Origin of the sequence: Clostridium sp. KNHs214 (genome assembly GCF_000744935.1) — a bacterium.
Lineage (GTDB): Bacteria > Bacillota > Clostridia > Clostridiales > Clostridiaceae > Haloimpatiens.
The window spans coordinates 115,344-230,686 of the sequence record NZ_JQMW01000014.1 but is presented as its reverse complement, the minus strand read 5'-3'; the positions used below and the strand labels follow the sequence as shown (position 1 = coordinate 230,686).

The window sequence follows — 115,343 nt, the reverse complement described above, 5'->3', positions numbered from 1 at the left end:
AAAAGTTTCAAATAAGACTAATGAAGATACTTTAAATAAAAATAATATTGAGGAATTTAGATTTAAGTAAATAATAAAAACGCAAAGAGCAGACCAACTCCCAATGCTTTCTGATTTGAATTTAGATTTAAATAAACAATAAAAATTCACGGCTGATAGTTTTTAGCCGTGGGTTTTTATAAAGCTAGAGTGTAAGGCATATTCAAATAAATAACAAGTCAGTATGCTAGCCTATTTTGCGTCATACTGCGTTAGCAAAACTTGTCGATAGTTCTTACCAAAAGCGGAATCTGATTTCTTGTCTGACACAAAATATACTAGCATCTTTGACTTGTTATTTCTTTTCATTTACCTAAATGTTAATAACTCTGTTGATAAGATGTGGAAAATGCGAGGATAAAATGTGTATAAGTATTAAGGAATTATACAACATTTCCTAGTATATCATTACATAAAAAATAAAGAAATTTAAAGCAAATGATAAGAATTAGAGTATAATTAATCATAATAAAATTTTATATAAAAACAACGTTATTTATGAAGTGGTAAGATAGTAAACGTTGCAGGAAACAGACAATAAAGATTCTGATAACTGCCGTAAATTAATAGTCAATAAAAAAATGTTGACAAAGTAATTTACAAATGATAAGATGATTAAGTCGCTTGAAGCGGCAGAGAAAAGCTGGTCTTTGAAAATTAAACAGAGATAAAGATGTAAATCATAAAGTCAGTGAATTTGAGTTTGAGATTAAATTCTTAAAATTGAGAGTTTGATCCTGGCTCAGGACGAACGCTGGCGGCGTGCCTAACACATGCAAGTCGAGCGATGAAATCCCTTCGGGGATGGATTAGCGGCGGACGGGTGAGTAACACGTGGGCAACCTGCCTCAAAGAGGGGAATAGCCTCCCGAAAGGGAGATTAATACCGCATAAAATTATGGAATCGCATGGTTCTGTAATCAAAGGAGCAATCCGCTTTGAGATGGGCCCGCGGCGCATTAGCTAGTTGGTAAGGTAAAGGCTTACCAAGGCGACGATGCGTAGCCGACCTGAGAGGGTGATCGGCCACATTGGAACTGAGACACGGTCCAGACTCCTACGGGAGGCAGCAGTGGGGAATATTGCGCAATGGGGGAAACCCTGACGCAGCAACGCCGCGTGAGTGATGAAGGCCTTAGGGTTGTAAAGCTCTGTTATCTGGGACGATAATGACGGTACCAGAGGAGGAAGCCACGGCTAACTACGTGCCAGCAGCCGCGGTAATACGTAGGTGGCGAGCGTTGTCCGGATTTACTGGGCGTAAAGAGTGCGTAGGCGGATGTTTAAGTGAGATGTGAAATACCCGAGCTCAACTTGGGTGCTGCATTTCAAACTGGGCATCTAGAGTGCAGGAGAGGAAAGCGGAATTCCTAGTGTAGCGGTGAAATGCGTAGAGATTAGGAAGAACACCAGTGGCGAAGGCGGCTTTCTGGACTGTAACTGACGCTGAGGCACGAAAGCGTGGGGAGCAAACAGGATTAGATACCCTGGTAGTCCACGCCGTAAACGATGGGTACTAGGTGTCGGGGGTCCAACCTCGGTGCCGCAGTAAACACATTAAGTACCCCGCCTGGGGAGTACGGTCGCAAGATTAAAACTCAAAGGAATTGACGGGGGCCCGCACAAGCAGCGGAGCATGTGGTTTAATTCGAAGCAACGCGAAGAACCTTACCTAGACTTGACATCCCAAGAATACTGTGGAAACACGGTAGTGCCCTTCGGGGAACTTGGAGACAGGTGGTGCATGGTTGTCGTCAGCTCGTGTCGTGAGATGTTGGGTTAAGTCCCGCAACGAGCGCAACCCCTATTGTTAGTTGCTACCATTAAGTTGAGCACTCTAGCAAGACTGCCTGGGTTAACCAGGAGGAAGGTGGGGATGACGTCAAATCATCATGCCCCTTATGTCTAGGGCTACACACGTGCTACAATGGTCGGTACAAAGAGACGCAAGACCGTGAGGTGGAGCAAATCTCAAAAACCGATCTCAGTTCGGATTGTAGGCTGCAACTCGCCTACATGAAGCTGGAGTTGCTAGTAATCGCGAATCAGAATGTCGCGGTGAATACGTTCCCGGGCCTTGTACACACCGCCCGTCACACCATGAGAGCTGGTAACACCCGAAGTCCGTGAGGTAACCGTAAGGAGCCAGCGGCCGAAGGTGGGATTAGTGATTGGGGTGAAGTCGTAACAAGGTAGCCGTAGGAGAACCTGCGGCTGGATCACCTCCTTTCTAAGGAGAACATGAAAAGGAAGTCACCTTTTCGTAAATTATGACAAGTTCACTGATATCTCTGTTTAATTTTGAGAGACCAGATACAATGGTCAATTAACAATGAGCAATGATCAGTTAAGTGATTGATTGTAGAAGAAAATCTCTCAAATGAAGTTAAATACGTTAGTGTTTAACTAATGTTCTTTGAAAATTGCACAGTGAAGAAAAGTAGAAATTATTACAATTGTGATGATTTCACTGGAGAATCAATTATAGAAACAAACTAATCAGTAACTAGTCGCTAGAAAACTAGCACACTAGCAAACTGACGAAAGGTCAAGCTACAAAGGGCGCATGGCGGATGCCTTGGCACTAGGAGCCGACGAAGGACGTGATAAGCTGCGATAAGCTGTGGGTAGGCGCAAATAGCCTGTGAGCCACAGATTTCCGAATGGGGCAACCTGCTCAGCTACGCTGAGTACTGTATGCTGAATTCATAGGTATACAGAGGCAAACCCGGGGAACTGAAACATCTAAGTACCCGGAGGAAGAGAAAGAAAAATCGATTTCCTAAGTAGCGGCGAGCGAACGGGAAAGAGCCCAAACCTAAGTCTTCGGATTTAGGGGTTGAGGATAGATCATAAAAGCTTAGATTTTCTAATCGAAGAGAGCTGGAACGCTCCACCACAGAAGGTAATAGTCCTGTAGGTAAAAGAAATATAAGTAAGATCTACTCCAGAGTACCACGAGACACGTGAAACCTTGTGGGAAGCTGGGAGGACCACCTCCCAAGGCTAAATACTACCTAGTGACCGATAGTGAAGAAGTACCGTGAGGGAAAGGTGAAAAGAACCCCGGGAGGGGAGTGAAATAGAACCTGAAACCGTGTGCCTACAAACTGTCGAAGCACTTTACATGTGTGACGGCGTGCTTTTTGTAGAACGAGCCAGCGAGTTATGGTATGTAGCAAGGTTAAGCACTTTTGGTGCGGAGCCGCAGGGAAACCGAGTCTGAATAGGGCGATTAGTTGCATGCTGTAGACCCGAAACCGAGTGACCTATCCATGGCCAGGTTGAAACGGAAGTAAAATTCCGCGGAGGACCGAACCGCGTTGGTGTTGAAAAACCATGGGATGAGCTGTGGATAGCGGAGAAATTCCAATCGAACTCGGAGATAGCTGGTTCTCCCCGAAATAGCTTTAGGGCTAGCGTCAGGTAATGAGTAATGGAGGTAGAGCACTGAATAGGCTAGGGGGCATATCGCTTACCGAACCTTATCAAACTCCGAATGCCATTTACTTTTATCCTGGCAGTCAGACTACGAATGATAAGATCCGTGGTCAAAAGGGAAACAGCCCAGACCATCAGCTAAGGTCCCAAAGTGTAAGTTAAGTGGTAAAGGATGTGGGATTTCTAAGACAACTAGGATGTTGGCTTAGAAGCAGCCACTCATTTAAAGAGTGCGTAATAGCTCACTAGTCAAGAGATCCTGCGCCGAAGATGTCCGGGGCTCAAACTTACCACCGAAGCTATGGATATACAATGTATATGGTAGGGGAGCTTTCTGTACGGGTTGAAGTCGTACCGTAAGGAGCGGTGGATTGTACAGAAGTGAGAATGCTGGCATAAGTAGCGAGAAATGAGTGAGAATCTCATTGGCCGAAAATCTAAGGTTTCCTGAGGAAGGCTCGTCCGCTCAGGGTTAGTCGGGACCTAAGCCGAGGCCGAAAGGCGTAGGTGATGGACAATCGGTTGATATTCCGATACCACCATGATCCGTTTGAGAAATGGGGTGACGCAGTAGGATAGGATGTGCGCACTGATGGATGTGCGTCTAAGCACTTAGGATGATTGAACAGGCAAATCCGTTCAGTCTTAAGTCTGAGGTGTGATGGGGAGTGAAATTTTAGTAGCGAAGTATCCGATTCCACACTGCCAAGAAAAGCCTCTATCGAGGAAAATGGTGCCCGTACCGCAAACCGACACAGGTAGATGAGGAGAGAATCCTAAGGCCAGCGGAAGAATTGTTGTCAAGGAACTCGGCAAATTAACCCCGTAACTTCGGGAGAAGGGGTGCCTACGAGAGTAGGCCGCAGTGAATAGGCCCAAGCAACTGTTTAGCAAAAACACAGGTCTCTGCTAAAGCGAAAGCTGATGTATAGGGGCTGACGCCTGCCCGGTGCTGGAAGGTTAAGGGGATTGGTTAGCGTAAGCGAAGCCTTGAACTTAAGCCCCAGTAAACGGCGGCCGTAACTATAACGGTCCTAAGGTAGCGAAATTCCTTGTCGGGTAAGTTCCGACCCGCACGAATGGCGTAATGATTTGGGCACTGTCTCGACAACAAATCCGGTGAAATTGAATTGGAGGTGAAGATGCCTTCTACCCGCGATTGGACGGAAAGACCCCGTAGAGCTTTACTGTAGCTTAGCATTGAATTTCGGTATTGTCTGTACAGGATAGGTGGGAGACTTAGAAGCAGGGGCGTCAGCTTCTGTGGAGTCATCCTTGGGATACCACCCTGACAGTATTGAAATTCTAACCGGAGGCCATGAATCTGGTCACGGGACATTGTTAGGTGGGCAGTTTGACTGGGGCGGTCGCCTCCTAAAAAGTAACGGAGGCGCCCAAAGGTTCCCTCAGCGCAGTCGGAAATTGCGCGCAGAGTGTAAAGGCAGAAGGGAGCTTGACTGCGACACATACAGGTGGAGCAGGGACGAAAGTCGGGCTTAGTGATCCGGTGGTTCCTCGTGGGAGGGCCATCGCTCAACGGATAAAAGCTACCTCGGGGATAACAGGCTGATCTCCCCCAAGAGTCCACATCGACGGGGAGGTTTGGCACCTCGATGTCGGCTCGTCGCATCCTGGGGCTGAAGTTGGTCCCAAGGGTTGGGCTGTTCGCCCATTAAAGCGGCACGCGAGCTGGGTTCAGAACGTCGTGAGACAGTTCGGTCCCTTTCCGTCGCGGGCGTAGGAAATTTGAGAGGAGCTGTCCTTAGTACGAGAGGACCGGGATGGACCAACCTCTGGTGCACCAGTTGTCACGCCAGTGGCATAGCTGGGTAGCTATGTTGGGAAGGAATAAACGCTGAAAGCATCTAAGCGTGAAGTCCACCTCAAGATTAGATTTCCCATAGCGTAAGCTAGTAAGACTCCTGGAAGACTACCAGGTTGATAGGTCGGAGGTGTAAGCATGGTAACATGTTCAGCTGACCGATACTAATAAGTCGAGGGCTTGATCAAAATATAACTGACAATTGATAATTGACAGTTGATAATTAAAAGATTTTCCACACTGTGCAATTTTGAAAGAACAATAAGTTCTTTTAAAGGAAACTCGCTCAGCAGAGCTGAGGAGTACTATATGTCTAAGGTCTAAAGACCTAAGAACTATGGCATCTGGTGATTATGGCTTGAAGGTAACACCCCTTCCCATTCCGAACAGGACGGTTAAGCTTCAAAGCGCCGATGGTACTGCAGGGGAAGCCCTGTGGGAGAGTAGGTCGTCGCCAGGTTATTTGGCTGGATAGCTCAGTCGGTAGAGCAGAGGACTGAAAATCCTCGTGTCCCTGGTTCGATTCCTGGTCCAGCCACCAACTAAATAAGGCGCTATGGCCAAGTGGTAAGGCAAAGGTCTGCAAAATCTTCATCCCCGGTTCAAATCCGGGTGGCGCCTCCAAAAAAAGAACTATGAGTTATCATAGTTCTTTTTTTAGTGGACTAGAGTGTTAGTGGGCCAGTGTGCTAGAGAAGCAGTTAGAATGGAATATTTAAGGATTTATAAGATTACCTGTGAGACTAATTATTGTTAGTTTTGGAGGTTTTTTTATTTTAATTATTTTTTTAAATACTAGTATTTTTATGCTTTAAACTGACAGTCTATGTCATTTATGAGGTATATAATTAAAATAAAGCTTATTAATTATATATAAAGGGTGGGGACAATAAGTGGATTACAATAAAGAGGATTTAAATAACAAATATAGAAAATAAAATATGCATAACAATACCTAAAGGAGTAAGATTTTTATATGGGAAGGAGGAGTAAAACATGAAAATGCAGCTTTGCTCTAAAACGAAAGCTGGGAAATGGGCAGCTATCTTAACTCTGCTTTTTATTGTATTGATGGCATTAAAATTATCGACTTTAGCTATACGTATAAGACTTCCCCTGCCAACTCCATTTATTGCGGTTATAGGGGTTGTGGGATTTATAGTCGCAGTTGTATCAATAATAAAGAATAAAGACAGAGCTTTATTGACATTGCTATCCATACTAGTTGGACTGTTGATTATTTTTTGGACAATAGCAGAAACAGCATTTCCTCATTAGTACATTATTCTAAGATTTTAAATAGAAACAGTACATTAACCTGATAGTCTATTAGTTAGGGAGTGATCATGATATATAAAATTAACACATGCAGGATAACTTATATATTCTAGTCAATGCTGCTAGGGAGGCCAACATTTCTGATATTATTGCAATCATCTTGATGGGGAGTGTTTTTGGAGTAGTTTTTGGGGCAATGGTATATAGGCGTAAATCCATATTGTTATTTTCTGTTGTATGTGGGATTGTTTACATTCCTTTTGGATTATTAGTAAGAGCTATGAATTCAGGACATTGGATAAAAGTATGGTTGGAGAATTTTTTAAGGCATTTAGCAATATAGAGTTGAATTTTCAGCTGTTTTTTCTGAAACAACAATGAAAGAAGCAATATTAAATGATTAGAGTGACATATATTTTCGCTCTAATGTTGTATAATTAGTTTTAGTAATCTTTACATAAGGGTGAAAGGATTAGCATTAGAAAAATAGTCAATGAAAATATAAGGAGGAGTGGGGTATGCTGAATGCTGGATATAAAAAAGAAGCATTAGCTGAATTGGATAGGGTGAATAGGAAATATCAGAGTGCCTATGAAGCAGCAGTAAAAAATATTTCAGATTTACATGAAAAGCGATTATTTTCAGTAAAAATATTAAAAAATGTTGAAACATACATATTGAATCTTGCCAACAGACCTAAAGAGTACGAAAAAATTGTAAGTGAGATTGTTTTAAGAAGGGAGAGATTTGAATCAGACTTACATGCATTGGAACTGGAAAGCAACAAGGCTCATAAAGTTAGTGGTAGTGTAGCTGGAGCAGGAGTTGTAGCTGGAGCTGGTGTAGCTGCATTAGGACCGTCAGCTGCAATGGCTATAGCAATGACCTTCGGAACAGCATCTACTGGAACAGCAATTGCAACCCTCTCAGGTGCAGCCGCTACAAATGCTGCATTAGCATGGTTAGGAGGCGGTGCTTTGACAGTTGGAGGTGCTGGTGTTGCTGGGGGGGAGGCATTCCTAGCATTAGCTGGTCCTGTGGGCTGGGCCATTGGTGGTGCCGCACTTTTAGGAGGAGGTGTATTAGCGAACAGCAAGAATAAAAAAATAGCTGAAAAAGCTGAATCAAGTAATAGAACGGTAAGAAAAGAAACAGAACGAATTCAGGAAATTGATGTTAAAGTTACTGCACTTCAAAAAACTACTGTTTTACTTAATTCACAAATCAGTCAATTGCTTGATAACATGAAATACGTAGGATTGAATGATTACAAGCATTTTACAGATGATAACAAGAATAACTTAAGAAAGATGATGAACTCAGCGGAAGCATTGTCTAGAAAGATTGGAGAAACTGTTTCATGATAGATGAAAATGAGTATAGTTCATCAGAAGTAAAAAAAGAAGAATGGGTAAATACAAAATGTGATAAATATGACTATATGATTGCTGCTTTTTGTGGCGCGGCAGCAGGCTTGGTAGACATACTGTTTGTTGGTGCACCTGGTATGAGTAAGTTGAGAAACTTTACAGATGTAGCTGCCGATGAACTTGTAAAAAAGGCAGCGAAACTGGCTGGTTGGAAACCGAAGCCAGAGAATGAAGATAGTGTGTCATCTGCTATAGGTTTTTTTGAAAGAAATTATTCTGTGAATTATGATCAGAAAAGCACTAGCGAAGTTGGTGGTTTGTTCAATATGGCAGCAAAAAATCATCATTATAAGTCTTTATCGCATTCTCCAGATCCAATTGGATTGTTTTTTTCAATATTAGACCAGTTTATGAACACGTCAAGTTTTTTGAGCGATGGTCAATTGATTCGAATTGATACATTAGATGAGGAATCACCATTAAAAGGTGGTAATTTTTTAGCAAAATTGTTCTCTGGATTTTGTAACTGGCTGGGTCACATTATGTCAGATATGGCGGGAAGTTCTGGTAATAGAGGCCTCGGCAGTACCAGACGTGGAACAGGCGTTTCTATTCCTTTTATGGAATTGTTTCAGTTATGTGATTTTGGTAAACTGCAAGTTGGAAAAGACAGACAAACACTTGCAGTAGTAATGACACGAGTATTTCAAGAAGGGTATGACTTAAGATTTGGTGCGGCTATGGCGATACCAGTATTGATGGGAGAATTGATGATTAAAGCAATATGGGTTATTCGTCAAAGATTCTTTGAAAAGAAGGAATGGTCTGAATGCATTCCAACAAAACAACATGCAGAATTACGCATTATGTTAATTGTAGGAAATAGCACATTATGTCTTATTGATGGAACAGATGCTGCAGTGCATGGTGTAGTTGAAAGCAGTAATGTTATGACATTTATCCTACATCTGAACTATGTAGCATGGGCAAGATTAATTATGCTAGTATTGCGAGAGTTGTGTATAAGACTTGGGCCTGTTATTGCTGCTGCTCTTAGAGAATTTGAGGAGGCAATACTCTACATTGTAACACCGAAGGAAAGAGTGGTGATACAGCAATTTTATGATAGAATGCAGCAATTGGATGTGTCGCTTGAAATATTATTAAGGGAGTTTATAATTCAAGTTGAGCAGGAATATCAGTTGATATATCATGAGATTGCAGAAACTTTTTCAAGTAAAAAATCTTCTGCGGTACAGGCTGAACATTCTGTGGCACTTGCAAAAGCGTGCGGCGTTGATGATTTAAAAATAATGAAAAATAATAAAGATTTAGATGATTTTTTTGGATAGGAGGAAGCGTAATGTTTTTACATATATTCAGGCAAGAGGAAAAAGGATAATAAAGAACTGCAAAATATTCATTCCCGAGTTCAAATCCGGGTGGCGCCTTCAAAAAAGAGGCTGTCGCATTAAGGAATTTACATAAAATATATTGTTTTGCAAGTTTAAAGTTAACACAATATATCCTAGAATTTATTTTTAGTGCAACAGCCTCTTTTTAGTTTTGCGTCAGTATGGGCGCAAAATTAAGTATGAATTAGTAGGTTAGAAGTAAGAATACTAAAAAATATGAATAGTATTGTGTAGATAGCTTTTTATTCTATTAGGTACATCAAAATAAATAACAAGTCAAAGATGCAGGTATATTTTGTGTTAGACAAGGAAGCAGGTTCCGCCGCTAGTAGAACTATCGGTGGGTTCTGCTGACGCAAAATAGACTAGCATACTGACTTGTTATTTATTTGAATGTGCCTAAGGTTTATAGGGGTATAGGGCCAGAACTTACTACTGATTCTAATACTTGAATCTTGCACTTCACGCAATTAAGTCTTATTTTACCTCCTATAGGTAATGTTATATTGGGATAGTTGTGCCCAGAGGGAAAATTAAATAAAGTTGGTCTATTTAAAGACAGAATTTTATCCTTGAGTACTTCATTTAAGGATAAACTTTTTTCGCGATTTTCTGCATCACAGTTGGTGAAATGACCTAGTATAAATCCTCTGCATTTTTGAAGTTTATTTGCATTATAAAGCTGTGTAAGCATTCTATCAATTTTATAAGGTTCTTCACCTATTTCTTCTAAAAAAAGTATTTTATTTATAGTGTCTATTTCGTAAGGAGTACCCAAAGAGCTACACAGTAAGGAAAGATTACCGCCTACTAAAAAGCCTTCTGTTATGGAATTGCTGAAGCTTTTAATATGAGAATCGTAGGAATTTATACAGTATGGTCTAAATCCGTTTTTTAAAGTACTTAAAAGACTTTCTAGGGTGCGTTTTTCTAATAGATTGGATGTGAGCATTGGACCATGAAAAGTTATAAGGTTGCAACGTCTGTACATTTCATTAAGAAGGATAGTTATATCACTGTAGCCTATAAAGGTTTTAGGATTATTTTTTATTATGTTCCAATCTATAAAAGGAAGAATTCTACTGCTACCATAGCCACCTCTTAAACACATAATTATATCTACAGTTTTATCTTTAAACATGTCCATTAAATCGCAAACTCTATCCACATCATTTCCAGCTAGATATCCATTTCTATTAAAAACATTCTTACCAAATTTAATTTTAAATCCTAAACTTGTTAGTAATTCAATGTTCTTTAAAACATTTTCTCTGCTTTCAGGTCCTGATGGGGCTACTATGCCTATAGTGTTTCCATCTTTTAATTTATTACCTAGCATTTTTACACCCCTTTCTTATAATTTTTTATGGCATTTTATATATTTGAATGTGCCTAACTTTATTAGACTCTTTATAAGTTATTATTAAATAGTACAATTTATTCTTATAATATATTCTTCTTATATTATATTAGCAAATATTTAAGTATATAAATCATATTAAAAAATTTAGTAAAATATATCTAATGATTATCCCACAATAAGTATTACATTGCTTGAATTATGAAATTTCTCTGGAATGAATTGCATAAGAAGCGAAGGAACTATTTAAATTTATTGTTCCAAGCTCTTATGCAAGTCATGGAGGAGAAATTTCATAATTCCATTACATTCTACCTTATTGTGGGTTAATCATCTAATATGTAATATCATTGCTGATTTAATTCACAAAGAAAGTAGAAGTGTAATGGAATATGCTTTAAGCTGTGAAGTAAATATGGTAATCAAACATATACCTGCATATATTATAAGAGTAAATGAATAAAAAGATTAAATTAGAGCCTGAATCATTATAAATAAGTTTTTATAAGCTTTAGTGGAAGAGAAGTAGCTAGAAGTAGTCCTATTAAGTAAATTCAAGCTGAAGCTAAGAATTACTCCATATTCATTTGATAGTAAATGAAGAATATTGGCAAAATTAAACTGAAATTACATACTTAATTTAATAAATGAAATTTTTCCTTCACAATTTGAATGCAACAAAATAATTAATGAAAAATGTTACGGAAACACGAAGTATTAAAAGAAAATTAATAAAAAAATGAATCACATGAAGCTAAATTGATTTTTAAGATTAATTTAAGCATATTCATTGATTAAAGGGCTTTAAACCTGAGTGGAAGCCCTAGCTTATTTGCAAAAAGACTAGTATAATCTCTATATGCCCACAGAAGGGGATATTTAACATATCTTTAACAAAGATATAATATAATTGTAAAGCTATAATATATAATTATATTATATGTTAATAAAATTTAAGTATTAATGATAGAAGGGTGAGGGAATTGTATAAAGAAATAATTGAAAGAAAGAAATTGCCAATAGCGACTTTTTTAATAACTTTGCTATGTGTATTTATATATGTGTATAAATTTATTGCTATGTGGATTACGGGTGATGACAGCCTTGTGGAGGACGCATTGGGTCTAGCTATTTTTATATTTATGGCCATAGTATCAGTTGGAGAAATATATAGATCTGGTATAAGATATAAATATTCTATAATTGCGGATCAATTTATAATTCACAAAATCATTAGAAATAACAATATAGAAGAAGAAAGCATTAAATTTAAGGATATAAAATTTTTAGGCAGAGTTAAAGATTTAAAAGAGAATTACAAAGTTAATTCTACTAAGAAATATTTATGTTCAGTGGTTAACACCAACAGATATTGTTGTGTATATTCTAGTGGTGGGAAGCTTAAAAAGTTCTATTTTGAACCTAGCAAAGAGATGATTGGAAAGTTAAGATTTATGATGAACAAAGATGAATGTAGAGCATATATGAGAAATAGAGTTAGTATTTCTATATAAGATAATAGGCTATCTAAGTTATCAACAATTGATTTATTGAAGTTTTGATAACTAAAGATAGCTTTTTTTATTTTGTAATTATTGCATGTTCTTCTTTTATTTTAGATAGTAAGTCTGTATTTTCTATTAAATCTAAACCAGTTATGGCAAGTGCTGTGGATGCTTTTATGCATTGCTCAAGAGCAAATGTCTTTATTGTCTCTGCAGCAAATTCTTTTGATGGATAAGTGATTTTGGTGTTTTCTGTTATTTTTATAAAAGGATTTATGCATGGGACAACATGACTTACACTGCCGAGGCTTAAGCCAGGCATCATTTTTGGAAAATCTTCAACGTATATAATTCCTGCTTCCTTTAGATTATGTGAAAATATCCTGCATAAGGTCTCATTGGGGTGCATTTCTTCATAAGGAAGAGCATATATGCTTACGCCTATATCTAGGGAGAATATATTGCCAATACAAGTTACAAAGGATTTTATGAAGTCTAAAATTTTATGACTTTCACTTAAGGTAGTAGAATTAATTAAATAGTTAATTTCAAATTCTGAACATGTTTCATAGGGATTACAAGAACCTCTCCAATTAACAGCTTTTATATCATAACCCTGTGGTAGATTTTCTTGAAGAAAATTTGTAAAGCTATAGGTAAGAGTACCACAGTGGCTAGGAGTACATGTGGATAAAAGATAATTCTTATCTTTTGGAATTGAAAAATTTACTTTAACCGGAAGCATTGCATTGGATTTTAATGTTTTTGTTGTGATTATATTGGGATGTGCAACTAAAACAGCATCTATATCCCTGAAAGTGCCTTGTTTTACCATGGTTGTTTTAGAACCATTGATATATTGTCCTGGACAGCCTATTACAACTACAGTGCCACCTATCTTAGGTATTACTTTAGAAAGGCTTATAGCAGCTCCTAAGGACATGGTGGTAACTAAATTGTTGCCAGATATATGTCCATACTTAGAATCACCATCGTATTCACATAAATAACATATTTTAGGATGACCACTGCCAATTTGGGCATAAAAGCTTGTAGGGATTTCAAGATAATTTTCTTTTACATTAAAGTTATGTTTTTTTAACATGTTGATTATGTAATTATAGCAATTGTATTCTTTAAAACTTTCCTCAGGATTATTATATATATAATTAGCTGTTTCATATAGTTCATTTTTTAGAGTACTTAAGTAGCTTATAATTTCTTGTTTCATTATAATTATTTCTCCTTTCTAAAATAACTGGAAACATTTAATTGATTTCTATTTATTTCTTATTTAGTATGCCCAATAAATAAGTAGATATTTGTCGCATGAAAAGTTATATGGACAAAATAAATATACGTGGGTGATTGAATAAAATATAGTAAGAGAGGCAATAATTTAAATATTAAAAGGATAGCATGATTCAAGGGGGATTTATATGAATAAAAGAAATTGTATTATATGCGGCAAGCCTCTAAATAATGGTATAATTATTAAAGGAAGAGGAATTTGTAAAAAGTGTGAAGAAAAAATAGTAGGTTGTAATATAGAAACAGACTTCTATGAATACTACAAAAATTGCATAAGAAGAAACTTAATAGGCGATTTACTAAAGGGAGAGGATTTGATTTGTCAGGATTACCGTTATTAGAAGGTGTATTAAGGTATATAAAAGAAAAAAATCTATATTTTTGTATGCCGGGTCATAAGGGAGGTAAGGGATTTCGTACTACTGAAATAGGGAAGAAGTTTTTAGATAACTTAGCCCAGTTTGATATTACAGAAGTAGATGGAGTGGATAATCTTCACAATGCTGAAGGAATAATAAAGGAGTCTCAAGAGCTTTTGAGTGCATATTATGGGAGTAAAAAATCCTATTTTTTAGTTAATGGAAGTACTAGTGGCAATTTGGCTATGATATTTTCTTCATTTGAAGAAGGCGATAAAATAATAGTAGAGAGAAATTGCCACAGATCCATATTCAACGGAATTATAATGAGAAAGTTGAAGCCGGTTTATATAAAAAATAAAATAAATGAAAAATTTAATGCTCCTCTTTCTATAGATATGGAGCATTTTTTGTGTACATTGGAGAATAACAAGGATGCAAAAGGCATAATTTTAACTTATCCTAATTATTATGGTATATGCTTAGATTTAAAAAGAGTTGTAGAGGAAGCTCAAAAATACAATATGAAGGTTTTAGTGGATTCTGCCCATGGGGCTCATTTTGGAGTTAATTCTAAATTACCTCCTCATGCAGTAAAACTGGGAGTACACATGGCAGTTATGAGTTCACATAAGACACTTCCAAGCTTTACTCAAACAGCATATTTACATATAGGAAATCATGAGATAGATGAGGAAAGGGTAGATTTTTACGTAAGTTCATTTTTAAGCACTAGTCCCTCTTATATGTTAATGTGCTCTATGGATTATGGTAGATACTATCTTCAAGAAAATGGTGAAAAGGATTATGAAAAGCTTATAGAATTATGTACAATTTATAGAGATAAAATTAATAAACTTAAAGGATTTTATATATTAGGAACTGATGATATAAATCAGGGGGAGAGTATAGACTTAACTAGGTATATATTAAATGTAGAAAAAGGATACAGTGGGCATAAACTTTTAAATTATTTAAGAGAAGATGGTATTCAGTGTGAAATGAGTGATAGCCAAAATGTAGTGCTTATTTTTTCTCCATTTAATGAAGAAAAGGAGTTTGAGAAGTTGTATGAATGTCTAAGAAAGTGCAATTTAAAGAAGCTTAAAGAGCAATATAAAAAGAGCTTCATAGGTGAAATGCCTAAGATGGCTATAGAGCCTTATAAGGTTATGGGAAAACTTAAAATAAAGGTAAATTTGAAGGATTCACTAGGTAAAATAAGTGCTAGGGCAGTGGTGCCATATCCACCGGGTATTCCAGTGGTAATGCCAGGAGAAATTATAACTAGCGAAGTAATAGATATGATAAAATATAACTTAGAAAACAATATAGATGTAATGGGATTAGATGAAAAGAGTAAGGACATAGAAGTGCTAGATTTTTAGCAAATAAAGCATAATGGAGGAATGAAAATGAGCAGAGGACTTCTTATAACATTAGAGGGACCTGATGGTTCAGGAAAAACAACTCAAATAAGTTTATTAGAGAAATACCTTAAGGAAAAGGGATATGGGGTTATAAAAACCAGGGAGCCCGGTGGAACAGCTATAAGTGAAAAAATAAGAAATATTATACTAGATAATGGAAATAGTGAAATGTGCGGTATGTGTGAGGCGCTTTTATATGCGGCATCAAGAGCGCAACTTACCAGTGAGGTTTTGAAACCAGCTTTACAAGATGGAAAAATGGTAATATGCGATAGATTTGTTTATTCCTCAATAGTTTATCAAGGTATAGGAAGAGAATTGGGAGAGGATAGGGTAAAATACATAAATGAAGCGGCATTAGATGGATTAGAGGCAGATTTAACTATAATGCTTACAATTCCATATGAAGAAGGATTAAATAGAAAGTACAAGCAAAAAGAACTAGATCGATTAGAGAATAGCGGTAATGATTTTCACAAAAAAGTTTTTGAAGGATATTTAGAAATATCTAGAAAATGTGATAAAATAAAAGTAGTAGATGCAAATAGGGATATCAATGAAATACACCAAGACATAATAAAATTAGTGGAACAATTAATAAAAGCATAATAAAGCTAAAATTATAATTGGCAATGTACAAATACATGGTAAGACTTTAAACTTACACTTTAAAATCTAGAGTTTAAAGTGAATAAAGGCTAAGTCTCCTTCTAGAGTTTTCAATAAAATAATAAAATTGAATAATAAAGACACTTGTATTATAATAATATATTAATAATTAACAATTAATAATATATTTTTAAAATAAAAATATATTGCTAGTTAACTAGCGGGATATTAATACTAGCACTTTGGCCCACTAGCCACTAGCCCACAAAAAAGGGGGTAATATTTTATGAAACTTGTTATTGTAATAGTACAGGATGACGTTGCTTTGGATTTAATAGATTCTTTAACGGAATCTGGATACAGGGTTACTAAATTAGCTACTACAGGAGGATTTTTAAAATCAGGAAACACAACTCTTTTAATAGGTGTTGAAAAGGAAAAACTTGAGGAAGTTTTAGCTATATTAAAAGAAGAGTGCAGAACAAGAAAACAAGTGGTAACATCTCCATCACCAGTGGCAGGCTCTACAGGGGTATATGTGCCATATCCAGTAGAAATTGAAATAGGAGGAGCTACAGTTTTCGTGCTAGATGTAGATAAGCATTTAAAGATTTAGGTCTTTGGAGGTAACTAATGAGTTTTGAAGAAATAATTGGGCATGAGAGTATAAAGAAACAAATGATGCGGGCTATAGAAAAGGGAATGTTATCTCATGCCCATCTTATAATAGGAGAAGATGGAATAGGAAAGAGCACCATAGCTAAGGCTATGGCTCTTAAAATTCTAGGAAAAACTAAGGATATTGAGTATCCAGATATAATTCAGTGGAAAATACCTAACAATGAAAAGTCACTGAAAGTAGATCATATAAGACAGCTTATAGAAGAAATAAATAAGAAGCCTTATGAAGGTGATAAAAAAGTAGTAATAGTATACCAGGCACATAAAATGACTGAACAGGCTCAAAATGCTTTGTTAAAAACTATAGAGGAGCCTCCTAAGGGTGTATTTATAATTCTCCTCTGCGATAAGCCACAGGTAATACTAGAAACCATAAAATCCAGGTGTCAAATACATACATTGAGAGCTTTAGGTGAAGGTGAAATTAGAAAATTTGTCCTTAGAGAGTATAAGGATTTAAATATAGAACAGGTAGATGCGGTAGTAGCATTTAGTGCAGGAATACCAGGGAGAGCTGAAAAATTTGTTGAAGATAAGGATTTTCACTATATAAGAGATGGAATTCTGCAAATTCTTATTGCTATAACGAAAGTAGATGAATTAAAAGCATTAGAATATGAAAATTTCTTTAATAAGTATAAAGAAGATTGGGAAGAGGTTCTAAATTGCGGCTTAACTTTTGTAAGAGATGCTATGATTTTTAAAGAAACAGGTAATAGGGAACTTATAATAAATAAGGATAAAATTAAAAATGTACAAGAATTGGCCAATGTATTTTCATATATAAAATTAAATGATATTATAGATATAATAGGATCTGCAATAGATGGCTTACGTAAAAATGTTAATTCATCATTGATTTTTCAAATGATGCTACTTAAATTACAGGAGGTTTAGCATGGTAACAGTTATAGGAGTGCGTTTTAGAAAGGCAGGTAAGATATATTATTTCGATCCAGCGGGATTACAACTAAATGTTGAAGACAAGGTTTTGGTTGAAACTGCCAGAGGTATAGAGTTCGGAGAATGTGTAATAGCAAATAGAGAGATAAGTGAAGATAAAATTGTAGCTCCATTAAAATGTGTAATAAAAAAGGCTGATAAGATAGATATAGAAAAAAACGCTGAAAACAAAAGGAAAGAAGAAGAAGCTTTCCCAATATGCGTTGAAAAAATAGAAAAACATAATTTATATATGAAACTTATAGATGTTGAATATACCTTTGATAATAATAAAGTTATATTTTATTTTACAGCAGAAGGAAGAGTGGACTTTAGAGAATTAGTCAAAGATTTGGCATCGGTATTTAGAACAAGGATTGAATTAAGACAAATAGGTGTAAGGGATGAAGCTAAAATGATAGGGGGACTTGGTCCTTGTGGTAGACCTCTATGCTGTTCTTCATTTCTAGGTGATTTTGAACCCGTGTCCATAAGAATGGCAAAAGAACAAAACCTCTCTTTAAATCCATCCAAAATATCAGGCATATGTGGAAGACTTATGTGCTGCTTAAATTATGAGCAAGAAAATTATGAAGAAATAAGAAGAAAATTACCAAAGGTAGGGTCTGTAGTAGATACACCTTATGGGGAAGGCGAAGTTTTAGGAAATAGTGTAGTAAAAGAGTCTGTTAAGATAAAAATAAAAATAGATGGTGAAGAAACTATAAGGGAAGTACCTATTAAGGAAACAAAGCTTATATCTGGTGATTATGAAGATGTAGTTAAGGAAGAAGAAATAGATATAGAAATCCAAGATGAAGAGGACAGGAAAATAATTAAAGAGCTATTCAAAGAGGACTAGGGGGTTTCAAAATGAAATCTGTATTTAGAGTTGCTGGAATGAGAACTTGTAAGGATGTAAGTAAAATTAAAAACGCTATTGCAAACAATGAGGGTATAGTGGCTTGCCAAATAAACAAAGAAAATTCTCAAGTTGAAATAATATATGATGATTATTTTGTAAATGAAGATGAGTTGATGGAATGTATAGAGAAACTAGGATACACTGTTATATAAAAATCTTCTTTAAAAACTTAGTGAAACATGATAAAATAATTAATGGATAATGATTGTCCAAAATGTTAAGGAGGTAACTAACAGTTACAAATAAGTTATAAAAGCTATAATTCACTGTAAAGTTTTATAACTTTTAACTTAGAAAATTGTTGACAGCCTCCCATGTTCGTAAAGAGCATGGAGAGATGTATGAAATACATCCAAAATCCTTTGAATTGCTGGAAACCCCTAAAGCTAACTAAACTACAACGTAAGGATGAAAAAGGCCTAGGCGTGATAGTTGCGAAAGCAGAAAAAATTAGTTAGATAGCATAAGGTTAAATCCTAAGTGCCAACAATCTTATGGTTAAAAACCCTTAGGTTGCGATAATGGGCAATCAGCAGGTAAGCTTCGAAAAGAGGAAACTTCAACGACTATCCTGTTATGGGAGTACACTACAAGCTATTGGTAGTGGAAGTGGAGGACACCTTATAGTAATTTGGAATTGAAAATTGAGAATTTAGAATTGAAAGTTGATAATTTTAATATAATTTTCAAGTGGAAATTTTCAATTTAATCTAGGTGATGATATAGTCTACGCTCATATGAAAGTATGAGAAGTTCGTGAGTTTTACAAGACTTTGAGAACTGCCTAGTATTAGCGATACTAGGTGAATATGCGTAAAACTTGTAAGAAGTTATAAATATATAATGCAATGACTAATTTTAATACATTGCCAATTAAAAAACTTACCACTTTATATTATTGGCGTATAAACCTAATAATATAGGGAATACTAATACTATAAAGGAAGGTGAGAATTAGCACAATATCACCTAAAAATAATGCTAATGTGTACCCTGCGTTGTGGGGGAATTTAAGTCCTTGGAGAGTTAAACAGCTAGAGTAGAATAATTAATTATTCAAAATAGAACTCTATGAACAGGAAATGTTATTTGGTGACAAATAACGTAAATAAAATTTATATATTTATAACTTTTTATAAGTTTTATGCAACGGTGTGTTACTATGGCATATAAAATTACAGATGCTTGTGTAAGCTGTGGAGCATGTGCTTCAGAATGTCCAGTTAACGCTATAAGCCAAGGAGATGCTCTATACGTTATAGATGCAGATACTTGTATTGATTGTGGAAACTGTGCTAACGTTTGTCCAGTAGGAGCACCAGTTCAAGAATAATATTTACTTATGGAAAAAGACCGCATTTGCGGTCTTTTTTATATGGTTATGGGTAAAAAATATATTAGTCACATATTATAGTAATGATAAATATAATATATTAAAAATAAAATATGCATAGCTTCTATTCTCAAGACATATTTGTTTAATATTCATATAATTCTAATCCCTAGGGGTATCTCATATATGAGATATTAACTGGGGATTTATTTTTCATAATATTAAAATATGACTAAGGCCTTCAAAATTAAGTTTAACTTGATAAAGCATAGAGAGAAGTTTATAATATAATGATTACATATTTAAGAAATGTTTAAGAACAAGGGGTGAGAAATATGATTTCTATATATAAATCACTAGAAAATCAAGGATTACAAGAAATTGAACATATAGAAAATGGCTGTTGGATAAATATGGTGGCACCATCAGAAGAAGAGATAGCTTTAGTTTCCAAAAAGACAGGAACACCAGTAGAAGTTTTGAAAGCGGCGCTAGATGAAGAAGAGACTTCCAGAATAGAGTTGGAGGAAAATATACTTATAGTAGTCGATATTCCTTTTACGGAAATGGAGTATAATTCTCTTACTTATGATACATACCCTCTTGCTATAATACACACACAAAACGAAATAATAACGGTTTGCTTAAAGAATAGTAGAATACTGCAGGATTTTGCAGAAAAGAAGATCAGTTCTTTTTATACTTTTAAGCGCTCAAGATTTATACTTCAGATTTTATATAGAATAGCTAATTATTATTTAATATATTTAAGGCAAATAGATAAAAAGAGCTTATTAGTGGAGAAAAAACTGCATAAGTCAATGAAAAATAAAGAATTAATTCAGTTATTGGCTTTAGAGAAGTCTCTTGTTTACTTTTCCACATCACTAAAGGCTAATGAAATAACCTTAGAGAAAATGCTTAAATTATCCATAATGCAAAAATATGAGGAAGACAAGGATGTTCTAGAAGATGTAATAGTAGAAAATAAGCAGGCTATAGAGATGTGTAATATATATAGCAATATATTAAGTGGGACTATGGACGCTTTTGCATCAGTTATATCCAATAACTTAAATATAGTTATGAAATTTTTAGCGGCGATAACTATAGTAATGTCAATTCCTAATATGGTTTCAGGATTGTTTGGTATGAATGTAAATGTTCCTTTTGCCAATTCACCACATGGTTTTTGGTTTGTATTAGCTTTAATTGCAGGAATATCTTCTATAGTTACATTTATACTTGTAAAAACAGATATGTTTTAAGAGGTAAGGTAAGAAGTAAGAAGTAAAAAGTAAGAGGTAAGAAGTAAGAGTTTTTGGGAGTTAAAATTAATACATGAAAGGGTGAATTGAAGTATGCTGGATTGTTTGTTTGCTTACAAAGTAGATAAACTGCCGGTTTATATAAAAATATGAGTATAATAAGAGAAGATGAAACCTTAGATGATCTTCAATTAGGTGGTCTATGTGTTATACAGAAAAAAGAAGGCTTTAGATTTGGAGTAGATGCAGTACTTTTAGCCAACTTTGCTAAAGTTAAAAGTAGAGATAGGGTAATAGATTTGTGCAGTGGAACAGGGATTATCCCTTTTATAATAGAAGGAAAAAGAAAGCCACAGTATATATGTGGTGTTGAAATACAGCAGGACATGGTAGAAATGGCTATAAGATCTGTAAGCTATAATAAATTAGAAGAGAAAATGGAGTTTATAAATGGGGATTTAAAAGATAATGAGCTTTTGAAGAATTTAGGAAGATTTAATGTAGTAACAGTAAATCCACCCTATAAACTAAAAAATTCAGGTATAACTAATTTAAGAGACAAGGATGCCATAGCTAGACATGAGATACTTTGCACATTAGAAGATGTAATAAAAGCCTGCAGAAATGTGCTTAAGGACAATGGCAGGATGTACATGGTACATAGACCGGATAGACTTGTGGACATAGTAACACTTATGAGAAAGTATAAAATAGAACCCAAGAGAATAAGAATGGTACATCCATCTGCAGGAAAAGCTCCTAATATAGTTCTTGTAGAAGGACAGAGAGATGGAGGAAAATTTTTAAAATGGGATGAACCTCTATATGTACACAATGAAGATGGAAGTTATACAGAAGAAATAGATGATATTTATGGAAGGATTAGATAACAAAGGGAGGATAAAATGAGTTTAGGAAAGTTGTTCCTAGTAGGGACACCAATAGGGAACTTATCGGATATAACGTTAAGGGCTTTAGAAACTTTAAAAAATGTAGATTTAATAGCAGCAGAGGATACAAGACAAACATTAAAGCTATTAAATCATTTTTCCATAAAAAAGCCGCTGATAAGTTATCACAAGTACAATGAAGCGGAAAGAGGCAGCGAAATAATATATAAATTAAAGGATGGAATTAATATAGCTTTAGTTACAGATGCAGGTATGCCGGGTATATCAGATCCAGGTAGTGTTGTGGCGGAAAAATGCATAGAAGAGGGAATAGAATTTGAAGTAATACCAGGAGCTACTGCGGTTATAACGGCTCTTGTGTATTCTGGCTTAGATACATCATCTTTTATTTTTAAGGGATTTATTCCAAGAGAAAATAAAGAGAGAAGGGAATTTTTAGAAGACTTAAAGGATAGACAGGAAACTCTTATATTCTATGAAGCACCACATAGGCTTAAAAAAACTTTAGAATTTTTGAAGGAGAATTTGGGAAATCGTAGAATATCTATATGTAGAGAATTAACAAAGATGCATGAAGAAATTTTAAGGTTTACATTAGAGGAAAGTATAGAGTATTATGAGAAAAATATGCCCAAAGGGGAATTTGTTCTTATTTTGGAAGGAAAAAATAAGGCGGATATAGAAAAGGAAAAAATGGAACTTTGGGAATATATTACTATAGAAGAGCATATTAAAAAGTATATAGAAAAAGGGATGCCTAAGAAGGAAGCAATAAAATTAGTGGCTAAAGATAGGAATTTACCAAAGTCAGAGATTTATAAGCACTCATTGAATTTATAATGTTTGGTTAAAAAAGGAAATGTTAACATTCCCTTTTTTACAAATTTAACGTTGAGTTTAAATTTCATAAATGATATAATTAAAAATATGATTTAGTGTAAAGAGCAAAATACACAACTAACTATAGTATATGAAGATTTATAAAAATTATTCAACAGCTTTAGGAAGTTAGATTAGAATATACGACGACAGAAGTTTTTTTATAATAATTTATAGTAGGGAGGAAATGGGAGTGAATAAGAAGATAATATCAGTATTAGTTGCTGCGGGAATCGTAATGGGGACAACTCTACCAGCAATGGCTACTCCAAATAGTACAGTTAATAAAAGAAAAGCGGAGTTACAGCAGAATAAGGATGCTTTAAAAAATGCACAGAAAAAGAAAATAGACTTAGAAGAAGAAATTCAAAAGTTAGATAGTAAAATAGAAGGTTTAATGAGAGAAAGTAGCAATATAACAAATAAAATATCAAGCACTGAAAAGAATATAGAAACTACAAAGAAGCAATTAGAAGAAGCAAAAAAAGAGTTGGAAAAGCAACAGGCTATATACAATCAAAGAGTAAGAACTATGTATATAAATGGTGCAGATAGTTATGTAGAAGTTTTATTAGATTCTGAGAGCTTTTCAGATTTAATAAGCAGAGTAGATGTGATAAAAAGTATAGTAACTAGTGATAAAAAAATAATAGGTGAATTAGATGCTAAAAAAGAAGAAGTAAATAGTAAAAAGTTAGCATTAGACACTGAAAAGCAAAAGCTTGTAGCATTAAAATCAGAAAATGAAAACAAGTTAGCTAAAATGGATGCAAATAAAAAGGAACAAGAAAAAGTTCTAGTACAATGGAGACAAGAAGAAAACAAATATAAAGATAAAGTTGAAAACTCTGAAAAAATGTTAGCAGATGCTAAAAGAGCAGTAGAATTAGCTATGGCATCACAAAATAGACCATCAAGAGGTGGCGGATACGCAGGTGGATCTAACAATTCAGGTTCAAATACAAGTTCAAGCTCAAACTCAAACTCTGGTTCAAGTAATGTGGTAGTGCCAGGTTCTTCAGTGGGAGCTGCAGCTGTGAATGAAGCAATGAAGCATTTAAATACTGCTTATGTATATGGAGCGGCTGGACCATCAAATTTTGACTGTTCAGGTCTTGTTCAGTATAGTTATGGTAAGGTAGGCGTGAGTCTTCCTAGAACAACTTATGATCAGATAAATGTTGGTATACCAGTTCCAAGAAATCAACTGCAAGTGGGAGATTTAGTATTCACGAGCGGACATCATGTAGGGATGTATGTAGGAAATGGACGAATGATACATGCACCTCAAACTGGAGATGTTGTAAAAATTTCAAATATATGGAGCTTTTATGCTGCAAGAAGAATAAGATAATAAATTAAGCTTATAAACCAGAGTTTTATTTTCAGATTCACCACCAATGATAAAGAAAATAAAACTTTGGTTTTTTATTTTTTTGAATGTGCCTTATCACTAAACCTCCATCTATAGTGTCCTGCCACTTTAGCTCGCCATAAATTAAAGTTTCGAACTTCACTGGCGTGGGGATTGCTGTTGTGTATTATGTATGGCACACCATCCTTGCCTCGCTTATTCGAGATAATACCGATATGCTCATAAGGTTCTAAAAAGACCACTATGTCTCCAGGTTGCCACTGTCTTAAATTATCTATATTAAATGGTTTCACCTCTTTGGTTAAACTCAAAGCATGTCTTTGAAAAAATACGTTAAGGTTTGGAACTCTTCTGAAATCTATATTAGGGTCAGGGGCGTTTTTTACCCTAGGATAATCTTTTAAATAGTCCTGTATATCTTTATCCACCATTTGTTTTAAATCTATGCCAGCACCATTAAACGCTCTCCAAATCACATCAGTGCAAACACCTTCTCCTTTTGGAGGATATCCTCCCACATAATAAGCACTTTTATATTTTGTCTTATTTTTAGCTTCTTCTCTAGCGGCATTTACTAAATCTATGGGGTCAAAAACATCATTTTTGTTTTTATCTACCATTTCATATTCCTCTGGTACTTTTACTTTTTTTAAAGGAATTTTAACAATAGGATTTTTAATAGAAGAATTATTTTGGTTTTTAAAAATAAAAAAAGAAAATATTATAGCGATAATACATAAAACGATAGGGATTTTAACTAACTTTTTCAAATAAAGGCACCTCCTACTATAGAGTTTTTTATAAAAATTAAAGTTATGAGATCAATTTAAATAAAATTTATATAGACAAAAAAATTTAGTTAAATTAAGGTATATTCTATATAAAATTATATTATATAATTTAAAGAAAATGGTGAATTATTAGTTACGAAAATATGGCGAAATTATAACAAATACAATAAAAAACCGCATGACGGGAATCATGCGGAACTAAGCAAAAATTATGTAATTGTAATTTTAATATATTATTTTTCGTTTTTTATTTCATTTAAACAAGATTTACAAATGTTTTTGCCTTTGTAGTTTATAACGTCTCTTGCATTTCCACAGAAGATACAAGCAGGCTCATATTTTTTTAATATTATTTGCTCACCATCTACATATATTTCTAGAGCATCCTTTTCAGCGATATCTAAAGTTTTTCTTAATTCTATTGGAATAACAATTCTTCCCAATTCGTCTACTCTTCTTACTACACCAGTTGATTTCATTTTAAAAATTCCTCCTTATATTTTAAATTCATTTCATACACTTTTCGACAAATTAACTGGATGTTCCTAGTTAATTTGACACATAAGATGATTTAGTGATTAAATAATTATTCGGTAAAATTACAAAATAATTATTAACTTCCATCTATAGTTAATATACTACCATTTTATACAAATGTCAATATGTTTTTTAAAGTTTATACATTTTTTACTATTTGTTAAGAAATTAGACTTATCAACGGGTTAGACTGAATTATATAACATAAAGCATTAAAACTTATAAAAATACTGTAAAAAACAATATAGAATAAAAAAAGTAATTATTTGGATTAATCATACTATATGTCGAAAGGCTTGTCTAATGGATTAATAAAAGTATACTATTTATTAAATTATTGTCTATAGATGAAAAAAATATTCATAAATTTTGAAGAAAAAATATATATACCTATTAAATAATCATAAGCCAATGTCATTATAAAGGAATTTTTAAGTAATTGTTTTTTTATGGAACACTAATTGTAAATAATAAGAAAAATTTTAAAAATTAATTTATAAATATTTTAGGATATAATATTAACTATATATTGAGAACAGAGGATTCAACTTTTGCACATAAATTTCGAGTTTTACATTATATAAATAAAAGAAATATAAATAGATGAGGTGTTTTTTTCATTTATAGATGTGAATACCAAATATTTTGAAGGGTTAGGTAAATTTTATGAAGGATATAATAAAGAAATTAAAAGAGTTTGCAGTGGAAAGTAATAAGGACTTATATATAGTAGGTGGATATATAAGAGATAAGCTAATGAATTCTAAAAGACAACCAGAGGATATAGATATAGTTTATGAAGGAGATATTAAAGAAATAATAGATTGCATGGGACTAAATAGTTATGGCATATATCCATTAAAAGCTGAAATGGGTATATATAGAGCCGTGATAATGGGCAAAGTAGTTGATATAAGTAATTTAAAGGGGAAGAATATAGAGGAAGATTTAAGTAAAAGAGATTTTACTGTAAATGCCATAGCTCTAAATTTAAAAAATAACCTTATAATAGATCCATTTGAAGGAAGAAGACATTTGGCTAATAGAGTATTAAAGGAGGTAACTAAGGAGAGCATATCAAATGATAGAGTGAGAATACTTAGAGGAATTAAGATGATTATAAAAAGCGGAATGCATTTTTCAGCGGAAACAGAAAATACCGTAAGAATTGAAAGTTCATATTTAAAGGAATGTACTAAAGAAAGAGTTTTTAGTGAATTTATGAAAATAATAAGCTGTGATGAATTTGGAGAGGCATTTAGTGTATTAGATAGCTATGGTGTTTTAAAGGAGCTAATACCCTATGTAGAAGAACATAAAGCCATAGGGAGATGTAAATATCATGTAGAAGATGCTTTTACGCATATGAATGCTTCTTATAAAGCTTTTAAGGAATTAATAAGAGGAGATATAAAGTTAGATGGGTTAGATTTAAGTATACTAGATAGAAGAGTAGGGGAGTTTAACTTACAAAACTATATAGCTTTTGGCATATTTAATCACGACATCGGTAAGTATTCCTGTTATAGAAAAGAGTCAGGAAAGGTAAGCTTTTTAAATCATGAAAAAGTTGGAGCTAAAATAATAAATGAGTTCTGTGATTTTTGGAGATTCCCAAAGGAAGGCACTAGAATAATAACTAAATTAGTGCAAGGACATATGTATCCTTTAGGGTTATTTAAAAGTAATTTAAAGGACTATAAAAAAAGTTTTTATAAATTTTTTAAAAAATATGAATATGTAATCCCTTATATATTAATCACTTCATTTTGTGATATGTATGCAACTACTATTTTTATCAATACTTATAATGAATGGGAGGTTTATAAAAAGTTTTTGGAAAAACTTTTTAAGGAATATGAAATTTATATTACAGTTAAAGGTAATCCAATAATCCATGGTGATGAACTTAAAAAAATATTTAATTTGAAGCACAGAGAAATAGGAGAAGCGTTGTCTCTAGTAGAAGAGATGAATTATAGAGAATTAATAGAAAGTAAGGAAGAGGCAGTGAACTTTTTATCAAAAAGGTGTATAATAAATGAGAATATGTGAAAACGATACAAGGAGGAATACAGCATGAAATTTTTTATTGATACAGCTAATGTGGAAGAAATAAGAAAAGCTAGTGAACTTGGAATAATAGATGGAGCAACAACTAACCCATCTCTTATAGCAAAAGAAGGAAGAGACTTAAAAGAGGTTATTGCAGAGATTTGCTCTATAGTAGATGGACCTATAAGTGCTGAAGTTATGAGTCTTGATGCAGATAATATGGTTAAGGAAGCAAAGGAACTTTCTAAGCTTCATAAAAATGTAGTTATAAAAATACCAATGTGTGAAGAGGGTTTAAAAGCAGTAAGTAGACTTTCAAAGGAAAGCATAAGAACAAATGTAACATTAATATTCTCTGCTCAACAAGCATTACTTGCAGCTAAAGCAGGAGCAAGTTTTGTAAGCCCATTCATAGGAAGACTTGATGATATAGGTAATGGTGGAATGAGTATAATAGAAGATATAGCTGAAATATTTGCTATATATGGCATAGAAACAGAAATAATAGCTGCTAGCGTAAGAACTCCTATGCATGTACTTGAGTGTGCAAAAGCTGGCTGTGATATAGCTACAATACCTTATAAAGTTATAATGCAAATGGTTAAACATCCATTAACAGATGCAGGTATTAAAAAGTTCATAGAAGACTATGAAAAAAGCACAAAGGATATGTAAAATTTATCAAAGATAGTTTGTACATTTTAATAAGGAACATTCAAATAAATCCATTAGTTTTAAAATTAAAGCCTATGGATTTATTTTTTTGAATGTGCCTTAGGGCTTTTTTACTATTAAAATAAAGTTTCGAATAAATTGTAAAATAATGTTTAAAAATATATTTATAAAGTTATATTTCATTTTTCTTAGCTATAATAATATATGTAAAATGAATAAAAATTATAAAGTAAAATTAAAAAACTCACATAAATTCAACAGTTTATCCACATAATAATTGTGGATAGTGTGAATAACTTTTGTACAAATAATCAGAGAAAACCATTAGAATTATTTAAACATGCAATTTAAATTTTAAACAAGTTGTCCACAAAAGATGTGGATTAAATGTTGATAAATGTGGATAAGTATAAGTTATGCACATTTTTATTATAAATTTATATAAAAATACTAAAATTATTTTAATTTTTAAATAAAAAAATAAAATTGATAACTTGTAATAAGGTTATGAATACCTTATAATATATTATATAAGTGAAATTTTTATAGCTTAATATTGACTATTATACTATTTAACATGGTAATTTTAAGCGTCCACTTATATCAAAATTCATAAAGGAGGGGGTTTTTGTTAAGTGGAGGAAAAAAAAGTTTTTTCTATTAAGTCTATAAATCAGTTAGCTAGAGATGTATCTACAAACAATATAGTACCTTATGATGACTTACCACAGTATGATTTGTTCTTATCACAAGTAATAGATTATTTGAATGATAGATTTGAAAATGAGAAATATACGAAAAATATTGTTCAAAATTACATTAAAAGTGAAATTATATCTAAACCAGAAGATGGTAAAAAAAGAGGATATACTAAGCTTCATTTAGCTCAATTAGTACTTTTAAGTTATATGAGACCAATACTTACAACAGATGAGATAAGCAAAGTCTTTAGGTTGGCTTTTAATCAGATTAATGACAGAAGTGATGATATAATATCTTGGGAAAAGGCATATAAGATATTTTCCAAGATTCAAGAAGAGAGTTTTTCAGATTTTTTAGCTAAAGATTATTTTAAAGAAGAAGAGTTTAATGAAATAATAAGTGGATTAAATTTAAAAAATACAGATGAAGAAAGAATACTAGTATTTTTAGTAGTAATGACTTTAATAGCACAAGCCAGCGCTATAAAAAAATTAGTACAAAAAATAGTAGATGAATATAAAGAAGAACAGTCTGAGAATTAGAAAGAAAAGAATATAATAAAAAAATAAAAGCTTCATGTTAGAGCATATTTAACATGAAGCTTTTATGCTCACTAGCTAACAAGTGCTAGTTTTTATATTTGCAGGGACTATTTTAACACCATTGCCAAATACACCAGATTGGTAAACTAATTTGGCATTTTCGAAAAGAAATGATTCTTCTCTATCAGCTACAAATTTTATTCCTTCTACTGTAGTTTCTACGTCTCCATCTCTTTGTTCATCCAGAACAATGCCGAGTTTAGGACCGCCTCAGCCAAAGCTTTTTATCATTAATCTAACAGCAGATTTATTGTTTTTAGTTAGACCTGAAGAAAGTATTTCTTTTGATTTTTCATCTAAAATTAAATTCATATATAAGCACCTCCTATACCCCTGCGGGGTATCTTTAATATTATTATATGCATTTACTATTAGTATGTCAACTATAATAAGAAAAAAACGCTACATATATTTACAATTATTTTTAGAGTAATGTTACTTTTTATTGACTGAGCTTTCGCGTATAAATTTTAGCGTTATTTATTTTTTATTTAAAATTTACAATGTAAAATGAATGTTGAAATTCCTAGGAAATTTCTTAAATTAAATTTATTGTTCGGAGTTCTTATGCAAGTCATAGAGGAGAAATTTCATAATTCCATCACATTATACCTTATTGTGGGTTAATCATGGAATAAAATAATTTTATATACAAATTTGACCTATATTTATGCATAATATGAATAAAATTTTTAAAAATTCAAACAATAATTAAGTGATAGGCTAAATTTAGGTGATTTTTTAGTTTGAAAATTAGAATAGTTATACAAGAAGCGGCTATTTCAAAGAGTTGACAAGGTTTTCAATTCATAGTACTATGACTTTGCACAGACTTTATTCCATACCTATTTATTGTAATACTTTTATCTTTATAGAAGAGATATACAGTAATTGGTTAGTGGATGGAAATTTCTAAGTTTTAGCTAAGTAAGAAAATTTATTTACAACTAAGAAATTTGTTTATGTTAGTGTTGAGTTTTAATGATAGGGGGAGGTCAACATATGAAAATAGTTTTAGCATTAGGCGGTAATGCCTTGCAATCAGATCCAAAAGATAGAACAGCTGAAGCACAACTTAATACTTGTAGAGAAACGGCTAAATCAATAGTTGATTTGATAGAAGAAGGTCATCAAATATCTATAGTTCACGGTAATGGACCACAAGTAGGTCAAATAGTAGCATGTACAGAAACTGCATATAAAGCAGATAGTTCTAATGTTTTATTTCCATTTGATGTTTGTGGATCATTTTCACAAGGATATATAGGATATCACCTTCAAAACGCTATTTCAGAAGAATTAAGAAAGAGAAATATAAAAAAATCTGTAGGAACTGTAGTTACTCAGGTGTTGGTAGATAAAAATGACAAAGGATTTCAAAATCCAACAAAGCCTATAGGTTCATTCTATAGTAAGGAAGAAGCAGAAGAATTACAAAAAGAAAAGGGATATATCATGAAGGAAGATGCGGGAAGAGGATATAGAAGAGTGGTAGCATCTCCAAAACCTATAGATGTAGTAGAAAAGGACTTAATAAAGAATTTAGTAGAATCTGGTGCAGTGGTAATATCTTGCGGTGGCGGTGGAATACCAGTTATAGAGGAGAACAATTCTATAAAAGGTGTAGCTGCAGTTATAGATAAGGATTTTGCAGCAGAAAAGCTGGCAGAAATACTAGAAGCAGATGTACTTCTAATATTAACAGCAGTAGATAGAGTGTGTGTGAATTTTAATAAACCAGATCAGAAGTCAATTGAAGTTATGACTTTAGCAGATGTTGATAGATACATAGGGGAAGGACAATTTGCACCAGGAAGTATGCTTCCTAAGGTTGAAGCTTGTAAGAAATTTGCACAATTTAAAGATGGAAAAACAGCTATAATAGCATCTCTATCAAAGGCAAAAGAAGCTTTGAAGGGATTAAGTGGAACTAAAATAGTAAAATAGTATATGGGGTTATAGGCCTTATAGGAAGGGGGATATATTCATAATGAGTGGTAGACATATACATGTATACTCCGAAATTGGCAATTTAAAAACAGTTATACTTCATAGGCCTGGTGAGGAAATAGAAAATCTAACGCCAGACTATCTAGAAAGGCTTTTATTTGATGATATACCTTTTTTAAAGGTAGCAAGGGAAGAACATGATAACTTTGCAAAGATTCTTCAAAATAATGGTGTAGAAGTTTTATATCTTGAAAAGCTTGCTGCTGAGGCAGTGGAATGTAAAGATGTTAAGGAATTGTTTTTAAATGAAGTTATAGAAGAGTGTGGCATAGAACATAAGGAACAAATAGAGAAGCTTAAGGAATTTTTAAAATCATTGCCAACAAAGGCTATGGTGGATAAAATAATGGCAGGAGTAAGAAAAAAGGAAGTTGGATATAAAGAAGATTTTAATGAATATCCATTTCTAATGGATCCAATGCCAAACCTATACTTTACTAGAGATCCATTTGCTTCTATTGGAAAAGGTATAACTTTAAATTCCATGAGAACAAAAACTAGAAGAAGAGAAACTATATTTGGTAAATATATTTTTAAATATCATCCTGAATTTAAAGATTCCAATGTGCCTTTATGGTATGACAGGAGTCATCAATACAATATAGAAGGTGGAGACGAATTAGTATTATCTAGTGAGGTTTTGGCTGTTGGTCACAGTGAGAGAACAGATAGAGAAGCTGTCCTAACTATGGCTAAAAACATATTTGAAGCAGGCGAATCCTTTAATACAGTGCTTATATTCGATATTCCTAAAATAAGAGCCTTTATGCATTTAGATACTGTATTTACTATGATAGATTATGATAAATTTACAGTTCATCCAGGTATAGAAGGAAGTTTAAAAGTTACGGCTGTAACTTTTGATAAAAAGAATAAAGAGCTTATAACTAAGGATGAAGAGGGTTCCTTAGAAAAAATACTTTCTAAATACTTAAATAAGGATATAACTTTAATTCGCTGTGGAGGAGGAGATAAAATTATCTCTGGAAGAGAACAGTGGAATGATGGATCAAATACTTTAGCTATAGCACCAGGTAAAGTTGTTACTTATGAGAGAAACTATATTACAAATGAGATATTAGATAAATATAATATAACAGTGCTTTCAATGGCATCTTCGGAATTATCTAGAGGAAGAGGGGGCCCAAGATGTATGTCTATGCCTATATATAGAGAAGACTTATAGCACAAAAGCAGGTAGCCTTTAAAAATTAGTAGTTTATAACTAAGGCACGTTCAAATAAATAATACCTTTAAATGAAGGAATTTGTATTTATTTGTTGAATTTAATCTGCGTGGAATTTATTATGACAATATTATAAAAAATATCAAGGCTATGTAAATAAAAGCCTAAAGATAAAATAGAGGAGGAATAACAATGGCTATAAACCTAAAAGGAAGACACTTTTTAACATTAAAGGATTTTACACCACAAGAAATAAGATATTTATTAGACTTATCTCATAATTTAAAGGATAAAAAGAGATTAGGAATAAAAGGAAATTCATTAGAAGGAAAAAACATAGTTCTTTTATTTGAAAAAACTTCTACAAGAACTAGATGTGCTTTTGAAGTTGCCGCTTTAGATGAAGGCGCTCATGTAACATTCCTTACAAATTCTCAAATGGGTAAAAAAGAATCTATAGAAGATACTGCAAAAGTTCTTGGAAGATTTTATGATGGAATAGAATTCAGAGGATTTAAGCAAGAGACAGTTGATTCTCTAGCTAAACATTCAGGAGTTCCTGTATGGAATGGTCTTACTGACATAGATCACCCAACACAAGTACTTGCTGACCTTTTAACTATAGAAGAACATATTCATAAACCACTTAACAAAGTTAAATTTGTTTTCGTTGGAGACATAAGAAATAACATGAGCTATGCTTTAATGTATGGTGCAGCTAAAATGGGAATGCACTTTGTAGCTCTTGGACCAAAGGAATTAAATCCAGATCCAAAGGTAATGGCAGAAGCAGAAGCATTTGCTAAGGAATCAGGAGCAACAATAGAAGTTACAGATAACGTAGATGAAGCTGTTAAAGGTGCAGATGTAATCTACACTGACATATGGGCATCTATGGGAGAAGAAGATCAATTAGCTAACAGAGTTAAATTATTAACTCCATATAAAGTTACAGAAGAAATGTTTGAGAAAACTGGTAATCCAGAAACTTTATTCATGCATTGCTTACCATCATTCCATGATTTCGAAACAAATGTAGCTACAGAAGCTAAAGAAAAAACTGGTTTAGACATAAGAGAAGTAACTGATGAAGTATTCAGAAGCAAAAACTCTGTAGTATTCGATGAAGCAGAAAACAGAATGCACACAATCAAAGCTGTTATGGTTGCAACATTAGGAAAATAATTACCATTATATAAGGAAAAGCTTAAAGTCCTTGGACTTTAAGCTTTTTTTATATCAAATATTTAGCGCAAAAATCATCTGAATCTCTAATTCACTAATACTGGCCCTCTAATATCGGCTCTCTGACACCCTAACCCTCGACTATCGAGCCACCAGCCAACTCTTCTAGCCCCCTAACCCTCTAGTACTCTAATACGCGCCTCTTCCTGTAGAAACTATTTTAACTTTAGCCTTTACATCTATTTGTGATTGCTCAGAAATAACTTTATTCCAGTCTACTCCAGTACGACGTCCATATTTTGCAGCAGCAACTTTACCGAGCTCTAGGCAGTCAACTTTATATTCATTTTGCATTTTATTTATAAAGCCATTACAGGAACTCTCTACTTGCCTGATCATATCTGCTTCAAACTTACTGCGCATTGTTTCATCATGAGCTATATGTGGAAAAATTGTATTGGCGGATATGTCTCCTACTAGGTCTAATTCTATTAAAAAGTGATATTTATCGCCAATTTTAGTGCATTTTACCTTTCTTTTACTGGTGGCGTAGTAATCTATATTTTCCTTAGGGCTGTGCTTCAATGTAAGCATGCCTTTTACATTATTTTCTCTTAACAAATTCATAATTTTAGTATCTTTTATATCTAAAATTTTAGCCATTTTATCTTTGTTAAATACAGCCATCCCTACAATTCTAGGTTCCTTTTCTATAAGAGCTATGTATGGAAGTACTATATTTCTACCTTCGGCATCTAATCTTACATATATGTCCATAAGCTTATAATTATCTGAAAAAAAGTTATAATTTGTGGAACGTTTTAAAAGTCCTTCTATAAAATCACCAACGCTGGGGTAGTTATCTATTTTAGCTTTTAAAAGATCTTCTATTTTTCCATGGAATACGCAGGCATTGGAGGTATCGTTAATGTTGGAATTTTCAAAAGTTACATTTATAAATGGATTTATACCGTTTTCAGCGAAATTTGAGGAAAAAATATCAACCTTTTCTAGTCCTAATATAAATTTATGATCTGAATGAAGTTGTCTGTTTTCACGAGTTCTTGCTAATGTTTCTGCTCTACCCATCTGCACGGTACTATTATTGCTGCTATTTTGGGAAAAAAGGTAAGCAGAAATTCCAGCTTCATATTCTACATCATTTCTAGAAAATTTATTTATATCTATACCTATGGCAGAGGGAACGTATAAATCTTCCACTGAGAGAAAATCGACGTTAGAACGAAAATATGTGTATATGGCTATGCATAGAAAAACTATAGCAGATAATTTTCTTAATTTCCATTTAGCGCTAGGGTAATTCATTATAAATTCAAGCCTCCATTTTTATGCGTTACCAGCATTTGATTTTTTAGATTTAAAATATGCCATAAAGGCTAATAAAGTAAGAAGACATATATTGAAAATTACAAAAATAGGAGAGAGAAAATCTATAAGTTTATGTATTATAATTGTATCTCCTAATTTAATGCTTATAAAAAGCACTGGTATATACATGGCTATACATATTTTTTTTCTATCTTTTTTAATAACATCAGCAATTACAAAGCTAGAAAAGTAGTAAAAATTACTTATTACTCCTAAACATATTAAAACCCACTCAAACATAAATACATATCTAAAATTATTTATAATAGGCAGATGAATACTTTCAAATACCATTATAAAGGACCAATTGCTCTTAGGAATTATATCTACCCCTAAGTAGTATATAGTTATAAAAACACACCATATCCAAACTAAGCTGCTTATAAACAAGCCCTTAAAAGAGGCTCTTTTTATAGAAGATTTATCTTTAACTTTGTTATGGTATAAAAGTAAGGATTCAAATCCAGTAAAAAAATAAAGACCATCTACAGAACCTTTAAGAACATCTTTCATAGGACTTTGAAATACTGGTTTTAGATTTAATATATTTCCATACTTTAAAGCAACACTGGAAAGCAAAATAATGGCTATAAGCATATAACCTATGTATTGATTTAATTTACTTAGTGGTTTAAGTCCAGAATAAGCTGTATAAGCAACTACTAAAAGAGATATACTCATTACTTTATTTTTATTTAAAAAGGCTACTATATAGGTAATAATAGTGGTGGTATAATCTGAAGTTACGGAAATTATGTAAAAAGCTAAAGGAATCATAAATAGTATATTTAAAATATTGCCTATTATATTGCCAAAGAAGTTTTTATTTATTTGTAGTATGTTTTCTTCTGGATGCTTTTTAATTATATAATTACCTACTAAGAGTACATATATAGGATAAATAAGGCCTAATAGTGCAGAGAGCCAAGCATCTTGATAGGAAGCTCTAACTAACACATTAGGAAGTCTTACAAAACCTGCCCCTATAGCAATGCCAACTATTAAAAAGGTAACTTGGTTAGCAGTTAAAAAGTCACTTTCTGGTATAACATTATCTTTATTCATTTTTCTTCCTCCAGAATTTTCTAAAATCCAATTGTCTTATAATGTCTTTAATAGGTAGTGACTCAGGGCGCTTATTCATTTCCCATAGAGGGGCTCTTATGAATATATCTTTCAAATCTTCTAGTTTTAGTTCAAAGTATGGTACAGTAACACTTTTTAAGGAAGATATATGAACTGCTATAAAAAACCATCCTAGGGCAATGCCTAAAAAACCTAAGGCATTAGTAATAAAAAGCATAGGAAACCTGATAAAACGTAAGCTTAAGGACATTTCATAGTTAGGTATTAAAAATGAAGAAACTACAGAAATACCTATTACAAGGAGAGTAGTAGGGCTTACTATTTTAGATTCTACAGCAGTATTTCCTATGATTATACCGCCTACAATACTAAGGGTTTGTGCTATTTTGGGTGGAAGTCTGAGGCCACCTTCCCTTAAAAATTCAATTATTATCTCCATGGAGAGTATCTCCATAAAGGGAGGAAGTGTAATGCCCTTTCTGGACTGCACAAGAGGAGTTATAAACTTTATGGGAATTAACTCCACGTTGTATTGCATTAAGGATAAATACAATGATGGAAGCGTTATAACAGTAAATATAGCTATAAGTCTTAAAATTCTTACAAAGGAAGAAACAATGGTTCTTTGGTTATAATCTTCTACGCCTTGAAAGAACGTCACAAATATTCCCGGTAGGGTAAGCACCTGTGGTGTACCATTCAATATTATAGCTACTTGACCTTCCATTAAATTACTTTTAACAATATCCGGCCTTTCGGTTGTATATATTTGGGGAAAGGGTGAAAAGGGGCTATCTTCAATATATTGCTCTATCATGCCAGTATCTGTGACAGAATCCACGTCTATAGAGTTGATTCTCATTTTTATTTCATCTAGAACTCCGTCATCTACAATGTCCTGTATGTATAAAAGCGCAAGTGTAGTTTGAGATCTCCGGCCTACCTTAAAGTCTTCTATGCATAAATTTTTATCACCTATTTTTCTTCTAAGAATACTTATATTTGTTTCTATATTTTCAATAAAGCCCTCTCTTGACCCTCTAATGGAGGATTCATTTACTGGATCAGATATGGAACGATAATTACCAGCAGTGGTATCCAGCAAAATATATTCAGAGGAATTATTTATTAATAAAGCCGTTTTACCAGTTTTAATTTCCATAACTATCTTGTTTAAATCGTTTTCTAATATGGTATTGCATATAGGTATATAGTTTTCACAGATATAATTCGACAAATTTCTTTTTGAATATAGATTTTCATCGACCCTAAACATCAAAGGAGTTAACACATCCCTGTCTAAAAGGTCTTTACTAACTAATGCATTTATATATATTAGAGCAGCGTTTACAGGATTAGAACCTTTTCCTATATTAAAAGTTCTAACAATAGCAGTGCTTTTAGTGCCTAGTTCACCTATTATATAATCTATGTTGTTTTGTAAATTGTTTTTTACCATTTATATCACCTAATATATAGTATTTTCAAAAGTTCTTACAATATACGCAAAAGCTGTTAAGAAAATAGCAATTTCAACGAAGATAGTAATGTATTATGTAATTGACTAAAAAATATATTTTTAGGGGAGGATTAGTATGTCTCAAAAACGCAGGGGGATAAAATCTAAGTTGATGGGAATATTCATAATTATTATGTTAATTCCTGTGCTTGGTATAAGTATATTCAGTTATGTAGAGTTAAAAAATAGTAATGCAAATAAATTTAAGGAAGAGATGTCAGGTTATTCAGCAGTGGTAAATAACGAATTAGAAAATATGGATGAGAGTAATAGACAAATAGTAGATATGTTTTCTAAGAGAGAAGAGTTTGTAGAGCTTGGAAAAGATGCTAAATTGACTGAAAAAGTTAAAAAATCACTGTCATATTATAAAGAGTCTAATAAACAAATTTCACAAGTGTACATGTGTACTCCAGATAAAAATATGATAACTGCAACTGATGTTCAGTTGCCAGATGGATATAATCCTACAGAAATGGAGTGGTACAAAAATGCAGTTGAGGCAGATGGAGGAGTAGTAGCATCTGAACCTTATGAGGATAATGGTAATAAAGGATCGTATACTATAACTTATTCTAAAGTAGTTAAGGATAGTAGTTCAGCATTAGCAGGGGTAGTAGGCCTGGATGTAGATATAAATTTATTGACTAAAGAAATTTCTAAAATAAAGATAGGGGAAAAAGGCTATGCTATGCTTGTGGATAAAAATGGTAAAATAATATCTCATAAAGATAGCAAACTTGTGGGTAAAGGTAAGGAACAGCTTCCATGGCTTAAAGATATATTACAGGAAAGTAAATCTAGTTTTTATAAAAAAATAGATGGAAATGATTACTTTGTATATAGACTTACTAATGTGAGTAATAAAAATAACACTATTTGCATATTACCAAAATCGGAAATTACTGCAGAATTAAAGTCTATGATAGTAATTTCTTTATTGGTGATTGTAGTAAGTATAATTATTGCTGTATTACTTATATCGCTATTTGCAAAAAAAATATATAAACCTATAAAAAGAGTAGAAACTTACTTAGATGAAGTGGGAAATGGGAATTTGTCTATTGAACTGGAGGGAAACAGTTCAATAAGAGAATTAAATAGTATAAATATCTATGCTAATAAAATGAAAGATAATATATTAGATATAGTCGGCAATATACAAGATGGCTATGGGGAAATGAATAAATCTTTAGAAACTTTATCAGTTTCTATGAAGGAATCCAGTGCAGTAGGAGAGGAAATATCTTCAGCAGTTCAGGAAATAGCAACTGGAGCAACACATCAGTCTTCAAAATTAGAAGAAAGTGTAAATTTAATTACACAGTTAGAAAGTGAAATTAACAATTCTGTAGCTAGTGAGCAAAATATGATAATAGCACTTCAAGGAGTTGGAAGCGCTACTCAAAAGGGCATGGAAGTAGTAGGTGATTTAAAAGAGGTATTTAATGATAATACCAGGGCTAATGAAGAATTGGCAGTAGAAATGAAAGAACTGGGAGAAAAATCTAAACAAATAAAAAAAATAACGGGAGCTATTCAACAAATTACAGAACAAACAAATCTTCTTGCACTTAATGCATCTATTGAAGCGGCAAGGGCAGGAGAAGCTGGAAGAGGTTTTGCAGTAGTAGCAGAGGAAGTTAGAAAATTGGCAGAGCAGTCTTCCAATGAAGCATCCAATATTGAAATAGTTATAAATGAAGTATATAAAAGTATGGAACTTGTTATGGATAAAATAAATAGAACATTAGATATAAATAATAAAACAGGAGAAAATGTAGAGGCTACTTCAGTTACATTTAAAGATATTATGAATCAAATAGAAGTGCTTCAAGAGGCTATAAAGGAAGTGGACAATTCCCTAGGCATTATATCGGAATATAAGGAAAGCGTAGTACAAAACATACAGGATATATCAGCTCTATCAGAGGAAACAGCAGCTACCACAGAAGAGGTTAGTGCATCCACAGAAGAACAGGCTTCAGGACTTCAACAAATAGAAGTAGTAGTAGAAGAACTAGAAAAGCTCTCAAAGAAACTTCAAGGAGCTGTGGAGAGATTTAGAGTTTAATATGAATTGGGGTAAGAAGTACGAGGTACGAGGTAAGAAGTAAGAAGTAAGAGGTAAGAAGTAAGAGGTAAGAAGTAAAAGTTAGTTATTTAATTTTCGTATTTAATTTTCGTATTTAATTTTTAGATTATATTAAAAGTATTAAAAAGGTAAACTGTACTCTATAAGATGGACACAGAAAAGAGGCTGTGCTACCTCATGGGGTGTAGTTTACCTTTAAATTTGTAATTTTATAATTAAGGGCTATTTGAACAATGAACAATGAACAATGAACGATGATCAATGAATAATGAACAATGATCAATAATCAATAATCAATAATCAATGAACAATGAATAATGAATAATGGGCAATGCTCAATTATCAATGAACAATTATCATTTGTACATTGTTCATTGATAATTCGTACATTGTCCCTATGTAGCACTAACAATCAATTGTTAATTCTGAACTTTCATCAACGTGGGCCTCGCCAGCTTTGAAAATAGCTATTTTAGTTATTAGGGGTCCTATAAGTTCATAAATAATTGTAGCAGAAAGTATTATGGTTCTTATGGCTGCTCCGAATTCTGGAACTGCAGTTTCTGCTACCATAGCTAGACCTATAGCTACACCTGCCTGAGGAATTAATGTAAATCCCAGATATTTTTGAACCACAGCAGGAGCTTTAGCTAGTTTAGCACCTAGGTAAGCGCCAAGTATTTTACCAATAACTCTAACAATAATATACACAACACCAATAAGTCCCACATTTTTTAATATGGTTAAATTTAGTTCTACTCCAGCTAAGGTAAAAAAGGCAACGAAAACTGGAGGAGTAAATACATCAATTATAGATAATACTCTATTACTGTTAGGGGCTATATTACTTACAGTAGCACCAATGGACATACAAGTTAAAAGAGGAGATATGTTTAACTTCATAGCTATACCCACAGTTATAAATATGGTGGCTAAGGTAATGGTTAAAAGCTGATCTTGACCCTCTGAATATTTTGATATTATGGAAAGAATTACACCTATGCCTATACCTATGGCAAAAGCTAAAGCTATTTCTTTTACAGGTAAAAATATAGTTTTTAATCCTATGGCTTTTGTGGAATCTAATAGAGATTTAGCTATAGCCATAGAAATACCAAAAGCCATAATTCCCACAGCGTCATCTATAGCAACTACAGGTAGAAGCGTGTCCACCAAAGGACCTCGGGCATTATATTGCTTTAACACCATTATGGTGGCAGCAGGAGCAGTAGCAGCAGCTATAGCACCTAGCATTAGACTGAAGGGAACAGGTTGTTTTAATAATACTATCAAAACAAAATCCACAGCTACAACAGCAGTTAGGGATTCGAAAAGAGTAATTATTATAATTCCATTTCCTAATTTTTTTAAGTTATCAAAATTAAAAGAACTTCCTATGCTATAAGCTATAAAACCTAAAGCTGCCTCAGAAATTATAGACAATTTTGAAGCAGCAGAAGCTGGAACTAAACTTAAGATAGAAGGACCAATAATTAGTCCAGCTATTAGATATCCGGTTACTCTAGGAAGTTTTATAAAGGATACTAACTTTCCCATTATTAATCCTGAAAAAAGTATAATACCCAGGTAGTATAAAGAGTGCATTTTAAATCATCCTTTCTTTAGTGTGCATACTAGAAAATAGTGTCATAAGCAAAGACTAGAAACTAACACCTTCCACAAAGTTTATAGGAAGTGTAAATAATATACCAACTCCCGGCTTTTTCAAGTCGCCAACTACATTTTTTATAGCATCCACAGCTATTTTAACTTGTTCATCCTTTAGTACAGTAAATATTGTCTTATTAAAAGGTCGTTTTTCATTTAATAACATTTTTAAAGAACCAAACATAGGAATTTCTTCACCACAGGATGTTAAAATTTCCGCCATGCCTGTGCTTTCGATAATGGTTGCACCTCTTATGCCACAATTATTAAATTCTTTTATTATGTCCTCAAGATAGTTAGTTTTGTTTAATACCATTATTAAAACTTGCATAACATTACTCCCTTCATATTTTCTATATTTTTTTTAAAATTAAAATAATTCCTTACATATCATATTTTCTATATTTTTTAAAATTAAAATAATTCCTTACATATAGTATAACACTAATATATATATATTTTAAAGTTTATGAATAATAGAACTAAAATACTAAAATACAATGTTGGATAATTAGAGTGTAAAAAAGCAATAATAAATATAGTATAAAACATAAATAAAGTAACTATTTTATGTTTTAAAAATATCAAATTACTAGTTTGATTTTTAGAAAGGAAGTGAAGTTTTTAATGAAAGTAACTAATGCTCAAGAATTAATGGATAAAATAGCAGAAGTAAAAAAAGCTCAAAGGGAATTTGGAACTTACAGTCAAGAAGAGGTAGATGAGATTTTTAGAAGGGCAGCTATAGCGGCAAATAACAATAGACTTAACCTTGCAAAAATGGCAGTAGAAGAAACGGGGATGGGCATTGTAGAGGATAAGGTAATTAAAAATCACTTTGCTTCAGAATATATGTATAACAAATATAAAGATGAAAAAACCTGTGGGGTTATAGAAAGAGATGAAGCTTTTGGTCTATGCAAAATTGCAGAACCCATAGGAGTAATTGCAGCAGTTGTTCCTACCACAAACCCCACATCCACTGCAATATTTAAGGCATTAATAGCACTAAAGACAAGAAATGGTATAATTTTTTCACCACACCCAAGAGCAAAAAAGTGCACCATAGCAGCGGCTAAAATCATACTTGATGCAGCAGTTGAAGCAGGAGCACCAGAGGGAATAATAGGATGGATTGATGAGCCATCCATTGAGCTTTCTCAGGTAGTTATGAGAGAAGCTGATATGATTTTGGCTACAGGTGGCCCAGGAATGGTTAAAGCTGCTTATTCATCAGGTAAGCCAGCCATTGGTGTTGGTTCAGGTAATACTCCTGTAATAATTGATGAAACTGCAGATATAAGGATGGCAGTGAATTCAATACTTCTTTCAAAGACCTTTGACAATGGAGTTATCTGTGCATCTGAACAATCAATAATAGCACTTAATTTAATATATGATAAGGTTAGAAAAGAACTTTTAGACAGGGGTGCTTATATACTTAATGGAGATGAGCTAGATAAAGTAAGAAACATAATTTTAATAAATGGAAGCCTAAATGCCAATATAGTTGGTCAGACAGCGTATAAAATAGCTGAGCTGGCAGGAGTTAATGTGCCAGAAAATGCTAAAGTTCTTATAGGAGAAGTGGAGTCAGTAGAACTGGAAGAACCATTTTCACATGAAAAGTTATCAACAGTACTTGCAATGTACAAAGCTGAAAACTTTGATGAAGCTTTAGTAAAGGCAGAGAGACTTGTGGAATTAGGTGGAATTGGTCACACTTCATGCCTTTATATAGATGCTAATAGGGGAAAAGAAAAAATTGAAAAGTTCAGCCACAGGATGAAAACAGGTAGAACTATAATAAATATGCCATCATCACAAGGAGCTATAGGTGACATATACAACTTTAAATTAGCACCATCCTTAACTCTAGGCTGCGGTTCTTGGGGTGGAAACTCTGTATCTGAAAATGTGGGACCTAAGCATTTATTAAACATAAAGAACGTGGCTGAAAGGAGAGAAAATATGCTTTGGTTTAGAGTGCCAGAAAAAATTTACTTTAAATACGGCAGTATAGGAGTTGCACTAAAAGAGTTAAAGGATTTAAATAAGAAAAGGGCATTTATAGTAACAGATAGAGTTCTCTTCGATTTAGGATATGCAAATAAAATCACATCAGTACTTAATGAAATAGATGTAAACTACAAGATATTTACAGATGTAGAACCAGACCCAACACTTGCAGCAGCTGAAAAAGGTGCAGAAGAAATGACAAGCTATAAGCCGGATACCATAATAGCTCTTGGTGGTGGTTCAGCTATGGATGCTGCTAAGATAATGTGGGTATTATATGAGCATCCAGAAGTGAAATTCGAAGATTTAGCTATGAGATTTATGGATATAAGAAAGAGGGTTTATAAATTCCCTGTCATGGGAGAAAAAGCAACTCTTATATGTGTAGCTACATCTGCAGGAACTGGCTCAGAGGTTACACCATTTGCAGTTATAACTGATGAGAAAACAGGGATTAAATACCCTCTTGCAGATTATGAATTAACCCCAGATATGGCCATAGTGGATGCTGAACTTATGATGAATATGCCAAAGGGATTGACTTCGGCTTCTGGTATAGATGCATTAACTCACGCAATAGAAGCTTATGTATCAATTATGGCATCAGATTTCACCAATGGCATGGCATTAGAGGCTATAAAATTAATATTTGAATATCTACCAGTGGCCTACAATGAAGGAACAACTAATGTAGAGGCTAGAGAAAAAATGGCTCATGCTTCAACTATTGCTGGTATTGCTTTTGCCAATGCATTTTTGGGCACATGTCACTCTATGGCACATAAACTAGGCTCAGCACACCATATACCACATGGAATTGCCAATGCGCTGTTAATAAATGAAGTTATAAAATTCAATGCAGTAGACAATCCAAGAAAACAAGCTGCTTTTCCTCAATATAGATATCCAAATGTTAAAGAAAGGTATGCAAAAATTGCTGATTACTTAGGATTAGGTGGAGAAACAGCAGATGAAAAAGTAACATTGCTTACTAAGTCCATAGATGAGTTAAAAGCTAAAATAAATATACCAATGTCCATAAAGGAAGCAGGAGTTTTAGAAGAGGATTTCTTTGCTACACTAGATGTTATGTCAGAGCAAGCCTTTGATGACCAGTGCACTGGGGCTAACCCTAGATATCCTTTAATAGAAGAAATAAAGCAAATGTATATAAATGCTTTTGGTAAATAAGAAATAAAAAATAAAAAACACTATGAAGATTTGGTAAGTTTTACAATCTTCATAGTGTTTTTTTTATTATTCAAATAAATTAAGGGTTTTGTTAAATAAATCCTTGTTTTCTGAAATTTTATTTTCATTTCCAATGACGCAGATGTAATTTTCATTAGCTAGCTTTTGGAAAAGGTCTTTTAGGCTCTTTAAGTTTTCTACATTGCAGCCTAATATTTCATTTCTTTCCTTCTGGATAGTGTTTTGAGAAATTCCTCTTATATAGTTAACTGCAGCGGCATCTCCCATCATAGATGGTGTTAATGGAGAGTCTACGTCACTCATGGTTCCTATGATATACTTAGTCATTTCTCTTTCATCCACATCCAAGGCTTCAACATATTTATAAATATCATTGTAGGTATTTAGAGTCTCCTTTAAGTTAGGGTCTCTGTAGGAGGTGAAGAATAAGTTGCCGTTCATTTCAAAGTGAGACACGCATCCGTAAGCACCACCTTGAACACGTACCTTATTCCATAAGTAATCAAAACTTATTATAGTTTTCAAAACCTTAAGAACTCCAGTATAATCATAGCCAAATTTTCTGAAGTTATAGCCTTTTGCTACATATTGAACTTTGGCAGAAGTCATGAAACCTTCATTTTCTGCTTTGAAATTAAAATTGGGTTTACAGCAAGTAACTTTACTGTCATTTAAATCATTATATAGGCTACAGAAAGTTTCCTTAAATTTATCATAATCTTTTTCTTCACCGGTGAAGCTTACTATAAGGTTTTCCTTATTAAATACCATATTATATACTTTTTCTAAATTAGACTTAAGTTCAGCCCAGCTATTTTCAAAATTCTTTTCAATAGTACATATAAACTTATAAAAGTCTATACCGTTTATCATTTCATTGTATTTAGTTGAAGGAGAGAAGTAGGAGCATACACGTTTTGCAGCTACCATATGACCTCTATCAAACATAGACATTTCAAGTCTTGATTTTATTTTTTGAATCATTTCTTTTATCTTTTTATCTTCATCAAATTCAGTATTTGATATTATTTCTCCTAAAAGTTCCATAAGTCTAGGAAGTTTATCTATTAAAACTTTAGCTCTAACATTAAACTTAGGATAGAAAGTGCTAGCGTCATCAAACTTGCTGTAACATGCAGCACTAAAGCTCATACCGCCTGTATTTATATCGATTTCGTTGGTCAAATCTTCATAGTTATAATTTTTTGTACTTATATTAGTTAAAAGTGCAGATAAAAGTGATGCATAAGGAATTAAATCCTCAGAAACTTCACTCATATCAAAGTACATAGTCAAATAACCAATGCCGCTGGTAAAGATAGGGTGATGAAGAACTTTAACGCCACATTCCTCTTTTTCCACTAAAGGAAGAACATCTGATTCTTTTCTTATGTCTTTTAAAGACAAAAGAGGTATAACCTTTAAATCTTCAGGGGAATCAGGAGTTACCTGTCTTTCCATAAGCTTTTTGGTATCTTCTATTATTTTATTTATTTCTTCTTCACTTAGACTTTCTTTATACTTTTTAAGGTCTTCGCTTATTTTTGCATCTTTTTTCTCTGTAAGCCCTTTTTCAGGTTTTACTATAAGTATAGAACTATGAGTATTGCCTAAAAGATATTTCTCAATTAATTTTTCAAAATAATTTGTAGTAAGAGCAGTTTTTATTTTTTTAAGAGTATCTTCAAATTCTAAGTGCATAAATGGGCTTTCTTCATATAGCCAGCTATCCATGCATTGAATGCCATATGCAAGTCCTTTAGGCAAACTTTGATAATTAGCTTCTCTAAGGTCAAATTCTTTTCTATTTATACAAGCCTCAATTAACTTCTTATCTAAGCCTTTAGATGCTATGTCTTTAAGAGTATTTGTTACTACATTTTTAAAATCTTCTTTTTTATTCTCATTGGAATTTTTAACCACTATACTGAATAAAGGTTGAATAATACTTCTGTCATAGAAGCCATAAACGTCTTTTCCAAGGTTTGCTTCTATAAGAGCTTTTTTAAGTGGAGAAGATTCACTTTCAAGAAGAATGGTTTCTAAAATATCTAGAGCTAGGTATTCTTCAGGATCTGTGGAGCTTCCAGTTACAAAGTTATAACTTAGGAAGGTTTTATCCTCATGATTTTCATTTGGAGATATAGGATAATTAACCACAGTTTCAACAGTATTATTAAATGGTTTTTGCTCATGGATTTTTGAGTCTATTTCTAATTTATCAAAATCCTTTAAGTAATTGTCGTTTATAAATTTAAGTTTTTCTTCTATGTCCATATTTCCATAAAGATAAATATAACTGTTTGAAGGATGATAGTATCTTTTATGGAAGTTTATAAATTCTTCATAAGAAAGTTCAGGAATATTGTCAGGGTCTCCGCCAGATTCCACACCATAGGTGGTATCAGGGAATAAGGATTCCTGTATTTTTCTCATAAGTACAGAATCAGGTGATGAGAAAGCTCCCTTCATTTCATTGTAGACAACACCTTTGTATGTTAATTCGTCTTCTTTGTTTTCCAGTTCATAGTGCCAGCCTTCTTGCATGAATATTTCACGATGCTTATATATATCAGGATATAAAACTGCATCAAGGTAAACATCCATAAGGTTTAAAAAGTCTTTATCATTTTTACTTGCCACAGGATACATGGTTTTATCTGGAAAAGTCATGGCATTTAAAAATGTGTTTAAGGATCCTTTTATAAGCTCTACAAAAGGCTCTTTAACAGGAAATTTTCTAGAACCACATAGAACGGAGTGCTCTATTATATGTGGGACTCCAGTGCTGTTTTCAGGTGGAGTTCTAAAAGAAATAGAAAACACCTTATTATCGTCTTCATTTTTTAAGAAAAAAAGCTTTGCACCGGTTTTTTCATGCTGAAAAATCATTCCAGTAGAATTTATATCTTTAAGCTCCTTTGTTTCTAGTAGCTTAAAGCCGCCGTATGTTTTATTTAATTCCATATAATTATTACCCCTTTCTATATATAATAAATTTAAAGTTTACATATTTTGTTTTTTACATGTGCTTGGTTGGCTGCATTTTTATTACTTAGTATTCCACTAAATATAAATATAATAATCATATATGAGTTTATGAAAAAAATAAGGTGATTTTTAAGAGGATTACCTATATTATAACCCATTTGAGATATAAATTGGTAGTTAAGTTGCCAAAAAATTCAACTATGATAATGGGAATTATTTACTATATCAACAGAGATAAACCCTAAGGAGGGAAATAGTATAAAGAATCCAATAATTCATGTGATAACAGAGAATAATATAACGAGTGATTTTATATGGAGTCCCTTTTAGATTTAACTGGAAGGCTTTTCACGTGACATCAAACATACTGTTTCCACGTGGCTCGAGAGGACAGAATTGATATAGAAAAACATGGACTTATACTCTCTATCTGCTTGAATATAAGTATTTTTTAATTGTATTATAATGATGACAACGATACTGTAATATTTAATACAGTCTTATAAAAACCTTGTAACCAACCTGATTTACAGTCAGATAAGCGGCAAGGCTTTTAACTTTATTACGGTGATGTAGCTTTTTCTTCTATTGTGTAAACATCTTTATTTATGCTTGCTTTTATGAATAAAACCTTATTATTTATCCAATTATTAGATTCTGCTCCGTTAGGTGTAAGCCAAGTTTCAAGATTATAAGGTTCTACTGAAAAATTAACCATAAACTTAAAATATAAGTCGCCTTTATCTTTAATAGTAATTTGATTGATTTTATAATTTTTAAGTTTTAGATCATTTTTAACAGTATCTTTTGTATAATAGTTTAAATATTTAGTGAATAGTTTATTTGCTATGACGTTTAGATCTTTTGTATCGCTAATAGTAACACTTGCTTTGTAATTAAGATTAATATCATTATCCTGGTTTTTTATGTTTTTATTTTTAGCACAGCCTGTCATGGATAGCATTGAAATAATAAAAACACACGTTAATACTAATATTTTTTTAGACATTTTAAAAAATCTCCTTTCTAAAATATTGTATGATTAACCCACAATAAGGTAGAATGTAATGGAATTATGAAATTTCTCCTCCATGAGTTGCATAAGAGCTTGGAACAATAAATTTAATTTAAGAAATTCTAATCTTTTAGCCATATAAAATTATCTAACGCTCACATTCAGCGTCCTGCCTCAGGTTCGCTAGCCTGGCGTCCTTGCCAGGCTTACGATAATTTTATCTGTCTAAAAGAAGAATTTCTAAAATTAAATTTAAATAGTTCCTTCGCTTCTTATGCAACTCATTCCAGAGAAATTTCATAATTCAAGCAATGTAATACTTATTGTGGGTTAATCATTGTATATATTATATAACTTTTTGTAAATAAGTGCCATTATTATTTTGTAAATTATGTAATAATTAACAATAAATAGAGAAGAACGATTTGTATGAAATCACTAGAAAAATTAAAATCATTACAATTATTGTTAGTTTTATTGTTGGTCTTAAGTATTAGACCTGTTTCCGCTATAGCAAGTACTACTAATGATATTAATCAGAAAATCTTTGAAAATACTATTACAAAAGCTTATGAACAAAGAACAAAATCAATAGTAAACAATGTGCAAAGCAATAATTTAAAGAATTATTATATACAGAAGAATGAAATTTATAACTTTGAAATGAATAGATATAAGAGTTTTGAAAATACACCAAAATATTGACCAGAATATATTATAACGGATTTTTGCTTATCTTCTTTAAAATTCTTAATAATTACAGGGAGAGACTTGCCTGAATACTTATTTTCATATTACTTATTGAAGTTAATCATGAATAATATTGATAAATAGTGATTAAAAGTGATATAATATGATAAAGTATTAGAATGAATTGGGGTATAAATATGAATAAAGAAGCACTGGAAATTAGACAAAAAATAGAAAAGTTAAAGGAAAGACTTAGGGGAATATCTAAAGAAAGTTTGCAGGGAGAAGAAAGTTTATTTGTTTGTACCAGTTCCTTTTGCGGCCATGATGAAATACTAGATTCACTAAAAGTTTGGTGCAAGCAGATGGATGTGAATGAAAGATGCGTTATAGCTGGGTATAATCATAATAATAGGGATAAAAATTTCTCTTTTTATTCAACTACTATAACACCAGATATATTGCCAAAAGTAATAAAAAATAAAGATAGTATGGTACAATATTATAAAAAGCTTATGGATGTAGATATAATAAATATATTGGAAATTTTATGTTATAAGTTAATATCAGCTACAGTAGAAGAACTAAGCTTAAAATTAAAATGTTCAGAGGATAGTTTGAAAGGAAAAATACAAACTTTATTGGAATGTGGATTTGTAGATAATAAAGACGGTATGTTAAAGGCTACTGCCATAGGTTGGCAATTCTACTGTGTAGCAGGTCACATATATTACAATAATGTGGAAAAGGTCCCTATAGAAAAAGCACAATTATTTATTGAAATTATGAGGGAGAATTTTGGATTGGAAATAGGAAATAAATTAGAATTTAGCACTGCTGAATATATAGATAAAATAAAAAAGTCTCATGTATTTAATAAAATTCAAGAAAAACATATTACATTGGAAGATATAGAGAAGATACTTTTTCAGTATTATATAGCTTGAGTTATATTAAGGCTAGTTATTGATTGAATGTAGATTAATGGCTAAATAAACATTAAAGAGAAAATTGAAAAGGGTCTTGTTAACAGTTAAAGAAAGACTATAAAACTATATAAAAGTCTACTATTTTTTAATAGGCTTCAAAATTATCTAGTAGAATCACCTCAAAATATTATAAAAAATAAGTTATTGAACATAATGATATATAAATAGCAAAGTGAGGTGATAAAACATGATAAAGGCATTAAATATACGGCTATATCCAACACAAGAGCAAATAATTTTAATGTATAAGCATATAGGCTGTATGAGATTTGTTTACAATTGGGCGTTAGACAAGCAAATAGATAGCTATAAACTTAATAGTAAAAAGCTATCAGTTGCAGATTTAGGTAAACAATTAACTGTTTTAAAGAATACCGCAGGTTACGAGTGGTTATATGAAGTATCTAATGCAACACTTAAAGAGAGCATTAGAGATTTAGATAAAGCATATACTAATTTTTTTAATGGAAGTGGCTTTCCTAAATTTAAAAGCAAGAAAAAATCAGAACCTAGGTTTTATAGCAGATATGACAAAATTTATTTTAAAGATAACTTTGTTAATCTTGAAAAGATAGGTAAAGTTAAATATAGGGTGGATTATGATATTGATTTAACTACTGTAACAAAGTTTAAAAATCCTAGGGTATATTTTAATGGCAGAGTATGGGTACTTTCAGTAGGCATCGAAGATAATATTAAAACTGTTAAATTAAATGATTTTAGCTTAGGAATTGATTTAGGAATATCTCAACTAGCAATAACAAATATAGATAATTTAGACACTAGGAATGTTAATAAAACAAACAAAGTTAAAAAACTAAGTAAAAAATTAAAAAGGCTTCAAAGACAATGTTCAAGAAAATATATTATGAATAAGAAAGGAGAGAGTTACCAAAAAACCAGGAACATTGCAAAACTTGAAAAGAAGATTAAAAAACTTCATAGTAAACTTAAAAATATTAGATTAAATCATATACACCAAACTACTTCCAAAATGGTGAAAGCCAAACCATATAGAATAGTTATGGAGGATTTAAAAGTATCTAATATGATGAAGAATAAGCACTTATCAAAGGCAATAGCAGAGCAGGGATTTAATATTTTTATCAATCAGATAAAATATAAATGTGAAAAGTATGGTATTAAGTTTGTTCAAGTACCTACATTTTATCCTTCAAGTAAAACCTGTAGTCATTGTGGCAATATCAAGAAAGACTTAAAACTTTCAGATAGGGTTTATAAATGCAAATGTGGATTTACTTGTGATAGAGATAAAAATGCTTCATACAACCTTGCAAACTATGGTTTAGTATAATCACCTAAAGGATTTACTAAACTGGGTAATCGTTACAACCCACTATACTTATAAAGTATAGCAAAGCCTATGGAGTGTTACACAAACGAAAGTAGCCGCAATATAACCTCCTTGCAGAAGGTTATAAATAGGCAAAATCGGACATTATGAAGTAGGAAAGAAACAAAACTATATATTTATATAATCTTTTTATAAAGTTTTATAAGGTTTTGGTAACGGGATTTTGGTAAAGAGTTCATATTTATAGTGTGAGCTTTTACCAAGGAACATTTATAAAAAACAAAATGTATTCTATAGAAGAAACTGCAAAGATACTTAATGTTCATGCCATCACAGTAAGAAGATACATAAAAGAAGGCAAAATTGTAGCAAGTAAAATAGGTGGGAAGTGGAACATAACGTCTTCCTCAATAGAAGAACTTTTGGACAAGAGTATTAATATTAAAAAGTCTAATGATAAAATTAAAGATTTTACAGAGAACTTTAGTACAAAAGATAAGAAAATATCTGTATGCTCTATAATAAATGTGAAAAGCGAGAGTCCAGAGGAATTAGGCCCTATTTGCAATGAGCTTATGACAGCCATAAATGCAAATGATCCCTTGCGAAAGTGGGTAAATTTTGAATATATGTTTTTACAAGAAGAGCACATAGGCAGATTTACTATATACGGAAACCCTAAATTTGTGGGAAAGCTGCTGAGTATAGTGGGAAAATATGAAGAATAGATTTTTTAAGACAATAAGCTAGAAATCTACCTATATCATGGATAGATAATTTACAAGTTCAAGTATAAAGAAAAAATACTTGGACTTTTTTTGTCTATAAATAAAACCACCTGCTATGCAGGTGTGTTCAGAAAAGCTTAAGCGTTGAAAAAAAATACCTCACTTTGATAAAATAGAAATGGTTTCGTCAGCCAATCTAAAATCAAAGGAGGTATTGCCCAAAATGGACAATAATAGTTTAGCACATACTAAGTGGAGATGTAAATATCATATAGTATTTGCACCTAAATATAGAAGGAAAGAAATATATGGAGAAAAGAAAAAAGAAAAAAGAAATAGGAAAAATATTGAGAACGTTATGTGAATGGAAAGGAGTAGAAATAATAGAAGCTAATGCATGTAAGGATCATATACATATGCTTGTATCAATACCCCCAAAAATGAGTGTATCAGGATTTGTAGGGTTTTTAAAAGGAAAAAGTAGTTTAATGATATTTGAGAAATTTGCAAATTTAAAATATAGGTATGGAAACAGACATTTTTGGTGTAGAGGTTATTATGTGGATACAGTAGGAAAAAATAAAAAGGCGATAGAAGAGTATATAAAAAATCAACAAAATGAAGATATGATCGCCGATCAAATAAGTATTAAAGAATATATGGACCCTTTTAAGGGTGGCAAGTAACAGTTAAATTGCGGCTGGCGATACTTTTACACGTGCCTTAAGGCACAATGCTGGTAAAATGCCCTTATAGGGCTTAAGAAAAACCACCAGCTAAGCTGGTGGATATTTATTGGTAACAAAAGTTACCGAAAAAACTAGACTAAAAAGGTACAATATGATTACAGTAGGGATAAAAACCTGGTGAATAAAGCATAGACAACTGAAAGAAAAAAATTAAGCCTATATAAATTTAGGTAAACAAGGTACAGAGGACAGATAATTAAAATACAAAAGAAAAAATACAAGGTGGTGAAGAGATCCGTTGTTAAAGGATTTTATATTAGAAAAACTGGGATTTAAAAAAGAAATTAGGAGGGCTAATATGGAAAATGTAACTAATATGTTTTGTTATCAATGTCAAGAAACAGCAGGCTGCAAAGGATGTACTCATAGAGGGGTATGCGGAAAAACTGCAGACGTGGCAAACTTACAGGATTTATTAATTTATAACTTAAAGGGAATAAGCATGTATGCTATAAAAGCAGAAGAAGTAGGCATAGACAATATAGCTGCAGACAGATTAATAATGGATAGCTTATTTACTACTATAACTAATGCTAATTTTGATAGAGAATTCTTTATAGAAAGAATTAAAGAAACTTTAGAAGTAAAAGAGAATTTAAGAAAGGTTTTAGAAGATAAAGGGGTAGATTTAAGTTCAGTAAAACATGATGCTGCATTATGGACAGCAAATACAGTAGAAGAATTTGAAGCTAAAGCTAAAACTGTAGGGGTACTAGCTACAGAAAATGAAGACGTAAGATCTTTAAGAGAGCTTTTAATATATGGAGTAAAGGGACTAGCTGCTTACTTACACCATGCTTATGCTCTAGGCTATGAAGATAAAAATATATATGCTTTCATAAGAAAGGCATTAGTATCCACAACAGAAGCTTTATCTGTGGATGAAATGGTTGCTATAGTTTTAGAATGTGGAAAATTTGGTGTAGATGGCATGGCTATTTTAGACAAGGCAAACACTACTACTTATGGGCATCCTGAAATAACTAAGGTTAATTTAGGTGTTAGAAATAACCCGGCTATATTAATAAGTGGACATGATCTTAAGGACTTAGAAGATTTACTAGAGCAAACTAAGGGGACAGGAGTAGATGTATACACTCACGGTGAAATGCTTCCAGCTCATTACTACCCAGCATTTAAGAAATATGATAACTTTGTAGGAAACTACGGAAATGCTTGGTGGAAGCAAAATGAAGAATTTGAAAAATTCAATGGCCCAATACTTATGACTACAAACTGCTTAGTTCCACCAAAGGATTCATACAAAGATAGAGTATACACTACAGGAGCAGTTGGATTCTCAGGACTTAAGCATATAGAAGAAAGAAATGAGGGAAAATCAAAAGACTTTTCAATTATCATAGAACATTCTAAGAAGTGTGCTTCACCTACAGAATTAGAGAAAGGTGAAATAGTAGGAGGATTTGCTCACAATACAGTATTCTCACTAGCAGATAAGGTAGTAGAAGCAGTTAAATCTGGTGCTATTAAGAGATTCTTCGTAATGGCAGGCTGTGATGGAAGAGCTAAATCAAGAAACTACTACACAGATTTTGCAAAAGCTCTACCAAAGGATACTGTAATATTAACAGCAGGTTGTGCTAAATATAAATACAATAAGTTAGACCTAGGAGATATTGGCGGAATTCCAAGAGTTTTAGATGCAGGACAATGTAACGATTCATACTCATTAGCATTAATAGCTTTAAAATTAAAAGAAGCATTTGAACTTAATGATGTAAATGAGCTTCCAATAAGCTACAATATAGCTTGGTATGAGCAAAAGGCAGTTATAGTTCTTCTAGCTCTATTACACTTAGGAGTTAAAAATATTCACTTAGGACCAACACTACCAGCATTTCTATCACCAAATGTTGCTAAGGTTTTAGTAGACAACTTTGGAATAGGTGGAATAACTAACGTAGAAGACGATATGAAAATGTTCATGGAATAGGGATAAAGTAAGTGCCGTAGGAAAAATCCGCTTTTAATTCCGTGATAAATGTGAAATTTTGGACTGTGAACAATACGCCAAGAACTTCTAATATTTGTCCATTTAAAGCTCCTAAAGTTTTCAAACTCACTCGTGCCTCGCTCAGACAATGAAAACTTCTTAACGGTGCTTTAAATGGACAAATAAGGAAGTTCTAAGGCTAGTTCAATAGTCCTAAATTTCACATTTATCACTCCATTAAAAGCAGATTTTTCAGTTACAGGGTACTTACTTTGTGGGGGAAGAAGGACTACTAAAGGAGGATTTTCCTCCACTATGTTACGGAAAATCTTTAATTGAATAAATGACATACAAAAAAGCTATAACTGTTTCACTAAATGGAGTAGTTATAGCTTTTATTTTTAGGGTTTTAAAATTATTTTTTCCTTTTATTATAACATATTTTGTTGAATTATCATTATTTATGGTACAGTTAGTTCTTCGTAACTACTCTAAATGAGGTTTTGAACGCTTTATCCTCCTTAGGGGCTATTGGTGAATTATTTTACTGTAGCTTAGGAGGTGGAATCTATGGTAGACGATATTCTGTAATAAAATAATAGTATTGTATAATAAAATAATAGTATTGTATAATAAAATAATAGTATTGTATAATAAAATAATAGGGTAATGTAAATAAATATATTATTAATTCTTATGGAAAGTCTTATAGTGAGGTGGGTTTAAAAATAATTTAATGGGGGTAAAAGATGAAGAAAAAACTTATAATTGGATGTTTGTTTTTTTTTTACTTATTACAAACATAATATTTATCAGCTCAACTATAGTGTATAAGACTAAAATTGATAAACAAGAATTTAAAGTGTATTCATTTGAGGGAGAAGATAAAAATATACGAATAAGTAGTGGGATTATTATTATATCTCCCAGCAAGCAGACAGTTAGTGGTGGCAAAATACAGTATATAGGAAATAAACACGAAAATATACAATCATATTCTAAAAATATTTATTTGAATAAAAAAGGAAATAAACATAGCATATTGCTTGATTCTGTATCATTTGAAGATGAAAATAAAAGAACAACGTTTCTTGATGAATTTTTGTTAAATGAGAATTTAGGACAAATAAGTTCAGAGAAATTGTTCACTGAAGAGGATATAAAAATAATTAAGGATAATCTCTATTTTTCTCTTAATTACTTAACAGCTGATGGACAATCAGGAAATTTTATAGTGAAACTAAAGGTAAAAGAATTTGGTGTGGATAAAAATAGAAAAAATTAACGTTTGGTTCTATTTTAATTATTCCTATTGTGAAAATCACCCCTTAAGTAATTATTATTTTACAAATTTTTAAAAATTGTTCTGTGGAAAATATGAAAAAGTATGTTACAATATAAATAATCAGAAAATTCTAAAATGAATTAGTATTTGAAAGTTCTGTTAACGAAATATTCATTTTAATATTTTAAATGCAATAGGGAAATTTATAAAATAAATAGAGTTTTTAATTTTAAAAGAAGTTTTTTATCTAAATTTAAATTAGAAAATAGTTATACAGAAGTGCAGGCATTAGTGGCTGAGCTTTAATAAAAAATCAGAGTGGTTATGGTAGATAGACATTGGTAAATACGTATAATTTTAAATAAAAACTTTATGCAGAAAATAAAAAAATAAGGGGGTTTTACGATGGTAACACGTGCTATAGAACTAGCTTTAAGAGCTCATGAAAATAAAACGAGAATTGGTACAGATATACCTTATGCAGTACATCCTATAGAGGTAGGTATAATTCTTTCAAGGAATAAAATGGAAGAAGAGACCATAATAGCAGGAATAATACATGATGCGGTGGAGCAGGAGTATTTATCACTAGAAGAAGTAGAGGGGATATTTGGACCTAAAGTTAAGAGGATAGTAGAAAAGGTATATATAGCAGATAAGTATCAGGATGGAGAGGATTATACAGCTAGAAAGAAACGTACTCTAGACTACTTAAGAGAAGAGGCTTCTCCAGAGTTTAAATTTGTAACTTGCGCAGATAGATTAAGCAATGTGAAGATGATGCAAGATGAATACAAGGTAATAGGCGATAAGGTTTGGGAAAGATATAAGGAAGGATATGAAAAAAGGAAATGGTATTATCAGAGTTTGGTGGTAAGTTTAACTCAAATTTCTAGTTATGATATGTATAAGGAGTTTGTTAAAAGGATAGAGGAACTTTTCGGACCTGTTTCAGCTTCTGTATTTATAAATGACGACCTTCAAACTATAGAAGATAGATTTGATATGGACGTGGCAGAACAATCTACATGGCTTACAGAACATATGATAGGATTCTTAGGACAGATTATAGAGGAATTTGAAATAGAAAAGGATGCAAATATAAAAGAAGATTTAAGAAAAGCAATGATAAAGACTTTGGATATGTATCATAATCAAAATAACAACGAGGAATTTAATATTTCTCACGATGATTGGGTTAATTGCATCAAGATATTCTATATACTAAGGAGATTCTTTAAGTTTAATAATACTTGGATAAGAGAGCACATAGGAATAAATTATCTTGCATGGTATAAGTTATATGATACAGAGTTTAAATTAAAAATAAAATAAGCGTGTAGTAAAGATTGTAATTTGAGCCTTTTAGCTTAAAGCTAAAAAACTTAAATTACAATCTTTTTTATTTAGTGGAATATCATATAATGATTAACCTACAAAAAGGTACAATGGGATGGAATTATGAAATTTCTCTGGAATGACTTGCATAAGAAGCGAAAGAACTGTTTAAATTTATTGTTCCGAACTCTTATGCAAGTCAGGGAGGAGAAATTTTATAATTCAAGTAATGTAATGCTTTTTGTGATTTAATCATATAATGCAAATTACATTTTAAGTGTAAAAAAGGTTATATAGGCATATTTAGATAGTGAAAGGGGATGATTCTATGGCAGCTATGGAAAACAAAATCGGAAGTTCCTTGATTTTAAGGAAGGTAGTGTCAACTACTTTAGAGGGAAAAGAAGTGTGTAAAACTCAAAGATTTTCTAAAGTGAAAATCACAGCTACAGCTCAGGATATATTTGATATAGCTGAAGCAATGTCAGCTCTTATAGTGTACCCGGTTAAAGAAATCTTAAAGGAAGACACTAGTACAGTAATAAATGGTTAGGTAGATATTGCAGTAATTAAGAATAAGGGGGGATTTTAAATGGCTAGAGATTTAGTTATGTACTTTATAGATCAGGATAGAAAAAAAGTATCTTTAAGGCTAAAAGATGTAAAGGAAGATATAACCCAGGAGAAGATAGAGGGGATAATGGATTTAGTGATTCAAAAGAATATATTTAAATTATCTGCTGGAGATCTTGTAACTAAGGATAGAGCAGAAATAGTAAGCAGCACAGTTGAAGAAATTAAATTTTAGTTAGAAAAGGAGAGGGAGGGGAGTACCCCTCCCTTATTTTTGTATAATTAAATGCTACTGTTTTAGTATATAGGAGTAGAATTTAGTTTTGCAATTAAGCCTCACCAGAGATTTTGCAAATAAATTATAAAATGATTAACCCACAATAAGGTAGAATGTAATGGAATTATGAAATTTCTCCTCCATGAGTTGCATAAGAGCTTGGAACAATAAATTTAATTTAAGAAATTCTAATCTTTTAGCCATATAAAATTATCTAACGCTCACATTCAGCGTCCTGCCTCAGGTTCGCTAGCCTGGCGTCCTTTTAAGGCTTACGATAATTTTATCTGTCTAAAAGAAGAATTTCTAAAATTAAATTTAAATAGTTCCTTCGCTTCTTATGCAACTCATTCCAGAGAAATTTCATAATTCAAGCAATGTAATACTTATTGTGGGTTAATCATAAAATACTATTTACAAAATAAAAATAAATGATATAATGATGGAGTAGATAGTAATGAAAATCATTATCAATGAGTTACATATTAAATTAATAGTGTCCAGCTGTAGAATGAGCATTATATATGACATGAGAGCCATTGGGTATATGTCGGCATCACATATGGTATTCATGTTGTGAAATGGGCGTTATGCGCAAGAGTAAATAATATAGGAATTTAAGAATTAAAATTAAGATGGGGGGAAATATTTTATGAAGAGTAAATTTTTAGATGAGCTTTCTATAGGAGAGCAGGGAAGTGTAGTTACAATTTCAAAAGAAAGTTCAGTTAAAAGAAGGTTAATGGATATGGGAATACTTCCAGGAACAAAGCTTACAGTAGAAGGAAAAGCACCTATGGGAGATCCTATAGAGATAAAATTAAGAGGGTATAAGCTTACTTTAAGGAAATCAGAAGCCAGTGATATTTTAGTGGAAATTACAGCTTAGAATAACTTATTAAGGGTTATGTTGACTATAATTTTAATATAATTTTCATCTCATGGAAGATGGATTGATAGAGTTGTTAGGTATGATATAAATTAAAGTTAAGAGAAGAAAGGGTGAGCAATATGAAAGGAATGCCTTTAACTTTTGCTAATATAGGACAAAACCTAACTATTACAGATATAAACGGTGGGGAATGTATGTGTAAAAAGCTTAAGGAAATGGGTTTTGTGAACGGAAGCAAAATAAAAGTTATGAGAAATGATGTAGGACCTATAATTGTAAAAATAGGTGATGGAAGAATTATAATAGGCAGAAGTATGGCTACAAAAATAATGGTGGCAGCGGGATAGGAAAATTTTTAAATTTTATTTATTAGAATAAAGAAGAAGAATATTGAAAATAATATTTTTTTTGACGTAATATTGAGAATGAGTATCAATATTAATTTCAAGCTTCATTTTAATGTGAATGTTAATGTTCATCTGGAATGATGAACTAAATTTATTATAAATAAGGGGTGTGATTTAGTTGAATAAGGAAATAATAGTGGCATTAGCGGGGAACCCTAACTGCGGAAAGACCAGTCTTTTCAATGCTCTTACAGGAGCAAGACAGCACGTAGGTAATTGGCCGGGTGTAACAGTAGAAAAAAAGGAAGGAAAGCTTAAACGGGAAAATGAAATACTTAATATTGTAGACTTGCCAGGAACATATAGTCTTGGGGCTTATTCAGAGGATGAAGTGGTGGCTCGTAACTTTATACTGGATGGAGATGCAGATGTAATAATAAATGTAGTAGATGCCACTAATGTAGAGAGAAATTTATATTTGACTACTCAAATATTAGAAATAAATCCTAATGTAGTAGTAGCTTTAAATATGATGGATGAAGCGGAAAATAAGGATATAAAAATAGATATAAATAAGATATCTAAGAGATTAGGAGTTCCAGTAGTTCCTATAGTTGCAACAAAAAAAGAAGGTATAGATAAACTTATAGAAGAAGTTATTAAATTAAGCAATAATAAGAAAAAACAAGGCTTTAAGATAGAATACGGAAAGGATATGGAGAATCAAATATTGCAGGTGCAAAATGAAATTTCAGCTTGCGTGGAGAAAAATTCTTATCCTTTAAATTGGATGGCTATAAAGCTATTTGAAAACGACAATAAAATAGTAGAACTTATAAAATCAAAATCCTGTGGGGATAAAATTTTAAAAAAGGTTGAAAGTGGCGCAGATATTGTAACCAAAGCTGTTGGATATGAGCCAGAAGCACTTATAATAGATAAAAAGTATGAATTTATTGGAAAAGTAACAGAGGGTGCCATTTTAAGAAAAGATGAAAATAAGGATACGCTAACAGATAAGATAGACAAGGTTGTAACTAATAAGTGGCTGGGCATACCTATATTTGCAGTAATTATGTTCTTTGTTTATCAAATTACTATGAAATTTGGTAACGATTTTTTAGGAGGGTATGTAGAAACTGCATTTGAGGCTTTATCAGAGTGGGCAGGTACGTTGGTACCAGATAATATGTTTGGAAGATTTATAGTTGAAGGAGTTATAGGCGGCTTAGGATCTATATTTCCATTTGTACCACTCATATTAGTAATGTATTTATTAATTTCTTTACTAGAAGATGTAGGGTATATGGCTAGAGCGGCTTATGTTATGGATAGATTCATGACTTCTATAGGACTTCATGGTAAGACAGCTGTATCTATGATAATAGGTTCAGGTTGTAATATAGCAGGAATAATGTCTACAAGAACTTTGGAAAGCAAAAAAGATAGAATGGTTGCCATACTTATAAATCCTTTTGTATCTTGTAGTGCTAGACTTCCAGTATATGCACTATTTGCTGGAGCTTTCTTTGGAGAGACTAAGGTAGGACCTTTCTCAGGTGCAGGTATAGTAATATTTTCATTATATGCATTAGGAATCATAGTAGCTATAGTAGCAGGAAAATTTTTAAGCAGTACTTTATTTAAGGGTGAAAATTCATACTTTGTAATGGAATTGCCTCCATATAGAATTCCTACAGGAAAGAGCATACTTACTCACATGTGGGAAAAAGCAGCAGCCTTCGTTAAAAAGGCAGGAACCATAATATTTGGAGTAGTAATATTAGTATTCTTCTTAAGTAACTTCCCATTGGGAGTAGAGCCAGGAAGTGCAGAAAGCATACTTGGAAGAATAGGTGGATTTGTAGCTCCTATATTTAAACCAGCAGGCTTTGGTACATGGCAAGCAGGTGTTTCCCTAGTAACAGGTATATTAGCAAAGGAAACAGTAGTTACTACATTAGGTGGTATATATGCTGGAGGAGATGAAGGGGTTAAATTAGCCATGGCATTAAAAGAGGTATTTACTCCACTATCCGCTTACGCATTCATGGTTATGAATCTTCTATACACACCATGTGCCGCAGCATTAGGAGCAGTGAAAAAGGAAACTAACTCTGTAAAATGGACTATTTTCTCAGCAGTATACAGCTTTGCTATAGCCTGGGTATTTGCAGTACTTATATTCCAAGTGGGAACATTATTGGGACTTTAATTTTAGTCCCTAATCCTTAGTTATTAGATTAATAAAATATAGAAATATGTAAGGCACATTCAAATAAATAATAAGTCAGTATGCTAGTCTATTTTGCGTCATACTGCGTCAGCAGAACCCGCCGATAGTCCTACTAGCGGCGGAACCTGATTCCTTGTCTGACACAAAATATACTAGCATCTTTGACTTGTTATTTCTTTTCATGTACCTAATTGGGTAAAAGAGAATGTAGAATTATGAGGAGGGGATTTTGTTGTTAATGAAATTACTAAAGATAATAGGAAATAAAGGATTTTATTCTAAAAAATCTATAGCCAAGGAACTAGGTATAACTGAAAGCTTTTTAGAGGAAATGGTAGAACAACTTTTTAGAATGGGATATATAGAAAGGGTAAAAGAAGAGGCATGCGCTGGAGGCTGTAAGGGTTGTGCAAAAGCTTGCTGCTGCTCTTCTAATAATTCCAATGTGAATTTTATAAGGGTAACAGAAAAAGGCAAACTACGATTGTAATAGTGAATGGTGAATAGTGGACCTTCAATGGAACTATAATGACCTTAATGGAAGGTTATAGTGGACCGAAAATTAAAGATAATCTTATCATAATAGAGATTAAATAGGATTAATGAAACTATTAGTGGTATATAACAATAATATGAATGTTGAAATATGCACATTAAAGTATTACAATTAAGCCATAATAAAAATTAAATATTGAATTAATAAGTTTTGGGTTTTCTTTTAGGAAATTAAAAGGGAATGTGGTGAAATACCACAGCAGCCCCCGCTACTGTAATAGTGGACGAATCTTATAGCCACTGGTTTTAAAACTGGGAAGGCAAGAGGAGAAAGAAACTAGAGCCAGGAGACCTGCCTTGAACTTCTGTAACAATCTTTCGGTGGGAAGGATTTCAGGAATATAATAGTAACAATTATGCACTATAATAATATTTATTAAGGAAAATTATGTTTGTGCATTTAAAAATATAAAGTATTGTTACAAAACTATTGTATACTGTAAAGACTTCGCAAGGGGTCTTTTTTATTTTGTTGTTTTTAGCAAAGTAAGAACAACGTAAAAACAATCACGAAGCAAAAATAAGCATAAAGCAAAAATAAGAACAAAGTAAAAATAAGAACAAAGTAAAACAAGCTCAAAGAAAAAAATAAGCACAATATAAAAAAAGCGAGTACATGCTAAGAAATCAAAAATTAATATTTTAAATAAGCCTTTTAAAGCCTATTAAGGTTTTTATATAAAAAAGTTACAATATTGGTCAGAAAAAACTTACTCCCAACTTATTAAGTATAAATTGTAAAAGATTCAAAGTTTTCTTTTCCAACTACTGACCAATTACAGCATCTCTGTATTAATATATGGAGGTGCTCTTTTTTATTTACTCAACTTTCGTACATAAATATTTCAAGAGCTACATTAGATGAGTGAAGGTTTTCAATTCTAAATTCTAAATAGCTCCTAAGGGAGTTTTATACTTTTAGAGGATAACCTAACATTCTTTGGAATATGTAGATGCGGGGAACATAAAATTTAATATCAGTATATGTTAAAATAATTTAATGAGACATAAAAATATAAAATATATTTAAGTATGATTTAAATAATAAGAGCGTGATTTCACGAGAAAATATAAACTTTTTAGCCATTGTTGAAGTATAAATTGCTTGTGTTTTGTTAATTTCTGCAATACAATTAGCATGTGTAGAAGTAGTTAGATTTAAAGGAGGAAGATGGGTTGAGAGATAAAAAGTTTTTAATTAGAATACTTTTTATAGTTTTAGGAACCTTTATATATGCAGTGGGAACTAATATATTTATTACACCACATAAGCTTTTAAGTGGAGGGGTGGCATGAATATCTCTTATGGGTCAGTATATAACTAAAATACCTTCAGGATATTGGATATTCATAATAAATATACCGTTATTTATAATTGGATACAGAAAAATAGATTTGGATTTTATATTGTATAGTGCTGTAGGAGCTGTATCTGTATCGGTTTTTTTGATTTTAACAAAGGATTTATCAAATTATGTAATTGTAAAAGATATAAATATAGCTACACTCTTTGGCTCCATAATCACAGGCTATGGATTGGGACTGATATTTAAGCATAGAGCTTCTTTAGGTGGTACGGATATAATTATGGTAATTATAAGAAAAAATACAGGGGCAGATGTGGCAAAATTATTTTTCTTAATAAATGGTATAACAGTATTACTAGGAGCTTTTGTTATAGGACTGCAGAATACATTGTACACTTTAGTATTAATGTATGTAACTGGTGTGGTCATGGAAAAGGTAATGAAGGGTTTCGATAAACAAAATATAGTTATAATAGTTACAGAAAAAGAAAAGGAAGTGTCTGATGCCATTATGGAGGCAACAGGCAGAGGTACCACTTATCTATACGGAGAGGGCGGTTATACTGGTAACCGAAAGAAAATAATTTATTGTCTTATGACTAATAGCCAACTTAATAAGGTAAAAAAATTAACAGAATCTATAGATTCATCAGCTCTTATATCTATATCGCAAGCACAGGAGATAAAGGGCAAAGGATTTTTTACACCAGCAATATAGCACCTAGTAGCAGAAATGCACTAAGGTGCTTTTTTCTACAATTTCTCACTTTACAACTTTACCATGATAAAGTATAATAAAAAACATGAATTGAATTAATGATTAATGCTTAGTTCTTAATTGTTAATTCTTAACTACTGATTATTAAATGTTATTGAAAGGGGATGGAAAGATGAAAAAGGTGGTATTAGCATTAGTTGCAGTTTTATTAGTAAGTGCATTATTGGCAGGTTGTGGGGTGAATAAAGACCATAGCAGCTCAAAAGGAAGCTCTAAAGATAAGTTTGTAGTAGGATTGGATGACAGCTTTCCTCCTATGGGTTTTAGAGATGAAAATGGCGAAATTGTTGGATTTGACATTGATTTAGCTAAAGAGGTTAGTAAGAGGACAGGCCTTTCAGTGGAATTTAAGCCAGTGGATTGGGATGGAATACTTTTAAGTTTAAACAATAAGGACATAGATCTTATATGGAATGGACTTACTATAACTGAGGAGAGAAAAGAAAAGATAGGTTTTTCGGAAAGCTATTTAAAAAACAGACAGATAATTGTGGTATCGAAGAACTCCAATATAAAAAGCAAAAAAGATTTAAATGGCAAAGTAGTAGCAGTTCAAATGGGCAGCAGCAGTGATGAAGCTTTAAATAAAGAAACAGATTTAGTTAAGGGAATAAAAGAAATAAAGAAATACTCAAACAACACAGAAGCTCTTATGGATTTAAAATATCAGCGTGTAAGTGCAGTGGTTATAGATGAAGTGGTGGCTAGATATTATATTAGCAAAAAGCCAGGGGATTATAAAATATTAGAAGATAATTTTGGAGAAGAAGAATACGGTGTAGGTTATAGAAAAAATGATACAGAATTTGGTGCAAAAATAGACAAGGCTTTAAAGCAGATAAAAGAAGATGGAACTATGAATACAATATATAAGAAATGGTTTGGAGAAAAGTAGAAATTTCTCCTCCATGACTTGCATAAGAGCTTGGAACAATAAATTTAATTTAAGAAATTCTAATCCTTTAGCCATATAAAATTATCTAACGTTCACATTCAGCGTCCTGCTTCAGGTTCACTAGCCTGGCGTCCTTGCCAGGCTTACGATAATTTTATCTGCCTAAAAGAAGAATTTCTAAAATTAAATTTAAACAGTTCCTTCGCTTCTTATGCAAGTCATTCCAGAGAAATTTCATAATTCAAGTAGTGTAAGGAGCTTTGTAGGATAATCATGACAGAGAAAGGAAGGTAATTTTTAATGGATAAGATGATAATTTATATATTAAAAGGCGGTATTGTTACTTTAAAGCTATATGCATTAACTATAGTTTTATCAATACCTTTAGGCACTATAATAGCTTTGGCAAAAACTTTTAAGCCCTTTGAAAAGGTACTTGGAATTTACACATGGATTTTTAGGGGGACGCCGCTGCTATTACAACTGTTTTTTTTATACTACGGGCTTCCAGTGCTTGGTATAAAGCTTACGGAATTTTCAGCAGCATTAATTACCTTTATACTAAATTACTCAGCTTATTTTGCAGAAATAATAAGAGGAGGTGTACTGTCCATAGACCAAGGTCAATATGAAGGAGCTAAGGTTTTAGGCATGAATTATGTAGAGACCATGAGGAGAATAATACTTCCTCAGGCATTCTTAAGAATTATACCTTCTATTTGCAATGAAGCTATAAATTTAGTAAAAGATACTGCACTGGTAACGGTAATAGGTATGGGGGAAATCCTTAGAAATTCTAAAGAAATAGTAACTAGAGAATTTACCATAGTACCTTTTTTTATAGCTGCAATTATATACTTAGGTATAAGCTCTTTGATTGTAATATTCTTTAGAAGGCTAGAGAAAAATAATAAATTAGCCATTTCTAAATAAGGTTTTTCATAGAGTAGTTGCAAGGAAAAATAGATTTGTGGAGAGTGGTATAAATGAATGCTATAAATTTAGTTAATGTAAGTAAAAGCTTTGGGGCTTTAAAGGTATTGAAGGGTATAAATTTAAATGTAAAATCAGGAGAAATAGTAAGCATAATAGGACCATCAGGCAGTGGTAAAAGTACTTTGTTAAGGTCAATAATAAAACTTGAAGAAATAGATGAAGGTATAATAGAGATTAAAGAAAAAACAATAGTTAATATAAAGCAGGGGAAAAAGGAAAAAGTCGAAAAGGATGTATTAAATAACTCTCTTAAAAGTATTGGTATGGTGTTTCAAAACTTTAACTTATTTCCTCATAAAACAGTGATGGAAAATATCATGGAGGCTCCACGGGTGGTAAAAAAGATGCCTAGGGAGAAAGCAGAAAAAAATTGCCAAGAGCTTCTTTCCATGGTAGGACTTTTGGATAAAAAGCATTCATATCCCTGTGAGCTTTCAGGAGGACAAAAGCAAAGAGTTGCTATAGCTAGGGCTCTTGCTATGAATCCAGATGTACTTTTATTTGATGAGCCCACATCAGCTTTAGATCCAGAGCTTGTTAGGGAAGTTCTGCAGGTCATAAGTAAACTTGCTAAGGAAAGTGGTAAAACTATGATTATAGTCACTCATGAAATAGCCTTTGCTCTAGAAGTAAGTAATAGAATGGTATTTATGGACAAGGGAGAAATACTAGAAGATTCAACTCCTGAAAAAATGAAAAATACGGTCAATACAAGAATAAAGGGATTTTTTGAATTTATATTTTATAACTGCGAAAGTTAAGTTAGTAACTTTTCCGGGGAAATATCTTGTTACAACATGTAATTTATTACCATATTGCAGACGGGTTTTGTAGATAAAAGAAAGTAGAATTATAAATTTAGATATTTACATACCATTTCCAAGGAAATAATATAAAATTAAATATAAATTTACAAAATATTATTAAAAACTCAATTTTTTTAAATGAAATTTATTGTTCCAAGCTCTTATTAAAGTTATGGAGGAGAAATTTCATAATTTCACCACATTGTACCTTATTGTGGGTTAATCATAATACATATATGAGAATGTTTTTAATAATTTTGTAACCTTTTTAATACTATTTTGTAACTCAAAAAAATTTCTTTTGAGTATAATATTAAATAGGTAATCAAATTTGCTACACCAATTAGGAAAGATAATGTAGGGCGAATTTAATGCTCGATACACTATCTCCCTTTTCCCGAATGTTTTCCAGAAGTACCCCAAAGCTTCTGGAAATTTTTTTTTGCATTTTTTGCTACTATTGAATAATACACTTTAGTGTATTAAAATTGTATTAATATATAAAATAATAAATAGATTCTAGACACTGGATACTAATTATAGCTATGATTGAATAATAGTATTGGAGACTAGGAATGGAAAACTAAATACTACCTAGTGTATTAAAGTTATTGTAAGGAAAGAAGGTGGAGCGGTGAAAAGAATAGATAAAATATACAATTATATAAAAGAAAGGTCAGAAAATACTTCTATGGATGAGCTTAGAGAAGTAGGTGGCTTTAGTGCTCAGGAAATAGGAGAAGACTTGGACATACTTAGAAATAATGCAAGTAAAGAACTAAATGAACTTTGTAGAATGGGCAAACTTATTAAAATAAAAGGTAGACCGGTATTATATTTTCATAGAAAAAGTATTGAAAGCTTGATACAGAAAAAAATACCGGAAGAGCTTTTAGAAGTGGATAGTATAAATAAAATTTTGGGAAAAGGTGAAATTAAAGAGGAAAAATCTCCTTTTCACTACCTTATAGGAGCTGAAAATAGTCTTAAGAATCAAATAGAGCAGGCGAAGGCAGCTATACTATATCCGCCTAATGGGTTACATACTTTGATAGTAGGTCAAACAGGGGTTGGAAAAACTTTATTTGCAAATATGATGTATAACTATGCCAGATACATAGATAGATTGCCAAAGGATGCACCTTTTGTAGTTTTCAATTGTGCAGACTATTATAATAATCCTCAGCTTTTATTATCTCATGTATTTGGATATATTAAAGGAGCTTTTACTGGAGCGGATACAGAAAAGCAGGGCTTGGTGGAAAAAGCTAATGGAGGAATACTTTTTTTAGATGAAATTCACAGATTACCTCCTGAGGGTCAGGAAATGCTATTTTATTTCATGGATACAGGCACCTATAATAAATTAGGAGAAACTGAAAGAAAAAGAAGGGCAAATGTTTTCATAATAGGAGCTACTACAGAAGATCCTACCTCAGCGCTTTTAAAGACATTTATAAGAAGGATACCTATTACCATCACTATTCCTAATTTTGACGAAAGACCTATGGAAGATAAGGTGGATATAATAAAACACCTTTTATCCAACGAAGCCCACAGGGTAAATAAACCTATAAAAATCACTTCTGAAGCAGTAAAGGCATTGATAGGAAGTACGTCCTATGGCAATATAGGTCAGCTTAAATCTAATATTCAGCTTATATGTGCCCAAGGTTTTTTAAATAGCATAAATACAGATAATTATATAGAAATAGATTTTAAAACCCTGCCAAACAATATCAAAAGCGGACTTATTTCCATGGGAGCTAAGAGGAAAGAGTCAGAAGAACTATGGAGAATTATGCCTTCAGATATAGTAATAACACCACAAGGATATAAAGAACTTATAGAGGAGGATCCTTATGAACCTCCATTTAATCTTTATAAAATAATAGAAGACAAAGCATCTATTTTAAAAGAAGAAGGCATGGATGATGAAAATATAAATAAATTCATAACTACAGATATAAATGTACATATTAGATGTTTTTATGATAAATTTAAAAATGATGGAAAAAATAGAGAGAGAATATTAAAGATAGTGGATGATCATATATTAAAGTTCTCAGAAGAAGTACAAAAGCTTGCAGAGAAAAGACTAAATAAAAAATTTAATGATAGATTTTTGTATGCTTTGAGTCTTCATTTAAGCGCATTTTTTAATAGAATGAATAAAAAAACGGAGCTGAAATACACAAATGTAGACAGCATAATAAAAGATAATCCCATGGAGTACAAGGTTGCGGTAGAAGTCAAGAGCATGATAGAGGAAAGATATAAAGTAAAAGTTCCAAAGGTGGAGGTTATATATTTAACGCTGCTTTTAAATTCCATTCAGGATACTGGTAATACTGGTAGAGTGGGAATAATAGTAGCAACTCATGGCAGCAGCACTGCCAGCAGCATGGTGGGAGTAGTTCAAAAACTTTTAGAAGAGGAGAATGTAGAGGCTATAGATATGCCACTAGAAATAAGTCCTAAGGAAATTTTGGAGGAAATGACTCAAAAGGTAAAGGAAATAGATAGGGGAAAAGGCGTGCTAATACTAGTAGACATGGGCTCTCTTACAGGGTTTGGAAGTATAATATCTGAAAAAACTGGCATAAAAATTAAAACTATAGATATGGTATCCACCCCTATAGTTTTAGAGGCAGTTAGAAAGTCTAATATATTTGATATGGATTTGGAAAGTGTATACAATTCTCTAAAAGATTTCAAAGGATACTCTAATAAAATTCAAGAGAAGTCTAAATCTAGTGATGGGGTAATAGTAACCTTGTGTACAACAGGTGAAGGAGCGGCACTAAAACTTAAAAAGCTAGTAGAGGATATTGTAACAAATGTATCAGAAAAACCAGTGAACATAATACCAATAGGCATTAAGAATATGAAAGAGGATTTGGAGAAAATATCTGAAGATTTCCCTATTTTAGCTACAGTAGGAGCAGTAAATCCAGAAATAGAAGCTCCCTTTATATCATTAGAATCATTAATAAATGGAGAAGGGGAAAAAATAATTAAAAACATAATAAGGGGAAATAAAGAAGAAACTGAAACTGAAAAAGAACAAAATGTAGTAGTTAGAGAGCTATGTGAAGATAGTTTAAAACAGTTTTTAACATATCTAAATCCAGAAAAAATAATAAGTGTATTGATAAGATTTGTAAGTGTATTAGAAAAAGTCATGGAAAAAGAGTTTTCAAATTCTATGAAAATAAGAATAATTCTCCATGTTGCCTGTGCTCTAGAGAGAATGGTTATAAAAGACGGCTTAGAGTATAAGTACGATAAAGAAAAATTGGATAAGGATAAGCTCATAAAAGTAAAGTCTGCTTGTGCTATATTTAAAGAAAGTATAAATTTAGAACTGACAGAAGATGAAATTTATTATATAGTTGAAATGTTTATGTAAGGTACATTCAAATAAATAACAATAAGGATTTAAATTTTCAATTTTACATTTTTATTTTATAACTACGAAAGTTGAATAAGTGATAAATAATAAATAATAAATAATAAGTAATAAGTAAGAAGTAATACAGTATTAAAATAAAAGGTAATGGGATTAAAAGAGTTATAAAGCGTATTGAAATTAGAAATAGTGTATCAAAAATTAAATTAATGTATTAAAATTTAAAAAAATAAAAAAATAATGCGTCTTTAAGTTAGATATTAAAAAAGATCTACTAAAGACGTTTTTTTGATACACTTTTTTGGCACAAGCTTTGCTATAGATATATGCATAAGAAATAATTAATATGAAGGAAAGGCTTAAGCAAGGCATAAATTTAAAAAAGTAAGCAAAAATAAATTAAAAAGATAATAAAAGTTAAAGATAAAATACTAAGGATAAAAATAGTAGATATAAAAATACTAAAGATAAAAATAAATTTCAAAAACAGATAAAAGAATTACAGAGCAATTTATAGTTTGGTACAAAAAATAATATGTAAAAAAGTTAAAGTCAGATCAATATAAAGGGAGGAAAAAAATGACAGCTATAATAATAGGAACCCATGGTAATTTTTCAGAGGAATTAGTTAAGTCATCAGAAATGATTTTTGGAAAACAAGAAAATGTAGGATATGTAACTTTTAAGCCAGGTGAAGGTTCAGAAGATCTTATCAATAAGTATAATGAGCTTTTAACTACTTTAGATACTAAGGATGGAGTGCTTTTCATGGTAGATCTTTTTGGAGGAAGTCCATTTAATGCGGCTAGTAGAATTGCAATAGGAAAAGAAAATATGGACATAATAACAGGTGTAAATTTACCAATGCTTTTAGAAGTTTATGGATCAAGAGGTTTTTCAAATTTAGAAGAACTAGTTAATGTAGCTAAAAATAGTGGAATAGAAAGCATAAAGGCTTTTAAAGAAGTAATGAATTCACAAGAGGAGGATGATTTATAATGAATATTGTATTAGCAAGAATAGATGATAGATTAATTCACGGACAGGTAGCAACTATATGGACAAAGGAAACTAAATGCACAAGAATAATAGTTTGCAATGATGATGTGGCTAATGATGACATAAGAAAAACCTTATTAACACAGGTGGCGCCTCCAGGAATAAAGGCACATGTAGTTGATTTAGCAAAAGCAGTAAGAGTTTACAACAATCCTAAATATGAAAATGACAAAGTTATGTTTCTTTTTACAAACCCATCAGACGTTTTAACTTTAGTAGAAAATGGAGTAGATATTAAAAGTGTAAATATAGGTGGTATGTCTTTCAAAGAAGGAAAGAAAAAAATAACAGGAGCAGTTTCTGTAGATGATAAGGATATAGAAGCATTTAAAAAGCTTAGTGAAAAAGGAATAGAACTTGAAATAAGAAAAGTTGCTGCAGATTCAAAAGCAGACATAATGCCATTAATACAAAACTTAATTCAAAAATAAAAGGAGGGCTAAATAATGGGAATTAGCACTATACAGATTATATTGGTATTTATAGTTGCATGTATTGCTGGTATGGGTAGTGTTTTAGATGAATTTCAAACCCATAGACCGCTAGTAGCATGTACATTAATTGGACTTGTATTGGGAGACTTAAAGACAGGTATTATAATAGGTGGAACTCTTGAGATGATGGCCTTAGGCTGGATGAACGTAGGAGCAGCTATGGCACCAGATGCAGCTCTTGCAAGTATTGTTTCTGCTGTAATAGTTATAGCAGGAAAGCAAAGCATAGGAGCTGGTATAGCAGTGGCAATTCCAATAGCAGCTGCAGGGCAAGTTTTAACTATATTTGCAAGAACTTTAACCGTTGTATTCCAGCACAGAGCTGATAAATATGCTGAAGATGGAAACATAGCTGGAATAGATAGATGTCATATAGGAGCATTGGCAATACAAGCATTGCGTGTGGCAATACCATCACTTTTGGTAGCTATGTTTGTTGGAACAAATGTGGTACAAAATATGCTTAATGCAATACCAGATTGGATTACTGGAGGACTTGGGGTTGCTGGTGGATTCATAGTAGTTGTGGGATATGCCATGGTTATAAATATGATGGAAGCAAAATACTTAATGCCATTTTTCTTCTTAGGCTTCGTAGTGGCAGCATTTACAAACTTTAACTTAGTTGCTCTAGGAATTATAGGAACAGTGTTTGCTATAGTATACATTCAGTTAAATCCAAAGTACAGCAAGGTAGAAGTAGCAGCGGTACCTGCAGGAGCTGTACAATCAAATTTAGATGATGATCTAGACGATGAATTAGATTAGGAAGAAGGAGGGTTAAGGATGGAAAATTATAAGGAATTAGAAAAGAAAATAACTAAAAAAGATCGTATAAATATGTTCATTCGTTCAAATTTCCACCAAGGTTCCTGGAACTTTGAAAGAATGCAGGCATTAGGATATTGTTTTGCAATGATACCAATAATAAAAAGATTGTATCAAGGTGAAGAGAGAAAGAAAGCATTAAAAAGACACTTAGAATTCTTCAACACTCAACCATTCGTAACAGCTCCAATTCTTGGAGTTACATCAGCTATGGAAGAGCAAAGAGCTAATGGCGCCGACATAGACGATGGTGTTATAAACGGTGTAAAGATAGGCCTTATGGGACCTTTGGCAGGAGTTGGTGACCCAATATTTTGGGGGACTTTAAGACCAGTAGTTGCAGCTCTTGGTGCATCTTTAGCTCAAGGTGGCAGCATACTTGGACCTTTACTATTCTTCCTATTATTTAACGTAATTCGTTTAGGCTTTAGATGGTATGGAATAGAGTATGGATATAAAAAGGGTACTGATATAGTTAAAGACATGGGTGGAAACAGACTTCAAAAATTAACAGAAGGAGCTTCAATACTTGGATTATTTGTAATGGGAGCATTAGTAAGCAAATGGACTACCTTAAACATACCAGTAGTTATATCTAAAGTAACTAATCAACAAGGTAAAGTTATTGAAACTACAGTTCAGGGCATACTAGATCAACTATTACCAGGATTAGTACCATTATTATTAACATTCTTATGTATGAAACTTTTAAAGAAAAAGGTAAATCCAATTTGGATAATATTTGGATTGTTCGCTATAGGTATAATAGGATTCAAACTTGGCTGGTTAGCATAGTTAACAATTTTAAGAAAGGGCTGGAAGTAAGATTCTAGCCCTTTTTCCATTGAGTATTGAGTATTAAATATCTATGATTAAACTTCAAAAGATGCAATGTGGTGAATTGTGAAATTTCATAATTAGAGTAGTGTAATACCTTTTTGTGATAAAATAATATAATGTTATTATAGAGACAATAGGGAGTGATATTATGTATCCATTAAAATTTGAAAATTTATATTATGAAAAAATATGGGGCGGAAGGGATTTAGAAGAATTTAGAGATAACCTTCCAGAAGGCAATATAGGTGAAAGCTGGGATATAGCTTGTCATAAAAATGGCACCAGTGTAGTAGCTAATGGAAAATTTAAAGGAATGAGACTAGATGAACTTATAGAAAAATGTCATGAGAAAGTTATAGGAACTAAAATTCATAAAGAATGGTTTCCTCTTTTAATAAAGCTTATAAATGCAAAGGATAAACTTTCTGTACAGGTGCATCCAAATGATACCTATGCAAAAGAAGTTGAGGGAGAAATGGGAAAAACCGAGGTTTGGTATGTGGTAGAGGCTTTTGAAGGAGCTAATTTAGTAGTAGGTACTAAGGAAAATTGCACCAAGGAACAATTTCAAAAAGCAGTGGAAAGTGGAAATTCAGACGAATATATGAATAGAATACCTGTTAAAAAAGGTGATGTTTATTTTGTAAAAAGTGGACTTATTCATGCCATAGGAGAAGGGGTTATAATAGCGGAAATACAGCAAAATAGTGATACTACATATAGAGTTTATGACTATAACAGAGGAAGAGAACTACACATAGAAAAAGCACTGGATGTTATAGATTTAAATTTACAAGGAAAGAAAAGAGATGGAATAAAAGTTAAAAAGTCAGGGTATGAAAAGAACTATTTATGTCTCTGTAAGGATTTCTCTTTAGAATTATATAACATAGAAAAACAATGTGCTGAAAAAAGTGATGAAGAGAGATTTTTTGCTTTTACTTGCGTAGAAGGTCAAGGAGAGATTTTATATAATAGTGGAAAAAAAGCTATAAAACAGGAAAAAGAAATTATAAGGAAAGGAGATAGTATTTTAATACCTGCTTTTCTTGGGGAATATACATTAAAGGGGAAAATGAAACTTTTAAAAAGTTATCTTCCAAATATAGAGAAGGTAGAAAAAGAAATTTTGCAAGAAATAGAATAGTAAATAATCATTAAATGATTAAACCACAATAAGGTATAATTCAGGTAATGTAATGCTTTTTGTGGTGCACTAGAAATGGAGATAAAAGCTGAAAAACAATGGTATTTCCATGAAACTATGGAAAAATTAAAGTGCAAATATATTATGGGAAAATTCAGAAAAATTCAAAAAGTGGTATAATGGTGCAAATGGGTATTGTTTTGGAGGGGTTCTAATATTATAGAGGCTAAAGGGTTTCTTAATAGTGATTGGGGTGAGAATATATGGTTAACTTTCTGATGGCTTTAAATTTAATTCTTATACTGGCTGCTATAGTACTTTTTGTTAGAAGCTTTATAATAAAATATATAGCTAGTTATAATGAGAGTAAAAACATATTGTTTGTAGGTTTAATAGTTGCTTGTTTGCTTTTAAGCATAAATGGTGTGGTAAAGTGTGCTCAAGTTAATGAATTTAAAGAAGTATTAAAACTTGAAGGTTCTTTTTTCGGGGATGGGACAATAAAGATGATTGAGGATGGCATAGCTATGTTAACAAAGAGTATGATAAAGACCATATCTATTGGCTATGGATGCTTACTGGCAGCAATTTTATTAACGTTTAGCTTTAAAAGGGAATTTAAAAGGGAACTGGCAAAGCCAAAGTATAGATGGGATTGGAGCAGAATCATTTTAAAATGAAAGTAGAAATATGCTACACAAAAAATTCTTGAATATACAAGGAATCCCTCACTTAAGTGTTAAGAAGCGAGGGAGAATTCAACTAGGCATTTGTAGGTTACATCTCTACCGCAAATGTCTATTTTACTTTTATAGAGAATTAAAGTATATTCAAATAAATAATAAGTCAGTATGTCAGTATATTTTGCGTCATACTGAGTCAGCAGAACTTGACGATAGTCCTGCCAAAGGCAGAACCTGCTTCCTTGCCTGACACAAAATATAATAGCATCTTTGGCTTGTTATTTCTTTTTTCATGTACCTAAAGTTATTACGAAAAAAGGAGGATAATGATATAATGGAAATAGTTATTTTATTTCTATATATGAAAATTCAGCAGGTAAGAGAATAATAATGTAAAGTTATTTTGTGTATTATAATTAAAAATGGAGGGAAATTATGAACGGGGCACAACTTAAATTAATAGCCATAATAGTTATGTTAATAGACCATACAGGGGCATTGCTTTTTCCAAAAGTGTACATTTTAAGAGTGATAGGAAGATTGGCTTTCCCTATTTTTGCTTATTTTATAAGTGAGGGGTATATAAAAACAAGTGATGTTGAAAAATACAAGAAAAGACTGTTTGTGTTTGCACTTATATCTCAAATACCTTTTTATTTGGCTTTTAAAAATATAGTTTATTTAAATATATTCTTTACATTATTTTTAGGTCTTTATGCCATAAAGGTTTATGATGAAAATGGAAGCATAGGGACAATATGGCTTATGGGCATTTTGGCACAAGTAATTAACACTGATTATGGATTATATGGAGTATTTACTATATACTTTTTTTATAAATATCATGAAGATTTTAAGACTATGGCAAAAAAACAGGTGTTTTTAAATATAATATTTGTGTCAGTTATATTTTTAATAACTGTTTTAAGTCCATTTAATAGAGGTAAGGATGCGGCATGGATTTTAAAGGCATTCGTGGGGACAGGTATGCAAGCAATTTCTCTACTATCATTATTTCTTATAAAAAGTTATAATGGTCAAAGAGGTAGGAGTATGAAATATCTATTTTATGCCTTTTATCCTGTGCATCTTATGATATTATGGATGATTAAAAATATAGTATAATGTATTAGGCACATTCAAAGAAATAACAAATCAGTATGCTAGTCTATTTTGCGTCATACTGAGTTAGCAGAGCCCTCCCATAGTCCTACCAAAGGCCGAACCTGCTTCCTTGTCTGACACAAAATATACCAGCAGCTTTGAATTGTTATTTATTTTAATGTACCTTAAGTAAAGGAAGGATCAAGATGAGAGCTACTATAAACTTAGAATTAAAACAACCTATAAAGCTACCTATTCAGTACAATCATATAATAAATGGAGCTATATTGAATTGGTTACGGAACGTGGAAAGTAACAAATTTATCCACGATGAAACATTTAAACAAAATGCTAAAAATAATAAATTCTATACTTTCTCAAAGCTTCAAGGCAAATTTACTATGGATGTTAAAAATAAAAAAATAACTTATTATAGTGGTGTGAATTTACTTATATCTTCTTATGATGATAAGTTTCTTTCGCACATAATAAATTCTTTGGTAATGAAGGAAAGTATGAATATATTAAATCAAGAAATAAAAATAGACAATATAGAAACCTCACTTTATTCTGTAAATCAGGAGGAAATAAAGGTATACACTAAATCACCAGTAACTGTGTATAGTACCTTTAAGGAAGAAGGAAAGAATAAAACACGCTACTATAGCCCTTATGAAAAGGAATTCGAAGAAATAGTAAGGAAGAGCTTAATAAATAAGTACAAGTCATTTTATGGAAAAATGCCAAAGGATAATAGATTTTCCATAGAGCTTTTAAATAGAAAGCAACCTAAGGAAAGCGTAATTATATATAAGGGAATAGTGATAAAAGCATGGAGCGGAGAATTTGTAATGAGGGGCTCTAAAGAGCTTTTAAATTTAGCCTATCAAGCGGGAATAGGAGCTAAAAATTCTCAAGGCTTTGGATGCGTAGAACTTATAGATAACTAAAGCGTATCAATTCCAAAATTAAAAGGAGGATTTGCGTTGGATAGAGTGATTTTTCACGTGGATGTAAATTCGGCTTTTTTATCATGGGAGGCAGTGGAGAGACTTAAAACTGAAGGAGGACAGGATATAAGAGAAGTTCCATCAGTAGTGGCAGGAGACCCTAGAAGCAGGAGGGGTGTAGTTCTTGCCAAGTCTCAGTCTGCTAAGGAATTCGGCATCAAAACAGGGGAACCTTTATACTGGGCAGTACAAAAATGTCCTTCAATTATAATAGTTCCGCCACATCATGAAATGTACCTTAGATACAGTGCAGACATGTTAAAAATATTGAAAAGCTACACTCCTCTAGTGGAAAGATACTCCATAGATGAGTGTTTTTGTGATTTCACAAATATGGTAAAAGGTAAAAATGAAACCTTAGATTTAGCTTATAGAATAAAAGACCATATAAAAAATTCTCTAGGTTTCACTGTAAATGTAGGGATTTCAACAAATAAACTTTTGGCAAAAATGGCATCGGATTTTAAAAAGCCGGATAGGGTGCATACTTTATATTCTGAAGAAATAGAAAAAAAGATGTGGCCGCTTCCTGTACAGGAACTTTTTATGGTAGGGAAGGCTACAGTGCCAAAGCTTCATAAAATGAACATACACACCATAGGGGATTTGGCTAAATATGATGTAAACTTAGTTAAAGATAAGCTTAAAAGCCATGGAGTCACCATTTGGAATTATGCTAGAGGCGTTGAAAATTCACCAGTAGATGAGAATTCTAGGGTGAAGTCAAAGGGTATGGGAAATTCCACTACCATTGCTTCTGACGTGGTGGATAGAGAAAATGCCCACAAGATTTTAATATCCCTTTGTGAGGAACTGTGCGTGCGACTTAGAAAATCTGAAAATCGCTGCTACGTGGTGGCAGTAAATATAGGGCTAAGCGATTTTAATTCATTTTCAAGACAAAAGAAGCTTTTTACTCCTACAGATTCCACCAAGACCATAATGGATGTGGCACTGAAGCTTTTCGATGAGCTTTGGGATGGTGCACCCATTAGAAAATTAGGCATATATCTTTCAGAACTAACCGACCATGAGTATTATCAGCCATCTTTTTTTGATATTGAAAAGGATGAAAAGCAAAAAGCTCTAGACAATGCGCTAGATAAGCTTAAAGAAAAGTATGGCAGTGATGTGGTTACTAGGTCGTGCCTTTTGAAAGAGAAGAAATGAGGAATGAACAATGAGCAATGAGGAATAACATCAAACATCAAATATAAATTGTAGGTGGAGAGTTGAGGGTTCTTAAGAAAGACTAGAGGGGTGAAACTTAATTGATCATTGAGCATTGAAAATTGAGCAATGAAAAGGGGTTGAGTTACATGAAAATAGGGTATGCTTGTATTCCTTTAACAATGCCATACAAGACCACTAGGAGCTTTATGATAAAAAATTTTTCTGAGGATAGATTCTATCAGTGTGCTTCAGAAAATCTTGAGGATTTAAAAAATATATTGAAGTGCAATGTGAAAAAAGGCATATATCTTTTTAGGATAAGTTCAGATATAATTCCCTTTGGGAGTCACAGGATAAATAATATAAAGTGGTGGGAGATTTTTAAAAAGCAGCTAAGTGAAATAGGGCAGTATATAAAGGAGCAGGGGGTAAGGGTTTCCATGCACCCAGGTCAGTATACAGTTTTAAATTCACCTTCCAGTGAGGTTTTAGAAAATAGCTTAAGGGATATAGAATATCATTGCAAATTTTTAGATTCTCTAAAGCTTGATTGTACCCACAAAATAGTTTTACACATAGGTGGAGTTTATGGGGATAAAAAGCTTTCCATGAAAAGATTTGTGGACAATGCAAATAATATAATAAGAATGTAGGAAAAATACAAAATAAAAATGTATAAAAACCTACATTCTTATTTTGTATTTTGGACATAATTGCTATACTTCTACATGGAGGTATAACAACTATGATTAACAACTTACAAGGAGAGCTATTTCTAATGAATAGCATAGGAATTAAACCAAATTACGCCCAACTGGCAAAAAAATATGGTATGGATTGGAGGACTGTAAAAAAGTATGATCAAGGCTACAAAGGGAAACCAAAAACGAGAATTAAGAAAAGCAAGCTTGACCCATATCGTGTAGAAATTACTGATAAGTTAGCAATTCGTAGGATTACAATGAAAGGTGTTTATGAATTTATGGTGGATAAACATGGGATTAATACTATAGGTACCTATTCAAATTTCATCACTTATATCAAGAAAAACAAGTTACTACCTAAACAAAGTAATACTGGCCATCCACGTTATGAAACAAAAATTGGAAAACAAGGGCAAGTTGACTGGAAGGAGGATATAACACTTACTTCAAGATCTGGGGAAAAATACACTATAAATATTTTGCATGTAACACTTAGTTTTTCAAGATATAGCTACTTAGGACTATCCATTCAAAAAAAAACAGATGATGTTTTTAGATGTCTTATTAATTCCTTTGAAGCCTTTGGAGGAATACCAGAAGAGCTTTTGTTTGATAACATGTCCACTGTTGCAAATGTACATGGAGTAAAGAAAAAGATTACTGAAACAATGGGTAAGTTTGCAAAAGATTTTGGATTTAATGTCAGATTGTGTGGGGCAAGAAAGCCTGAAACAAAAGGGACTGTTGAAGCAAAAAATAAGGTAATTGACTGGATTCGGGCATATGATGGTGAATTTGATACATTAGATAATTTATTAGAGAAACTAAAGGAAATTAATTTAAAAATGAATATAAATATTAATACGGAAACAGGCATGTCGCCAACCGCTCTGTTTTATAAGGAAAAGGAATATCTGCATTCTTTACCAAAAGCTTCAATTATTGATACCTATCTATCACCAAATAAATATAAAGTTTCAAATGAAGCACTAATTAGATTTGGAGAGAGCAAATATTCCGTACATCCTAAGCTTATTAATGAGGAAGTTAGCGTTGATATCCTCGACAATAAACTATATATCTATTATAAAGGAAAACTTGTAACATTTCACTCAATTAATAAAAATCCAATTAATTATGTTCCAGAACATTACACGATACTTATGAAAGGGAAGGTTAAGGCTGCAGATTTAGAGGCTGTAGCTAATGAAAATTTAAAACTTATGGATAGATTATTAGAATCAAGAAAAATAGATATTTCAAATATAGAGGCTACAAAGTCACCCGAAGCATTATTAGCATATATGAATGGGAGCCCCTATGGTAACTGGATTATAGGGCAGTATGCCCATATGTCAAAAGAAAATCGAAGCACCTTTATTAAAGGAATGAATTTAGTACTTCCTTATGTAAAGAATAAAGAAATCTTCATGTCTAATTTAAAATTTTCAGTTAAAAACAATTGGTGTAAGCAATTAGATTATGATTGCTGGATAAATGATTTTATGGCAGTATGCGATGCAGAATGCATTCTAACAGATGAAGGATATAAAATAATTCATAATAAATATGAAAAAGAAATACAGGAGTTTACCTTAGGGCAGGCTCCAGGGATCGTGAGGATGAATTGCTAAATGAACAACTACAATACCCTTATTAATAACCTGGACACACTTGAATTAGTGCGAATTAGAGAGAACATTGATAGATACATAGATATGATGACAGACGGTAGCAAAACACCTGTTGATGCCTTATATGAATTAAGCCAATTAGAAATAAATTTCAAGAAGGATGCTGTAATAAAAGGGAATGTAAAAGTTGCTAATTTTCCGTTTTTAAAAGAAATTGATCAGTTTGACTTTGGATTTCAACCCTCAATAGATAAGGGAAAAATCATGGATTTTATAACACTTAGATTTTTAGAAAAGACGGAAAATATAATATTTTGTGGAAGTCCAGGAGTTGGGAAAACAAATTTAGCTGTATCAATAGGTATTGAAGCGGCTAAGCAACGTAATTGTGTGTATTTTATCACATTCCAGGAACTTATATCACAACTAAAAAAAGCAAGTGAAGAAAACAGGTTAGAAAGAAGAATAAAGTGGTTTTGCCGTTATAAACTTCTTATAATAGATGAACTGGGATATCAAAAGATGAATAATGAGTCTGCCAACTTATTCTTTAATCTTATAGCCAAAAGGTACGAGAAATCTTCTACAATAATAACAACTAATTCTCCCTTTTCAAAATGGGGTGATATTTTTCAGGAGCCAGTATTAACAAATGCTCTTTTGGATAGATTACTGCATCATTGCTCAGTTATCAATATAAATGGTCCATCATATCGCCTTAAAGATCAACTTCAATCAATCACTGCTGAGGAGGGGTAAAAGTACTAAATAAAAATGTAGGTTTTCCTACCATATTATTTTTGAAAAAACCTACATTTTTATATTGACATTTGCAGACAACTTTCAAAAATTATCGCCAAGTGCTAAGAAAAGACTCATACTCGAAAATGATGACAAGTCCTACAACATAGAAGAGGTTTTAGAAATCTGCAATAAACTAAACATACCTGCGGTATTTGATAATCTTCATCATAGGTTGAACCCATCTGTAAATTGTGAAGACGCTAAAGAGAGAAAAAGGCGTTATAACCAATGTACCTACCAGGACACATTTAAAAGGGTTAAGGCCACCTGGAAGGAAGAAGACGGTGCCATGAAAATACATTACTCAGATAAAGATCCAGATAAAAAAGGTGGAGCTCACTCCAAATTTGTTCTAACAGAAAACTTCCTTAATTACTATAAAAAAATACAAAAATACCAGCCGGACATAATGCTAGAGGTGAAAGACAAGGATATTTCTGCCATAAAATGTGTAAATTTAATATTTAATGAGGGCAAGAGGGTTGTGCTTTATGATGAGTGGGCAAGGTACAAATATCTTGTGATGGAAAAAGGATACGACCTTTATAAAAAATGTAGTTCTCTAGTGAAAGGAAACTGTTCTCTAAAGGAGTTTTATTCCTTTGTGGATGCGTGCCTTTCAATGTCCTATAACGAAAAAAACTTCAAAAATACAGCTCTTCATATATGGGGGTATTTCAAAGACTGTGCTACAGATAAGGAGAAAAGGGATTTTTTAAATTTAATGGATGAGTATAAGAACCCCCAAAAGGTAAAGGAAAAGCTTTATAAATTGGCGGTTAATTACGAGAGGGAGTATTTGGTGGGGAGTTATTATTTTGTTTATTAGTATTATAAACTCCAGAAAGTGCAGCATTGAGCAGTATTAATGTGGTGTATTTTCTGGAGTTTATTTATTGTATTCTATTTATTATATTTTATAAGTTCTAGCTGGTAGTTATATAGGTGGGAGATTGTAAACCTAGTTTTTATGAGAGTTAATGTACATGTCGATGTCCTCTACAATATATGCTTCTCCAGTGGAATGAAGTATATCGTAAAAAGATTTAATATAATCAAAAACTCCATTTTCATTAAAAATTTTAAGTGCAGACTTACCACTTATATTATGGGCTTGTTTATAACTTTCAAGACAAAATACTGTAAAATCTATAATATTCTTCATTATTTATCACCTCATATTTCAGGGAAATTTATTTTCCCTTGGTGTAATTCTTCTAAAAACATATCTAAAAGTTTTTCAGTGCTGTATTGCCAAAGTTTGGTTTCCTCTTTTTCTAATAGTTCATATAGTTGGGATGAATATAATTTTTCGATGGCACCTTCATCAGATAAATTTAATTTTATAGCAATTTTTTCTACTAGATCTGCCGATATTATTGGAAGTACCGCATTAAACTTAATTTTATCCATTGCTATTACCTCCTAAATCTTCATAATAATCAAATAAACAGTATTTCAATGATTTATGGGTATGAAATAGTATCTGGTTGAAAAGTTTTTCTATATCAAAGTTGTATACTGACAAAAATTTTTTACCAGTATTATTTCTTAAACTAACCTTTTCTGCCCAACGGATGGCCTGTTCCTTATTACTTGTTGTATAAAAGCCTATGCCAAAATCAAGCAATCTATTACTTTGTAAAATTTTGGGGTTTTCAACAATAACATCACTGCCGTATATATTTTCACTTAAATCCCTCCTTTTTTTTAGTATATATAGCTAATAATATTTTATCCTAGTAATACGCTTTAATCAATTGTATAGTAACTGTTACTTGTTGGCTAAAGTTGCTGAGATGGGAGATGTTGTTTTCAATTAAACTAAATTCACAATGGAATTTAGGAGGGAAAAAAGAATGTATATAGAAGTAAATAATGTATTAAATGTAAAAAAATAAAATAGAGCAAGTGTTTACTGGTATATAGAGTGGGGGAAATGGGGCTATGAAGAAAATATATAAAATAGTAATAATAATTATAGCTGTTATAGCTTTAATTGTAGGGGGCTTTTACGGATATAAAAGGTACAAGAGGTATAAAAGTTATAAGGAAGATGCAGTATTTTTGTTAGACTTTTTAGAGGACAATTTTTGCTTTAATAATAACTTAAGGCAGATTAATTCATCAGAAGTACCTAAGGCACATTCAAATAAATATAACTTAGATGGCTTTGAAGTATTCAAACAAACGCAAAATATTGAGCCATATAAAGACTCAATAAAATTTAAAGGAAATATATATATACTAGTAGACGAGTCAGTTTATTCTGCATCGGAATATTTTGTAGATATAGCAAAAAGGTCTGGATTTGCAAAGATTATAGGCACTACTACAGGGGGAGATGGAACAGGTTTTGAACCTATAGCAACCTATCTTCCAAACAGCAAGTTAGTAGTAAAAATGCCACCAGCTTTTACTATAAGTGACGACGGTACAGTGAACGAAGAAATCCACACTGAGCCAGATATTTATATAGAGCAAAGTTTGGAGGACTATAAAAAATTTCTAAAATCAGGACTGCAGGATATAACTAGGAGTGAGTATGATACGGTTTATAGGAAAGCCTTAGAAATGATAAAAAAATGATGCTGTAATAAAATAAACAGCTACTTATATATTAATAAATGTCTCTGGTTGCGTGCCGGAGATATTTATTTTATGATTAACCCAAAGTAAGGTATAATTCAGGTAATGAAATACTTTTTGTGGGTTAATCATACTTATAAAACTGAAAAAGGTAAAAAGGGGAAATGTAAAAATGAAAATTATAAAACCTAGGATTGGTGAGGGGTTAGAAAATACCAACCATTTACTGAACTTAATATCACAAAGCAAAATTGATGAAGCAGATATCACCTATAAGCATATAAGGGGAGTAAGTTTTTCAGGGGTTGATTTCTCTGACATTTGTTTTAAACAGGTTATTTTTGAGAACTGCCGATTAATACAATGCTCTTTTGATAAAAGTACATTTATGGATACTATTTTTAAATGTTGTGATTTGTCTAATAGTAATTTTAGCAATGGTTATTTTAATCGTTGTGAGTTTATTGATATAAAAGGGATGGGTACAAATTTTATAGAAAGTAGCATTTTTAATGTATCAATTATAGACAGTAATCTAAAGTATTCCAATTTTGATTCTGTAAATTTTGATAGGATTGCTATTTCACAAAGTGATTTAACGGAATCATTGATTACTCAGTGCAAATTAAAGTCAGCTTCCTTTAATAAGACCCAATTTATCGGAACAAACTTTTTTAAAACCTCTTTAAAAGGAATTGATTTTACTTCAAGCCAATTGGAAGGCATTGTTATATCTTCAGAAGCAGTAGAGTTAAAGGGTGCAGTTGTGAATATGTATCAGGCAGCGGATTTGGCGAAGATGTTGGGGGTAGTGGTGAAGTGAGCAGAGAGATGGTAATTCAAAGGGGAGAATCTAATGAAATTTTAATGGCAGCAAGTCTTCGTTTATATGGTTTTTCCTTTATTCCGTTGATATTATTCATTCCTTGTATGTTGTTCCTTTCAAAATTTTTTGGTGTTAATGCCGTATGGGTTACTCAACCCTTGGTAGATTTTGTTATGATTGCTTTAATAATGCAAATAAAAGAGGTTAAAAAGATCATGGCAATGGGAGGGTTTAATTAAATATATATTTTGAGATGAAGTTTTGAGAGGGTAAAAAGGCTTGTTTAGTTTTATGGAAACAAGCTTTTTGCTATTTATCTGAAAAAATTAATTTTATTTCAAGTTAGCTAGGAGGGAGCGGTGTATTTTGAAAGGAGTGGAGTTGACGGGGGAGATGAAAAGGTATTTCAGGCAGCGGATTGAGTAAACATGTTGGGGGTGGTGGTGAAATACAATTTTATAAGTATATTTTAAGTGTATAAGAAGGAATTTAGAGAAAATTAAAGAAAAGTAGTTATATATAGGTAATTATAGATATGAGGGTTTTATAAAGCATTAATTCAAATGAGTAGTATAAAGTTTTATCGAATAAATAATAATAAAATATAATAAGTCTAATAATATTAAATAAAAGTAAAGTTTTAAAATAGGATAGAAAAGCGGTGGATTGAGATAAAAATAAAAATAAAATTAATATTAATACATAAAAGCATTGGTAATAAAACATATAATATGTCTTGAAATATATTAATTATGTAAGATGTAAACTGATTTAAAGATACATGTTTACATTAGGTATATAAAAATTTTATATTAACTATGTGATGTTATTTAAGTAAAAGAAGAGTTTGATTTTAAAACTCTTTTTTTATTAATATTTTAAATATAAGCCACATATAAAATTTAGTTCCATGATTAAAAGATATATGCATAAAAAAACTTACTAAGCATACAATAACATTAAATTATATGTTTATAAGAAATTAATTTTAAGGGAGGGATAAAAATATGATTATAGATTTTGAATCTATAATAAAAATATTTAATAGTAAGGGGAAGGAGGCAGCTACTAATTTTGTAGAAAATATTTATGGAGTGCCTTATATTAATATACAAAGAAAAATAAAGAAAGAAACTAATTATAGATATAATAGACATACAAAAAAATATGAAGATTTTAATACATTAAGTAGCTTCCATAATAAAGAGACGATAATTATAGAAAATAAGCGTGAAGATAATGATAAGAACAATTTACTATATAATGATGGAATTGAAAAAATAATTGCAAATTTATTGGAGTACGTATTATTAAAAAGAACTGCCCGAATAATATTTGAGTCAAATAACAATTGCATAAAAATTAAAATTAATTATGAAAAAAATAAGAAATAAATTTTAAAAAATAAAAATATTACTTTCAAGGAAAATTTTATTGGCATATATATTGTATAATGTATATATGAATTACAAAAATGGAATAAAGGAGGTGATTTTAGTGAGAATATCCTATGAGGGTAAATGTGAAATTATACCTGTAGCATATCACATGTTGTTTGTAAGCATGATAAAGGAAGCTTTAAAAAATGTATGTTCAGAATATTACAAAAAAATATATTTTTATGATGGATACAGAAGTAATAAAAGGAGTAAAAATTTTTGCTTTTCTGTATTTATGAAAGATTTTAAAATACAAGAAAACAACTTCATAGTAAATGATAGAGTTATTTTTAATATAAGTTCTCCAGATTATGAGTTTATGGTTAATGTATACAATGGATTGCAAAAGATGAGCAATTTTCAATACAAGAATTTTAAAATTGAAAAAATTAGAATAAGACTCATAAATGAAAGAAAAATAGCTTCTGGAACTACTATTTTTAATACATTGTCGCCTATATGTGTAAAAGATAAAGATAATAATATGATTGATATATCACACAGTAATTATGTTCAAGAATTAAATTATATATCAAATAAAGTCTTGGAGAATTTTAGAGGAAGAGGGCTTAAAAAAGAATTGCAATTTATGCCTATAGATATGAGAAAGAAAATAGTTAAAGAAGATATAAAAGCATTTAAGGATAATACAAATAGAGAATTTTTTTATGTTAATGCATATGCAGGTAGATTTGCATTGACTGGCGATATTGAAGATTTAAGAGATATTTACATGTTAGGGTTAGGATTCAAGAGAAATCAAGGATTTGGAATGTTAGAAGTATTGGGATAGGAGGTGAGAAATTGGATATTAAATTGTATTTAGATGATTGGTTTATAAATATGGGTTTAGTAGGATTCATAAGAATTTTAGAACATGTAGACAAAAAAGATGAAATTGTAATTAAGGATAATTATATAGAGCTTGATGTAGAATTACTAGAAGAATTCCATAGATACTATTTTGATTATTTTCTTCATAGATATAATATTTGCAAGAGAGAAAGTCAAAAGGTAGATAAATATTTATTAATTTCAAATAAAGAAGAGAAATTTAAAGATGCAGTAAAATGGATTAGACAAGTAGTAGACAATAATAGAAAAAAATTAAAAGGAAAATTAGATAATAAACAGTATGAAGAGGATTTGAATAGTGTATATAAGGAATTGGGGAAAATTAAAAAATTTAATCAATTAGAAGAAGTGCAGGAATTGGTAAAAAAGTTTAAAGACGTGATGAACATTACAGAAGTAAATAATAAGTTAACTATTAATTTTGTTAGAAGCATATTAAACACCCAATATTTTGGTCAGGCCAGTTTTTTGCAAAAAACCTGTGCAAGTAAGACGGTAGAAGAACAGAGTCAAATAGTATTTAAAGATTATGTAAAGTCGATAATTGAAGATGTACAATTTGACAATGCGTTAGATAAAGCTAGTACCGTTGAAGAATTAAAGGAGTTTATTGATAAAAATCTTAAAGAAGGAAACTTATCAAAAGCATATGATAATTTTTTAAAAAATATAACTAAACGTATTAAGAAAAAATTTACTTTGGAAGATATAAAAAACTATATAGATAAAGAAATTTTACATTGTTCTATTTGGGAGCAATATAGAGCGTATTATGATTTTACAGAAGGTGTATTTGTACCATTGGCTGTGAGCAATAGTAATTCAAAAAATTTTATGTGGGATATGAATACTTCTTATCCTATAAGTAATTTAGTTAAATTTATATTATTATGTTCACCAGCAGGAGCTGTGGATATGGATGGGGGATACTTTGCTTTTTTAAACTTGGCTGCAGATATAGATGAAATTTATGATCAAAATGAAAATCTTAGATTGAGAGAGGATAAAGAAAATCCATGTGAAAATTTAATTTATGACATAGTTGATGAGGCAGAACAGAAAAGTAAATGGACACTTGAAAATATATTATTTGTGGAGTTTAACGCTAACTATGATGCTAAAAGTTGCAAATTAAATTATTTTAGTATACCTAAAAATATAGCTAAATATTTTAAAGAATACGCTCAAAAAGATTTAAAGGGAATAAAAGATGTAAAATTTAGGAAAAATTTAATTTCATTGATTCTAGATAGCAAGGCTATTAAAAATATAGTTTATAAAAAAGGTAGTAATGATAAGGATATAGTTGTAGTAAATAACATAAATCAGTTAATAGATGCTAAGTTAAGAAACGGAATAGAAAGAAAAATTAACTTTGCTTATGATGTCTTGGCTGGAACAATATGCAAATATAGATTTGATAAAGTGAAGAAGGGGTGTGATCATGTGGATAGTGATAAAATATGGAAAATATTTGAAGAAGGGCAAAAAATGAACACGTATTTTAATGAAAAAGAATCAGCTAATAAAATTCAAGGAGTTGCATATAGACTTTTAAATGCAAGTAAGGCTGGCAATAAAAAGCAATTTATGGATTCTTTGTTGAGAATATATATGACAGCACAAAAGAAAGTTCCAGCGATATTTTTAAATATATTACATGAAAAAGATATAGATTTTCAAACAGTTGCTCATGCTTTTGTGTGTGGATTAATCTCTAATAAAAAGGAAAATAAAGTTGTAGAGGAGGAAAAGTAATATGGGTAAGGGATTAACAATAACTAGTATTTTTCAAGCAGGTTCGTTAAATTATGGTGAGGGAATAGGAAATATATCGGAGTTAAAAAAATTAAGAAGGGCTAATAATGAAGTGTATACATATGCTTCAAGACAATGCATAAGGTATGACATTGTAAGATTAGGTTATGAATTATTTAACTGGAATTTACAAGTAGTGGATAAAAGCAAGAAAACTATGCAATTTAAAGATGAATTTACAATTAAAGATTCAGAAGAAATGGATCTATTTGGATATATGAAAACAAAAGCTAAAGGAGATAAGGAAAAGGGCGGTGCAGATACTAGGTCAGCTGCTGTAAGATTAAGTCATGCCATATCATTAGAACCATATAAAAGTGACATGGATTTTATGACTAGTAAGGGATTGGCAGATAGAATAGGAGAACAGTGTGATCCAGTAAATGTTGAGCAACACCAAAGTTTTTATACTTATACAGTAACTATAGATTTGAACAAAGTTGGAATTGATGGAGAAATCAAATTAGATAATGATGAAAGATTAAGAAGAATTAAAGAACTTCTTACAATATTAAAGATATTAAACAGAAATATAAGAGGAAGACAAGAAAATTTAGCACCGTTATTTGCTATTGGCGGCATATATGATATGGCAAATCCATTTTTTCAAGGAAGAATTCAATTACAAAACAATGATTTAGGATATAAAATAAATACTGGTGCAATTAAAAACACATTAGAAACTAAATTATTTGATAAGAACATAAAAGAGAATACATTTATTGGTATGATAGATGGGGTATTTGAAAATAAAGAGGAGCTTGAAGAAATATTAGGTGATAAAGTAATATCTATAGAAACTTTCTTTCAATCATTGGAGAATGAATTGCAAGAAGTTTATAAATAGATAGGAGGAAACTATGAAGGTTTTAAAGTTAAATATTTTTCAAGAAACAGCATGCTACAAGAAACCGTTTGCATTTAAGGCTTGGGAGACATATCCGCTACCACCGTATTCTACAGTAAAAGGTATGTTTCATAAGATACTAAAGGAAGAGAAAGAATTCATACCTATGAGGATTTCTATTCAAGGAGATTATGAAAATAAATTTGTTAACTATCAAAGCATGTATTTTTTTAAAGGTAAAGAAAATACTAAAATGCCATTGAATATTCATCTTCTATATAATGTAAGCCTTATAATACATGTGGATGCAGAAGAGGAGGTATTAAATAATATAGTAAAAGGTTTAAAAAACTCTGATGAGTACTTAAGTTTAGGGAGAAGAGAAGATATTGTAAGAATAGATGGGGTTAAGTTTATAAATGTTAATGAAATAGATATAAATAAATTAGGTAAAATTAAAGGAATAGAAAAACCTATATATATCCCTATTAATCAATTACCTGAGGAAGTAAACGGAATTAATTACAGATTAAATTGGAAATACAATATAGTTAATGATTTAAGACAGTGGGAGAAAATCGATGTTAAATATGTTGAAGAAGGCGAAATGATATATAATGACAATTATTTAGAAGATGAAGAAGGAGATATTGTTTATTTTAACACCACACTTATTTCCTAACGTGTGGTATTTTTTAAGGAGGTAATATAGAGTGTTATATGCAAAATCTGAAAAGGAGGAAACATTAGCTGATCATACAGATAAGCTTGTAGAGAATTATGATTTATTGAAAAGATCCTATGGTAACAAAATTAATAATGAGGAGATTTGGAGACTATTAGATGTAGCTGTTAAATATCATGATGCAGGTAAAGCATATAGTAATTTCCAAAACATTATAAGAAGTAAAATCGGCAAAGAAAAGATAAAAGAGCCTATCAGTTATTACATACCTCATAATTATCTTTCACCTGCATTTATACCTTATAATAAATTAGATATAAATAAGGAACAGAAGAAGGTACTTGTCCAAGCTGTAGGATATCATCATGAAAGAGATAGTGAAATAGATTTTAAACACATAGAGAAAGCTTTAAATTTAGATTTAAAATTTAAAATTGAAGAATTAAGAAAAGAGCTTAAGGTTTATATTCCAAATGAAATAAACAATTTATATTTGGGTTTGTTAAAAAATAGGATTACCCATAAAGATAGGAATTATAAATTATACGTTATGGTTAAGGGATTACTTCATAGATTAGATCATTCTGCATCAGCACATAAAGATGTAGAGGAAGACGTGGGAGAAAATGTGGCTCAATACACAAAAGAATTTTTTAAAAGACAAGGAAATAAGTTAAGAGAGGTTCAAGAATTTGCTGAGGATAATAAAGATAAAAATTTAATAGTAATTGCTTCAACTGGTATGGGGAAAACAGAATCAGCACTTTTATGGATAGATAATGACAAATCGTTCTTTACTTTACCTTTAAGAGTTAGTATAAATGCCTTATTTGATAGGGTTACAAAAGATATTAATACAAAAGATAATAATAAAGAAGAGGACGGTATTGGATTTAAATACGCAGGATTACTTCATTCAAGTAGCATGGATTATTTAGAGGAAGAGGGTTATGAAAATTCACAAAAAATATATGACAAATCAAATATATTATCTAGTAAACTTACATTTAGTACAATTGATCAAATTTTAAAATTCCCATTTAAGTATAGAGGTTATGAAAAAATGTATGCTACTATGGCATATTCAAAGCTTGTAATTGATGAGATTCAAGCATATACTCCAGAAATTGCAGCAGTCATACTTAAGGCTATAGAGATGATTTATAACATTGGTGGAAAATTTATGATTATGACAGCTACTTTGCCTAGGATATATACTGAATACTTAGAAAAAAAAGGTATAATTAATAAATCAGATGTAGTTAAAGGGGAGTTTTTAAGTAAAACGATTAGACATAAAATAAATGTTAAAGAACAATCAATAATTAGTGATATTGATGAAATAGTTAAACGAGGCAGGAAAAATAAGGTTTTAGTTATTGTAAATACAGTAGATAAAGCTGTAAAAGTATTTAATGAAATTAATGAAAAAAATGGGGGCAAAGATACATTTTTATTACATTCTATGTTTATTCAAAAGCATAGAAGTATTTTAGAACGTAAAATCACGAATTTTACAAAAGATAGTGAAAAGATTAAAAATAGAAATGGTATATGGGTGACTACTCAAATTGTAGAGGCATCTTTAGATGTTGATTTTGATTATTTATTTACAGAGTTATCTACTTTGGATAGTTTCTTTCAGAGACTGGGAAGATGTTATAGAAAGAGAATATTTGATTTAAAAGAACCTAATATATATGTTTACACAGAAGATATTACTGGTGTTGGAACTATATATGATAAAGATGTATGGGAAAGAAGCAAAAAAATGATTATAGGATATGATATGAAAGAATTGGAGGAAGGGCAAAAGGTTAAGATGGTAGATGTACTATATTCAAAAGAAAATTTACAAGGAACTCAATTTTTAAATGACTTTAAATTTGCCCTTAAATATTTAGAAACTGTAAAGGACATGGATATGACATCTAAAGAGGCACAAAAACTTTTAAGGGATATAAAAAATGTTTTGGCGATACCAAGGGAAATTTTTGATAGTAATGAAATGCAAAATTTAATTAATGATTTTCAAAATACAGAAAACGGCAACATAAAGAGAGAGAAAATGAGAGAAATAAATAAGTATACAGTAAGTATACCTATTTACAAGGTAATTAAAAAGGATGTATTAAGTAATAGTTGTATACGTGGGTTAGAAAATATATTTGTATTAGAATGCCAGTATGAGTTTGATGAAGAAACTTTAAATGGCAAGGGTGTTTTAATAGATGAACGATTAGCTAGTTTTATATAAATATTAAAAAATGAATAGGGTGATATCATGGAATTCCAACTAGATAAATTTAAAACTCAAGGAACTAAAGTTAACTATTACTTTATATGCAAAAGAAAACTTTGGTTATTTTCTAAAGGGATATCTATGGAGGATAATAGTGATAGAGTTCTTAGTGGAAAGTTAATACATGAAGATGCTTATCCAAGAATGAAAAAAAGAGAAAGACTTATAGATGATTTACTAAGAGTTGATATATTGGACGGAGAATATGTAAGAGAAATTAAGATAAGTAGTAAAATGCCTCTATCTGATAAGATGCAATTGATATATTATTTATTTTATCTTAAACAGTTAGGAATAAATAAAAAAGGTTTATTAAATTATGTAAAAGAAAAGAAACAGGAAGAAATTGAACTAACTGAGGAAATGGAAGAAAAAATAAAGGAAGTTTTAATAGACATAAAAAATATAGTTCAATCTGAAGTGCCTCCTAAGTTAAAAAGGTTACCTTATTGTACCAAATGTGCATATTATGAATTTTGTTTTGCAAGGGAGGAATAAAGATGGGAAAAGATTATTATATATTCAGCAATGGAAGAATAAAGAGAAAGGATAATACTGTATATTTTATAAACAGTGAAGAAAAGAAAAGACCGTTACCTATAGAACAAATAGATAAATTGCATTTTTTTGGTGAGGTGGATCTAAATAGTAAGTTTTTAAATTATTTAGCTCAGTACGGATTAATGCTTAACTTTTATAATTATTATGGATATTATTGTGGCACCTATTATCCTAGAAAGAAAAATGTTTCAGGATTCTTGTTAGTTAAACAGGCAAAACATTATTCTGATTATATGAGAAGAATGTTTTTAGCACAAAGTTTTATAGATAGTGCGGCACATCATATATTAAGGAATATAAGGAGATACGAAGTAGATGAAGAAATTATAAATAAAATAGAAAAGGAAAGAGAAAATGTTATAAAATCACAAAGAATCGATGAATTAATGGGAGCGGAGGGAAGAATGCGTGCTGCATATTATGAATCTTTTAATACTATTTTAAAGAATGGATTTGAAATGGGAAAAAGGGAGAAAAGACCGCCAACAGATCCAGTGAATGCATTGATGTCTTTTGGAAATAGTATGATGTATACTACGGTACTAGGGGAAATATACAAAACACAGTTAGATCCTACTATAAGCTATTTGCATGAGCCTTCTACTAAAAGATTTTCTTTAAGTTTGGATTTGGCAGAAATATTTAAGCCGCTAATAGTAGACCCAATTATATTTAGCATTATTAATAATAGAATTATTGCTAAAAAGGATTTTGATATAGAAGAGGGAATTTGTTTTTTAAATGAAAGTGGAAAGAAAAAGTTTATATCAGAATACGAGAAGAAATTAAGTACAACCATAAAACATAGACAATTAAAGCGAAAGGTATCATATAGGACTTTCATAAGGCTGGAGTGTTATAAATTAATAAAGTATTTTTTAGAGGATGAAGTATATAAACCTTTGAAGGCGTGGTGGTAGTATGTTCGTCATAATTACTTATGATATAGAGGAGAAAAGAATAAATAGAGTTAGAAAAATTTTAAAGAAGTATTTAATTTGGACACAAAACTCTGTTTTTGAAGGAAAAATTACTGAAGGGAAACTTCATAAATGTTTAAGTGAAATTAGTAGGTTTGTAAATAAAAATTCTGATTCTATTTATGTATACAAGGTAAATGTTGATAAAAATATTACGAAGAATGTAATAGGACAAGAAAAAAGTTTTGATGAAATGTTTTTATAAATAAACTTTGCAGTAAACCTAATTCTAAAGGGAGAGTTGCTAAGCCCTTGATACAACTAGTGTTGATGATGTTATTCAAGAATAAGGAAATACACTATTGAAGGTATACTGCAATTTGATACATTTTAAGGGCAAACAGTAATTGCTAAAACCTAGATGTATCAATGGATTGAGGTGTTTTAAAAAAATGGGTTTTATAGGAACTATGTGAGATGTAAATACAACACAAGGTTAAGAGTAGATTTATAGTCTACTCTTGTTTTATAGGAACTATGTGAGATGTAAATATGGATAAATATTGTCTAGAAAATGTAACCGCAAAATGGTTTTATAGGAACTATGTGAGATGTAAATTTTGGAACTTTAGAATAATTTTTTCTAACCGTTTCAAGTTTTATAGGAACTATGTGAGATGTAAATTCAAAAATGAGGAATGGAAAGACAGAGAGATAACGGTTTTATAGGAACTATGTGAGATGTAAATTATTGTGGAGAGAAGTATGAGGAAGGAGAAGAAAAATGTTTTATAGGAACTATGTGAGATGTAAATTAGGTAGAGGACTAAATAGTGGCAGTTTTCTACCTAGTTTTATAGGAACTATGTGAGATGTAAATTTCTATGTTGTCTTAAGTATTACGTTATTACCAAGTCGTTTTATAGGAACTATGTGAGATGTAAATAATATAAAATTACTTCTAAAAGAAAATACCTTTTCGTTTTATAGGAACTATGTGAGATGTAAATTTTGAAGGTGGAAATGTTAGAAATAAATCTCTTAACTAGTTTTATAGGAACTATGTGAGATGTAAATCACAAGGTTGCAAATGATAAGAAACTTACTAAGTTAAGTTTTATAGGAACTATGTGAGATGTAAATCATATAAAATTACCGCATTTCAGCGTTAGTGGTGAGTTTTATAGGAACTATGTGAGATGTAAATGTTTTTTTAAGGCTCTGTGTTGCATCACAGAGCCTTATGTTTTATAGGAACTATGTGAGATGTAAATCGAAAATATTTTAATTCTATTATCTCTTTCATGTCTCCAGTTTTATAGGAACTATGTGAGATGTAAATGAATTTGAAATTGTGCCTGAAGGATGGGAAGGTTCGTTTTATAGGAACTATGTGAGATGTAAATAAGAATATTCCTTTAAGATTTTTCCTAGTAACTTTGTTTTATAGGAACTATGTGAGATGTAAATAATTCCTCTTCCGCTACAATGTTATATACTTTAGAAGTTTTATAGGAACTATGTGAGATGTAAATAATATAAACATCATTGTAATATAATTTAGCTTGTCGTTTTATAGGAACTATGTGAGATGTAAATGTATTTTGTTGTTGTGCTACAATTCCTATGCCTTGAGTTTTATAGGAACTATGTGAGATGTAAATCAACTTACAGAACCTTTGATTATTAATCTCACCGCTAGTTTTATAGGAACTATGTGAGATGTAAATGGAGTTGGATAAACTAATCGTGGCAAATATGAAAGGGTTTTATAGGAACTATGTGAGATGTAAATGCAAAAATAGTTGATGTTTGTGACTTTTGTGGCAGTAAGTTTTATAGGAACTATGTGAGATGTAAATATTATTTAAATTCTCTAGGCTATAAAACTAAATTCGTTTTATAGGAACTATGTGAGATGTAAATAGTATTTTTTACAGTAACTTATATAGATCCTCAATCGTTTTATAGGAACTATGTGAGATGTAAATAAGTCATACTAGAGTTTGAACCTAAAAGCGTAAACTGTTTTATAGGAACTATGTGAGATGTAAATGGAGCAGGCAAGACAACATATGTTATAAATAATAAGTTTTATAGGAACTATGTGAGATGTAAATTTTATTATCATCTCTTTTAATAACTTTGCTTTACGTTTTATAGGAACTATGTGAGATGTAAATCTTTTTGCTAATTGTATTGTCTTCATGTTGTTGGTAGTTTTATAGGAACTATGTGAGATGTAAATTTTAACTTTATTTTATTTTCCTTTCTATCTTTTATTGTTTTATAGGAACTATGTGAGATGTAAATATACGTGCAGACTTCAACAAGAGATTACAAGAAGATAATGTTTTATAGGAACTATGTGAGATGTAAATCAATAATAGGAAGTATTTTATCACGATAATAATAAAGTTTTATAGGAACTATGTGAGATGTAAATAATGGTGTTAGAGATATTGCTAGTGGTGATACAGTGTTTTATAGGAACTATGTGAGATGTAAATCGATTAGCATCTCCAACACCTATACCACCTAGTACAGTGTTTTATAGGAACTATGTGAGATGTAAATAGCTACAAAAGAAAAATATGAGCCTGCAACTATAGAGTTTTATAGGAACTATGTGAGATGTAAATAAAAATACAATGATGATGATTCATAACCCTTGGACAGTTTTATAGGAACTATGTGAGATGTAAATTTGTGAAAATAAATCTTTTTCATTTCTACTAATTGGAGTTTTATAGGAACTATGTGAGATGTAAATGCATCTATACCGAATTCATTGGGCGTGTACTGTCCAAGGTTTTATAGGAACTATGTGAGATGTAAATTAAGTTTCTATTTGCCTAACCCGATTTAGTTCTTCAAGTTTTATAGGAACTATGTGAGATGTAAATATTCAATATGTCACCAGAAACAATTAAACTAGATTCTAGGTTTTATAGGAACTATGTGAGATGTAAATGTGCTACTATAATATTTCCCCATCATCGTATAAAAGTTTTATAGGAACTATGTGAGATGTAAATACTTACAAAGAATAGTAGTAATGTTGAGAATGAGGAATGTTTTATAGGAACTATGTGAGATGTAAATTGTGCTAAAAGTAAAATATTATATGGATTATATAAAAGTTTTATAGGAACTATGTGAGATGTAAATATACTGGAACTAATGGTTTATTTAATACTGTATTAACGTTTTATAGGAACTATGTGAGATGTAAATTTTGGAATAAAGTCTAAAAGAATATAATCCTACCACGTTTTATAGGAACTATGTGAGATGTAAATTTGTAAATCTAACATATATAAACATTTCTCTAATGGTTTTATAGGAACTATGTGAGATGTAAATTACATCCATCAATTTAATTATTTATCTCTATATCGTTTTATAGGAACTATGTGAGATGTAAATGCATTAAGCCCTATAACTTCATTTACTTCTAAAACGTTTTATAGGAACTATGTGAGATGTAAATGCAAATGCTAAGAACATTGTAAACGCACAAAAAAAACGTTTTATAGGAACTATGTGAGATGTAAATAAATTATCACCGACATATCCAGCGTCGGGATTCTTTATGTTTTATAGGAACTATGTGAGATGTAAATTCTTTTGAATATACAGTAGCAAAATTGTCTTCATTTACTAGTTTTATAGGAACTATGTGAGATGTAAATACCACTAAATCAAATTTAATGTTATGGTTATAGGCTGTTTTATAGGAACTATGTGAGATGTAAATTCCTTGAACATTTCATAATCATTACTTTCATAAGCTCCGTTTTATAGGAACTATGTGAGATGTAAATATATACCGTATATTATAACTCAAATCAATTCACATTATGTTTTATAGGAACTATGTGAGATGTAAATTTATTTTCTACATATTCAGCTACTACAGTTTTTGTAGTTTTATAGGAACTATGTGAGATGTAAATCTGTTTTTAATTCGCATATTCCATGTTTGGTTTTTTTGTTTTATAGGAACTATGTGAGATGTAAATACAGGAAATGAAGAACTTTTCAAAGAAATGTCAAGCGAGTTTTATAGGAACTATGTGAGATGTAAATAAAATTGGGCAGAATGAAACGGATATAACAGGCGGAAGTTTTATAGGAACTATGTGAGATGTAAATTATATATTAAGTATTAAATAACTCTTATAATACTATGCGTTTTATAGGAACTATGTGAGATGTAAATATACTAATATGACTATAAAAGAATTAAAACATTTGGTTTTATAGGAACTATGTGAGATGTAAATGAAGTTGCAATACTTTTTAAAGCTAATAAGGGAAAAGTTTTATAGGAACTATGTGAGATGTAAATTATGTTTTTAAAGATAATAAAGTTATAAAAATAAATACGTTTTATAGGAACTATGTGAGATGTAAATGCAAAACTTTCTTACAATTAGCACAAAACTTATCTTTAGTTTTATAGGAACTATGTGAGATGTAAATATATATCTTATTTGCATTCCTGAAGCTGATACTTGGTTTTATAGGAACTATGTGAGATGTAAATAGAATTAATTAAGAGCGGGAAAAGTGTTGGCGATGTATTGTTTTATAGGAACTATGTGAGATGTAAATGACATTTGAAAGAATTCATAAATTTCACCCCCTTTCAAAGTTTTATAGGAACTATGTGAGATGTAAATAAGATTGTCCAGCTTCAGCGTATCCAGCCTTAGCTAAGTTTTATAGGAACTATGTGAGATGTAAATACTAATCCTGGACTGCAAAAAAGAACAGAAGCTGCAGTTTTATAGGAACTATGTGAGATGTAAATCAACATTCATCTGAGTCATAATTATGAACCTTTTTGTTTTATAGGAACTATGTGAGATGTAAATATTCTAAATTATCATTATACTTTTGTTTTATTGATTGTTTTATAGGAACTATGTGAGATGTAAATTGAAATCTATTGTGTTCTTTATTGTGGCACTGCTGGTTTTATAGGAACTATGTGAGATGTAAATTGTTATCGTCAACGTTCTTTTTATTATGCAAAAAAGTTTTATAGGAACTATGTGAGATGTAAATTTATTTTGTATATCTTTTAGTGTTTTAGCTTTATTAGAAGTTTTATAGGAACTATGTGAGATGTAAATTAGCTTTATTTCCAGTTGGTTTGCTTAAATTTTCTAGTTTTATAGGAACTATGTGAGATGTAAATGCCAATGCTCCACCTACAACTGCTCTACCTATACTCAAGTTTTATAGGAACTATGTGAGATGTAAATGTGGATTTCTTTAAAGTTTCTAACTGTGTAGCATTTTGTTTTATAGGAACTATGTGAGATGTAAATAGAGATTAATACTTACAAGCTTATCATCCTCGTACTGTGTTTTATAGGAACTATGTGAGATGTAAATATAATTAAGATACCATACTATCATCATGGTGTCAAGTTTTATAGGAACTATGTGAGATGTAAATTATTCATAAAAATCATGATTAACTTTTTTAATTTTACCGTTTTATAGGAACTATGTGAGATGTAAATAAACACACTTATACGCTCTCTAAAGCTTATATATTACGTTTTATAGGAACTATGTGAGATGTAAATTTTAATAAAAAGTTAATTGTAACTGGGAAAGTTGATAGTTTTATAGGAACTATGTGAGATGTAAATTACGGTATATTACAAGGTGGAACTAAGGATATAGATGGGTTTTATAGGAACTATGTGAGATGTAAATAAGTATAGGGAGATATTTAGTGTTAATACGGGCGGAAATGGTTTTATAGGAACTATGTGAGATGTAAATTTTTAATTCCTAGTGCAGACTTAAAACTATTATTATCGTTTTATAGGAACTATGTGAGATGTAAATAAACTTCACCTCATTTCTTTTGTTTTATCGTTTAACCGTTTTATAGGAACTATGTGAGATGTAAATAGTATGGAAACCTAGACGAAAGAACAGTACAAGTAAGCCGTTTTATAGGAACTATGTGAGATGTAAATGTGCGTGAACAACAAAAGTTTATCACTTCATATCTTTAGTTTTATAGGAACTATGTGAGATGTAAATCAATAATAGAAATTATCTACGGTACCATGCACCAAAGTTTTATAGGAACTATGTGAGATGTAAATTTATATCCCTCCTTCGCCACAAGTATAGGCGCCACGTTTTATAGGAACTATGTGAGATGTAAATTAAATTTAATTGTAGTTTTTAATCAATTTCGGATTCGTTTTATAGGAACTATGTAAGATGTAAATCAATTACGATAAAATTTATTTGACAAGTACGGAAGTAAGTTTTATAGGAACTATGTGAGATGTAAATCATCCCTTATAAACAAACTTGTGGACCGTCTAACCCATTGTTTTATAGGAACTATGTGAGATGTAAATTTGCTTCGAAGTAATTTAAGCGCATCAGCTTTATTTTGGTTTTATAGGAACTATGTGAGATGTAAATGAATGTTGGGAAAAACACTTGGAAGAGGAAAAAGAAAGTTTTATAGGAACTATGTGAGATGTAAATGTTACATTTGAACAATATCCGGATGAACTAATTGTAAGTTTTATAGGAACTATGTGAGATGTAAATTGAATTTAAACATTATATCTTTAGCTTCCAATGAATGTTTTATAGGAACTATGTGAGATGTAAATCTACGTGGTGTCATTAATTTTATAATTTCGTCAGTATGTTTTATAGGAACTATGTGAGATGTAAATAAATAAGTATTTTTTAATTTTAACATTGTTTAACCCGTTTTATAGGAACTATGTGAGATGTAAATTTTTTTCACCCCCTTAACGCACAAAAACATGGGTATGTTTTATAGGAACTATGTGAGATGTAAATAATTTCCGATAATAATCAAAATTCCAAAATTTATTACGTTTTATAGGAACTATGTGAGATGTAAATACTTGAAGGATTACTTAATGTAGTAGTTTCATTTTTGTTTTATAGGAACTATGTGAGATGTAAATTATAACAAGTATTAAATAACTCTTATAATGCTATACAGTTTTATAGGAACTATGTGAGATGTAAATCTGCACTGCTTAACATTCTTAAATTTCCTTAAGTCGTTTTATAGGAACTATGTGAGATGTAAATTGTTTAATCTTTTCTTCATAACCCTGTTTTATTCTTGTTTTATAGGAACTATGTGAGATGTAAATTATTTCTTATCAAAGTCTTTCATTTCTTTAATCTCAGTTTTATAGGAACTATGTGAGATGTAAATAGAGAATTATCTGATAATGAAGGATTGAATTTGTCTGTTTTATAGGAACTATGTGAGATGTAAATTTTGCTATATCTGCAATGCAAGCAACCGCAGAACCAAAGTTTTATAGGAACTATGTGAGATGTAAATGCAATATAATCAGATGGAGTGGGTAATTCCACTCCAGTTTTATAGGAACTATGTGAGATGTAAATTATTTTCTCTGAATGCCACCTCGTCCAATATTATTTTGTTTTATAGGAACTATGTGAGATGTAAATCAGTATATTCAGACGATAATGTTAAATGTTGTTTTAGTTTTATAGGAACTATGTGAGATGTAAATTTGAGTCATTTACATTTATGCAATCGTACAATTCCTTTGTTTTATAGGAACTATGTGAGATGTAAATTGAATTTAAACATTATATCTTTAGCTTCCAATGAATGTTTTATAGGAACTATGTGAGATGTAAATCTACGTGGTGTCATTAATTTTATAATTTCGTCAGTATGTTTTATAGGAACTATGTGAGATGTAAATAAATAAGTATTTTTTAATTTTAACATTGTTTAACCCGTTTTATAGGAACTATGTGAGATGTAAATAATTTCCGATAATAATCAAAATTCCAAAATTTATTACGTTTTATAGGAACTATGTGAGATGTAAATACTTGAAGGATTACTTAATGTAGTAGTTTCATTTTTGTTTTATAGGAACTATGTGAGATGTAAATTATAACAAGTATTAAATAACTCTTATAATGCTATACAGTTTTATAGGAACTATGTGAGATGTAAATCTGCACTGCTTAACATTCTTAAATTTCCTTAAGTCGTTTTATAGGAACTATGTGAGATGTAAATTGTTTAATCTTTTCTTCATAACCCTGTTTTATTCTTGTTTTATAGGAACTATGTGAGATGTAAATTATTTCTTATCAAAGTCTTTCATTTCTTTAATCTCAGTTTTATAGGAACTATGTGAGATGTAAATAGAGAATTATCTGATAATGAAGGATTGAATTTGTCTGTTTTATAGGAACTATGTGAGATGTAAATTTTGCTATATCTGCAATGCAAGCAACCGCAGAACCAAAGTTTTATAGGAACTATGTGAGATGTAAATGCAATATAATCAGATGGAGTGGGTAATTCCACTCCAGTTTTATAGGAACTATGTGAGATGTAAATTATTTTCTCTGAATGCCACCTCGTCCAATATTATTTTGTTTTATAGGAACTATGTGAGATGTAAATCAGTATATTCAGACGATAATGTTAAATGTTGTTTTAGTTTTATAGGAACTATGTGAGATGTAAATTTGAGTCATTTACATTTATGCAATCGTACAATTCCTTTGTTTTATAGGAACTATGTGAGATGTAAATTTGGAAAGTTTGCATTTCTAAACTTTTCAAGCTAGTGCTGTTTTATAGGAACTATGTGAGATGTAAATCCAGAAACTCTCTACAATCCATTTCCACGCATCCAATCCGTTTTATAGGAACTATGTGAGATGTAAATATGATTAATAATGCTAAAAATAAAAATAGTAGTATTGTTTTATAGGAACTATGTGAGATGTAAATCATATTATTAAATAAATAATATTATCAACTATTTACTATGTTTTATAGGAACTATGTGAGATGTAAATAGGAGAAAAGGATATAAACGAGATAAAGGATAACCGTTTTATAGGAACTATGTGAGATGTAAATGAGCAATAGAATCTATAGAGAAATATAAAGAAAGTGTTTTATAGGAACTATGTGAGATGTAAATTAGATATCTTTCCATAGAAATGTGCAACCCTAAAAATCGTTTTATAGGAACTATGTGAGATGTAAATAACTAAAGAAAGTCGCACGACTTAAAAGTAAATCTAATGTTTTATAGGAACTATGTGAGATGTAAATCCAGAAACTCTCTACAATCCATTTCCACGCATCCAGTTTTATAGGAACTATGTGAGATGTAAATTCAAAACAATAATTAATAAACTCTAATAACCTATAACCGTTTTATAGGAACTATGTGAGATGTAAATCATTAATCGTATACTATAATCATACCAAGCAACACAGTTTTATAGGAACTATGTGAGATGTAAATTCAAATTTAAAATTTTTGAACTACAAACTGTTTCTATGTTTTATAGGAACTATGTGAGATGTAAATTTTGAACTGTCTACAACTATTACAGACAAATTCAATGTTTTATAGGAACTATGTGAGATGTAAATTTGGATAATCCTAGAATACAGAAACTACTTGAAACCCGTTTTATAGGAACTATGTGAGATGTAAATGAAAATAAATATGTTATTAATGAAAACAATGTCCCTTGTTTTATAGGAACTATGTGAGATGTAAATTATTAATTCTGAAATTTTATTCACTGCAGTTCTCTGTTTTATAGGAACTATGTGAGATGTAAATTAAGAGAGATATTAAAAAACATTGTACCGGTGATTTAGTTTTATAGGAACTATGTGAGATGTAAATTAAAGACATATATGAACGTGAGAATGGGCAGTTGCCGTTTTATAGGAACTATGTGAGATGTAAATATCTCTCTATAACTTCAAATGCTCTATCAATATCATCTGTTTTATAGGAACTATGTGAGATGTAAATTTAGGAAATCTTATTTGCATTGGAGAAGTAATACATGTTTTATAGGAACTATGTGAGATGTAAATCCGTACCAACCCCAGCCACCATTCCAATTAGGAACTAGTTTTATAGGAACTATGTGAGATGTAAATCATTTTATATATTTCACTATGTGTAGCTTCCCAAAATTCGTTTTATAGGAACTATGTGAGATGTAAATGAGTTTGATATCGAATGTAGAGAAAATACATTAGCGTTTTATAGGAACTATGTGAGATGTAAATCCAGCTGGAGTTTGTTTTATGAAAACCTCTCCATCAGTTTTATAGGAACTATGTGAGATGTAAATTAAATCATCAGCCTTTAATATTAGAGTAGGCTTTGTTTTATAGGAACTATGTGAGATGTAAATACCGTTCAAGCTATTTTAATTAAATTTTAATAACATGTTTTATAGGAACTATGTGAGATGTAAATAAACAATAAACTTCAAAATATTTATATAGATGATGTAAGTTTTATAGGAACTATGTGAGATGTAAATAAATTACTTAAAAATTATTATGAAGATACAATTAAGTTTTATAGGAACTATGTGAGATGTAAATTTCTTGAAAGATCAAAAGATAATGAGTCTAGTGAACGTTTTATAGGAACTATGTGAGATGTAAACATACATTCTTGATAAGGCGAACTACTACCATCAGCTCCTGGTTTTATAGGAACTATGTGAGATGTAAATTTATGATAAAGAATATAAAAAAGGTGAAGTATTTGAGTTTTATAGGAACTATGTGAGATGTAAATTACAGAAAAAAGATACGTCTATATGCAAATCTTTTTCGTTTTATAGGAACTATGTGAGATGTAAATAAGACTAATTAAACTAGAAAGGAAATCAGATGTATCGTTTTATAGGAACTATGTGAGATGTAAATTATGCTTTTTGATATGCTTTAGTAGCATTAAAATAGTTTTATAGGAACTATGTGAGATGTAAATTTCTCTCTATTACAGTAACTGTTAAGACTTATTCCTGTTTTATAGGAACTATGTGAGATGTAAATTGTGTTAGATTTAAAATTATCTCATGCAGAGCTTACAGGTTTTATAGGAACTATGTGAGATGTAAATCTGCAAAATGTCATATCAACGGTTAACTTTCTTTTGTTTTATAGGAACTATGTGAGATGTAAATGTTGATATAATATATCTTTAGTTTCACATTCTAGCGTTTTATAGGAACTATGTGAGATGTAAATTCGTATATATCTTCTTGTTTTTCTTCCTCTGGAATGTTTTATAGGAACTATGTGAGATGTAAATATGGTAAACATCGCTATCTTTTTTATAGTAGTATGGGTTTTATAGGAACTATGTGAGATGTAAATCCTTACCTAACTTTTTATAATAATTAAATAATCCAGTTTTATAGGAACTATGTGAGATGTAAATTTTAACTTCTTTACCTAATAGATAGATTATTAAGAGTTTTATAGGAACTATGTGAGATGTAAATACCTTATCAACTAGAATACTTACTTGTAGGATGTCGGGTTTTATAGGAACTATGTGAGATGTAAATAATGGAATAACTCGTGAGCAAATGATGGATTATATAGTTTTATAGGAACTATGTGAGATGTAAATTATTATCATTAATCATTAACAATGCTCTCTATCTGTGTTTTATAGGAACTATGTGAGATGTAAATCTGCAAAATGTCATATCAACGGTTAACTTTCTTTTGTTTTATAGGAACTATGTGAGATGTAAATCTGTTAACAATACAAATTCTTTTCCACAAGTCCTGCGTTTTATAGGAACTATGTGAGATGTAAATATAAAAAGTCCGCCTCTAGCACTGTAGAATTAACTAGTTTTATAGGAACTATGTGAGATGTAAATCAGATTAAATTTGCAACTCCTATTAGTAGAAATGTGTTTTATAGGAACTATGTGAGATGTAAATATTTGCGTTAAATAAGAGATAGACTATTCTAGTTCGTTTTATAGGAACTATGTGAGATGTAAATTGATTTTCATGGAACTCTGGATTATACCTTAATCTGTTTTATAGGAACTATGTGAGATGTAAATTGAACAAATACTGGCACCACTTCCGTTGCATCATCGTTTTATAGGAACTATGTGAGATGTAAATTCATTACCCCTCCTAACATCTTTTAAGTACTTCCCCGTTTTATAGGAACTATGTGAGATGTAAATTTTTATAATGACAGTAGGAATAAGAGATGAAATAGTGTTTTATAGGAACTATGTGAGATGTAAATGCTAACTCTTGCTGGATAATTTCATCCTGGGTATCTATGTTTTATAGGAACTATGTGAGATGTAAATTTTAGTAAATTTAATCAATTTAATGTTGCATTCATTTGTTTTATAGGAACTATGTGAGATGTAAATGTAGAAATAGCTAGTGTTTTACAAAGTGTTTCTTTGTTTTATAGGAACTATGTGAGATGTAAATACTATATTACCTTGTTTATCATAATCATCAAGTTCCGTTTTATAGGAACTATGTGAGATGTAAATAATAGTGTAGCTCCACCAGAAATGAAATTGTTATATCAGTTTTATAGGAACTATGTGAGATGTAAATACTGCAATGGGTTGGAAATCTATAAAATTACCTAAGGGTTTTATAGGAACTATGTGAGATGTAAATTTAATTTTTAGAACTTTATGTTGAAGATCATCCCTTACCGTTTTATAGGAACTATGTGAGATGTAAATTCAAAAACAGAATCGCAAGTGGAATGGTTAAATAGTTTTATAGGAACTATGTGAGATGTAAATTCAGAAGCTAGTTTTAATTCAGCTTGGTGTTTTTTCAGTTTTATAGGAACTATGTGAGATGTAAATATTTATATAGCAAGTACCTGTGCATTTTAGTACGTAGTTTTATAGGAACTATGTGAGATGTAAATACACACCTAGCAAGCTTACAAATATTATCTTAAGCGTTTTATAGGAACTATGTGAGATGTAAATACTAATTTTTCATAAGCCCAGTTGCGAGCAATTTTTGTTTTATAGGAACTATGTGAGATGTAAATGTTTCTCCTTCTGCAGGAGGTGTAATTTCAGTTTTTTGTTTTATAGGAACTATGTGAGATGTAAATCACTCTATTATTAAAGTTTCTTCCTTCCCTTGTAGGGTTTTATAGGAACTATGTGAGATGTAAATGCGTGTCAAACAACTTAAATGATACATACTTGAATTGTTTTATAGGAACTATGTGAGATGTAAATAGTGTTTTTCCCTACCACACCATCTGCTGCAAAACCGTTTTATAGGAACTATGTGAGATGTAAATTTCCAGCTTCATCCATAATTATTAAAGAATCTTCAATGTTTTATAGGAACTATGTGAGATGTAAATTTTTCTAAAGTTGGTTTATTTTCCTTTACTGGTTCTACGTTTTATAGGAACTATGTGAGATGTAAATGTAGCTAGTGCTTTAGGAGTTAAAACAGAGGAACTATTGTTTTATAGGAACTATGTGAGATGTAAATACTGCAGAAGAAATTAAATCTAAAGAGGCTAAAGGTGTTTTATAGGAACTATGTGAGATGTAAATGGAAGTAACACGATAACATTAAGTAAGAGTAGTTGTGAGTTTTATAGGAACTATGTGAGATGTAAATACTAGATCATTAACTACTAAGAACATAGTAAACATAAGTTTTATAGGAACTATGTGAGATGTAAATTATGCTCTTAGGAGACATGAAGAACCGTATAAACCGTTTTATAGGAACTATGTGAGATGTAAATGTGGAGAATTATAATAAATTGGAAGGGGGTGGCTAGTGTTTTATAGGAACTATGTGAGATGTAAATTTGTTAAACCACTTTCCTTTGTAAAATTAAACATATTGTTTTATAGGAACTATGTGAGATGTAAATATTAAAATAGTACAGGGGTGTTATGAAGTAGAAGTGTTTTATAGGAACTATGTGAGATGTAAATTATAAAGCCTATGAAGCTGATGTAATAGACTTAGCGTTTTATAGGAACTATGTGAGATGTAAATCAGCGTTAGGCTATGTTATATTTTAGGAGGAATGCAGTTTTATAGGAACTATGTGAGATGTAAATCTTTTACCCACCCCCATAATCCGAAGAATAGCGAGGTTTTATAGGAACTATGTGAGATGTAAATTAACTAATGTTCAATTAGGGATAGACAGTAGCATAGTTTTATAGGAACTATGTGAGATGTAAATGAGGATGTAGAAGCACAATTATCAGATACTGAACAGTTTTATAGGAACTATGTGAGATGTAAATGATGAAGCATTCTGTGTATTTTAATAACTGTGTTGTTGTTTTATAGGAACTATGTGAGATGTAAATCCAGTCTGCTTGTCTTTAAGCATATATTTAAACATCGTTTTATAGGAACTATGTGAGATGTAAATCTGTGTGGCACATTATAAGCAACCGTAAAAGTGAACGTTTTATAGGAACTATGTGAGATGTAAATTGTTTTGTTAAATCAATTACAACATCACTCATAGAACGTTTTATAGGAACTATGTGAGATGTAAATAAATGAAAAAGCATCAATCGCAATTAAAGTTAGCAGGTTTTATAGGAACTATGTGAGATGTAAATTTGTGAAAATAGGTCTTTCTCATTTCTGCTTATCGGGTTTTATAGGAACTATGTGAGATGTAAATATGGGAAGAATTAAGTATTATAAACTCTGCAACATGTTTTATAGGAACTATGTGAGATGTAAATTTGAAATTACAAAAACCTATTGTGCCCTCAAATATGGTTTTATAGGAACTATGTGAGATGTAAATAAATAACAGTGAAGCACATAATAAACCACATAGTTCGTTTTATAGGAACTATGTGAGATGTAAATGAAATAGAAAGATTGTTGAAATATGAATTTTCAGGAAGGTTTTATAGGAACTATGTGAGATGTAAATGTTAATGCACCAGTAGGAACAGTATGGATATAAGGGTTTTATAGGAACTATGTGAGATGTAAATTACGCCACGAATGTCTCCTGTAGCTTCATCTACTTCAACGTTTTATAGGAACTATGTGAGATGTAAATTCTTATCGATTCTGTAGTGCGACCAACTCTGGTCTCAAGTTTTATAGGAACTATGTGAGATGTAAATCTGAAAGTATAGGAAATAGCATGAAAACAATTTTTACCGTTTTATAGGAACTATGTGAGATGTAAATTGTATTACTATTAATTTTATATTCTTGACCATCTAGTTTTATAGGAACTATGTGAGATGTAAATTTTTAAATTATTATAGAAAGGAAGTAGGAGGGTGTGGTTTTATAGGAACTATGTGAGATGTAAATGAAAGTTTCTTATGATAATTTAAATAAGCAAACTAGTTTTATAAGAACTATGTGAGATGTAAATAGGGGAAAAACAGTAGTATCACAAAGCTTATCTTCGTTTTATAGGAACTATGTGAGATGTAAATACAAATATATTAGGAAGTTTTCAGAGATTTCGCACCTAATTCCAGTAAAAGTTTTATTTTTACTGGAATTGTATTTTTTTACACTTAATTAAAGGGCTGGTAAGCCCACAGACCGATAGGTCGCAAAAATAGCTACACTTTCCCCTACTCCATGAAACCTTAATAAATAATTTCCAATTTTATTTTTATTTTAAGTTTTCACAAAAAGTGGGTTATCACAACTATCTTCTATAATAAATCTTTCATCTCTTATGTCTTCAATAATATCTATCTGAAGCATGCGTTTCTTTCTAAAATTACGTATACATCTAAAAAAATATAATTGCATTAAATTAAATGCTATTAGTATAAACATCAATATAGTTTCTACGCCCGTAGGGCTATGAAGAAAACAATGATCTAAATGCCATTCTGTTTTTAACTGATGAAATGCATTATTTTCAATGTCCCATCTCTTATGCATTATCTTCCATAAGGTTTCCACTGACGTTAATTTATCAGTTGTTATAATCCATGCCTCTTTAATTTCTATTTTATCTCCATTATGTATTTCTTCTATAAATTTTATAAATCTTACTTTTATTTCTGAATCATGCATTTCAAAATTATCTTCATCCCAAGCTTTTATCTTTATATAATTGTCACTTTTTTTATTAACCCTCCATTCTTTATCTGCCTCACGGCATTTAAATAAAGCTAATGCATCTTTTACAATATGAAGTCGTTCATCTTTAACCTTTACTACTGCATCCATTCCTATAGAGAGTACTTCTTTAATCCAAGGTGACTTACAATACAAAGCATCTGCTACTATTATATCTGCAAAGTGATGATACTCTTTATAAAGTCTTCTAATTAGCCTTTTACCACCTGTGATTTCACCTTCATCTTTATCTGAGCCATCTTGCTGTCAAAGGTATTTTTGTTTTAACTAATTTTCTGCAAATCCTCCTGCCATTTCAGCTTAACTGTCCCCACTTTTCCATTTCTATTTTTTGAAATTATGTTTTCTATTATGTCTTTTTCTTGGCTGTCTTTATTGTAGTAGGCGTCTCTGTAGAGAAACATCACTACGTCTGCGTCTTGCTCTAGGTTTCCGGATTCTCTTAGGTCAGAAAGAAGGGGCCTGTGGTTTAGTCTGGCCTCTGGAGCTCTTGATAGTTGAGAGAGGGCTATTACGGTTACATCTAGTTCTTTGGCAAGCAGCTTTAGGTTTCTAGAAATTTTGCCCACATCAATGCTACGGTTTTCACTTTTTTCACCGGAGTCTATAAGTTGTAGATAATCTATGATTACTAGGTCAAGCCCCTTTTGTAGTTTTAATTTTTTACATTCATGTTTTATATCCTTTAACACAAAAATGCTGTCATATATGTGTAAGGGGCAGGAGCTTAGGGAGCTGGTGGTATTTATAATGTCTAGCCACTGCTTGTCTGTAAGTGTGGAATGTTTTATGTGGTCACAGGAAATGTCGGAGCATATGGAAAGGGCTCTTTCAAGCACGTGCTCCTTGGACATTTCTAGGTTGAAAAAAGCAACTTTTTCCTTCTTTCTTAAAGCCACATTTAAGGCTATATTTAGGGCAAAGGAGGTTTTTCCCATGGAGGGCCTTGCAGCTAGTAAAATAAAATCTTTGTAGGACAGGCCGCCTATCATGTAATCAAGGTTTTTATAACCAGTAGATATACCTCTTATGCCGCCGCCTTTTTTATACCTAAGCTCCATGTTGTTAATTACGGATTCTAGGGCAGGTATTAGGTCACCTTGGTCTTGCTTTTTTACATTTTTTAGTTTGAAAAAGTTTTCTTCCATATAATCCATGACTTTATCTGAGCAGGAATTTTCTTTTTCAATAAGCTTCACGCCTTTTGTTATAAGGAGTTTTAGCTTTCTGTTTGTGGATTTTTCCTTTAAGGTAGCTGCGTAATGATTTATATTAAATGTTGGTAGGGCACTGGATATTATGCTACTTATGTAGGAAATGCCACCGGCATCTACCAGGGATGAGCCTAGTTTTTCACAGAGGGAGGTTATTTCTATAGCTTTATTTTCCTCAAAAATCTTAACTGCAGCGGAAAAAATCAATTTGTGCTTTGCATCGTAAAAGTCTTCAGGTTCCAAAGTGCTCATAACTTCTAACATGTAATCATTTTTTAGTATTATTGCGCCGAGAAGTTCGCTTTCCATTTGAATGTTATAAAACTTATTCATTTTTTAGCCTCCTATTGGTTGGTATTTTCATTTTGATTGTTATTTTCGGATTCAGTGAAATCTACATAGTCATAGGCGGCTGCGTTTGGAATGCAGTAGGGTTCTTTGAAGTCTTTGTTTTTACTCTGCTTTTCATTCCACTCCTTTTGGTAATTTTGTACTTGGGACTTGGATTTAATGCCGAGAGAAATCCAATTGTTTAGAATGCAATTAATATAGCTCATACTTCTAGCGTTGTGATTTACGGCCTCAAAGATAGCTATTTCTATGGCCTTTGGTTCTATGTCCTTTGACCAATCAGAAAGTTTTGCATATTCTAATGGGGTTATAGGATGGATGTTGCTGCTAAATAGATTTATAAGGTTTTTAAATTCAGGGTTCATTTTCTCTAAGGCACTGCTAGATTCTAAAGTCATAAGAGGATTTTCGCCTTCAGTATTAGCTTGGCTTTCCTGCATTAAAACATTAATAGGTTCTTGGATTCTATCAGTAGTAGTTTCTTCTAAGGAACCAGCAGGATTATTAGTTTTATTGGAAGCCTGGAAGGAGTTTGCTTGCAAAGTTTTATTAAGTTTAACATTGGCACTGTCTGAAGATTTTAAAGTGAGAGCATTTGAAACATTAACAGTGTTTGAAGTATTGTTTGTAGTATCTATAGTATTTGACACATTGGTTGAAGTGCTATTTTTTATAGTATTTATAGCCTTTGGCACATTGGTTGCAGTATTGCTTTTTATAGCATTTATGGTCTTTGAAACATTGCCTGAAGTGTTATTTGCTGAATTATTGTTTAAAGAATTGTTTACAGAATGTTCCTGAACGCTTAAAAAATTTAGTTTTGTGCCTTGAAATAGCTTGTCTAAAGGATATCCTTCAGCTGTACAAATATTATAGAATTTCTGTAGAAAGTCTTTATTTATAACTTTTTTAAGCTCACCGTTTAAGCTTTTTATGTTGTTTGGGCTGTTTATGAAGTTTTCTCTTATCCAATTTGTTATCATAAGTTCCTTTGAGCTTTCACAGTATTTTATATAGCCACATTCAGTGAGTTTATTTAAAAGATTCTCCACTTCTGCTTCAGCAAAGCCAGTTTCAAAACTCATGGTTTTCTTGGATATTTGATAAATGCCACATTGATTGGTGTTAGGGTTGGTCATCGTGTATATATAAAAATATTTTTCTTCAGGGGTAAGTTCCACTATAAAAGCATCTCTCCAAAAATTAATATAAAACATTCTAAATACTGCCATGTCTATCCCTCCAAATAAATTTTATGATTAACCTACAAAAAGGTACAATGCTATGGAATTATGAAAGTCATTCCAGAGAAATTTCATAATTCCAGTAATGTAATGTTTTTGCGGGATAATCATTTTATTTTTTAATAAAATAAGGAACCAATAAAATTCTAATGATGTAATGAGCTTTAAAAATAAAATTCATTCTTTAATTATTAGGTATGCAGTAAGGAATGTTTATTACACTTTTAATAAAAATAAAAGTAAATAAGTTTTATCAGAACCTTTTACTATTACAGAAGGTAAAACTTATAATATAAAAATAGAAGCAAGTAAGTTTTATGAGAACTCACTTGCTAGGAAATGTTTATTATACTTCAAATAAAATTTTTCAAAAGCTTTAGCTTATATTTTATTAAAAACTTATGGAGGTGTTTTTGTCATAGTTTTAATTTTAACTTGTGCTTTATGAAAGTTAGCCTTAGTTTTTTTATTATGCTACTGGTTATTTTAATTAATGTTAATCTTTTCTATTATTTTGATGATTATTTTTATTAATTTTATTCTCTTTATTATTATTATTTATTTATATTATTTTTTTATTTTAATAACATGGAAGGGGCTTATAAGGGGGTAGAATGAGTAGAATGAGGGGACAGTTAACAACTTTTGGGTTATTTATTACATTTCCATTATTATAAAATATAAATTATAAAAATAATCTGTACATATAGTATAAAACCAAAATCCAGAATATGATGCAGGAGAATGTATATTGTTTAGAATTTTTAAATTTTCTAAATAGCCATATTCCAATTATAGAATTAAGGAGTAGAGCTGAGAAAATTATAAGCATGATATAAATTTCATAGATTTCTGAGTTTGATATATCAGAATATGAAAAAAAGGGATATATTAAGAAAAGTAAGCTTCCAAGGTAATAATAAAAAATCTTTCTTCTTCTTGCTAATTTTTTAGCTGTATCATCCATACCTGTATACTCTAAATAAGTGTTTCTAGAAAATAATTTCATATATTTTTCGTGTAAACTGATATTTTTGCTAAATAGTATGCCTAAGAAGATTAAAATAAGTCCGAAT

86 protein-coding genes, 2 tRNA genes, 3 rRNA genes, 3 pseudogenes, 1 CRISPR repeat array and 1 riboswitch (2 of these 96 cut by a window edge) are annotated in these 115,343 nt (G+C 31.2%); of the genes and pseudogenes, 76 read left to right on the top strand and 18 right to left on the bottom strand.

The window, feature by feature from the left end:
* The 10 genes from CC89_RS19295 to CC89_RS19250 all read left to right on the top strand — a co-directional run.
* A protein-coding gene (locus tag CC89_RS19295) for a hypothetical protein (protein ID WP_035295054.1) crosses the window boundary here: on the top strand, window positions 1-70 show its 3' end. 845 nt of this gene lie to the left of the window's left edge; only the last 70 of its 915 coding nucleotides appear in the window; the start codon falls outside the window, past its left edge; the stop codon is at window positions 68-70.
* Between the two features lie 688 nt (window positions 71-758).
* Window positions 759-2,269, top strand: a 16S ribosomal RNA gene (locus tag CC89_RS19290).
* A 316-nt stretch (window positions 2,270-2,585) separates the two neighbouring features.
* Window positions 2,586-5,490, top strand: a 23S ribosomal RNA gene (locus CC89_RS19285).
* A 155-nt stretch (window positions 5,491-5,645) separates the two neighbouring features.
* A 5S ribosomal RNA gene (gene rrf, locus CC89_RS19280) occupies window positions 5,646-5,762 on the top strand.
* Together the 16S, 23S and 5S rRNA genes with 2 tRNA genes alongside form the textbook arrangement of a ribosomal RNA operon.
* A 5-nt stretch (window positions 5,763-5,767) precedes the next feature.
* A tRNA-Phe gene (locus CC89_RS19275) sits at window positions 5,768-5,843 on the top strand.
* A 9-nt stretch (window positions 5,844-5,852) separates the two neighbouring features.
* Window positions 5,853-5,926: transfer RNA gene (locus tag CC89_RS19270), tRNA-Cys, on the top strand.
* A gap of 372 nt (window positions 5,927-6,298) precedes the next feature.
* Window positions 6,299-6,580: a hypothetical protein gene (locus tag CC89_RS19265; RefSeq protein ID WP_035295051.1), complete on the top strand. Its 282-nt coding sequence runs from the start codon at window positions 6,299-6,301 to the stop codon at window positions 6,578-6,580.
* 88 nt (window positions 6,581-6,668) lie between these two features.
* Window positions 6,669-6,923 carry a hypothetical protein gene (locus CC89_RS19260; protein WP_185750830.1) on the top strand — a complete coding sequence of 85 codons (255 nt, stop codon included), beginning with the start codon at window positions 6,669-6,671 and terminating at the stop codon, window positions 6,921-6,923.
* A gap of 214 nt (window positions 6,924-7,137) precedes the next feature.
* Window positions 7,138-7,944 (top strand): hypothetical protein, encoded by an 807-nt coding sequence (locus tag CC89_RS19255; protein WP_185750829.1) that lies wholly within the window; start codon window positions 7,138-7,140, stop codon window positions 7,942-7,944.
* Window positions 7,941-9,302, top strand: coding sequence for a hypothetical protein (locus tag CC89_RS19250; protein WP_051932046.1), 1,362 nt, complete (start codon window positions 7,941-7,943; stop codon window positions 9,300-9,302). The genes CC89_RS19255 and CC89_RS19250 overlap by 4 nt, the downstream gene beginning before the upstream one ends.
* 469 nt (window positions 9,303-9,771) lie before the next feature.
* On the opposite strand, the gene CC89_RS19245 is transcribed toward CC89_RS19250, so the two are convergent.
* Window positions 9,772-10,704 (bottom strand): S66 peptidase family protein, encoded by a 933-nt coding sequence (locus tag CC89_RS19245; RefSeq protein ID WP_035295042.1) that lies wholly within the window; start codon window positions 10,702-10,704, stop codon window positions 9,772-9,774.
* Between the two features lie 1,004 nt (window positions 10,705-11,708).
* Between CC89_RS19245 and CC89_RS19240 the strand changes: the two genes are divergently transcribed.
* On the top strand, window positions 11,709-12,239 hold the full coding sequence (locus tag CC89_RS19240) for a DUF6106 family protein (protein ID WP_035295039.1): 531 nt from the start codon (window positions 11,709-11,711) through the stop codon (window positions 12,237-12,239).
* A gap of 67 nt (window positions 12,240-12,306) precedes the next feature.
* Here CC89_RS19240 and CC89_RS19235 read toward each other — a convergent pair whose 3' ends face one another.
* The gene (locus CC89_RS19235) at window positions 12,307-13,461 is read right to left on the bottom strand and encodes a zinc-binding metallopeptidase family protein (protein WP_035295036.1); all 1,155 of its coding nucleotides are present in this window, start codon (window positions 13,459-13,461) and stop codon (window positions 12,307-12,309) included.
* A gap of 208 nt (window positions 13,462-13,669) precedes the next feature.
* On the opposite strand from CC89_RS19235, the gene CC89_RS19230 reads away from it, so the two are divergent.
* The 12 genes from CC89_RS19230 to CC89_RS19175 all read left to right on the top strand — a co-directional run bounded on the left by CC89_RS19230 (window position 13,670) and on the right by CC89_RS19175 (window position 24,232).
* A complete protein-coding gene (locus CC89_RS19230) occupies window positions 13,670-13,882 on the top strand; it encodes a sigma factor G inhibitor Gin (protein WP_035295034.1) in 213 nt (70 codons plus the stop codon).
* On the top strand, window positions 13,861-15,288 hold the full coding sequence (locus CC89_RS19225) for an aminotransferase class I/II-fold pyridoxal phosphate-dependent enzyme (RefSeq protein ID WP_035295031.1): 1,428 nt from the start codon (window positions 13,861-13,863) through the stop codon (window positions 15,286-15,288). Before CC89_RS19230 ends, CC89_RS19225 begins: the two co-directional genes overlap by 22 nt.
* Window positions 15,289-15,315: 27 nt before the next feature.
* Window positions 15,316-15,939 carry a dTMP kinase gene (tmk, locus tag CC89_RS19220; RefSeq protein ID WP_081897130.1) on the top strand — a complete coding sequence of 208 codons (624 nt, stop codon included), beginning with the start codon at window positions 15,316-15,318 and terminating at the stop codon, window positions 15,937-15,939.
* Between the two features lie 286 nt (window positions 15,940-16,225).
* Window positions 16,226-16,555 (top strand): cyclic-di-AMP receptor, encoded by a 330-nt coding sequence (locus CC89_RS19215; RefSeq protein ID WP_035295025.1) that lies wholly within the window; start codon window positions 16,226-16,228, stop codon window positions 16,553-16,555.
* A 17-nt stretch (window positions 16,556-16,572) separates the two neighbouring features.
* Window positions 16,573-17,517: a DNA polymerase III subunit delta' gene (locus CC89_RS19210; RefSeq protein WP_035295022.1), complete on the top strand. Its 945-nt coding sequence runs from the start codon at window positions 16,573-16,575 to the stop codon at window positions 17,515-17,517.
* 1 nt (window position 17,518) lies between these two features.
* Window positions 17,519-18,424, top strand: coding sequence for a PSP1 domain-containing protein (locus tag CC89_RS19205; RefSeq protein WP_035295019.1), 906 nt, complete (start codon window positions 17,519-17,521; stop codon window positions 18,422-18,424).
* A gap of 11 nt (window positions 18,425-18,435) precedes the next feature.
* Window positions 18,436-18,639 carry a heavy-metal-associated domain-containing protein gene (locus CC89_RS19200; protein ID WP_035295016.1) on the top strand — a complete coding sequence of 68 codons (204 nt, stop codon included), beginning with the start codon at window positions 18,436-18,438 and terminating at the stop codon, window positions 18,637-18,639.
* Window positions 18,640-19,649: 1,010 nt separating this feature from the next.
* On the top strand, window positions 19,650-19,820 hold the full coding sequence (gene fdxA / locus CC89_RS19195; protein WP_035295014.1) for a 4Fe-4S ferredoxin: 171 nt from the start codon (window positions 19,650-19,652) through the stop codon (window positions 19,818-19,820).
* Between the two features lie 335 nt (window positions 19,821-20,155).
* Window positions 20,156-21,088 carry a magnesium transporter CorA family protein gene (locus tag CC89_RS19190; protein WP_035295011.1) on the top strand — a complete coding sequence of 311 codons (933 nt, stop codon included), beginning with the start codon at window positions 20,156-20,158 and terminating at the stop codon, window positions 21,086-21,088.
* A gap of 149 nt (window positions 21,089-21,237) precedes the next feature.
* A complete protein-coding gene (locus CC89_RS19185; protein WP_035295008.1) occupies window positions 21,238-21,978 on the top strand; it encodes a tRNA1(Val) (adenine(37)-N6)-methyltransferase in 741 nt (246 codons plus the stop codon).
* 15 nt (window positions 21,979-21,993) lie between these two features.
* Entirely contained in the window at window positions 21,994-22,839 is an 846-nt protein-coding gene (rsmI, locus tag CC89_RS19180) for a 16S rRNA (cytidine(1402)-2'-O)-methyltransferase (protein ID WP_035295005.1), read from the top strand.
* Between the two features lie 232 nt (window positions 22,840-23,071).
* Window positions 23,072-24,232: a C40 family peptidase gene (locus CC89_RS19175; RefSeq protein WP_035295002.1), complete on the top strand. Its 1,161-nt coding sequence runs from the start codon at window positions 23,072-23,074 to the stop codon at window positions 24,230-24,232.
* A gap of 74 nt (window positions 24,233-24,306) precedes the next feature.
* On the opposite strand, the gene CC89_RS19170 is transcribed toward CC89_RS19175, so the two are convergent.
* The gene (locus tag CC89_RS19170) at window positions 24,307-25,023 is read right to left on the bottom strand and encodes a DUF1287 domain-containing protein (protein WP_035294999.1); all 717 of its coding nucleotides are present in this window, start codon (window positions 25,021-25,023) and stop codon (window positions 24,307-24,309) included.
* 254 nt (window positions 25,024-25,277) lie between these two features.
* Window positions 25,278-25,523 (bottom strand): AbrB/MazE/SpoVT family DNA-binding domain-containing protein, encoded by a 246-nt coding sequence (locus tag CC89_RS19165; protein ID WP_035294997.1) that lies wholly within the window; start codon window positions 25,521-25,523, stop codon window positions 25,278-25,280.
* A 724-nt stretch (window positions 25,524-26,247) separates the two neighbouring features.
* Here CC89_RS19165 and CC89_RS19160 point away from each other — a divergent pair.
* The 6 genes from CC89_RS19160 (at window position 26,248) to argF (ending at window position 33,996) form a co-directional block, all read left to right on the top strand.
* Window positions 26,248-27,636 (top strand): tRNA nucleotidyltransferase/poly(A) polymerase-related protein, encoded by a 1,389-nt coding sequence (locus tag CC89_RS19160; protein WP_035294995.1) that lies wholly within the window; start codon window positions 26,248-26,250, stop codon window positions 27,634-27,636.
* A 24-nt stretch (window positions 27,637-27,660) separates the two neighbouring features.
* Window positions 27,661-28,311, top strand: a complete 651-nt coding sequence (fsa, locus tag CC89_RS19155; protein ID WP_035294993.1) for a fructose-6-phosphate aldolase — start codon at window positions 27,661-27,663, stop codon at window positions 28,309-28,311.
* A gap of 635 nt (window positions 28,312-28,946) precedes the next feature.
* Entirely contained in the window at window positions 28,947-29,555 is a 609-nt protein-coding gene (locus tag CC89_RS19150) for a DUF1836 domain-containing protein (protein ID WP_035294991.1), read from the top strand.
* Window positions 29,556-30,617: 1,062 nt separating this feature from the next.
* On the top strand, window positions 30,618-31,562 hold the full coding sequence (arcC, locus tag CC89_RS19145; RefSeq protein ID WP_035294990.1) for a carbamate kinase: 945 nt from the start codon (window positions 30,618-30,620) through the stop codon (window positions 31,560-31,562).
* 40 nt (window positions 31,563-31,602) lie between these two features.
* On the top strand, window positions 31,603-32,811 hold the full coding sequence (gene arcA / locus CC89_RS19140; RefSeq protein ID WP_081897128.1) for an arginine deiminase: 1,209 nt from the start codon (window positions 31,603-31,605) through the stop codon (window positions 32,809-32,811).
* A 192-nt stretch (window positions 32,812-33,003) separates the two neighbouring features.
* Window positions 33,004-33,996 (top strand): ornithine carbamoyltransferase, encoded by a 993-nt coding sequence (gene argF, locus CC89_RS19135; protein WP_035294986.1) that lies wholly within the window; start codon window positions 33,004-33,006, stop codon window positions 33,994-33,996.
* A gap of 189 nt (window positions 33,997-34,185) precedes the next feature.
* Here the strand turns inward: argF and CC89_RS19130 are convergent, their stop codons facing one another.
* Genes CC89_RS19130 through CC89_RS19120 form a run of 3 tightly spaced genes read right to left on the bottom strand, consistent with a single transcriptional unit; the run spans window position 34,186 to window position 37,930 of the window.
* Window positions 34,186-35,322: a Ger(x)C family spore germination C-terminal domain-containing protein gene (locus tag CC89_RS19130; protein ID WP_035294984.1), complete on the bottom strand. Its 1,137-nt coding sequence runs from the start codon at window positions 35,320-35,322 to the stop codon at window positions 34,186-34,188.
* A gap of 21 nt (window positions 35,323-35,343) precedes the next feature.
* Window positions 35,344-36,450, bottom strand: a complete 1,107-nt coding sequence (locus CC89_RS19125; RefSeq protein ID WP_035294982.1) for a GerAB/ArcD/ProY family transporter — start codon at window positions 36,448-36,450, stop codon at window positions 35,344-35,346.
* Window positions 36,443-37,930 (bottom strand): spore germination protein, encoded by a 1,488-nt coding sequence (locus tag CC89_RS19120; protein WP_035294980.1) that lies wholly within the window; start codon window positions 37,928-37,930, stop codon window positions 36,443-36,445. Before CC89_RS19120 ends, CC89_RS19125 begins: the two co-directional genes overlap by 8 nt.
* Window positions 37,931-38,066: 136 nt before the next feature.
* Here CC89_RS19120 and CC89_RS19115 point away from each other — a divergent pair, with 136 nt between their 5' ends.
* A complete protein-coding gene (locus CC89_RS19115) occupies window positions 38,067-40,064 on the top strand; it encodes a methyl-accepting chemotaxis protein (protein ID WP_035294978.1) in 1,998 nt (665 codons plus the stop codon).
* Window positions 40,065-40,490: 426 nt separating this feature from the next.
* Here the strand turns inward: CC89_RS19115 and CC89_RS19110 are convergent, their stop codons facing one another.
* Complete coding sequence (locus CC89_RS19110) at window positions 40,491-41,642, bottom strand: cation:proton antiporter (protein ID WP_207641521.1); 1,152 nt, start codon at window positions 41,640-41,642, stop codon at window positions 40,491-40,493.
* Between the two features lie 103 nt (window positions 41,643-41,745).
* A complete protein-coding gene (locus CC89_RS19105) occupies window positions 41,746-42,084 on the bottom strand; it encodes a hypothetical protein (RefSeq protein ID WP_035294974.1) in 339 nt (112 codons plus the stop codon).
* A gap of 296 nt (window positions 42,085-42,380) precedes the next feature.
* Here CC89_RS19105 and adhE point away from each other — a divergent pair, with 296 nt between their 5' ends.
* A complete protein-coding gene (gene adhE / locus CC89_RS19100) occupies window positions 42,381-44,963 on the top strand; it encodes a bifunctional acetaldehyde-CoA/alcohol dehydrogenase (protein WP_035294972.1) in 2,583 nt (860 codons plus the stop codon).
* 66 nt (window positions 44,964-45,029) lie between these two features.
* Here the strand turns inward: adhE and CC89_RS19095 are convergent, their stop codons facing one another.
* Both CC89_RS19095 and CC89_RS19090 read right to left on the bottom strand, forming a co-directional pair.
* Entirely contained in the window at window positions 45,030-47,951 is a 2,922-nt protein-coding gene (locus CC89_RS19095) for an insulinase family protein (RefSeq protein ID WP_035294970.1), read from the bottom strand.
* 586 nt (window positions 47,952-48,537) lie between these two features.
* On the bottom strand, window positions 48,538-48,984 hold the full coding sequence (locus CC89_RS19090) for a hypothetical protein (protein ID WP_035294968.1): 447 nt from the start codon (window positions 48,982-48,984) through the stop codon (window positions 48,538-48,540).
* Window positions 48,985-49,419: 435 nt separating this feature from the next.
* Between CC89_RS19090 and CC89_RS19085 the strand changes: the two genes are divergently transcribed.
* The 33 genes and pseudogenes from CC89_RS19085 to CC89_RS18925 all read left to right on the top strand — a co-directional run bounded on the left by CC89_RS19085 (window position 49,420) and on the right by CC89_RS18925 (window position 83,421).
* The gene (locus tag CC89_RS19085; RefSeq protein ID WP_035294966.1) at window positions 49,420-49,695 is read left to right on the top strand and encodes a hypothetical protein; all 276 of its coding nucleotides are present in this window, start codon (window positions 49,420-49,422) and stop codon (window positions 49,693-49,695) included.
* A gap of 182 nt (window positions 49,696-49,877) precedes the next feature.
* The gene (locus tag CC89_RS19080) at window positions 49,878-50,627 is read left to right on the top strand and encodes a hypothetical protein (protein ID WP_035294964.1); all 750 of its coding nucleotides are present in this window, start codon (window positions 49,878-49,880) and stop codon (window positions 50,625-50,627) included.
* A 229-nt stretch (window positions 50,628-50,856) separates the two neighbouring features.
* Window positions 50,857-51,984, top strand: a complete 1,128-nt coding sequence (locus CC89_RS19075) for an RNA-guided endonuclease InsQ/TnpB family protein (protein ID WP_035294962.1) — start codon at window positions 50,857-50,859, stop codon at window positions 51,982-51,984.
* 248 nt (window positions 51,985-52,232) lie between these two features.
* Window positions 52,233-52,712, top strand: coding sequence for a helix-turn-helix domain-containing protein (locus CC89_RS19070; protein ID WP_035294960.1), 480 nt, complete (start codon window positions 52,233-52,235; stop codon window positions 52,710-52,712).
* Between the two features lie 223 nt (window positions 52,713-52,935).
* A pseudogene (tnpA, locus tag CC89_RS19060) lies at window positions 52,936-53,398 on the top strand (IS200/IS605 family transposase).
* Window positions 53,399-53,759: 361 nt separating this feature from the next.
* Window positions 53,760-55,415, top strand: a complete 1,656-nt coding sequence (gene hcp / locus CC89_RS19055) for a hydroxylamine reductase (RefSeq protein ID WP_035295114.1) — start codon at window positions 53,760-53,762, stop codon at window positions 55,413-55,415.
* Window positions 55,416-56,151: 736 nt separating this feature from the next.
* A complete protein-coding gene (locus tag CC89_RS21345) occupies window positions 56,152-56,700 on the top strand; it encodes a hypothetical protein (protein WP_286161411.1) in 549 nt (182 codons plus the stop codon).
* 405 nt (window positions 56,701-57,105) lie between these two features.
* Window positions 57,106-58,035 carry an HD domain-containing protein gene (locus CC89_RS19700; RefSeq protein WP_051932044.1) on the top strand — a complete coding sequence of 310 codons (930 nt, stop codon included), beginning with the start codon at window positions 57,106-57,108 and terminating at the stop codon, window positions 58,033-58,035.
* A 331-nt stretch (window positions 58,036-58,366) separates the two neighbouring features.
* A complete protein-coding gene (locus CC89_RS19040) occupies window positions 58,367-58,591 on the top strand; it encodes a DUF1659 domain-containing protein (protein ID WP_035294958.1) in 225 nt (74 codons plus the stop codon).
* A gap of 39 nt (window positions 58,592-58,630) precedes the next feature.
* The gene (locus CC89_RS19035; protein WP_035294955.1) at window positions 58,631-58,846 is read left to right on the top strand and encodes a DUF2922 domain-containing protein; all 216 of its coding nucleotides are present in this window, start codon (window positions 58,631-58,633) and stop codon (window positions 58,844-58,846) included.
* A 694-nt stretch (window positions 58,847-59,540) separates the two neighbouring features.
* Window positions 59,541-59,777, top strand: coding sequence for a FeoA family protein (locus CC89_RS19030; RefSeq protein WP_035294953.1), 237 nt, complete (start codon window positions 59,541-59,543; stop codon window positions 59,775-59,777).
* Between the two features lie 122 nt (window positions 59,778-59,899).
* Entirely contained in the window at window positions 59,900-60,127 is a 228-nt protein-coding gene (locus tag CC89_RS19025) for a FeoA family protein (protein ID WP_035294951.1), read from the top strand.
* Window positions 60,128-60,305: 178 nt separating this feature from the next.
* Entirely contained in the window at window positions 60,306-62,342 is a 2,037-nt protein-coding gene (feoB, locus tag CC89_RS19020) for a ferrous iron transport protein B (RefSeq protein ID WP_035294949.1), read from the top strand.
* 259 nt (window positions 62,343-62,601) lie between these two features.
* Window positions 62,602-62,853, top strand: a complete 252-nt coding sequence (locus tag CC89_RS19015; RefSeq protein WP_286161416.1) for a FeoC-like transcriptional regulator — start codon at window positions 62,602-62,604, stop codon at window positions 62,851-62,853.
* 201 nt (window positions 62,854-63,054) lie between these two features.
* Window positions 63,055-63,232, top strand: a riboswitch (cobalamin riboswitch).
* An 862-nt stretch (window positions 63,233-64,094) separates the two neighbouring features.
* Window positions 64,095-64,727, top strand: a pseudogene (locus CC89_RS21340) (YitT family protein); the annotation flags it as partial.
* Between the two features lie 9 nt (window positions 64,728-64,736).
* Window positions 64,737-64,943, top strand: a complete 207-nt coding sequence (locus CC89_RS21335) for a YitT family protein (RefSeq protein ID WP_286161415.1) — start codon at window positions 64,737-64,739, stop codon at window positions 64,941-64,943.
* A gap of 172 nt (window positions 64,944-65,115) precedes the next feature.
* Window positions 65,116-65,898, top strand: a complete 783-nt coding sequence (locus CC89_RS19005; protein ID WP_035294945.1) for an amino acid ABC transporter substrate-binding protein — start codon at window positions 65,116-65,118, stop codon at window positions 65,896-65,898.
* A 300-nt stretch (window positions 65,899-66,198) separates the two neighbouring features.
* On the top strand, window positions 66,199-66,831 hold the full coding sequence (locus tag CC89_RS19000) for an amino acid ABC transporter permease (RefSeq protein WP_035294943.1): 633 nt from the start codon (window positions 66,199-66,201) through the stop codon (window positions 66,829-66,831).
* A 53-nt stretch (window positions 66,832-66,884) separates the two neighbouring features.
* The gene (locus CC89_RS18995; RefSeq protein WP_035294941.1) at window positions 66,885-67,655 is read left to right on the top strand and encodes an amino acid ABC transporter ATP-binding protein; all 771 of its coding nucleotides are present in this window, start codon (window positions 66,885-66,887) and stop codon (window positions 67,653-67,655) included.
* Between the two features lie 679 nt (window positions 67,656-68,334).
* Window positions 68,335-71,112, top strand: a complete 2,778-nt coding sequence (locus tag CC89_RS18990) for a sigma-54-dependent transcriptional regulator (protein ID WP_035294939.1) — start codon at window positions 68,335-68,337, stop codon at window positions 71,110-71,112.
* 579 nt (window positions 71,113-71,691) lie between these two features.
* Window positions 71,692-72,111 (top strand): mannose/fructose/sorbose PTS transporter subunit IIA, encoded by a 420-nt coding sequence (locus CC89_RS18985; protein ID WP_035294937.1) that lies wholly within the window; start codon window positions 71,692-71,694, stop codon window positions 72,109-72,111.
* Window positions 72,111-72,602, top strand: coding sequence for a mannose/fructose/sorbose PTS transporter subunit IIB (locus tag CC89_RS18980; RefSeq protein WP_035294935.1), 492 nt, complete (start codon window positions 72,111-72,113; stop codon window positions 72,600-72,602). Before CC89_RS18985 ends, CC89_RS18980 begins: the two co-directional genes overlap by 1 nt.
* A gap of 21 nt (window positions 72,603-72,623) precedes the next feature.
* Window positions 72,624-73,433, top strand: a complete 810-nt coding sequence (locus tag CC89_RS18975) for a PTS mannose/fructose/sorbose transporter subunit IIC (RefSeq protein WP_353601657.1) — start codon at window positions 72,624-72,626, stop codon at window positions 73,431-73,433.
* 18 nt (window positions 73,434-73,451) lie between these two features.
* On the top strand, window positions 73,452-74,288 hold the full coding sequence (gene manZ / locus CC89_RS18970; RefSeq protein ID WP_035294931.1) for a PTS mannose transporter subunit IID: 837 nt from the start codon (window positions 73,452-73,454) through the stop codon (window positions 74,286-74,288).
* 193 nt (window positions 74,289-74,481) lie between these two features.
* Entirely contained in the window at window positions 74,482-75,480 is a 999-nt protein-coding gene (locus tag CC89_RS18965; protein ID WP_035294929.1) for a type I phosphomannose isomerase catalytic subunit, read from the top strand.
* A gap of 263 nt (window positions 75,481-75,743) precedes the next feature.
* A complete protein-coding gene (locus CC89_RS18960) occupies window positions 75,744-76,160 on the top strand; it encodes a hypothetical protein (protein ID WP_035294927.1) in 417 nt (138 codons plus the stop codon).
* Between the two features lie 438 nt (window positions 76,161-76,598).
* Window positions 76,599-77,288: a TraX family protein gene (locus tag CC89_RS18955; RefSeq protein ID WP_051932041.1), complete on the top strand. Its 690-nt coding sequence runs from the start codon at window positions 76,599-76,601 to the stop codon at window positions 77,286-77,288.
* A 185-nt stretch (window positions 77,289-77,473) separates the two neighbouring features.
* Entirely contained in the window at window positions 77,474-78,217 is a 744-nt protein-coding gene (gene cas6, locus CC89_RS18950; protein WP_035294925.1) for a CRISPR-associated endoribonuclease Cas6, read from the top strand.
* Between the two features lie 36 nt (window positions 78,218-78,253).
* On the top strand, window positions 78,254-79,447 hold the full coding sequence (locus CC89_RS18945; protein WP_035294923.1) for a DNA polymerase Y family protein: 1,194 nt from the start codon (window positions 78,254-78,256) through the stop codon (window positions 79,445-79,447).
* Window positions 79,448-79,596: 149 nt separating this feature from the next.
* Window positions 79,597-80,103 (top strand): apurinic/apyrimidinic endonuclease family protein, encoded by a 507-nt coding sequence (locus CC89_RS18940; protein ID WP_051932040.1) that lies wholly within the window; start codon window positions 79,597-79,599, stop codon window positions 80,101-80,103.
* Between the two features lie 92 nt (window positions 80,104-80,195).
* Entirely contained in the window at window positions 80,196-81,788 is a 1,593-nt protein-coding gene (gene istA, locus CC89_RS18935; RefSeq protein WP_051931461.1) for an IS21 family transposase, read from the top strand.
* Window positions 81,789-82,547 (top strand): IS21-like element helper ATPase IstB, encoded by a 759-nt coding sequence (gene istB / locus CC89_RS18930; protein ID WP_035289149.1) that lies wholly within the window; start codon window positions 81,789-81,791, stop codon window positions 82,545-82,547.
* A gap of 64 nt (window positions 82,548-82,611) precedes the next feature.
* Window positions 82,612-83,421: a DUF1722 domain-containing protein gene (locus CC89_RS18925; RefSeq protein WP_081897125.1), complete on the top strand. Its 810-nt coding sequence runs from the start codon at window positions 82,612-82,614 to the stop codon at window positions 83,419-83,421.
* Window positions 83,422-83,553: 132 nt separating this feature from the next.
* On the opposite strand, the gene CC89_RS18920 is transcribed toward CC89_RS18925, so the two are convergent.
* The 3 genes from CC89_RS18920 to CC89_RS19695 are packed head-to-tail and all read right to left on the bottom strand — an operon-like array spanning window position 83,554 to window position 84,258.
* The gene (locus CC89_RS18920) at window positions 83,554-83,757 is read right to left on the bottom strand and encodes a DUF3791 domain-containing protein (protein WP_035294921.1); all 204 of its coding nucleotides are present in this window, start codon (window positions 83,755-83,757) and stop codon (window positions 83,554-83,556) included.
* Between the two features lie 11 nt (window positions 83,758-83,768).
* Window positions 83,769-84,005, bottom strand: coding sequence for a hypothetical protein (locus CC89_RS18915; protein ID WP_035294919.1), 237 nt, complete (start codon window positions 84,003-84,005; stop codon window positions 83,769-83,771).
* Window positions 83,998-84,258 (bottom strand): DUF3990 domain-containing protein, encoded by a 261-nt coding sequence (locus tag CC89_RS19695; RefSeq protein ID WP_286161413.1) that lies wholly within the window; start codon window positions 84,256-84,258, stop codon window positions 83,998-84,000. The genes CC89_RS18915 and CC89_RS19695 overlap by 8 nt, the downstream gene beginning before the upstream one ends.
* 281 nt (window positions 84,259-84,539) lie before the next feature.
* Between CC89_RS19695 and CC89_RS18905 the strand changes: the two genes are divergently transcribed.
* The 12 genes from CC89_RS18905 to cas2 all read left to right on the top strand — a co-directional run bounded on the left by CC89_RS18905 (window position 84,540) and on the right by cas2 (window position 95,699).
* Window positions 84,540-85,181, top strand: coding sequence for a S41 family peptidase (locus tag CC89_RS18905; RefSeq protein WP_051932037.1), 642 nt, complete (start codon window positions 84,540-84,542; stop codon window positions 85,179-85,181).
* A gap of 172 nt (window positions 85,182-85,353) precedes the next feature.
* Window positions 85,354-86,004, top strand: a complete 651-nt coding sequence (locus tag CC89_RS18900; protein ID WP_035294917.1) for a pentapeptide repeat-containing protein — start codon at window positions 85,354-85,356, stop codon at window positions 86,002-86,004.
* On the top strand, window positions 86,001-86,246 hold the full coding sequence (locus CC89_RS18895; RefSeq protein WP_035294915.1) for a hypothetical protein: 246 nt from the start codon (window positions 86,001-86,003) through the stop codon (window positions 86,244-86,246). Before CC89_RS18900 ends, CC89_RS18895 begins: the two co-directional genes overlap by 4 nt.
* A gap of 768 nt (window positions 86,247-87,014) precedes the next feature.
* On the top strand, window positions 87,015-87,401 hold the full coding sequence (locus CC89_RS18890; RefSeq protein ID WP_035294913.1) for a hypothetical protein: 387 nt from the start codon (window positions 87,015-87,017) through the stop codon (window positions 87,399-87,401).
* Window positions 87,402-87,504: 103 nt separating this feature from the next.
* On the top strand, window positions 87,505-88,239 hold the full coding sequence (gene cas6 / locus CC89_RS18885; RefSeq protein ID WP_286161410.1) for a CRISPR-associated endoribonuclease Cas6: 735 nt from the start codon (window positions 87,505-87,507) through the stop codon (window positions 88,237-88,239).
* An 11-nt stretch (window positions 88,240-88,250) separates the two neighbouring features.
* On the top strand, window positions 88,251-90,059 hold the full coding sequence (cas8a1, locus tag CC89_RS18880) for a type I-B CRISPR-associated protein Cas8b1/Cst1 (RefSeq protein WP_035294910.1): 1,809 nt from the start codon (window positions 88,251-88,253) through the stop codon (window positions 90,057-90,059).
* Between the two features lies 1 nt (window position 90,060).
* The gene (gene cas7i, locus CC89_RS18875; RefSeq protein WP_035294908.1) at window positions 90,061-90,966 is read left to right on the top strand and encodes a type I-B CRISPR-associated protein Cas7/Cst2/DevR; all 906 of its coding nucleotides are present in this window, start codon (window positions 90,061-90,063) and stop codon (window positions 90,964-90,966) included.
* Window positions 90,967-90,979: 13 nt separating this feature from the next.
* Complete coding sequence (gene cas5b, locus CC89_RS18870; protein WP_035294906.1) at window positions 90,980-91,648, top strand: type I-B CRISPR-associated protein Cas5b; 669 nt, start codon at window positions 90,980-90,982, stop codon at window positions 91,646-91,648.
* A 31-nt stretch (window positions 91,649-91,679) separates the two neighbouring features.
* A complete protein-coding gene (locus CC89_RS18865) occupies window positions 91,680-93,908 on the top strand; it encodes a CRISPR-associated helicase/endonuclease Cas3 (RefSeq protein WP_035294903.1) in 2,229 nt (742 codons plus the stop codon).
* 27 nt (window positions 93,909-93,935) lie between these two features.
* On the top strand, window positions 93,936-94,451 hold the full coding sequence (cas4, locus tag CC89_RS18860; RefSeq protein WP_035294901.1) for a CRISPR-associated protein Cas4: 516 nt from the start codon (window positions 93,936-93,938) through the stop codon (window positions 94,449-94,451).
* Window positions 94,452-94,453: 2 nt separating this feature from the next.
* Window positions 94,454-95,434, top strand: a complete 981-nt coding sequence (gene cas1b, locus CC89_RS18855) for a type I-B CRISPR-associated endonuclease Cas1b (protein WP_035294899.1) — start codon at window positions 94,454-94,456, stop codon at window positions 95,432-95,434.
* Window position 95,435: 1 nt separating this feature from the next.
* Complete coding sequence (gene cas2, locus CC89_RS18850; protein WP_035294897.1) at window positions 95,436-95,699, top strand: CRISPR-associated endonuclease Cas2; 264 nt, start codon at window positions 95,436-95,438, stop codon at window positions 95,697-95,699.
* Window positions 95,700-95,890: 191 nt separating this feature from the next.
* A CRISPR array of direct repeats spans window positions 95,891-110,794; the repeat unit is 29 nt; unit sequence GTTTTATAGGAACTATGTGAGATGTAAAT.
* A 190-nt stretch (window positions 110,795-110,984) separates the two neighbouring features.
* Here the strand turns inward: cas2 and CC89_RS20160 are convergent.
* The 4 genes and pseudogenes from CC89_RS20160 to CC89_RS18830 form a co-directional block, all read right to left on the bottom strand.
* A pseudogene (locus tag CC89_RS20160) lies at window positions 110,985-111,683 on the bottom strand (transposase); the annotation flags it as partial.
* 38 nt (window positions 111,684-111,721) lie between these two features.
* A complete protein-coding gene (dnaB, locus tag CC89_RS18840) occupies window positions 111,722-113,005 on the bottom strand; it encodes a replicative DNA helicase (protein WP_035294895.1) in 1,284 nt (427 codons plus the stop codon).
* A gap of 11 nt (window positions 113,006-113,016) precedes the next feature.
* Window positions 113,017-114,255 (bottom strand): DnaD domain-containing protein, encoded by a 1,239-nt coding sequence (locus tag CC89_RS19690; RefSeq protein ID WP_051932036.1) that lies wholly within the window; start codon window positions 114,253-114,255, stop codon window positions 113,017-113,019.
* A 697-nt stretch (window positions 114,256-114,952) separates the two neighbouring features.
* Window positions 114,953-115,343, bottom strand: the 3' portion of a protein-coding gene (locus tag CC89_RS18830; protein WP_035294894.1) for a hypothetical protein. Its footprint extends 98 nt past the window's final position; 391 of the gene's 489 nt are visible here — the last part of the coding sequence; its start codon lies off the right edge, out of view; it ends in the stop codon at window positions 114,953-114,955.

Bases quoted from the DNA above. Each gene is read 5' to 3' on its own strand.
- CC89_RS19030 (WP_035294953.1), top strand. From the start codon at position 59,541: ATGAAGAGTAAATTTTTAGATGAGCTTTCTATAGGAGAGCAGGGAAGT.
- CC89_RS21335 (WP_286161415.1), top strand. From the start codon at position 64,737: ATGGAGGCAACAGGCAGAGGTACCACTTATCTATACGGAGAGGGCGGT.
- cas7i (WP_035294908.1), top strand. From the start codon at position 90,061: ATGGGTAAGGGATTAACAATAACTAGTATTTTTCAAGCAGGTTCGTTA.
- CC89_RS18995 (WP_035294941.1), top strand. From the start codon at position 66,885: ATGAATGCTATAAATTTAGTTAATGTAAGTAAAAGCTTTGGGGCTTTA.
- adhE (WP_035294972.1), top strand. From the start codon at position 42,381: ATGAAAGTAACTAATGCTCAAGAATTAATGGATAAAATAGCAGAAGTA.
- CC89_RS18905 (WP_051932037.1), top strand. From the start codon at position 84,540: ATGAAGAAAATATATAAAATAGTAATAATAATTATAGCTGTTATAGCT.
- istB (WP_035289149.1), top strand. From the start codon at position 81,789: ATGAACAACTACAATACCCTTATTAATAACCTGGACACACTTGAATTA.
- CC89_RS19025 (WP_035294951.1), top strand. From the start codon at position 59,900: ATGAAAGGAATGCCTTTAACTTTTGCTAATATAGGACAAAACCTAACT.
- CC89_RS19085 (WP_035294966.1), top strand. From the start codon at position 49,420: ATGAAATCACTAGAAAAATTAAAATCATTACAATTATTGTTAGTTTTA.
- cas5b (WP_035294906.1), top strand. From the start codon at position 90,980: ATGAAGGTTTTAAAGTTAAATATTTTTCAAGAAACAGCATGCTACAAG.
- CC89_RS19090 (WP_035294968.1), bottom strand. From the start codon at position 48,984: ATGTCTAAAAAAATATTAGTATTAACGTGTGTTTTTATTATTTCAATG.
- cas2 (WP_035294897.1), top strand. From the start codon at position 95,436: ATGTTCGTCATAATTACTTATGATATAGAGGAGAAAAGAATAAATAGA.
- CC89_RS19215 (WP_035295025.1), top strand. From the start codon at position 16,226: ATGAAACTTGTTATTGTAATAGTACAGGATGACGTTGCTTTGGATTTA.
- CC89_RS18955 (WP_051932041.1), top strand. From the start codon at position 76,599: ATGAACGGGGCACAACTTAAATTAATAGCCATAATAGTTATGTTAATA.
- CC89_RS18980 (WP_035294935.1), top strand. From the start codon at position 72,111: ATGAATATTGTATTAGCAAGAATAGATGATAGATTAATTCACGGACAG.
- CC89_RS19200 (WP_035295016.1), top strand. From the start codon at position 18,436: ATGAAATCTGTATTTAGAGTTGCTGGAATGAGAACTTGTAAGGATGTA.
- CC89_RS19040 (WP_035294958.1), top strand. From the start codon at position 58,367: ATGGCAGCTATGGAAAACAAAATCGGAAGTTCCTTGATTTTAAGGAAG.
- hcp (WP_035295114.1), top strand. From the start codon at position 53,760: ATGGAAAATGTAACTAATATGTTTTGTTATCAATGTCAAGAAACAGCA.
- cas4 (WP_035294901.1), top strand. From the start codon at position 93,936: ATGGAATTCCAACTAGATAAATTTAAAACTCAAGGAACTAAAGTTAAC.
- CC89_RS19250 (WP_051932046.1), top strand. From the start codon at position 7,941: ATGATAGATGAAAATGAGTATAGTTCATCAGAAGTAAAAAAAGAAGAA.
- CC89_RS18890 (WP_035294913.1), top strand. From the start codon at position 87,015: ATGATTATAGATTTTGAATCTATAATAAAAATATTTAATAGTAAGGGG.
- CC89_RS19190 (WP_035295011.1), top strand. From the start codon at position 20,156: ATGATTTCTATATATAAATCACTAGAAAATCAAGGATTACAAGAAATT.
- CC89_RS19210 (WP_035295022.1), top strand. From the start codon at position 16,573: ATGAGTTTTGAAGAAATAATTGGGCATGAGAGTATAAAGAAACAAATG.
- cas1b (WP_035294899.1), top strand. From the start codon at position 94,454: ATGGGAAAAGATTATTATATATTCAGCAATGGAAGAATAAAGAGAAAG.
- CC89_RS19700 (WP_051932044.1), top strand. From the start codon at position 57,106: ATGGTAACACGTGCTATAGAACTAGCTTTAAGAGCTCATGAAAATAAA.
- CC89_RS19115 (WP_035294978.1), top strand. From the start codon at position 38,067: ATGTCTCAAAAACGCAGGGGGATAAAATCTAAGTTGATGGGAATATTC.
- CC89_RS19110 (WP_207641521.1), bottom strand. From the start codon at position 41,642: ATGGGAAAGTTAGTATCCTTTATAAAACTTCCTAGAGTAACCGGATAT.
- cas6 (WP_035294925.1), top strand. From the start codon at position 77,474: ATGAGAGCTACTATAAACTTAGAATTAAAACAACCTATAAAGCTACCT.
- CC89_RS19260 (WP_185750830.1), top strand. From the start codon at position 6,669: ATGCAGGATAACTTATATATTCTAGTCAATGCTGCTAGGGAGGCCAAC.
- tmk (WP_081897130.1), top strand. From the start codon at position 15,316: ATGAGCAGAGGACTTCTTATAACATTAGAGGGACCTGATGGTTCAGGA.
- manZ (WP_035294931.1), top strand. From the start codon at position 73,452: ATGGAAAATTATAAGGAATTAGAAAAGAAAATAACTAAAAAAGATCGT.
- CC89_RS19205 (WP_035295019.1), top strand. From the start codon at position 17,519: ATGGTAACAGTTATAGGAGTGCGTTTTAGAAAGGCAGGTAAGATATAT.
- CC89_RS19265 (WP_035295051.1), top strand. From the start codon at position 6,299: ATGAAAATGCAGCTTTGCTCTAAAACGAAAGCTGGGAAATGGGCAGCT.
- arcC (WP_035294990.1), top strand. From the start codon at position 30,618: ATGAAAATAGTTTTAGCATTAGGCGGTAATGCCTTGCAATCAGATCCA.
- CC89_RS18915 (WP_035294919.1), bottom strand. From the start codon at position 84,005: ATGGATAAAATTAAGTTTAATGCGGTACTTCCAATAATATCGGCAGAT.
- CC89_RS18960 (WP_035294927.1), top strand. From the start codon at position 75,744: ATGGTTAACTTTCTGATGGCTTTAAATTTAATTCTTATACTGGCTGCT.
- CC89_RS18900 (WP_035294917.1), top strand. From the start codon at position 85,354: ATGAAAATTATAAAACCTAGGATTGGTGAGGGGTTAGAAAATACCAAC.
- CC89_RS19160 (WP_035294995.1), top strand. From the start codon at position 26,248: ATGAAGGATATAATAAAGAAATTAAAAGAGTTTGCAGTGGAAAGTAAT.
- argF (WP_035294986.1), top strand. From the start codon at position 33,004: ATGGCTATAAACCTAAAAGGAAGACACTTTTTAACATTAAAGGATTTT.
- CC89_RS19185 (WP_035295008.1), top strand. From the start codon at position 21,238: ATGAGTATAATAAGAGAAGATGAAACCTTAGATGATCTTCAATTAGGT.
- CC89_RS21345 (WP_286161411.1), top strand. From the start codon at position 56,152: ATGGGGGTAAAAGATGAAGAAAAAACTTATAATTGGATGTTTGTTTTT.
- CC89_RS19005 (WP_035294945.1), top strand. From the start codon at position 65,116: ATGAAAAAGGTGGTATTAGCATTAGTTGCAGTTTTATTAGTAAGTGCA.
- fdxA (WP_035295014.1), top strand. From the start codon at position 19,650: ATGGCATATAAAATTACAGATGCTTGTGTAAGCTGTGGAGCATGTGCT.
- istA (WP_051931461.1), top strand. From the start codon at position 80,196: ATGATTAACAACTTACAAGGAGAGCTATTTCTAATGAATAGCATAGGA.
- CC89_RS19000 (WP_035294943.1), top strand. From the start codon at position 66,199: ATGGATAAGATGATAATTTATATATTAAAAGGCGGTATTGTTACTTTA.
- CC89_RS18940 (WP_051932040.1), top strand. From the start codon at position 79,597: ATGAAAATAGGGTATGCTTGTATTCCTTTAACAATGCCATACAAGACC.
- CC89_RS19230 (WP_035295034.1), top strand. From the start codon at position 13,670: ATGAATAAAAGAAATTGTATTATATGCGGCAAGCCTCTAAATAATGGT.
- rsmI (WP_035295005.1), top strand. From the start codon at position 21,994: ATGAGTTTAGGAAAGTTGTTCCTAGTAGGGACACCAATAGGGAACTTA.
- CC89_RS19125 (WP_035294982.1), bottom strand. From the start codon at position 36,450: ATGAATAAAGATAATGTTATACCAGAAAGTGACTTTTTAACTGCTAAC.
- CC89_RS19015 (WP_286161416.1), top strand. From the start codon at position 62,602: ATGAAATTACTAAAGATAATAGGAAATAAAGGATTTTATTCTAAAAAA.
- CC89_RS19095 (WP_035294970.1), bottom strand. From the start codon at position 47,951: ATGGAATTAAATAAAACATACGGCGGCTTTAAGCTACTAGAAACAAAG.
- CC89_RS19080 (WP_035294964.1), top strand. From the start codon at position 49,878: ATGAATAAAGAAGCACTGGAAATTAGACAAAAAATAGAAAAGTTAAAG.
- CC89_RS19130 (WP_035294984.1), bottom strand. From the start codon at position 35,322: ATGAATTACCCTAGCGCTAAATGGAAATTAAGAAAATTATCTGCTATA.
- CC89_RS19690 (WP_051932036.1), bottom strand. From the start codon at position 114,255: ATGGCAGTATTTAGAATGTTTTATATTAATTTTTGGAGAGATGCTTTT.
- dnaB (WP_035294895.1), bottom strand. From the start codon at position 113,005: ATGAATAAGTTTTATAACATTCAAATGGAAAGCGAACTTCTCGGCGCA.
- CC89_RS19035 (WP_035294955.1), top strand. From the start codon at position 58,631: ATGGCTAGAGATTTAGTTATGTACTTTATAGATCAGGATAGAAAAAAA.
- CC89_RS18985 (WP_035294937.1), top strand. From the start codon at position 71,692: ATGACAGCTATAATAATAGGAACCCATGGTAATTTTTCAGAGGAATTA.
- CC89_RS19165 (WP_035294997.1), bottom strand. From the start codon at position 25,523: ATGAAATCAACTGGTGTAGTAAGAAGAGTAGACGAATTGGGAAGAATT.
- CC89_RS19120 (WP_035294980.1), bottom strand. From the start codon at position 37,930: ATGGTAAAAAACAATTTACAAAACAACATAGATTATATAATAGGTGAA.
- CC89_RS19105 (WP_035294974.1), bottom strand. From the start codon at position 42,084: ATGCAAGTTTTAATAATGGTATTAAACAAAACTAACTATCTTGAGGAC.
- CC89_RS18920 (WP_035294921.1), bottom strand. From the start codon at position 83,757: ATGAAGAATATTATAGATTTTACAGTATTTTGTCTTGAAAGTTATAAA.
- fsa (WP_035294993.1), top strand. From the start codon at position 27,661: ATGAAATTTTTTATTGATACAGCTAATGTGGAAGAAATAAGAAAAGCT.
- CC89_RS19245 (WP_035295042.1), bottom strand. From the start codon at position 10,704: ATGCTAGGTAATAAATTAAAAGATGGAAACACTATAGGCATAGTAGCC.
- CC89_RS19235 (WP_035295036.1), bottom strand. From the start codon at position 13,461: ATGAAACAAGAAATTATAAGCTACTTAAGTACTCTAAAAAATGAACTA.
- CC89_RS19075 (WP_035294962.1), top strand. From the start codon at position 50,857: ATGATAAAGGCATTAAATATACGGCTATATCCAACACAAGAGCAAATA.
- CC89_RS18965 (WP_035294929.1), top strand. From the start codon at position 74,482: ATGTATCCATTAAAATTTGAAAATTTATATTATGAAAAAATATGGGGC.